This window comes from Rhodopseudomonas palustris HaA2, from assembly GCF_000013365.1.
Lineage (GTDB): Bacteria > Pseudomonadota > Alphaproteobacteria > Rhizobiales > Xanthobacteraceae > Rhodopseudomonas > Rhodopseudomonas palustris_J.
Genome location: NC_007778.1, coordinates 742,176 through 855,328, shown reverse-complemented (window position 1 = coordinate 855,328; position 113,153 = coordinate 742,176). Strand labels below are relative to the sequence as shown.

At 67.2% G+C, this 113,153-nt stretch carries 105 protein-coding genes, 2 tRNA genes, 1 other RNA gene and 2 riboswitches (2 of these 110 cut by a window edge); of the genes, 64 read left to right on the top strand and 44 right to left on the bottom strand.

What is annotated here, in order from left to right; genetic code table 11:
* From fliD to RPB_RS03860, 3 genes are all read right to left on the bottom strand, one after another.
* Positions 1–823, bottom strand: the start of a protein-coding gene (fliD, locus tag RPB_RS03870) for a flagellar filament capping protein FliD (protein ID WP_011439661.1). The gene continues 857 nt to the left of window position 1, outside the view; the window shows 823 of its 1,680 coding nt (coding positions 1–823); the start codon lies at positions 821–823; the stop codon falls past the left edge of the window.
* A gap of 67 nt (positions 824–890) precedes the next feature.
* The gene (locus RPB_RS03865; RefSeq protein ID WP_011439660.1) at positions 891–1,715 is read right to left on the bottom strand and encodes a flagellin; all 825 of its coding nucleotides are present in this window, start codon (positions 1,713–1,715) and stop codon (positions 891–893) included.
* A 140-nt stretch (positions 1,716–1,855) separates the two neighbouring features.
* Positions 1,856–2,527, bottom strand: a complete 672-nt coding sequence (locus tag RPB_RS03860; RefSeq protein WP_011439659.1) for an RNA polymerase sigma factor — start codon at positions 2,525–2,527, stop codon at positions 1,856–1,858.
* A gap of 511 nt (positions 2,528–3,038) precedes the next feature.
* On the opposite strand from RPB_RS03860, the gene RPB_RS03855 reads away from it, so the two are divergent.
* Positions 3,039–5,474: an HAD family hydrolase gene (locus RPB_RS03855; RefSeq protein WP_011439658.1), complete on the top strand. Its 2,436-nt coding sequence runs from the start codon at positions 3,039–3,041 to the stop codon at positions 5,472–5,474.
* A 73-nt stretch (positions 5,475–5,547) separates the two neighbouring features.
* A complete protein-coding gene (locus tag RPB_RS03850) occupies positions 5,548–6,954 on the top strand; it encodes a hypothetical protein (protein ID WP_011439657.1) in 1,407 nt (468 codons plus the stop codon).
* Positions 6,955–7,035: 81 nt separating this feature from the next.
* Here the strand turns inward: RPB_RS03850 and fsrB are convergent, their stop codons facing one another.
* On the bottom strand, positions 7,036–8,355 hold the full coding sequence (gene fsrB, locus RPB_RS03845) for a siderophore utilization protein FsrB (RefSeq protein ID WP_011439656.1): 1,320 nt from the start codon (positions 8,353–8,355) through the stop codon (positions 7,036–7,038).
* Between the two features lie 208 nt (positions 8,356–8,563).
* A complete protein-coding gene (locus tag RPB_RS03840) occupies positions 8,564–8,752 on the bottom strand; it encodes a hypothetical protein (protein WP_011439655.1) in 189 nt (62 codons plus the stop codon).
* A 170-nt stretch (positions 8,753–8,922) separates the two neighbouring features.
* On the opposite strand from RPB_RS03840, the gene RPB_RS03835 reads away from it, so the two are divergent.
* From RPB_RS03835 to RPB_RS03825, 3 genes are all read left to right on the top strand, one after another.
* Complete coding sequence (locus RPB_RS03835) at positions 8,923–9,804, top strand: IclR family transcriptional regulator (RefSeq protein WP_041797925.1); 882 nt, start codon at positions 8,923–8,925, stop codon at positions 9,802–9,804.
* A 96-nt stretch (positions 9,805–9,900) separates the two neighbouring features.
* Entirely contained in the window at positions 9,901–10,878 is a 978-nt protein-coding gene (locus RPB_RS03830; RefSeq protein WP_011439653.1) for a Bug family tripartite tricarboxylate transporter substrate binding protein, read from the top strand.
* A gap of 72 nt (positions 10,879–10,950) precedes the next feature.
* Positions 10,951–12,168 carry an ABC transporter substrate-binding protein gene (locus tag RPB_RS03825; RefSeq protein ID WP_011439652.1) on the top strand — a complete coding sequence of 406 codons (1,218 nt, stop codon included), beginning with the start codon at positions 10,951–10,953 and terminating at the stop codon, positions 12,166–12,168.
* A 339-nt stretch (positions 12,169–12,507) separates the two neighbouring features.
* Here RPB_RS03825 and bamA read toward each other — a convergent pair whose 3' ends face one another.
* Positions 12,508–15,030: an outer membrane protein assembly factor BamA gene (bamA, locus tag RPB_RS03820; protein ID WP_011439651.1), complete on the bottom strand. Its 2,523-nt coding sequence runs from the start codon at positions 15,028–15,030 to the stop codon at positions 12,508–12,510.
* 325 nt (positions 15,031–15,355) lie between these two features.
* Here bamA and RPB_RS03815 point away from each other — a divergent pair, with 325 nt between their 5' ends.
* A complete protein-coding gene (locus RPB_RS03815; RefSeq protein WP_433993734.1) occupies positions 15,356–15,664 on the top strand; it encodes a hypothetical protein in 309 nt (102 codons plus the stop codon).
* 59 nt (positions 15,665–15,723) lie between these two features.
* On the opposite strand, the gene RPB_RS03810 is transcribed toward RPB_RS03815, so the two are convergent.
* Complete coding sequence (locus tag RPB_RS03810; protein ID WP_011439649.1) at positions 15,724–16,749, bottom strand: YheT family hydrolase; 1,026 nt, start codon at positions 16,747–16,749, stop codon at positions 15,724–15,726.
* 196 nt (positions 16,750–16,945) lie between these two features.
* On the opposite strand from RPB_RS03810, the gene RPB_RS03805 reads away from it, so the two are divergent.
* The 4 genes from RPB_RS03805 (at position 16,946) to RPB_RS03790 (ending at position 18,734) form a co-directional block, all read left to right on the top strand.
* Positions 16,946–17,140, top strand: a complete 195-nt coding sequence (locus tag RPB_RS03805; protein WP_011439648.1) for a hypothetical protein — start codon at positions 16,946–16,948, stop codon at positions 17,138–17,140.
* 62 nt (positions 17,141–17,202) lie between these two features.
* Complete coding sequence (locus RPB_RS03800; RefSeq protein ID WP_041797924.1) at positions 17,203–17,661, top strand: GIY-YIG nuclease family protein; 459 nt, start codon at positions 17,203–17,205, stop codon at positions 17,659–17,661.
* A 144-nt stretch (positions 17,662–17,805) separates the two neighbouring features.
* Positions 17,806–18,018, top strand: coding sequence for an FmdB family zinc ribbon protein (locus RPB_RS03795; RefSeq protein ID WP_011439646.1), 213 nt, complete (start codon positions 17,806–17,808; stop codon positions 18,016–18,018).
* A gap of 161 nt (positions 18,019–18,179) precedes the next feature.
* On the top strand, positions 18,180–18,734 hold the full coding sequence (locus RPB_RS03790) for a hypothetical protein (RefSeq protein WP_011439645.1): 555 nt from the start codon (positions 18,180–18,182) through the stop codon (positions 18,732–18,734).
* A 34-nt stretch (positions 18,735–18,768) separates the two neighbouring features.
* On the opposite strand, the gene RPB_RS03785 is transcribed toward RPB_RS03790, so the two are convergent.
* The 3 genes from RPB_RS03785 to cobT form a co-directional block, all read right to left on the bottom strand.
* A complete protein-coding gene (locus RPB_RS03785; protein ID WP_011439644.1) occupies positions 18,769–19,014 on the bottom strand; it encodes a hypothetical protein in 246 nt (81 codons plus the stop codon).
* Positions 19,015–19,179: 165 nt separating this feature from the next.
* Positions 19,180–19,851: a 5,6-dimethylbenzimidazole synthase gene (bluB, locus tag RPB_RS03780; protein WP_011439643.1), complete on the bottom strand. Its 672-nt coding sequence runs from the start codon at positions 19,849–19,851 to the stop codon at positions 19,180–19,182.
* A 38-nt stretch (positions 19,852–19,889) separates the two neighbouring features.
* Positions 19,890–20,945, bottom strand: a complete 1,056-nt coding sequence (cobT, locus tag RPB_RS03775) for a nicotinate-nucleotide--dimethylbenzimidazole phosphoribosyltransferase (RefSeq protein WP_011439642.1) — start codon at positions 20,943–20,945, stop codon at positions 19,890–19,892.
* A gap of 94 nt (positions 20,946–21,039) precedes the next feature.
* Positions 21,040–21,259: riboswitch (cobalamin riboswitch) on the top strand.
* Between the two features lie 41 nt (positions 21,260–21,300).
* On the opposite strand from cobT, the gene RPB_RS03770 reads away from it, so the two are divergent.
* From RPB_RS03770 to RPB_RS03745, 6 genes are all read left to right on the top strand, one after another.
* Complete coding sequence (locus RPB_RS03770; RefSeq protein WP_245258306.1) at positions 21,301–21,819, top strand: DUF1636 domain-containing protein; 519 nt, start codon at positions 21,301–21,303, stop codon at positions 21,817–21,819.
* Entirely contained in the window at positions 21,816–22,340 is a 525-nt protein-coding gene (gene cobU, locus RPB_RS03765; RefSeq protein ID WP_011439640.1) for a bifunctional adenosylcobinamide kinase/adenosylcobinamide-phosphate guanylyltransferase, read from the top strand. Before RPB_RS03770 ends, cobU begins: the two co-directional genes overlap by 4 nt.
* Positions 22,341–22,342: 2 nt before the next feature.
* Positions 22,343–23,350 carry a cobalamin biosynthesis protein CobW gene (gene cobW / locus RPB_RS03760; protein ID WP_011439639.1) on the top strand — a complete coding sequence of 336 codons (1,008 nt, stop codon included), beginning with the start codon at positions 22,343–22,345 and terminating at the stop codon, positions 23,348–23,350.
* Positions 23,351–23,515: 165 nt separating this feature from the next.
* Entirely contained in the window at positions 23,516–27,376 is a 3,861-nt protein-coding gene (gene cobN, locus RPB_RS03755) for a cobaltochelatase subunit CobN (RefSeq protein ID WP_011439638.1), read from the top strand.
* Positions 27,373–27,999 carry a cob(I)yrinic acid a,c-diamide adenosyltransferase gene (gene cobO / locus RPB_RS03750; protein ID WP_011439637.1) on the top strand — a complete coding sequence of 209 codons (627 nt, stop codon included), beginning with the start codon at positions 27,373–27,375 and terminating at the stop codon, positions 27,997–27,999. Before cobN ends, cobO begins: the two co-directional genes overlap by 4 nt.
* A gap of 178 nt (positions 28,000–28,177) precedes the next feature.
* Positions 28,178–29,662, top strand: a complete 1,485-nt coding sequence (locus RPB_RS03745; RefSeq protein WP_011439636.1) for a cobyric acid synthase — start codon at positions 28,178–28,180, stop codon at positions 29,660–29,662.
* On the opposite strand, the gene cbiB is transcribed toward RPB_RS03745, so the two are convergent.
* The 7 genes from cbiB to RPB_RS03710 all read right to left on the bottom strand — a co-directional run bounded on the left by cbiB (position 29,635) and on the right by RPB_RS03710 (position 35,706).
* Entirely contained in the window at positions 29,635–30,606 is a 972-nt protein-coding gene (gene cbiB / locus RPB_RS03740; RefSeq protein ID WP_011439635.1) for an adenosylcobinamide-phosphate synthase CbiB, read from the bottom strand. The two genes, RPB_RS03745 and cbiB, sit on opposite strands and share 28 nt — an antisense overlap.
* A gap of 1 nt (position 30,607) precedes the next feature.
* Positions 30,608–31,447 carry an ABC transporter substrate-binding protein gene (locus tag RPB_RS03735; RefSeq protein ID WP_011439634.1) on the bottom strand — a complete coding sequence of 280 codons (840 nt, stop codon included), beginning with the start codon at positions 31,445–31,447 and terminating at the stop codon, positions 30,608–30,610.
* A 3-nt stretch (positions 31,448–31,450) separates the two neighbouring features.
* Complete coding sequence (locus tag RPB_RS03730) at positions 31,451–32,233, bottom strand: ABC transporter ATP-binding protein (protein WP_011439633.1); 783 nt, start codon at positions 32,231–32,233, stop codon at positions 31,451–31,453.
* Complete coding sequence (locus tag RPB_RS03725; RefSeq protein ID WP_011439632.1) at positions 32,230–33,255, bottom strand: FecCD family ABC transporter permease; 1,026 nt, start codon at positions 33,253–33,255, stop codon at positions 32,230–32,232. Before RPB_RS03725 ends, RPB_RS03730 begins: the two co-directional genes overlap by 4 nt.
* A 7-nt stretch (positions 33,256–33,262) precedes the next feature.
* Complete coding sequence (locus tag RPB_RS03720; protein ID WP_011439631.1) at positions 33,263–34,351, bottom strand: HoxN/HupN/NixA family nickel/cobalt transporter; 1,089 nt, start codon at positions 34,349–34,351, stop codon at positions 33,263–33,265.
* A 74-nt stretch (positions 34,352–34,425) separates the two neighbouring features.
* A riboswitch (cobalamin riboswitch) is annotated at positions 34,426–34,634 on the bottom strand.
* Positions 34,635–34,684: 50 nt separating this feature from the next.
* Positions 34,685–35,008, bottom strand: a complete 324-nt coding sequence (locus tag RPB_RS03715; RefSeq protein ID WP_011439630.1) for a DMT family transporter — start codon at positions 35,006–35,008, stop codon at positions 34,685–34,687.
* Entirely contained in the window at positions 35,005–35,706 is a 702-nt protein-coding gene (locus tag RPB_RS03710) for a class I SAM-dependent methyltransferase (protein ID WP_245258352.1), read from the bottom strand. Before RPB_RS03710 ends, RPB_RS03715 begins: the two co-directional genes overlap by 4 nt.
* A gap of 155 nt (positions 35,707–35,861) precedes the next feature.
* Here RPB_RS03710 and RPB_RS03705 point away from each other — a divergent pair, with 155 nt between their 5' ends.
* The 11 genes from RPB_RS03705 to RPB_RS03655 all read left to right on the top strand — a co-directional run bounded on the left by RPB_RS03705 (position 35,862) and on the right by RPB_RS03655 (position 50,185).
* Positions 35,862–37,082, top strand: coding sequence for a DUF3419 family protein (locus RPB_RS03705; protein WP_011439628.1), 1,221 nt, complete (start codon positions 35,862–35,864; stop codon positions 37,080–37,082).
* 175 nt (positions 37,083–37,257) lie between these two features.
* Positions 37,258–38,151, top strand: a complete 894-nt coding sequence (locus tag RPB_RS03700; protein WP_011439627.1) for a LysR family transcriptional regulator — start codon at positions 37,258–37,260, stop codon at positions 38,149–38,151.
* A 111-nt stretch (positions 38,152–38,262) separates the two neighbouring features.
* A complete protein-coding gene (locus tag RPB_RS03695; protein WP_011439626.1) occupies positions 38,263–38,733 on the top strand; it encodes a formate dehydrogenase subunit gamma in 471 nt (156 codons plus the stop codon).
* Entirely contained in the window at positions 38,730–40,286 is a 1,557-nt protein-coding gene (locus RPB_RS03690) for a formate dehydrogenase beta subunit (protein ID WP_011439625.1), read from the top strand. Before RPB_RS03695 ends, RPB_RS03690 begins: the two co-directional genes overlap by 4 nt.
* A 10-nt stretch (positions 40,287–40,296) precedes the next feature.
* The gene (fdhF, locus tag RPB_RS03685) at positions 40,297–43,143 is read left to right on the top strand and encodes a formate dehydrogenase subunit alpha (protein ID WP_011439624.1); all 2,847 of its coding nucleotides are present in this window, start codon (positions 40,297–40,299) and stop codon (positions 43,141–43,143) included.
* Positions 43,140–43,973, top strand: coding sequence for a formate dehydrogenase accessory sulfurtransferase FdhD (gene fdhD, locus RPB_RS03680; RefSeq protein WP_011439623.1), 834 nt, complete (start codon positions 43,140–43,142; stop codon positions 43,971–43,973). Before fdhF ends, fdhD begins: the two co-directional genes overlap by 4 nt.
* Complete coding sequence (locus RPB_RS03675; RefSeq protein ID WP_011439622.1) at positions 43,963–44,181, top strand: formate dehydrogenase subunit delta; 219 nt, start codon at positions 43,963–43,965, stop codon at positions 44,179–44,181. Before fdhD ends, RPB_RS03675 begins: the two co-directional genes overlap by 11 nt.
* 262 nt (positions 44,182–44,443) lie before the next feature.
* On the top strand, positions 44,444–46,561 hold the full coding sequence (locus RPB_RS03670; RefSeq protein ID WP_011439621.1) for a catalase: 2,118 nt from the start codon (positions 44,444–44,446) through the stop codon (positions 46,559–46,561).
* Positions 46,562–46,782: 221 nt separating this feature from the next.
* Positions 46,783–47,859, top strand: a complete 1,077-nt coding sequence (locus RPB_RS03665; RefSeq protein ID WP_011439620.1) for an acyl-CoA dehydrogenase family protein — start codon at positions 46,783–46,785, stop codon at positions 47,857–47,859.
* The gene (locus RPB_RS03660) at positions 47,856–48,803 is read left to right on the top strand and encodes an AAA family ATPase (RefSeq protein ID WP_011439619.1); all 948 of its coding nucleotides are present in this window, start codon (positions 47,856–47,858) and stop codon (positions 48,801–48,803) included. The genes RPB_RS03665 and RPB_RS03660 overlap by 4 nt, the downstream gene beginning before the upstream one ends.
* Complete coding sequence (locus RPB_RS03655; RefSeq protein ID WP_011439618.1) at positions 48,803–50,185, top strand: VWA domain-containing protein; 1,383 nt, start codon at positions 48,803–48,805, stop codon at positions 50,183–50,185. Before RPB_RS03660 ends, RPB_RS03655 begins: the two co-directional genes overlap by 1 nt.
* 16 nt (positions 50,186–50,201) lie before the next feature.
* On the opposite strand, the gene RPB_RS03650 is transcribed toward RPB_RS03655, so the two are convergent.
* A complete protein-coding gene (locus tag RPB_RS03650) occupies positions 50,202–50,681 on the bottom strand; it encodes an MmcB family DNA repair protein (protein ID WP_011439617.1) in 480 nt (159 codons plus the stop codon).
* A 154-nt stretch (positions 50,682–50,835) separates the two neighbouring features.
* On the opposite strand from RPB_RS03650, the gene RPB_RS03645 reads away from it, so the two are divergent.
* The 3 genes from RPB_RS03645 (at position 50,836) to RPB_RS03635 (ending at position 54,219) form a co-directional block, all read left to right on the top strand.
* On the top strand, positions 50,836–51,954 hold the full coding sequence (locus tag RPB_RS03645) for a vWA domain-containing protein (RefSeq protein ID WP_011439616.1): 1,119 nt from the start codon (positions 50,836–50,838) through the stop codon (positions 51,952–51,954).
* 280 nt (positions 51,955–52,234) lie between these two features.
* Positions 52,235–52,903 (top strand): MBL fold metallo-hydrolase, encoded by a 669-nt coding sequence (locus tag RPB_RS03640; RefSeq protein ID WP_011439615.1) that lies wholly within the window; start codon positions 52,235–52,237, stop codon positions 52,901–52,903.
* Positions 52,904–53,238: 335 nt separating this feature from the next.
* Positions 53,239–54,219 carry an AraC family transcriptional regulator gene (locus RPB_RS03635; RefSeq protein WP_011439614.1) on the top strand — a complete coding sequence of 327 codons (981 nt, stop codon included), beginning with the start codon at positions 53,239–53,241 and terminating at the stop codon, positions 54,217–54,219.
* 73 nt (positions 54,220–54,292) lie between these two features.
* On the opposite strand, the gene RPB_RS03630 is transcribed toward RPB_RS03635, so the two are convergent.
* The 4 genes from RPB_RS03630 to RPB_RS03615 form a co-directional block, all read right to left on the bottom strand.
* Positions 54,293–54,712: a DUF1236 domain-containing protein gene (locus RPB_RS03630; RefSeq protein WP_011439613.1), complete on the bottom strand. Its 420-nt coding sequence runs from the start codon at positions 54,710–54,712 to the stop codon at positions 54,293–54,295.
* A gap of 128 nt (positions 54,713–54,840) precedes the next feature.
* Positions 54,841–57,324, bottom strand: coding sequence for a PAS domain-containing hybrid sensor histidine kinase/response regulator (locus RPB_RS03625; protein ID WP_011439612.1), 2,484 nt, complete (start codon positions 57,322–57,324; stop codon positions 54,841–54,843).
* A gap of 128 nt (positions 57,325–57,452) precedes the next feature.
* The gene (locus RPB_RS03620) at positions 57,453–58,631 is read right to left on the bottom strand and encodes an extracellular catalytic domain type 1 short-chain-length polyhydroxyalkanoate depolymerase (RefSeq protein WP_011439611.1); all 1,179 of its coding nucleotides are present in this window, start codon (positions 58,629–58,631) and stop codon (positions 57,453–57,455) included.
* 203 nt (positions 58,632–58,834) lie between these two features.
* On the bottom strand, positions 58,835–59,155 hold the full coding sequence (locus tag RPB_RS03615; RefSeq protein ID WP_011439610.1) for a YARHG domain-containing protein: 321 nt from the start codon (positions 59,153–59,155) through the stop codon (positions 58,835–58,837).
* Positions 59,156–59,395: 240 nt separating this feature from the next.
* Between RPB_RS03615 and RPB_RS03610 the strand changes: the two genes are divergently transcribed.
* From RPB_RS03610 to RPB_RS03600, 3 genes are read left to right on the top strand one after another with little or no spacing between them, the layout of a single operon-like run.
* Positions 59,396–59,857 carry a DUF2269 family protein gene (locus RPB_RS03610; protein WP_011439609.1) on the top strand — a complete coding sequence of 154 codons (462 nt, stop codon included), beginning with the start codon at positions 59,396–59,398 and terminating at the stop codon, positions 59,855–59,857.
* 50 nt (positions 59,858–59,907) lie between these two features.
* Positions 59,908–60,381 carry a DUF2867 domain-containing protein gene (locus tag RPB_RS03605; protein WP_011439608.1) on the top strand — a complete coding sequence of 158 codons (474 nt, stop codon included), beginning with the start codon at positions 59,908–59,910 and terminating at the stop codon, positions 60,379–60,381.
* A gap of 38 nt (positions 60,382–60,419) precedes the next feature.
* Positions 60,420–60,941: a hypothetical protein gene (locus RPB_RS03600; protein ID WP_080507720.1), complete on the top strand. Its 522-nt coding sequence runs from the start codon at positions 60,420–60,422 to the stop codon at positions 60,939–60,941.
* A gap of 6 nt (positions 60,942–60,947) precedes the next feature.
* Here RPB_RS03600 and RPB_RS03595 read toward each other — a convergent pair whose 3' ends face one another.
* Complete coding sequence (locus RPB_RS03595; protein ID WP_011439606.1) at positions 60,948–62,069, bottom strand: FUSC family protein; 1,122 nt, start codon at positions 62,067–62,069, stop codon at positions 60,948–60,950.
* Between the two features lie 167 nt (positions 62,070–62,236).
* On the opposite strand from RPB_RS03595, the gene RPB_RS03590 reads away from it, so the two are divergent.
* The 5 genes from RPB_RS03590 to RPB_RS03570 all read left to right on the top strand — a co-directional run bounded on the left by RPB_RS03590 (position 62,237) and on the right by RPB_RS03570 (position 68,118).
* On the top strand, positions 62,237–63,613 hold the full coding sequence (locus tag RPB_RS03590) for an MmgE/PrpD family protein (RefSeq protein WP_011439605.1): 1,377 nt from the start codon (positions 62,237–62,239) through the stop codon (positions 63,611–63,613).
* A gap of 179 nt (positions 63,614–63,792) precedes the next feature.
* Positions 63,793–65,214 (top strand): malonyl-CoA decarboxylase, encoded by a 1,422-nt coding sequence (locus tag RPB_RS03585; RefSeq protein WP_011439604.1) that lies wholly within the window; start codon positions 63,793–63,795, stop codon positions 65,212–65,214.
* A gap of 139 nt (positions 65,215–65,353) precedes the next feature.
* On the top strand, positions 65,354–66,271 hold the full coding sequence (locus tag RPB_RS03580; RefSeq protein ID WP_011439603.1) for a pirin family protein: 918 nt from the start codon (positions 65,354–65,356) through the stop codon (positions 66,269–66,271).
* Positions 66,272–66,340: 69 nt separating this feature from the next.
* Positions 66,341–67,258 (top strand): phosphoribosylaminoimidazolesuccinocarboxamide synthase, encoded by a 918-nt coding sequence (locus tag RPB_RS03575; RefSeq protein ID WP_011439602.1) that lies wholly within the window; start codon positions 66,341–66,343, stop codon positions 67,256–67,258.
* Between the two features lie 74 nt (positions 67,259–67,332).
* Positions 67,333–68,118: a crotonase/enoyl-CoA hydratase family protein gene (locus RPB_RS03570; RefSeq protein WP_011439601.1), complete on the top strand. Its 786-nt coding sequence runs from the start codon at positions 67,333–67,335 to the stop codon at positions 68,116–68,118.
* A gap of 210 nt (positions 68,119–68,328) precedes the next feature.
* Here the strand turns inward: RPB_RS03570 and radC are convergent, their stop codons facing one another.
* Together radC and RPB_RS03560 are read right to left on the bottom strand one after the other, a co-directional pair.
* Positions 68,329–69,048: a RadC family protein gene (gene radC / locus RPB_RS03565; protein WP_041797919.1), complete on the bottom strand. Its 720-nt coding sequence runs from the start codon at positions 69,046–69,048 to the stop codon at positions 68,329–68,331.
* A gap of 95 nt (positions 69,049–69,143) precedes the next feature.
* A complete protein-coding gene (locus RPB_RS03560) occupies positions 69,144–69,386 on the bottom strand; it encodes a hypothetical protein (protein ID WP_011439599.1) in 243 nt (80 codons plus the stop codon).
* Between the two features lie 124 nt (positions 69,387–69,510).
* Between RPB_RS03560 and RPB_RS03555 the strand changes: the two genes are divergently transcribed.
* Positions 69,511–70,509: a Ku protein gene (locus RPB_RS03555; RefSeq protein WP_011439598.1), complete on the top strand. Its 999-nt coding sequence runs from the start codon at positions 69,511–69,513 to the stop codon at positions 70,507–70,509.
* A gap of 2 nt (positions 70,510–70,511) precedes the next feature.
* Here RPB_RS03555 and RPB_RS03550 read toward each other — a convergent pair whose 3' ends face one another.
* From RPB_RS03550 to RPB_RS03520, 7 genes are all read right to left on the bottom strand, one after another.
* Entirely contained in the window at positions 70,512–71,036 is a 525-nt protein-coding gene (locus tag RPB_RS03550) for a flavin reductase family protein (RefSeq protein ID WP_011439597.1), read from the bottom strand.
* Between the two features lie 133 nt (positions 71,037–71,169).
* The gene (locus tag RPB_RS03545; protein ID WP_011439596.1) at positions 71,170–72,390 is read right to left on the bottom strand and encodes an acyl-CoA dehydrogenase family protein; all 1,221 of its coding nucleotides are present in this window, start codon (positions 72,388–72,390) and stop codon (positions 71,170–71,172) included.
* A gap of 128 nt (positions 72,391–72,518) precedes the next feature.
* On the bottom strand, positions 72,519–73,277 hold the full coding sequence (locus RPB_RS03540) for an ABC transporter ATP-binding protein (protein ID WP_011439595.1): 759 nt from the start codon (positions 73,275–73,277) through the stop codon (positions 72,519–72,521).
* A complete protein-coding gene (locus RPB_RS03535; RefSeq protein ID WP_011439594.1) occupies positions 73,277–75,028 on the bottom strand; it encodes a branched-chain amino acid ABC transporter ATP-binding protein/permease in 1,752 nt (583 codons plus the stop codon). The genes RPB_RS03540 and RPB_RS03535 overlap by 1 nt, the downstream gene beginning before the upstream one ends.
* A 2-nt stretch (positions 75,029–75,030) precedes the next feature.
* Entirely contained in the window at positions 75,031–76,068 is a 1,038-nt protein-coding gene (locus RPB_RS03530) for a branched-chain amino acid ABC transporter permease (RefSeq protein WP_198135152.1), read from the bottom strand.
* A 73-nt stretch (positions 76,069–76,141) separates the two neighbouring features.
* Positions 76,142–77,281 (bottom strand): ABC transporter substrate-binding protein, encoded by a 1,140-nt coding sequence (locus tag RPB_RS03525; RefSeq protein WP_011439592.1) that lies wholly within the window; start codon positions 77,279–77,281, stop codon positions 76,142–76,144.
* A complete protein-coding gene (locus RPB_RS03520) occupies positions 77,281–78,840 on the bottom strand; it encodes an amidase (protein ID WP_157038771.1) in 1,560 nt (519 codons plus the stop codon). The genes RPB_RS03525 and RPB_RS03520 overlap by 1 nt, the downstream gene beginning before the upstream one ends.
* A gap of 92 nt (positions 78,841–78,932) precedes the next feature.
* Here RPB_RS03520 and RPB_RS03515 point away from each other — a divergent pair, with 92 nt between their 5' ends.
* The 4 genes from RPB_RS03515 to RPB_RS03500 all read left to right on the top strand — a co-directional run bounded on the left by RPB_RS03515 (position 78,933) and on the right by RPB_RS03500 (position 83,868).
* Complete coding sequence (locus RPB_RS03515) at positions 78,933–79,847, top strand: LysR family transcriptional regulator (protein ID WP_011439590.1); 915 nt, start codon at positions 78,933–78,935, stop codon at positions 79,845–79,847.
* Positions 79,848–80,185: 338 nt separating this feature from the next.
* Positions 80,186–82,201 carry a YgiQ family radical SAM protein gene (locus RPB_RS03510; RefSeq protein WP_011439589.1) on the top strand — a complete coding sequence of 672 codons (2,016 nt, stop codon included), beginning with the start codon at positions 80,186–80,188 and terminating at the stop codon, positions 82,199–82,201.
* Between the two features lie 114 nt (positions 82,202–82,315).
* Complete coding sequence (locus RPB_RS03505; protein WP_041798541.1) at positions 82,316–82,630, top strand: helix-turn-helix domain-containing protein; 315 nt, start codon at positions 82,316–82,318, stop codon at positions 82,628–82,630.
* Positions 82,627–83,868, top strand: coding sequence for a type II toxin-antitoxin system HipA family toxin (locus tag RPB_RS03500; protein ID WP_011439587.1), 1,242 nt, complete (start codon positions 82,627–82,629; stop codon positions 83,866–83,868). The genes RPB_RS03505 and RPB_RS03500 overlap by 4 nt, the downstream gene beginning before the upstream one ends.
* 117 nt (positions 83,869–83,985) lie before the next feature.
* Here RPB_RS03500 and RPB_RS03495 read toward each other — a convergent pair.
* Positions 83,986–84,062 (bottom strand) — tRNA-Arg (locus RPB_RS03495).
* A 229-nt stretch (positions 84,063–84,291) separates the two neighbouring features.
* On the bottom strand, positions 84,292–85,779 hold the full coding sequence (locus RPB_RS03490) for an ATP-binding protein (RefSeq protein ID WP_011439586.1): 1,488 nt from the start codon (positions 85,777–85,779) through the stop codon (positions 84,292–84,294).
* Positions 85,780–86,141: 362 nt separating this feature from the next.
* On the opposite strand from RPB_RS03490, the gene rpmH reads away from it, so the two are divergent.
* From rpmH to dapE, 10 genes are all read left to right on the top strand, one after another.
* Positions 86,142–86,276 carry a 50S ribosomal protein L34 gene (rpmH, locus tag RPB_RS23930; protein WP_008542748.1) on the top strand — a complete coding sequence of 45 codons (135 nt, stop codon included), beginning with the start codon at positions 86,142–86,144 and terminating at the stop codon, positions 86,274–86,276.
* A 23-nt stretch (positions 86,277–86,299) separates the two neighbouring features.
* Complete coding sequence (gene rnpA, locus RPB_RS03485) at positions 86,300–86,641, top strand: ribonuclease P protein component (RefSeq protein ID WP_011439585.1); 342 nt, start codon at positions 86,300–86,302, stop codon at positions 86,639–86,641.
* Between the two features lie 16 nt (positions 86,642–86,657).
* Positions 86,658–88,547 (top strand): membrane protein insertase YidC, encoded by a 1,890-nt coding sequence (gene yidC, locus RPB_RS03480; protein ID WP_011439584.1) that lies wholly within the window; start codon positions 86,658–86,660, stop codon positions 88,545–88,547.
* A 105-nt stretch (positions 88,548–88,652) separates the two neighbouring features.
* Positions 88,653–89,303 (top strand): ribosome biogenesis GTP-binding protein YihA/YsxC, encoded by a 651-nt coding sequence (yihA, locus tag RPB_RS03475; RefSeq protein ID WP_011439583.1) that lies wholly within the window; start codon positions 88,653–88,655, stop codon positions 89,301–89,303.
* Positions 89,303–89,671, top strand: coding sequence for a DUF423 domain-containing protein (locus tag RPB_RS03470; RefSeq protein ID WP_011439582.1), 369 nt, complete (start codon positions 89,303–89,305; stop codon positions 89,669–89,671). The genes yihA and RPB_RS03470 overlap by 1 nt, the downstream gene beginning before the upstream one ends.
* Before the next feature lie 161 nt (positions 89,672–89,832).
* Positions 89,833–90,729 carry an acetylglutamate kinase gene (gene argB / locus RPB_RS03465; RefSeq protein ID WP_011439581.1) on the top strand — a complete coding sequence of 299 codons (897 nt, stop codon included), beginning with the start codon at positions 89,833–89,835 and terminating at the stop codon, positions 90,727–90,729.
* Positions 90,730–90,944: 215 nt separating this feature from the next.
* On the top strand, positions 90,945–91,901 hold the full coding sequence (locus RPB_RS03460; protein WP_011439580.1) for a DUF1036 domain-containing protein: 957 nt from the start codon (positions 90,945–90,947) through the stop codon (positions 91,899–91,901).
* Positions 91,898–92,608, top strand: coding sequence for a pyrimidine 5'-nucleotidase (locus RPB_RS03455; RefSeq protein ID WP_011439579.1), 711 nt, complete (start codon positions 91,898–91,900; stop codon positions 92,606–92,608). The genes RPB_RS03460 and RPB_RS03455 overlap by 4 nt, the downstream gene beginning before the upstream one ends.
* Positions 92,609–92,672: 64 nt before the next feature.
* A complete protein-coding gene (gene dapD, locus RPB_RS03450) occupies positions 92,673–93,518 on the top strand; it encodes a 2,3,4,5-tetrahydropyridine-2,6-dicarboxylate N-succinyltransferase (RefSeq protein ID WP_011439578.1) in 846 nt (281 codons plus the stop codon).
* A gap of 7 nt (positions 93,519–93,525) precedes the next feature.
* Positions 93,526–94,695, top strand: a complete 1,170-nt coding sequence (gene dapE, locus RPB_RS03445; RefSeq protein WP_011439577.1) for a succinyl-diaminopimelate desuccinylase — start codon at positions 93,526–93,528, stop codon at positions 94,693–94,695.
* A 345-nt stretch (positions 94,696–95,040) separates the two neighbouring features.
* Here the strand turns inward: dapE and truA are convergent, their stop codons facing one another.
* The 3 genes from truA to def all read right to left on the bottom strand — a co-directional run bounded on the left by truA (position 95,041) and on the right by def (position 97,508).
* Positions 95,041–95,778 (bottom strand): tRNA pseudouridine(38-40) synthase TruA, encoded by a 738-nt coding sequence (gene truA / locus RPB_RS03440; RefSeq protein ID WP_011439576.1) that lies wholly within the window; start codon positions 95,776–95,778, stop codon positions 95,041–95,043.
* A gap of 189 nt (positions 95,779–95,967) precedes the next feature.
* Entirely contained in the window at positions 95,968–96,906 is a 939-nt protein-coding gene (gene fmt / locus RPB_RS03435) for a methionyl-tRNA formyltransferase (protein WP_011439575.1), read from the bottom strand.
* Between the two features lie 74 nt (positions 96,907–96,980).
* Positions 96,981–97,508, bottom strand: coding sequence for a peptide deformylase (gene def / locus RPB_RS03430; protein ID WP_011439574.1), 528 nt, complete (start codon positions 97,506–97,508; stop codon positions 96,981–96,983).
* 148 nt (positions 97,509–97,656) lie between these two features.
* Between def and RPB_RS03425 the strand changes: the two genes are divergently transcribed.
* Positions 97,657–98,886 carry a DNA recombination protein RmuC gene (locus RPB_RS03425; RefSeq protein ID WP_011439573.1) on the top strand — a complete coding sequence of 410 codons (1,230 nt, stop codon included), beginning with the start codon at positions 97,657–97,659 and terminating at the stop codon, positions 98,884–98,886.
* A gap of 53 nt (positions 98,887–98,939) precedes the next feature.
* On the opposite strand, the gene RPB_RS03420 is transcribed toward RPB_RS03425, so the two are convergent.
* From RPB_RS03420 to RPB_RS03410, 3 genes are read right to left on the bottom strand one after another with little or no spacing between them, the layout of a single operon-like run.
* On the bottom strand, positions 98,940–99,869 hold the full coding sequence (locus tag RPB_RS03420; RefSeq protein WP_011439572.1) for a sugar kinase: 930 nt from the start codon (positions 99,867–99,869) through the stop codon (positions 98,940–98,942).
* Positions 99,866–100,798 carry an NAD(+) diphosphatase gene (nudC, locus tag RPB_RS03415; protein ID WP_011439571.1) on the bottom strand — a complete coding sequence of 311 codons (933 nt, stop codon included), beginning with the start codon at positions 100,796–100,798 and terminating at the stop codon, positions 99,866–99,868. Before nudC ends, RPB_RS03420 begins: the two co-directional genes overlap by 4 nt.
* 4 nt (positions 100,799–100,802) lie before the next feature.
* Positions 100,803–101,219 (bottom strand): HIT domain-containing protein, encoded by a 417-nt coding sequence (locus tag RPB_RS03410; protein WP_011439570.1) that lies wholly within the window; start codon positions 101,217–101,219, stop codon positions 100,803–100,805.
* A gap of 215 nt (positions 101,220–101,434) precedes the next feature.
* Between RPB_RS03410 and ffs the strand changes: the two genes are divergently transcribed.
* The 5 genes from ffs to RPB_RS03390 all read left to right on the top strand — a co-directional run bounded on the left by ffs (position 101,435) and on the right by RPB_RS03390 (position 105,078).
* Positions 101,435–101,531, top strand: an RNA gene (gene ffs, locus RPB_RS23925) — signal recognition particle sRNA small type.
* A 159-nt stretch (positions 101,532–101,690) separates the two neighbouring features.
* Positions 101,691–103,574 carry a DNA polymerase III subunit gamma/tau gene (locus RPB_RS03405; RefSeq protein ID WP_011439569.1) on the top strand — a complete coding sequence of 628 codons (1,884 nt, stop codon included), beginning with the start codon at positions 101,691–101,693 and terminating at the stop codon, positions 103,572–103,574.
* A gap of 31 nt (positions 103,575–103,605) precedes the next feature.
* Positions 103,606–103,926: a YbaB/EbfC family nucleoid-associated protein gene (locus RPB_RS03400; protein WP_011439568.1), complete on the top strand. Its 321-nt coding sequence runs from the start codon at positions 103,606–103,608 to the stop codon at positions 103,924–103,926.
* Between the two features lie 101 nt (positions 103,927–104,027).
* Positions 104,028–104,633, top strand: coding sequence for a recombination mediator RecR (gene recR, locus RPB_RS03395; RefSeq protein ID WP_011439567.1), 606 nt, complete (start codon positions 104,028–104,030; stop codon positions 104,631–104,633).
* Between the two features lie 10 nt (positions 104,634–104,643).
* Positions 104,644–105,078: a hypothetical protein gene (locus RPB_RS03390; RefSeq protein ID WP_011439566.1), complete on the top strand. Its 435-nt coding sequence runs from the start codon at positions 104,644–104,646 to the stop codon at positions 105,076–105,078.
* Between the two features lie 268 nt (positions 105,079–105,346).
* On the opposite strand, the gene RPB_RS03385 is transcribed toward RPB_RS03390, so the two are convergent.
* From RPB_RS03385 to RPB_RS03375, 3 genes are all read right to left on the bottom strand, one after another.
* The gene (locus RPB_RS03385) at positions 105,347–106,717 is read right to left on the bottom strand and encodes an AmpG family muropeptide MFS transporter (RefSeq protein ID WP_011439565.1); all 1,371 of its coding nucleotides are present in this window, start codon (positions 106,715–106,717) and stop codon (positions 105,347–105,349) included.
* Positions 106,718–106,874: 157 nt separating this feature from the next.
* Positions 106,875–108,125 (bottom strand): tRNA epoxyqueuosine(34) reductase QueG, encoded by a 1,251-nt coding sequence (queG, locus tag RPB_RS03380; protein WP_049824650.1) that lies wholly within the window; start codon positions 108,123–108,125, stop codon positions 106,875–106,877.
* On the bottom strand, positions 108,074–108,766 hold the full coding sequence (locus tag RPB_RS03375; RefSeq protein ID WP_011439563.1) for a glutathione S-transferase family protein: 693 nt from the start codon (positions 108,764–108,766) through the stop codon (positions 108,074–108,076). Before RPB_RS03375 ends, queG begins: the two co-directional genes overlap by 52 nt.
* 198 nt (positions 108,767–108,964) lie before the next feature.
* Between RPB_RS03375 and RPB_RS03370 the strand changes: the two genes are divergently transcribed.
* The gene (locus tag RPB_RS03370) at positions 108,965–109,771 is read left to right on the top strand and encodes an undecaprenyl-diphosphate phosphatase (protein WP_011439562.1); all 807 of its coding nucleotides are present in this window, start codon (positions 108,965–108,967) and stop codon (positions 109,769–109,771) included.
* Between the two features lie 50 nt (positions 109,772–109,821).
* On the opposite strand, the gene RPB_RS03365 is transcribed toward RPB_RS03370, so the two are convergent.
* Complete coding sequence (locus RPB_RS03365; RefSeq protein WP_011439561.1) at positions 109,822–110,787, bottom strand: complex I NDUFA9 subunit family protein; 966 nt, start codon at positions 110,785–110,787, stop codon at positions 109,822–109,824.
* Between the two features lie 147 nt (positions 110,788–110,934).
* Here RPB_RS03365 and RPB_RS03360 point away from each other — a divergent pair.
* From RPB_RS03360 to RPB_RS03345, 4 genes are all read left to right on the top strand, one after another.
* Positions 110,935–111,021, top strand: a tRNA-Leu gene (locus RPB_RS03360).
* Between the two features lie 165 nt (positions 111,022–111,186).
* Positions 111,187–111,801: a ribonuclease D gene (locus tag RPB_RS03355; protein WP_011439560.1), complete on the top strand. Its 615-nt coding sequence runs from the start codon at positions 111,187–111,189 to the stop codon at positions 111,799–111,801.
* Positions 111,802–112,043: 242 nt separating this feature from the next.
* Positions 112,044–112,811 (top strand): LPS export ABC transporter periplasmic protein LptC, encoded by a 768-nt coding sequence (gene lptC / locus RPB_RS03350; protein WP_041797914.1) that lies wholly within the window; start codon positions 112,044–112,046, stop codon positions 112,809–112,811.
* Positions 112,808–113,153: the 5' portion of an LptA/OstA family protein gene (locus RPB_RS03345; protein WP_011439558.1), read on the top strand. The gene runs 314 nt beyond the window's last position; 346 of the gene's 660 nt are visible here — the first part of the coding sequence; it begins with the start codon at positions 112,808–112,810; its stop codon lies off the right edge, out of view. The genes lptC and RPB_RS03345 overlap by 4 nt, the downstream gene beginning before the upstream one ends.

Here is a 113,153-nt window from a genome sequence, read left to right as displayed (position 1 = left end):
AGGTCACGCCGCTCAGCACGTCGGTGATGTCGTTGGTGTCGCGGGTCAGCGAGATGCCGTCGACCGTGAACAGCGCCGGCTGCGGCTCCTGCAGCACGTCGGTGAAGTCGCCGGCGGAATCGGTGACGCCGAGCGTCGTCAGCACGTCGTCGCCGGAGACGACGCTGGTGGTGATCTCGGCGTTGTCGTTCAGCGCGGTCAGCGTCAGCGCGTATTCGGTGCTCGAGATCTGGATGATCGAGGCCTGGACGTTGGTGCTGTCGCTCTGCGCATTGATGGTGTCGGCGATGTCTTCCATCGACATGCCGCTGGTGATCGAGACGTCGACGCTGGTGCCGCCGGCCAGGCCGAGCGAGAACACGCCGGTCAGGCCCATATCCGCGGATTTGTCCGCGACGCTGGTTCCGATCACGCGGTGCGCGGTGGCGATCTGCTCGACCGTGAGCGTATGGTCGCCGGTGGCGGCGCCGTTGCTGATCGACATCGACACCGCGGAGCTGGCGCTGACGTCGCCGCTCGAGGTGATCGTGGCCGCGCGGGCGCCGAAGGTGCTGTCGGACAGCGAGTTGACGATCGACTTCGACAGCGAGGTGGTGCTGGTCACGAGCGTGTCGAGCAGCGTCTGCAGATTTTGGTAGGCCGAGATCTTGGCTTCGTTGGCCGTGATGCTGGTCTCGATGGTGTCGGCGGCGGCGGTCTTGGTCGCCACCTGCGCTTCGATCAACGCATCCCAATCGACGCTCGTCGTGGTCGTGGTGCCGGACGTCGTGGTCGCGAGCGCGGCCGTCGCCGAGGCGGAAGTCGAACTGGTGACGGTGGCCATGGCGGTCGGATCTCCTGCGCTGGGCGGCGAACCGGCGCGAACGCCGGTTCACCGGATCGGAACGGCGTCAGCCGAGCAGGTTCAGCAGATATTGCGGCATCTTGTTCGCCGCCGACTCCGCCGACACCGCGGCCTGGACCATCACCTGCGCCGACGACAGCTTGGCCTGCTCCGACGCGATATCGACGTCGGTGATCGCCGAATTGGCCGACTCCAGGTTCTGCGACTGCGTCGAGATCGAGCTGGCGCTGAAGTTGAACCGCGATTCCTGCGCGCCGATATTGGCGCGTGCCGCCGAGACGGTGTCGATCGCGTCATCGAGCGCGTCGAGCGCCGAGGTCGCACCGGCCTGCGTGCTGATGTCGAGCGTTCCGACGCCGAGTTCGGTCGCGGTGAGGCTGTCCAGCGTGACGGTGATCGTATCGGCGGAGTTGGAGCCGACCAGCACCGCGGCGCCGGAGGCGAAGGTGCTGGAGCCGTCGAGCAGCGACTGGCCGCTGTAGCGCGTGCCGGTCGCGATGCTGTCGATCTGGTCGCTCAGCGCGGTGAATTCCGAATTCAGATAGGCACGGCTGCTGTCGGTGACGGTCGCCGAGGACGATTGCGACGCCAGCGACTTCATGCGCGAGAGAATGTCGCTGATGTTGGAGGCGCCGCCGTCGGCGACCTGCAGGATCGAGGTCGCCTGCGAAGCATTGGTGGCCGCTTGCTGCAGCGTGGTGACGTCCGACGAGATCCGGGTCGAGATCGCGAGGCCGGCGGCGTCGTCGGAGGCCTGGGTGATCTTGGAGCCGCTCGACAGCTTCGAGAGCGAGCTCGACATCTGCTGCGAGTTGATATTCAGGTAGCGGACGGCGGAATTGGCGGCGGTGTTGGTGGAAATGACGGGCATCGAGACGCTCCTTGAAGTGATCGGCCGCGAATGCGAACCGGAGTGGGGGACGACCGGACGCAGGCCAGCCCCCGTCCATCCGCTAAACGGAACGGCACGCGGAATTCAGGCGGGGTTTGTCTCGGGCCGGCGATTTATGGTTAGCAGTCGGTAAACGCCTGCAGCAGGTCCGGCTCGTGGCGCCGCAGGATCTCGCGGAGCTGCTGACGCCCGCGCTTGAGCAGCGACTCGACCGCGGCGACGGTCGTGCTCATCACCTCGGCGATGTCGCCGTTACTCATGTTCTCGTGATACGACAGGATCACCGCGACGCGCTGCTGCTCGGGCAGTTTCTGAATCGCGGTTTCCAGCAATTGGGTGATCTCGTTGCGCTGCATGGTGCTGCAGGCGTCGGGCTTGGCGTCGGCCGGCTCGGGCACGGCATCGACATTGTCGGTGCGCGGACGGCGATGCAGATCGATGCAGCGATTGGTGACGACGCGGTACAGCCAGGTCGAGAATTTGGCGCGGCCGTGCTCCCAGCGGCCGCGATGGGTCCAGACTTTCAGCATCGTGTCCTGCACCACGTCCTCGGCGTCGGCGCGGCTGCCGAGCAGGCGCAGCGCGATGCCGAAGGCGCGATCGATGTGGCGCTCGACCAGCAGCCTGAACGCCGCCTCGTCGTTCGCCGCGAGCCGGTCCAGCAATTCTTCGTCGATGTCGCGCGGCGCGTCAGGGTCGTGCGGCACGATCGCATCGGGTGCGAGCGTCGCCGATGCGGCCGGCGGCGTTGCGAGCGTGTCGACCGGTTCGGTGTGGAGAGCGTGCGCCATCCCCTGCTCCAATCCTATGCCGACGAACGGACGGTGTGGTCGGCCTGTGAAGTTTGTACGGGCCGCCCCGAAAATCCGGTCGGAGAATTTCGACTTATTTTGCAAATAGTTAGGTGGAAAATTCTGCCGGGTAGTGGGCAAAATATGCCGCCGGTGCCGGTGCTTCGACGCGGCGTTGCGCGGCACGCAGATGGGGGCTGTGATGTCATCGGCAAAATCTCGACGCACGAGGTGATCGCGCAAGCGCGACTGATGGTCTGACGCAACTACTCGACACGCAACGCTGCGACGCGCCGCGGCGACTCGCGCACGCGACTCCGGCGTGATGCCGCCGCCGACACGAAAGGCGTGGAATTCGGCTCGGCATCGGTCGCCGAATCGCACCTGGAAAAACTACCGGACTTCGCCGCGAGAAGAAGCGCAAATGTCGCGCGATGAGCCTCGATCGCAGCACGTGCGCCTGCTTTTTTGTTTCTGAACGTTTACTACGCGCGGACAGGCGGGACGGGACATGAACGTACACATTGCGGAAACAAATCGATTCAAGCCGAAATATTCCGACGCAAACTTCGTCTCGTTCGACGTCTTCGATACTTTCATCGTGCGCGGCTGCACGACGCCCGACGGCGTGATCGAGCGGGCGTTTCAATCGTCGCCTGCGGCGAACCGCTTTCCCGCCGCGGCTGGATCCTACGTCGAACATCGCAGGCAGGCCGAAGCCCGCGCGCGCAAGGCGGCGATCCGCAACGACGGCCGCGCCGAAATCGGCATCGCCGAGATCTATGCGGTGTTTCCGTTCCGGCTGTTCGGCCTGTCCAAAGAGGCGCTGCCGCACCTCGTCGCCGCCGAGTTCGCGGCCGAGCACGAATTGTGCCGCTGCAATCCGGATATTCTCGCGCGGTATCGCGAACTCCGTGCCGCCGGCGCGCGTACCGGCTTCATCTCCGACAGCTATTGGAGCGCCGAGCAGCTGGCATCGCTGCTGCGTGCGTGCTGCCCGGACCTCCAATGGGACTTTCTGTATTCGTCGAGCGACAGCGGCACCGGCAAGGCCGAGAAGTTATTCGGGATCTATCTCGCCGAGCATGCGGTCGACCCGCGGCGCGCGGTCCACATCGGCGACAATCCGATCGCCGACATCGACGGCGCGCGGCGGTTCGACATCAGCGCGCTGCACGTCCCTCAGGCGAGCGCGCAGCTGGCGGCGATCTTCAATCGCGAGGCGCCGGCCGGTCGATTGTTGTGCCAGGCGCCGGTCGGAACGCTGGACGGCGGCGTGCGCACGCTGCGGCGGCTGGTGGCCGCGCGCGTGCCGCGGCGATCTCCCGCGTTCGATTTCGGCGCCGACGTGCTCGGGCCGGTGATGCACGCATTCGATGGATTCGTCGCCGCGCGCATCGCGCAGATCGGCGCCGCCGGCGGCGAGGTCCGCGTCGGCTTCCTCGGTCGCGACGGCTTCCTGCCGCATCGGCTCCGCGCGAAGGCCGGCGACACGACGTCGCGCTATGTCGAGATCAGCCGCCGCGTCGGCGTGATGGCGGCGGCGGCGACGCTCGATCCGCTTGTCAGGCTGGTGCGCGAGATTCCGGCGATCGACGCGGTCGCCTTCGAAGGCCTGACCCGGCATCGCTCCAAGAAAGTGGCGGCGTTCTTCGCGCGTCAGCCGCAGGGCCGGACCACCGGCCCCGAACTCGCGAAGGCGCTGCCTGAGCTGATCGACGCGCGCGAGATCGCCGCGATCGCCGCGGCGCTGCGCGCCGAGCTGATGACCTATCTGCGCGCGCAGTTTCCCGATCTCGATCGCTGCACCGATCTGGTTCTGGTCGATCTCGGCTATTCCGGCAGCATCCAAAAATCGCTGCGGCGGGTGTTCGACCTGGAAGGCGTCTCCGCACGGATTCACGGGCTGTATCTGCTGTCGCTCGACGACGGCTTCGTCGACGGCGACGACCGCGACAGCTTCGAAGGCATGATTTCCGACATCGTGGTGACGCCGCACGTCAAACGCCTGCTGCTGCGCAACGTCGCGGTGCTGGAGCAGCTGTGCTGCGCGCCGACCGGTTCGGTCGAAGGCTATCGCGACGGCGCGGTGATCCGCGAGGCGGCGCTGCACGCCGACGCGCAGCAGGCACTGGCCGGCGAGGTGCAGGCCGGCGTACTCGCTTATGCGGCGGAAGCCGCGGCGCTGGCGCCGCAATTGCGCTTCGCGCCGATCGCCGACCCGGCGCGCGACGCCGCCAACGTCGTGACGATGCTCGGGCGGCTGCTGCTACAGCCGACCGACGACGAACTGATGCTGCTGGGATCGCTGCAGCACGACGTCAATCTCGGCACCACCGCGCTGACGCCGCTGCTCGACGCCGAGCTGCTGGCGGCCCGCCAGGTGACGCAGTCGCTGCCCGACGCCTGCACCGCGGCCGATCCGCCGATGTGGCTGGCCGGCTCGTTCGCCGCCTTGGCGCCGGCGCAGAGCTATTTGTATCTGCTGTTCGGCTGCAACCTGCTGCCGTCGGACCTGTTCGGCGACGTCAAATGCGGCCGGATCGACGTCGTGCTGCAGGATCGCAAGGGCGTCGCGACCACCGTTCCGGTCGCCTGCTATCGCGACGGCTTCAACGCGATCCGGATCCGGATTCCGATGTCGCAGGCGATGGCGATCCGCGCCATCAGCGTGCCGATCGCCACGCTGGCGACCGAGGGACGCATCAGCGGCCCGTTCCTGCAGAGCGGCGCGAGCATCAAGCTGGCGGCGCGCAGCGGCGAGATCCGGCTGCTCGATCGCGCCGCGGCCGCACAGGACGGCATCGCCTGGGACGGCGATCGCTACGCCGCCACGCGCGACGACGCCGTGCTGACGATCGAGCTTCCGACGCTGACCGATGCGGTGGCGATGCTGAGCATCGGCGTGACGCCCGCGGGCGGCGCGCGGGTGCTGGCGTTGGGCTGAACGCCGATCCGACCGCCTGAATCGATCGCCCCGTCCGTATGACGACAGCAATGTTTCGGCTGGGGCGAACACCATGAACGGCACTCTGGATCACATCATCGGACGCGACGAGCGGGCGGCTCCGCGATTGGGCGCCGTACAGCTCGCCCGGCTGCGTCGGCTGATCGGCGGCTATCCCGTCGTGGTGTGCTGGGACGGCATCTCGCCGGTGCCGGCGACGGCCGCCGCCGTCGTGGTGCTGGAGGCCGCCAACGCGGCGCGAATCGAGATGCTGATCGGATCGCTGCACGAGAACGCGATCATCATCCTGCCGACCGGCGAGAACCCGGCGTTCGACCTGCTGAAATCGAAGCTCTACGCCCACGGCTCGATCGGCGCGGAGGGCGCCGAGGCGCCGCATCACGTCTGGTGGGGCGGCGTCAAGCCGGCGGTGGTGCGCACCGGCGTGTATCAGCGCGAGGACACCCTGTTCATCACGGCGGCCGCGCCCGACGATGCCGCCGCACGCGAGCTGGCGACCGACATCGCGCGGCTCGGCCTCGCCTTCAAGGCCGGGCCGCTGGCCGCCGGCCTCGACGCCGCCGCGCAGCGCTGCGCCAAAGTCGATTTCATCGTCGCACAATGGTCGCAGGCCGACCGCGGCGTATTCTGGATCGATCCCGATGCGCGCGTCGCGGCGCATCCGCTGCTGCCGCAGGCGTCCGGCTGCGACTTCGCGGTGCATCGCCAGCCGAGCGGCGCGATGACCACCGGCGCGCTGTACTTCAACCGGACCGACGCCGCGCGCGCGCTGCTGGAGATGTGGCAGCGCCTGACCCACGGCTATCCCGATCTGCCGGCCTCGTTTCTGCTCGATCAGGCCTGGATTCTGATCGCCTCGCAGCGGCAGCTCGAAACCGCTTGGCTGCCCGACGATTATTGGCGGGTCGACGACCTGACGACGCGCGGACACGCCGTGATCGTCGCCGCCGCGGCCGCAGGCGCCACGACCGACCTCGAACCGCAGCTCGGCCGCTTCGCCGCGCCGCTGCAACTGGGCCGCCGCTTCTCGCGGCATCAGGCACCAGAGGCGCATCTGATCATGACCGTGCCGGGCGCGGGGCGCGGGCCGATCACCGTGGTGGTACGCGACGTTCTGTCGGCCGGCGCGCGCCATCTCAGCGGCTACGTCGAGGCGATCACGGCGGTGTTCGCGGCGGACAGCGGCGGCTTCTCGCAACTGGAGATCGTGCTGTGCGCATGGGACGAGGACATCGACCAGGTGCTGCAGATCCGCGATTATTCCTGGGTGCTGCTGATGGACCCGTCGGAGCCGATCGCGGCGGATATTTTCCGCGCACTGCCCGGCGGCGTCGGCGAGCAGCGGCCACAAACCAGCCGGGACTCCTTCGGCCGCGCCGCCTCGCCGGTCGGGCTGGTCGCCTCCCGGCAGGCGTTCATTCAACGCCCGAGTTCGGCCTATGCGATGACGCGGCACTGAGGCAAGACATGGGCGTGGACGGCCGGACGCGCCGACCACGCTGATCCAGCGCGGGCCCCGGCGCCGCGATGGCCGCGACCCTCAGCCGGCGCGCTCGGGCTCGCCCGGTACAGGCCAGCGCGATCCGGCCGGGCGGGCGCCCGCGCGCGTAGCGCCGCGCCGCGAGGCGATCCGGGCGCGGCGCTTGCGCCACCAGATCACCACGCCGGTGACCGACAGCGCCGCCACCACGAGCCCCATCGCCGAGATCAGGATGCGGCCGGGCAGGCCCAGGATTCTTCCGGAATGCAGCGGGAACTGCATCTGCACGAAGATGTCGGCCGCGGTGCCGACCCAGGGCAGCCGCTCGCCGAGCGGGCGGCCGTCCTCGCTGTCGTAATACAATTGCGCCGGCCCGACGCCGGCGGCGCCGTGATCGTCGCCCGGCTTGAAGAACTGGGCGGCGAATACGCCGTGCGCCGGGCCGTAGAACAACGAGCCGAGCGGCGCGGTGAAGCCGCGCGCCTTGCCGTCGGCTTCCGCGCGCGCGGCGATCTGCGCGAAACTCATCTTCGGCTCGATCGGATCGTCGAGGCTGCGATACGGCCGCTGCTCGAACGGCGTCGGCGTGTAGTTCGACACCGTCTTCATGATCGGCGAGAACACCTCGAAATACAAATTCAGCGAGAACGCCGTGAAGGCGACCACGAACAGCACCGCCCAGGTCCACAGGCTGAAGGCGCGATGGATGTCGAAATTGATCCGGTAGGCGCTGCCCGAGGTTTTGATCTTCCAGGCCGGCGCCCAGCGCGCCCAGAAGCCCTTGCCGAGTTCGCGCTTCACCGACGGCGCCTGCCCGGCGCGTAGCAGCCGCCGCGCCGGCAGCGTCAGGTAGAAGCCGACGAAGCAGTCGATCGTCCAGATGATCGCGATGATGCCGAGCAGCCGCGCGCCCCAGCGGTCGCTGCCCCAGAATTCGGGAATGTGCATGGTGTAGTGCAGCTTGTAGAGAAACGAGACGAAGTTCTCGCTGGTCACCGGCCACACCGCGCCCCAATAGCGGCGCCCCAGTTCGGCGCCGGTGTTGGGATCGAGGAAGATCTGGTTGTAGTCGAGCGGGTAGCGCTTGCTGGTCGACGGATCGATCCGCGGCTGCACGAAGAACGCCAGCGAATGGCCGGGCTCCGGCGTCATCGGAAAGAAGATCACGCGCGCGCGCGGATCGCGGCTCTCGATCTGCTTGACGAGGTCGACCGACGCCATCGCCGGCCCGGGCGTCGAGACATCGTAGAACTTGGCGTTGAGCGTCTCGTCGATCTCGTGGTCCCACGAGATGATCGCGCCGGTGACGCCTGAGAAGAACAGAAAGGCGGCGGTGAGTAGTCCGGCCCAGCGGTGCAGTCGCCCGAATATCGCTCTCATGCCGAACCGGCCCCATCCGTTGTCGTTGCGCGCTGGCGCGAAGCCGTCCGGCGCCAGGCAGGACGAGCTCCGATGGAGTTACCGCGTTGGGCTGTCGAGTGCAGGTCTCGTGTTTTGGAATCGTTCAAACGGAACCGGCAAGCGGCCGGGCATTCCACCGCCGCGGCCCGTGACGAGGCCCGGCGATCATGGCGATTGACGCCGCCGGTCAGGCCGACCAGCGGTCCTCCTCCTCCTGTGCCGCCTGCTCGTTGAGACGCTCGGCGATGTTCTCGGCGAGCTTCTCGGTCTTCGCCTCGGCGATGGTCTCGCCGTCCTGCGTCGTCACGGCGGTGTGGTCGGCATGGACCGGAAAATCATCCGGGTCGAGCGAGTGGTCATTTGGCTTCTCGGCCATGAGCCTGTCCTCCGCGACATGAACCAGCGCGTCATCTTGCGCATGCGACAACGCGCGACGGGCGCTTTGGTGCCCCCCGCCCAGCACGCGCTTACGTCCACATGTTGGACATTTTTGACGCTGCTGCTCTAACAGTTGGACAGATTTCCGAAGTTCATCATAATAGGTGGATGATCGAGGACCCGCAGTCGCCTGTCGCGTTCGCGCCCCTGCCCGCCGGAGCCATGCTGGCGGACAGCGCCGGCGATGCCGCGTTCGCCACCACGCTCGCCAAGGGCCTGATCGTGCTCGAAGCGTTCGACGCCGGCACGCCGCTGCTCGGCAACATGGAGATCGCGGTGCGCACCGGCATCCCGCGGCCGACGGTGGCGCGGCTGACGCATACGCTCGCCGAACTCGGCTATCTGCGGTTCGACCCTGCGCTGTCGAAATACGGCGTCGGCCCCCGGGCGCTGCGGATGGCGCATCCGCTGCTCGCCGACATGCCGTTCCGTCAGCTCGCCCGGCCCCTGATGCAGGATCTGGCGGCGAGCGTGCGCGGCACCGTCTCGATCGGCCTGCTCGACGGCCCGTCGGTGATCTATGTCGAAACGGCTCGCTCCGGCGATGTTGGCCCGCACAGCCCGGACATCGGCATGCCGATCCCGGTGGTGCGCACCGCGATGGGCCGTGCCGCAGCGTCGCTGCTGCCGCCCGACGAGGCCGAGCTGCTGGCGCGGCGGATCGCTGCGGCCGACCGCTCGGCGTGGGAGCGCGACGGCGAGTTGTATCGCGCCGGCCTGGCGCAATGCGCGCAGCGCGGCTTCTGCACCTGCTTCGGCGACTACATGCCGTCGATCCACGCCGTGGCGGCGCCGCTGTTCCGCTCCAGCCGCTTGAAGCGGACGTTTGCGATCAATTGCGGCATCCCGGAATTCCGGCTGCAGCCGGGCCAGCTCGAAGCCGAGATCGGCCCGCGCATCCGCGCGCTCGCGGCCGCCATCCGCGCGATGTTTCACGAAGCCGACGCCGCGGCCGCGCCACGGTTGCGGCAGAGCCGGAACGCGAGGTGAGATGCGCGCCGCAACGGCGCGGCGAAGCGATCTGAACGGCCATCGACAGGTCCGCCGGCTCAACGAGCGGACCGGAACAACGACGGAGGAGACATCATGATCTTGACCCGCCGCTCCCTGCTCGCCTCGGCCGCGGCACTCGCCGCAACGCCGAAGCGCTCCGCTTTCGCCGCCGACGAGTGGCCGACGCGGATCGTCCGGATGATTTCGCCCTATGGCGCCGGCGGCGCCAACGACATCTCGCTGCGTATCTTCAACGAGTACTTCGAACGCGACCTCAAGCAGCAGTTCATGGTCGAGAACAAGCCCGGCGCCGGCACCCGCATCGCCAACGAGACGGTGGCGCACGCCGCGCCCGACGGCTACACGTTCCTCTACGCCGCCGCGCCCTACGCCACCGCCGAGGCGCTGTTCGGCAAGCTGAACTACGCGCGCAGCGAGCTGCGCCCGGTGGCGATGGCGGTGGTCGCACCGATCTTCCTGATCATCAACGCCAAATCCGACTACACCACGCTGCCCGAGCTGATCGCCTACGGCAAGGCCAAGAAGGACGGCCTGACCTTCGGCTCGCCGGGCCCCGGCTCGCAGCCGCATCTCGCCGCCGAATTGCTGTTCAGGACCGCCGGCGTCAAGGGCCTCAACATCCCGTTCCGCGGCGATTCCGCGGCCTATACCGAGCTGCTCGCCGGCCGCGTCGACGCCACCTTCACGGCGATCAGCACCGCGCTGCCGCACATCAAGGCCGGCAATTTCCGCGTGCTCGGCGTCGCCTCGGCGGAGCGCAGCACGATCTATCCGGACGCGCCGACGCTGGTCGAGCTGGGCTTCCCGCAGATCGTCGCCGCCGGCTGGTACGGCTTCATGGCGCCGGCCGCCACGCCGGCGCCGATCGTCGCCAAGCTGGAGAGCACGGTGCTGCGCGCGCTGCAGGACGCGACCGTGACGCAGAAGCTGCTCGCCCAGGGGCTCGAAGCCCACGGCCGCAGCGGCGCCGACTTCGCGACCTTCATCGACGACGAAACCCGCAAATGGAGCAAGCTGATCGAGGACGCGGGCCTGAAGGGACAACCATAGCGCCGGCCGGGTCGTGCCCGGCGGTCGGTTACGACTCAACAAACAAACCAAGAAGCAACAAAGAGGAACACCATGAGGAAACGACTCGTCGGGCTCGCCGCCGCGGCGGCCATCGCATTGTCGGCCCCGGCCGCGCATGCCCAGAAGAAATACGATACCGGCGCCAGCGACACCGCGATCAAGGTCGGCCAGACCGCGCCGCTGTCGGGCCCGGCCTCGGCCTATTCGTCGATCGCCAAGACCCAGGCCGCCTATATGCGGATGATCAACGAGCAGGGCGGCATCAACGGCCGCAAGATCGACCTCATTCAGTACGACGACGCCTATTCGCCGCCGAAGACGGTGGAGCAGGTTCGCAAGCTGGTGGAAGGCGACGAGGTGCTGCTGACCTTCCAGATCATCGGCACCGCGCCGAACGCGGCGGTGCTGAGATATCTCAACGGCAAGAAGGTGCCGCAACTGTTCGCCGCCACCGGTGCGGCGCGGTTCACCGATCCGAAGAATTTCCCGTGGACGATGGGCTTCAACCCGAGCTACTTCGTCGAGGGTCGGATCTACGGCCAGTTCATCCTGGCGAAGCATCCGAACGCCAAGGTCGGCGTGCTGTGGCAGAACGACGACCTCGGTAAGGATTATCTGGCGGGCATCAAGGCCGGGCTCGGCGACAAGGCGGCGCAGATGATCGTCGCCGAGGCATCCTACGAGCTGAGCGAACCGACGATCGATTCGCAGATCCTCAAGATCCGGGATTCCGGCGCCGACCTGCTGTTCAGCGCCGCGACGCCGAAGCAGGCCGCGCAGGCGATCAAGAAGCTCGCCGAGATCGGCTGGAAACCGGTGCACATCATCGACATCAATGCCGGCTCGATCGGCGCGGTGCTGAAGCCGGCCGGGCTGGACGCCTCCAAGGGCGTGATCAGCGTCGGCTACGTCAAGGAGCCGGACGATCCGCAATGGGCGAACGATCCCGGCAACCGGCGCTATCTCGACTTCATGGCGAAATACTATCCCGAGGGCGACCGCAATTCGAGCTTCAACGTCTACGGCTACATCACCGCCCAGTTGCTGGTGCATGTGCTGAAGCAGTGCGGCGACACGCTCACCCGCGACAACGTGATGTACCAGGCGAGCCACATGACCAAGGTGCCGCTCGACATGCTGCTGCCCGGCATCAGCGTCACCACCACGCCGACCGACTATCGGGTCAACAAGCAGTTCCAGATGGCGACGTTCGACGGCGAGAAATGGGAACGCTTCGGCGACATCATCACCGACGCCGCCAAGGAGTAGCGCGTCCAATTTCGGCGTTGCACGCGAGCGGACGCAGCGCGCTCGCGATCCCGGCGCCGCAATGGCGGGCCGAGGCGGCAGGGCACAGCCCGCCCCCTCGCCCGCTCACGGGCTTAGAGCAGCTCGGGTTCGATGGAATCACCGCCGTCATCCTGAGGTGCCCGCTGGGCCGCGCCATGCGCGGCGCTGCGGGCCTCGAAGGATGAGCCGCAAGCGCCTTGGCCGCATCCTTCGAGGCTCGCTGCGCTCGCACCCCGGATCAAGTCCGGGGCAGGCTCTCAGGATGACGACTCCGCACGCGAGAATGCCGCGTTGCTTCAGTCATTCGATGACGCGCTCTTAGAACGACGTTCCGCCGCCGAATTTGAACTCCTGCACGGTGTCGTATTTGCCTTTCGACAGTGGGATGGCGTAGTCGAACCTCAACGGGCCGAACGGCGACGCCCAGATCAATCCGACACCGACCGAGCTGCGGACGATCTTGCTGTCGTCATATTGCAGTCCGCAATGCGGGCAGGCGGACGAATTCACTTCGCCGGTCGCGGCCCACGAGGTCGGGCCCTGATAGCCCCACAACGATCCCGCGTCGGCGTACACCGCGCCCTTCAACCCGACCTCTTTGGGAAGGAACCAGAACGGCATCTGCAATTCGAACGACGCGCCCCAATATTTCGTGCCGCCCAGCGAATCGCCCGATTCACTCATGCTCCAGTAACTGATGTCGCGCGGTCCGATGCCGTTCGTCGCAAAGCCGCGCACCAGGTTCGCGCCCATCTGGAAATGATCCAGCATCCTGATCTCGTTGTTGCCGAGCTTGCTGAGCACGCCGCCTTGCAGGTGGATCAGGCCGACGATTTCGGCGACCAGCGGCGTGTAGTATTTCGCGTCGCCCACGGTCTTCAAGTAGGTCACGTCGCCGCCGACGCCGGCGAAGTCCTGGCGCAAGTCGAGAAGAAGCCCGTCGGTCGGATTCTTGGTATTGTCCAGCGTATTGTAATTGAGCGTGTAGCCGATCGACGAAGTGATTTTGGCGCCGTCGGCCAGCTCCTTGCGGACCGGCAGGCTGGTTTCGCCGTCGGCGTAGCAGCCGTAGCCGTAATACGATGAACCGCTCGCATTGGTCGGGTCGACGCCCCCCAGCACTTCCTTGATGTAGGCCGGGGTCGGATTGTAAGAGAGGGAGGTGTTCGCGGCGTTGTTGTTGCAATTGTTGTAGGCGTCCGACAGCGTCACCTTTTGTTGATACAGCGAGTATCGCAACTGCAGCGACAAATCCTCGCGCAACGCGATGCCGAGACGGGGCGAGAACCCCAGCGTCGTCATATCGTAGCTGGTGTAGCTGTTCTGAAGTTGCTGCTTGTAGTAGAGGTCCAGCCCCAGCGCGAGCCGGTAGTCGAACAGATACGGCTCGACGATCGACAGCGACGCGCCCCGCGAATACTGCCCGTAGGACACCGACACCTTCCCAAACAGACCGCGCCCCATCAGGTTGCGTTCGGAGACCGACACCTCGCCCAGTGCGCCGTCGCTGGTCGAATAGCCGCCCGAGACCGAGAAATCGCCGGTCGACTTTTCCTCGACCTCGACGGCGAGGATGACGCGGTCGGTCGACGACCCCGGCTCCGTGACGATCTTCACCGACTTGAAGAAATCCAGGTTCTTCAGGCGCCGCTCGGCGCGGTCCACCAGCGCGCGGTTGTAGGCGTCGCCTTCGGCGACATCGAACTCGCGCCGGAGCACGTAGTCGCGCGTCCGCGTATTGCCGCGGATCTCGATCCGCTCGATGTAGATGCGCGCGCCCTCATCGGCGTTGAAAGTGACCGACACGGTGTGCGAGTCGAAGTTGCGGTCGCCGCTGGGCTTCACCACCGCGAAGGAAAATCCGCGGCGCGAGGCCTCGATCTGCATTTCCTCGACGGATTTTTCCAGCAGTTCGACGTTGTAGAGCGCCCCGGCCTTGACGCGGGAATAGCTGCGCAGCCAGTTCGGGTCGAAGCCCGGGATATTGGCGCGGAAATCGACCGACCCGATCCGGTACTGCTGCCCTTCCTCGATCTTGAAGGTGATGAGGAAGCCCTTCTTGTCGGGATCGAATTCGGTCAGCGCGGCCACCACCTGCGCGTCCGCGAAGCCGTTCTTGAGATAGAACCGCCGAATCAGGTCGCGATCGGCTTCCACCCGATCCGGATCGTAGATGTCGTTACTGGCGAGAAAGCTCAGGAAGTTGGTTTCCCGGGTCCGGATCACGTCCCTCAGCCGCGACGCCGAAAACGCGACGTTGCCGACGAACTCGATCGACTTGACGCCGGTCTTCGCGCCCTCTTCGACGCGAAACACCAGGTCGACGCGACCGTTCGGCCGGTCGATCACTTCCGGCGTGACGCGAACGTCGTAGCGACCCGAACGTCGATAGATCTCGGCGATCCGCAGCGTGTCCGACTGCACCACCGCTCGCGACAACGCGCCGCGCGGCCTGGACTGCAGCTCGGCTGAAAGCTGTTCGTCCTTGATCTTCTTGTTGCCCTCGAACACGACCCGACCGATCACCGGATTCTCGACCACGGCCACCACCAGACGGCCTCCGGCGCCGTTGATCTTGACGTCCTGAAACAGGCCGGTCGCGATCAGGCCCTTCAGCCCGTCGTCGAGCGCCGACGGGTCGAGACGGCCGTCGGGGCCCGGCTTGAAATAGGAGCGGATGGTGTCGGCCTCGACACGACGATTACCCTCGACGACGATGCTCGCGGAGGCGCTGGATGCGACCTGCGCGGCAGCCACGCCCGCCATCGAAGTCACGTCCGACGCCAGCAGCGTCGCCGCGAAGAGTAACTTGGCAATTGTCGTGCCCCACCGACGTATCATTCCCGACCTCGTGATCTACCAGTGTTCTGATGATGCGATCGGCGTGGCGGCGGTATGGCCTCCGGATTTCGCAATCGTTGCTGAGAATTGAGAATCATATTCGTGGTTCGGGCTCTATCGGCGCGAGTTCTGCGCCGTAGAGGCGCGAAACGACGACATCGGGCCGTCGCCGGGCTCATCACGGCAATCTTCCGACATGTTCGCGCGATTTACTTCTGTGCCGGCCGGTGCGATGGGCGACTGATGAACCCTTCACCGGTGGATGGACGCGATGAATAGGACGACGAGGACGAGCAGGATTTCGGCCGCGGTTTTCGCCATGATGATGTCGCTGGGCGCGCTCGACAGCAGCCCCGCCGCGGAGCGCCGACCACATGCGTCCTCGTCCGTGTACGACTACGGACGTGACGGCCCGAACCGAACGCATCAGTCGGGACCGCGCACGCGGGTGTACGTGACCAAGCGATCGTGGCTCGACGGCGGCACGGAAGTGCTGCCCGGTGACCGCAAGTTCAGCGACTATGCGTTCCCGCCCGGCTATTCGTTCGCCCGCGACAACAACAATCGGCCGCTCGATCGCAGTCCGCTCGATCCCGCGTCCGACCTCGGCGGCATCGCGCGCATTCCGTTCTAGAGCCCGGTTCCGATAAAATCAGAACCGGAGCTCTGGATTCTCGATTTGACGCGTTTTCTTCACGCGAACCGGTATCCACTTCGCTCGAAAACGCTCTGAAGCGAGCGATCCGGCGGCGGTTCGCCGAGCGCGCCGAGCCAGTCGCACACCGCCTCCGGCATCGTGTGCACATGCCCCGGGAACGGCGCCGCGGCGAAGCCGACATGGCCGCCGTCGTCGGGCTGCCACAGCGTGACATGGTCGCCGACCTGATGCGCCGCCGGCAGCGAGGCGCCCGGCACGAACGGATCGTTGCGCGCATTCAGCACCAGCGCCGGCACGCGGATCCGGTGCAGATGCGGCCGCGCCGAGGCCCGCGTCCAGTAATCGTCGACGTCGGCAAAGCCGTGCAGCGGCGCCGTGAAGGCGTCGTCGAAGGCGCGCAGCGTGGTGGCGGCTTCAAGCCTGTCGCGGTCGAACAGGCCGGGATGCTGCGCCCATTTCGCCAGCGCGCGCGGCTTCATGGTGCGCAGGAAGTTGCGGGTGTAGATCTGCCGGTTCAGCCCCCGATCGATCGCTTCCCCCGCCGCGATCAGATCGAGCGGCGCCGACACCGCCGCCACCGCGCGCACGGTTTGCGCCGCGCCCTCGCCGGCTTCCTCGGTCCAGCGCAGCAGCGCGTTGCCGCCGAGCGACACGCCGGCGGCGAACACCGGCGCGTCGGCGCGCGCGCGGATCTGGCCCAGCATCCAGCCGATCTCCTCGAAATCGCCGGAGTGATAGGAGCGCGGCGCCAGATTGATCTCGCCCGAGCAGCCGCGGAAATGCGGAATGCTGAAGCGCCAGCCGCGCGCCTGGGCCGCCTGCGCGAAGGCGATCGCGTAGCGGCTCGACGACGAGCCTTCGAGGCCGTGAAACAGCACCAGCCACGGCGCGCCGGCGCCGCCCGGCAGATGATCGACGTCGATGAAATCACCGTCCGGCGCGCGCCAGCGTTCGCGGTCGAGCCGCAGCGCCTCGGCCGGCCGCGGCCGCGCGGCCAGCGCCGGCCAGATCGTTTGCAGATGGCCGCCGGGCAGCCACCACGGCGCGCGATAATGGCGCATGAGAGTCAGCGTTCGAGACACGGGGCGGGCACACCGCCCCGGTAGCCTGCCGCCACCGGCGGGGAAGCGTCAATACCTTCGTGCCGAATCCGGATCGGACAGGGCGCGATCCCGGTTGCGTCACGGCGGCTTCGCAGTAAGCTCGGCTCACAACAGCCACGGAGCTGCAGCCCCGGGCGAACATCGAGGAAGCCTCATGAAGCCACAAGACGCGGGACATTTTCGCGACCTGTCCCCCGATGAACTCGAGGTTCTCGCCGCCGTCGAATGGGCGCAGGCCGCTGCCCTGTCCGGCGGGCCGAAGGGGCTGGTGATGAAATCCGCCAGCGAGATGCATGCGCGCGCCAAGATCAAGCGGATGCTGCTGAGCCAGGTCCCGACCCGGCACTGACGCACCGCCCCGGTTTGATCGATCGCGTATCGGCCGCGCGGCCGACGTGCCACAATCCGGCAATGCCGCCGCAACTCGCCCAGTGCCCGAACAGCCGAGGCGCCTATGTGGTGGCGATCGCGATCGCGTCGCCGCTGGAGATCCGACTCGGCAAGGCCGCGCCGATCCTGCTGCGTCCCGGGCGCTATCTGTATTTCGGCTCCGCCTATGGCCCCGGCGGCTTGCGTGCGCGGCTCGGCCGGCACTTCCGCAAACACAAATCGATCCGCTGGCATGTCGATCAGTTGACCACTGCCGGCGAGGTGCTGGGCGCATGGGCGGTGCCGCAGGGCGATGAATGCGCGCTGCTGCGCCGGCTGGATGATCTGCCCGTCCCGATCGACGGCTTCGGCGCCAGCGATTGCGCAACCTGCCGCAGCCATCTGCTGCGCTGGCCGCGCCGCGTCCCGCGCCGGGCGATCGTCGTCGCGCTGGCGGCCGATACCGGCGTGCGCCCGGTCTGGCTGCCGGCAGGCGGCTGATGCGCGCCGGGTCGGCGCGTCGGGACGCGATGTTTGCGGTGCCGGATTTCTCAGCGCCGAACTGATCTGGCGCAATGCGGCAAGTCGCGATCCCCGGTTGATGTGCGGCGCCTATTCGTCCGCAGTTCCGATCAGGATCATGTCATGCCGATCTACGGTTATGTCTGCAACAAATGCGGCCACCGCTTCGAGACGTTGCTCTACGCCAACGAGACGGCGAGCTGCCCGACCTGCGCAAGCACCGATCTCGATCAGCAATTGTCGCTGATCGCCCGGCCCGCCAAGGCCGGCCCGGAGGTCCCGATGTGCGACGGCGCCGGCGGCTGCGGCCGCTGCGGTCCGGACCTCTGCGCCTGACGGGCGGCGGATGCGGTGACCGGGCCTCGATTGCTCCATCCGCAAACGACAGCGGCAAAGCCCTGCGGCGTCATTCCCGCGACGGAACCGGCTCCGCCGCGGAACGACCCGCCTAGCGCGTTGTTCTTCCCGCCGACGATCCCCGATCCAAGGTAGTGAAGATGGTGCAGATCACCCGCGACTTCGACAATCCCGGCCGCGCCAATGCGGCGCTCGACGACCTCAGATCGCAAGGCTTCAACACCGCCGAGCTCGCATCCGGACCGGACGGGCGCGGCAAGACGACGCTGCGGATAGAGCCGCCCTTCGGCACCGCGGTGCGCGTCGAGCAGATCCTCGATCGTCATGCCAATGGTGCGCCGGCGACGGCGCCGCGCGCGACGACTCCGGTGACCGCGCCGCAGCCCGCCGGGGTCGTGGTGGCGCCGAAACCGCCGCAGCCACCTTCGCCTTCTGCGTCATCGGCTCAGCCCGCCGGCCGGGCTTCGGCGAAGCGCGAGACCGACACCGCCGTGACGGCCGGATCGGAGGCGCCAAAGTCCGCCACGTCGACTCGCAACGGCACTACCACCGGAACGAAGAGCGGCCCGCGCACGCTGTCGCAGCTACTCGGCATTCCGGAACTGATCGATTCCGATACGTTCTTTTCCGGCTTCCCGCTGTTGATCCGGCCGACGCCGAAGCGGCCGGATCAGCCGCCGGCGAAGCCGAGCTGATCGGCCCGGTCGCCGCGCGTCGCGCAGGTTCGGCTCAGTCGGATTTTTCCGACGTCCGGGTGCTGTTGCGGCGCGAAGCGGCGGCGCTGGCGCCGGCCTCCGTGCAGGGGATCTTGGTCCAGCTGCCGTCGGGCGCCTTCATGTAGGAGCTGCAACCGTTCGACGGCGGCTCCGCGAGACTGCCCTGATGCGCCTGATTGTTGGCCAGCGCGGAGCCGGCGAACAACGTCGCCGCGGCGATGGTGGCAACGCTGATGGATGTGATGCGGGTGGTCGTCATGATCCGGTCCTCCTGTCGGAACGGGCCGGACTATCAAGACAGATTGTGACAAAATCTTGCAATTGCGGCACGGCGGGCCGCCTTGCTGGATAGCTTTGCTTAATACTCCGCAAATACGCCGAACCGCGCGCCGCGCGCTGGTACGCTTGCGCACAGGGCCCGTGCTCAGCGCTGCAGGACCTCGCGGCCGGCGCGGGTGCGGTCCTGCCAATTGTGTCGTACCAGTTCCGGATCGACGTGTTCCTCGACCGGCCAGCCGACGCAGAGATAGCCGATGAACTTCCAATCCGGCGGCACGTCGAGATCGACGGTGACCGTCTGCGGATCGAGGATCGACACCCAGCCGACACCGAGGCCGAGCGCCCGCGCCGCCAGCCAGAACGTCTCGATCATCGCCACGACGGAGTAGTCCAGCGCCTCCGGCATGGTCTGGCGACCGACGCCCTGGCCCTGCTCGGTGGCGCGATCGCAGAACAGCGCGAACTGCCGCGGCGCGACGTCGATGCCTTCGAGCTTGAGCCGGGCATACAGCGCGGCGCGCTCGCCCTGATACGCGCCGGCGGCGGTCTCGTTGCAGCGCAGGAAGTTGTTCCGCACCTTGGTCCGCATCGCCGGACTGTCGACGCTGACGAAACGCCACGGCTGGCTGTTGCCGACCGACGGCGCGAGCTGGGCGAGGTCGAGCAGATGCTCGATCAGCGCCGGATCGACTCGGTCGGGACGGAAGCGCCGCACATCGCGACGCCACGCGATCAGTTCGGCGAATTTCTGCTGGAACGCCGGGTCGAACACCGGCGGCTTGGGGGCGGCGGCAACGGTCGCCTTCGCGTCGGACATGGCATCCACCTTGGCATCCACCTTGTGTTCGAGAGCGCTCACAGTTTGCCCGCCAGCACGTCGGACAGATCGGCGACGTCGGTCAGCAGCCGCGATGCGGCGCGGACCAGCGGCACCGCCAGAATAGCGCCGGTGCCTTCGCCGAGCCGCATGTCGAGATCCAGCAGCGGCGACGCCTGCAGCGCCTCGAGCGCGAGGCTGTGGCCGCGCTCGGCAGAGCGATGCGCGAACACGCAATAGCCGCGCGCGTCCGGCGCAAGCCGGACCGCGAGCAGCGCCGCGGCGGTGGCGATGAAGCCGTCGATGATCACCGGGCGGCGCTGCGACGCCGCGCCGAGCACGGCGCCGGCCATCATGGCGATTTCCAGCCCGCCGAATTCGCACAGCACCTCGAACGGCGCGGTCGCATCGCTGCGCGCGGCGGCCTTCTCGATCGCGGCGCGCTTCTTCGCCAGGCCGGGCGCGTCCTGTCCGGCGCCGACGCCGATGCAATGATCGAGCGGCGCCGGCGCCAGCCGATGCAGCAGCAGCGACGACGACGCGGTGTTGCCGATGCCCATCTCGCCGAGCGCGATGATGTCGGCGCCGGCCTTGATCTCGGCGATTGCCAGCTCGCTGCCCCGGGCCAGCGCCAGCGCGGCCTGTGCGATGGTCATCGCCGGCTCGCACGCCGCGTTGCCGGTGCCTTTGCGCACCTTGGCGTCGATCAGGTCGGGGTGCGCCGGCAGGTCGGCCGCGACGCCGGCGTCGATCACCCGGACGTCGACATGGGTCGCGGCGGCGAACGCATTGGCGCAGGCCCGGCCGGCCAGATAGGTCATCACCATCGCCACCGTCACGGCGGACGGATATTGCGAGACGCCCTCTTCGGTCAGCCCGTGATCGCCGGCGAACACCATCAGCACCGCATTGTCGCCGCGCGGCGGCGCCGGATGCCGCATCGCGCCGAGTTCGACCGCGAGATGCTCGATCCGGCCGAGCGAGCCCGGCGGCTTGGCCTTGCCGTCGACCCGCGCCCGCAGGGCGGCGCGCAGGGCGCGGTCCACCGGCATGATCGGCGGCGCCTGCCAGGCAACGAGAGTGTCGGTCTGCATCGGGGTCCCCTGCTTCGTGACGCCGGGCAACTGACTCGTCCCGGGGCCGCACGTCAACATTACCTTCGCGTGGTTGACCGCGACGGATGCCACAGCTAGCGTGGCCGGCGATGGTCCTTCCGCGAGGAAGGTGAAAAGGGAATCCGGTGCGCGAACGCTCTGCATTGAGCGATCTCAATCCCGGTGCTGCCCCCGCAACTGTAAGCGACGAGCCCGCGCCTCGGCCACTGGGATTCCTCTAAGGACTCCTGGGAAGGCGGCGACAAGGGCAGCGACTCGCGAGCCAGGAGACCTGCCATCGCGAATTGTGCTTTGGCGGCGTCGGGGCGGGGTGCACCGGACGGAAAGCAGGGCGGTGGCGCCATTCGCCACCCCGCGCGATCCGACAAAGCTCGAAGCCGCAAGGCGTGCCGAGAGCGAGGGCATGAATTTCAGCCCGGACGACAGACCTACCACCGCGCAAGGCGTTGAACCAACCGACGCACCGGCCTGCCCCACCGGGCCGGTGATGATCAGCGTTTGCACCAGTTGCAAGGCTTCCGACGGCGGCAACGCCGGCGCGCCGCTGCTCGACGCGATCCGGGCCGCGCTCGGCGCCGCCGCCGATCTGCAGGTGCGGCCGGTGCAGTGCCTCGGCGTCTGCAAGCGCCCGGCCACCGTCGCGGTGTCGAGCGCAGACGGCTACAGCTTCCTGTTCGGCGATCTTTTGCCCGACAGCGGCGCCGAGGCGGTCGCCGCCTTCGCCGCCGCCTATCGGGACAGCGATTTCGGCCTGGTGCCGTGGCGGCAGCGCGCCGAGGTGCTGCGCAAGGGCATGGTGGCGCGGCTGCCGCCGCTGCGCTGGTCGCCCGCCGACGGGCGCGCCCCGTCATGACCACACTCCTCTCCACGCTGGTGCTCGGCGGCGCGCGCTCCGGCAAATCGGTGTTCGGCGAAAAGCTGGTCGCCGACAGCAGCCTTTCGAAGATCTATCTCGCCACCGCGACCCGCAGCGACGACGAGATGACCCAGCGCATCGCGCATCATCGTTCTCGCCGCGGTGACGGCTGGACCACGATCGAGGAGCCGCTGGCGCTGGTCGATGCGCTGACCCGCGAGGCCGGCCGCGGCCGCGCCGTGCTGGTCGACTGCCTGACGCTGTGGCTGTTCAACCTGATGGAAGCCGGCCGCGATCCCGAGGTCGAGGCCAAGCGGCTGACGCGTTTTCTCGGCGTCGCCGCCGCGCCGATCGTGCTGGTCTCCAACGAGGTCGGGCTCGGTCTCGTGCCGGAAACCCCGCTCGGCCGCGCCTTTCGCGATGCCCAGGGCCGGCTCAACCAGACCATCGCCGCCGCCGTCCCCCATGTCGTGTTCGTCGCAGCCGGCCTGCCGCTGTGGCTGAAGCAGGAGAGCTGATCATGTCCGCCCGTGTCCCCGTCACCGTGCTCACCGGCTTTCTCGGCGCCGGCAAGACCACGCTGCTGCGCGCGCTGCTCAATCAGTCGAGCGGCCGCCGCATCGCCGTGATCGTCAACGAATTCGGCGACGCCGGCTTCGACGGCGCGCTGGTCGAGGATTGCGGTGACGCGGTCTGCGCGCCCGGCGACATCGTCGAACTCACCAATGGCTGCATCTGCTGCACCGTGGCCGACGATTTCATTCCGACGATGGAGAAGCTGTTGAATCGCGAGCGCCCGCTCGACGCCATCGTGATCGAGACCTCCGGGCTGGCGCTGCCGCAACCCTTGCTCAAGGCGTTCGCCTGGCCCGCGGTGAAGACCCGCGCCACCGCCGACGGCGTCGTCACCGTGGTCGACGCGCTGGCGCTGGTCGAGGGCCGGATTCCGCTCGACGACGATCACGTCAAGGCGCTGCGCGACGTCAGCCATGACGACCCGATCGAAGAGGTGTTCGAGGATCAGCTCGCCTGCGCCGATCTGGTGGTGCTGTCGAAGGCCGATCTGGTGACGCCGGAACAACTCGCAGAGCTCGAGGCGAAGCTCAAGGCCAAGTTGCGGCCCAACGTCCGCATCGTGCCGTCGCACGGCGCGCTGGCCCCGTCGGTGCTGATCGGGCTCGGCTCCGCCGCCGAGGACGATCTCGCCGCCCGCGCCGGGCATCACGCCGAAGGCGAAGAGCACGACCACGACGATTTCGATTCGATCGTGGTGACGCCGCAGCCGGCGGACGATATCGACGCCATGCGCAGCCGCGTCGGCGCAGCGCTCGGCCTCGACGGCGTGCTGCGGGTCAAGGGCCATGCCCGGATCGCCGGCAAGCCGGCGCCGGTGGTGGTGCAGGCGGTCGGCACCCGCATCGACCTCGCCTTCGCCCGCCCCGACGCGCAGCGCGCCGACCATCTGGTGGTGATCGGCCTGAAAGGCTTCGACGCCGACGCCGCGCGGCGCGCGCTGGCGGGCGCGTAGCAGCATGCAAACCTCCCGGGCTCGTCATCCTGAGGCGCACGCCGTCTTCGGCGTGCCTCGAAGGACGACGAGCGTCGCGGCCCGCGGCCATCCTTCGAGGCGCGCAAGAAAGAGCGCGCACCTCAGGATGACGGCGGGATGCGTTGACGCGCACAGGTGCCCCGCATGCACCTGAAGCTCGACGCCAGCGCCGGCATCGACGACGGCGACGTCGCGCGCGATCTGCAGCAGGCGCCGGCCGAGATCGTGGTGCTGTCGGCGGCGGACACCGATCTGTCCGCCTTCGCCACGGCGCGGGCGACGCTGCCGGATGATTTCCCGAGCCTGCGGCTGACCAATCTGCTGGCGCTCGGCCATCCCGCCTCGGTCGATCTCTATGTCGAGCGCACGCTGCCACAAGCGAAGATCGTGATCCTGCGGATGCTCGGCGGCGAGGCCTATTGGCCGCACGGCGTCGAGAGCCTGCGCCGCGACGCCTTCGCGCGCGGCGCGCTGTTCGCCTGCATCCCGGGCGAAATGCACTGGAACGCCGACCTCGCCGCGCGCGGCAATGTCGACCCCGACGACGCGCATGCGCTGTGGCGCTATTGCACCGAGGGCGGCGTCGACAATCTGCAGCTGGCGCTGCGCTACGCCGCCTGGATGATCCTGCGCGGCGACCCGCCGCCGCCGCCGCGGCCGATGCCCGCCGCCGGCTTCTGGCCGACCGAGCCGCAACGCTCGCAGCGCAGCCGCGCGCTGGTGATTTTCTATCGCGCGCTCGCCGCCAGCGGCGACACCGCCGCGATCGCCGCGCTGCGCGGCGCACTCGATGCCCGCGGCCTCGACGTCGCCTGCCTCTATGTCACCAGCCTGAAGGATGCGCGCTCGATCGCCTTCCTGCGGAGCGCGCTCGCCGCCGCCCCGCCCGACATCATCATCAACGCCACCGCCTTCGCGACCGCGACCGCCACCGACGATGCCGGCGTGCTGGCGTCGGCGGATTGCCCGGTGCTGCAGATCGCGCAGGCCGGCATCAGCCGCGACAGCTGGCAGCAATCCAGCCGCGGCCTCAACCCGCGCGACCTGGCGATGCACGTGGTGCTGCCGGAAGTGGACGGCCGCATCTTCGCCGGCGCGGTCGCCTTCAAGCAGCGCGGCGACGACGACGGCGACACCGCGCCGACGATCTACCAGCCGCTCGACGACCGCATCGACGCCGCCGCCGATCTCGCCAAGGCCTGGGTGCGGCTGCGGCGGCTGCCGATCCGCAAGCGCCGCATCGGCATCGTGCTCGCCAACTATCCGAACCGCGACGGCCGGCTCGGCAACGGCGTCGGCCTCGATACGCCGCAATCGCTGTGCGACCTGCTGTTCGCGCTGCGCGCCGAAGGCTACGACACCGGCGATCTGCCGGCCGACAGCGCGGCGCTGATGCAGATCCTGCAGCGCGGCCCGACCAACGTGCTGGACGGGCGCGATCAGCGCATCGGCGGCGCCGCCTGGCCGATCGCCGACTACAAGGCCGCCTTCGCGACGTTTCCGGATGCCGTCCGCAACGCCGTGACCATGCGCTGGGGCCGGCCCGAGGCCGATCCGCACATCGCCGACGGCCGCTTCCGGCTCGGCCTGCATCGCTTCGGCAATATCCTGGTCGGGGTGCAGCCGGCGCGCGGCTACGGCATTGATCCGAAATCGAGCTTCCACGATCCGGACCTGCCGCCGCCGCATCATTACCTGGCGTTCTATCTGTGGCTGCGGCGCGAATTCGACGCCCATGCGGCGATCCATCTTGGCAAGCACGGCAATCTCGAATGGCTGCCCGGCAAGGGCGCCGGGCTGTCGCGCGACTGCTTTCCTGCCGCGCTGCTCGGGCCGCTGCCGCATCTGTATCCGTTCATCGTCAACGATCCGGGCGAGGGCATCCAGGCCAAGCGCCGCACCGCCGCGGTGATCGTCGATCATCTGACGCCGCCGATGGCCCGCGCCGAACTGCACGACGAGATGGCGCGCATGGAGGCGCTGGTCGATGAATACGCGCTCGCCGCCGATCTCGATCCCAAGCGCGCCGACGTCATCGCCGAAGACATCCTGTCGCTGGCGCGTGCGACGCGGCTCGATGCCGATGTGGCGATCGATCGCCAGACCCCGACGCTGGACGCGCTGCGCGCGATCGACGCGCATCTGTGCGACCTCAAGGAGATGCAGATCCGCGACGGCCTGCACATCTTCGGCCGCACCCCGCAGCCCGCGCAGCGCGACGAGCTGCTGGTGTCGATCGCGCGACTGCCGCGCTCCGACCTGAAGCCGCAGGACGCCTCGCTGCATCGCGCGCTGGCGACGGATCTGGGCCTGACCGATGCGCAGGGCGGCGCGTTCGATCCGCTGACCCGCGATCTGGCCTCGGACTACACCGGCCCGCGCCCGGCGATGCTCGCCGATCTCAGCGACAGCCTTTGGCGCACCACCGGCGACACCGTCGAGCGCATCGAATTATTGGCGTCTCGTTTCGTCACGGCTCTTCCACGAGCACAGCCCAACCCTCTCCCCTTGCGGGAGAAGGTGGCACCGACGCAGTCGGTGCCGGGTGAGGGGTCGCAGCACAACGAGAGTCAGCCCCCCCTCACCCGGCCGAGCTTCGCTCGGCCACCCTCTCCCACGAGGGGGGAGGGTGAAGAAGCCTGGCCCCATGCCCAGCCGGTTCTCGACTGGATCGCGGCCTCGCTGCGTCCCGCGATCGAGGCCTGCGGCGACGCCGAGCGCGATGCGCTGCTGCGCGGGCTCGGCGGCCGCTTCGTCCGGCCCGGCCCGTCCGGCGCGCCGACCCGCGGCCGCCCCGATGTGCTGCCCACCGGGCGAAACTTCTTCGCGGTCGACGTCCGCGCGGTGCCGACGCCCTCGGCCTGGCGGATCGGCGCGCTCGCGGCCGAGCGGCTGGTCGAATCCTACTGGCAGGCCGAGGGCCAGTGGCCGCGCGCGATCGCGCTGTCGGCGTGGGGCACCGCCAATATGCGCACCGGCGGCGACGACGTCGCGCAGGCGCTGGCGCTGATCGGCGCGCGCCCGACCTGGGAGGACGCGACCGGCCGCGTCACCGGCTTTGCGGTTCTGCCGCTGTCGGAACTGAAGCGGCCCAGAATCGACGTCACCTTTCGCGTCTCCGGCCTGTTTCGCGACGCCTTCCCGGTACAGATCGACCTGATCGCCAGCGCGGTGGCGGCGGTCGCGGCGCTCGACGAACCGGATGACGCCAATCCGATCGCCGCCCATGTCCGTGCCCGCACCGCCGAACTCGTGAACGCCGGCCTCGACGCCACGCACGCCCGGCAGCAGGCGACCTTCCGCGTGTTCGGCTCGAAACCCGGCGCCTACGGGGCGGGGCTGCAGGCGCTGATCGACGACGGCGGCTGGGACAGCCGCGGCGATTTCGCCGACGCCTATCTGGCCTGGGGCGGCTACGCCTATGGCGCCGGCCGCGAGGGTGACGAGGCCCGCGACGCCTTCGCCGCGCGGCTGAAAGCGACCCAGCTCGTCGCCCAGACCCAGGACAATCGCGAGCACGATATCCTCGACTCCGACGATTACTACCAGTTCATCGGCGGCCTCGCGGCCACCGTCGAGACGCTGAGCGGCGCGGCGCCGAAGATCGCCCATGTCGACACGTCGCGCCCCGAAGCGCCGCTGTCGCGGACGCTCGCGCACGAAATCTCCCGCGTGGTCCGCGGCCGCGCCGCCAATCCGAAATGGATCGCCGGCGTGATGCGGCACGGCTACAAGGGCGCCTCCGAGATCGCCGCGACCGTCGACTATCTGTTCGGCTTCGCCGCCTCGACCGACGCGGTCGGCAGCCATCATTTCGATCAATTGTTCGCCGCCTATCTCGACGACGAAAAGGTGCGCGACTTCATGCGCGACGCCAACCCGGCGGCGTTGCGCGACACCGCCGAACGCTTCGCCGAGGCGCTGCGGCGCGGGCTGTGGACGCCGCGCAGCAACCACGCCGCCGACCTGCTCGCCGAGTTGTTACTTCAGAAGGAATCCGCATGACCGACGCCGCGCCCGATCGCGACGACAACGCCCGCCACGCCGAGAAGGCGAAGAAGCGCAAGGCCGCTCACGACAAGAAGCTCGAAGGCATGGTCGCCGACAAGGGGCTGCTGATCGTCCACACCGGCACCGGCAAGGGCAAGACCTCGGCCGCACTCGGCATGGTGTTCCGCCACATCGGCCACGGCATGCCGGTCGGCGTGGTGCATTTCACCAAATCGGAGAAGTGGGACACCGGCGAGGCCAAGCTGCTGGCGCAGTTTCCCGATCTGGTGACGCTGCACATCATGGGCGAAGGCTTCACCTGGGAGACCCAGGACCGCGAACGCGACGTCGCCGCCGCCCGCGCCGGCTGGGAGCGCGCCAAGGAGCTGATCCGTGACGACCGCCATCGCATGGTGCTGCTGGACGAACTCAACATCGTGCTGCGCTACGACTATCTGCCGATCTCCGAAGTGATCGCCTTCCTGCTCGACGAGAAGCCCGCCGACAAACACGTCGTCATCACCGGCCGCAACGCCAACCCGGCGCTGATCGAGATCGCCGACCTGGTGACCGAGATGACGCTGGTGAAACATCCTTTCCGCAGCGGCGTGAAAGCGCAGAAGGGCGTGGAGTTTTGAGCGCTCACGTGGCACCGCGCGTCTCTTACCCTCCCCCTTGCGGGGAGGGTGGACGGCCGCAGGCCGGCCGGGTGGGGGTACCCCGAGCACCGTGCTCGCGGCACCCCCACCCCGGCCTCCGCTTCGCTCGGCCGACCCTCCCCGCAAGGGGGAGGGGTTACATGGGCGCCGTGCTCACATGACCCCCACCCCCGCGCTGATGATCCAGGGCACCTGCTCCAATGCCGGCAAGTCGACGCTGGTGGCGGGGCTGTGCCGGGCGCTGGTGCGGCGTGGACTACGCGTCGCGCCGTTCAAGCCGCAGAACATGTCGAACAACGCCGCCGTCACCGCCGATGGCGGCGAGATCGGCCGCGCCCAAGCGGTGCAGGCGCGCGCAGCGAAGCTGCCGCCGAGTGTGCACATGAATCCGGTGCTGCTGAAACCCGAGACCGACACCGGCGCGCAGGTGATCGTGCAGGGCCGGCGCTTCGGCCGGCTCGGCGCCAAAAACTTTCTGGACAAGAAGGCGGCGCTGCTGCCGCACGTGCTGGACAGCTTCGCGCGGCTGGCCCGCGACGCCGATATCGTGCTGATCGAGGGCGCGGGCTCCCCGGCGGAAATCAATCTGCGCGCCGGCGACATCGCCAATATGGGCTTCGCGCTGGCCGCCAATGTCCCGGTGGTGATCGCCGGCGACATCGAACGCGGCGGCGTGATCGCCAGCCTCGCCGGCACCCATCTGGTGCTCGACGACGACGAACGCGCGCTGGTGCGCGGCTATCTGATCAACAAATTCCGCGGCGACGTTCGCCTGTTCGACCACGGCCTGACCGCAATCACGCAGCTGACCGGCTGGCCGTCGCTCGGCGTGGTGCCGTGGCTGCCGCAGGCGGCGCTGCTCCCGGCCGAGGACGCGGTCGATCTCGACCGCGCCCGCGCCTCCGAAGCGACGCGCATCATCGCGGTGCCGATGCTCGCCCGCATCGCCAATTTCGACGACCTCGATCCGCTCGGCATGGAGCCCGGCGTCAGACTGGTGTTCGTGCCGCCGGGCCAGCCGATTCCGGCGGAAGCCAGCGTGGTGATCATCCCCGGCAGCAAATCGACGCTGGGCGACCTCGCCTTCCTGCGCGCGCAGGGCTGGGACATCGACATCGCCGCCCATGTCCGCCGCGGCGGCCATCTGCTCGGCCTGTGCGGCGGCTATCAGATGCTCGGCCGCTCGATCGCCGATCCCGACGGCCTCGATGGCGCGCCCGGCACGGTCGACGGCCTCGGACATCTCGATATCACCACACTGATGCAGGGCGACAAATCGACCACGCTGGTCGGCGGCACGCATGTCGCCACCGGCGCGCCGGTCGAGGGCTACGAGATCCACCTCGGACGCAGTTCAGGCCCCGACTGCGCGCGGCCGGTGGTGACGATCGACGGCCGCCCCGACGGCGCGATCTCGCGGGACGGCCGGGTGCAGGGCACCTATCTGCACGGCCTGTTCGCCAGCGACGCCTTCCGCAAGGCCTGGCTCGCCGGCCTCGGCATCGCCTCCGAGCTTGCTTACGACGCGCAGGTCGAAGCCGCGCTCGACGCGCTGGCCGATCACCTCGACGCGCATCTCGACATCGACGCGCTGCTGACGATCGCGCGGTCGCGTCAGAGCACCAATGCCAGCGCCGCGTAGATCAGCGCCTGCAAGACGCAGGCGGCCAGCAGCAGCCGCAGCGCACGGCCGATATCGGCCGGCGTCGCGGCGACGCGGCCTTCGGCATTGAGCGGCGGATCGTCCACCACCCGGCCGCCATAGATGCGCGGCCCCGCCAGCGCGACGCCGAGCGCGCCGGCCATCGCGGCTTCCGGCCAGCCGGCGTTCGGCGAGCGATGCTTGCGCGCGTCGCGGCGCATCACCGCGAAGGCCCGCTTGATCGCGCCGCCCGCGACCGGCGCGAGTGCGGCGATCAGCACGCCGGACAGCCGCGCCGGGATCAGGTTCAGCCCATCGTCGAGCCGCGCCGCCGCCCAGCCGAATGAGCGATGCGTCGGCGTCAGATGGCCGATCATCGAATCCGCAGTGTTGACGACCTTGTAGATCAGCAGCCCCGGCAGCCCGAACAGCGCCAGCCAGAACACCGGAGCCACCACGCCGTCGGAGAAATTCTCGGCGCAGGATTCGATCGCCGCGCGGCAGACCCCGGTCTCGTCCAGTACCTCCGGATCGCGGCCGACGATCAGCGACACCTTCTGGCGTGCCGCCGCGAGCCCGCCCTCGGCGAAGGCATCGCGCACCCGGGCGACGTGTTCGTACAGACTGCGCTGCGCGATCAGCGTCGACGCCAGCACGCCGACCGCGATCCAGCCGCCCCAACTCTGCCGCAACGGCGCCTGCAGCAACACGCCGAGGCCGCCGGCGAGCCCGACCAGCAGCCCCACGGCCAGAATGCCGGCGAGTTTGCGCCGCCCCTCGGACCAGGCGTCGCGATTGAGCGCGCGATCGAGCCGGCCGATCAGCGCGCCCATCAGCACCACCGGATGCGCCATCCGCTTCCACAGCCAGTCGGGATCGCCGATCAGCGCGTCGATCAGCAGCGCCACCAGCACGATCAGCAGCGCGTTCGAGTCGATCAACATGTCAGCGCTCCAGCCGCGTCAGTTCGGTGGTCAATCGATCGAGCGCATCGGCCAGCATCGGCCCGCCGCACACGGTGAGATTTTCCGGAATCGTGAGGCGCTTCGACGGCGGAAACAAGCCTTCGAGCGCCGGGTGCAGCACGAAGGCGCGGCCTTCGTCCTCGGCGAAATCGCTCGCCTCCGACACCAGCAGATAGTCCGGCCGCAGGCTCACCACCGCTTCGAGCGAGGCGAAGCCGCCGAGCCTGATGCCGAGCCCATCGGCGGCGTTGACCAGCCCCACCGTCGCCAGCAACGACGTGATCAGGCTGCCGCTGCCCGACACCCAGCCACGCCGCTCCAGCGGCAGCACGCGAAACGGCTTGTCGGACGTGGCTTTCCGCGCCCGCGCGATGGCGGCGTCGATCCGTGCATTGGCGGCGGCCGCGCGATCCGGATGGCCGACCAGGTCGCCCATCATCGTGATCTGCGCCCTCGCCTCGTCGAGCGTGCGCGCCGCGTCGAATTCGACGACGCGCTGGCCCTGCTGCTTCAGGAATTCCCGCGTCGCCCGCCGCGTGTAGCGGCCGCCGACGACGATGTCGGGTTTTAGCATCAGCACGTCTTCGGCCTCGCCCGACAGCTTCGGAAACCGTCCGGCCTGAGCGGCCAGATAGGATTGCGCCGCGTCGCGCGCATAGGGGCTGAGACCGAGGATCTGATCCGGATCGGCGAGCGCGATCAGCAACTGATCGGTGCAGACATTGATCGATGCGAGCCGCGGCCGCGGCGCGGCGATCGCCGCGGTCGACAGAGCCGCGATCAACGCCGGCGCGAGCGCGAGCCACGCGCGGGCGCGCATCGGTCAGACCCCCGCCCAGGGCAGGATCACGCCGCTGTCCTGATAGTCCGCCCGATAGGCGCTGACGCGAAACACCTGCCGCAGCACGTCGTCCGACAGCGCCTGATGCGGCGTGCCCTGCGCCGCTAGCCGCCCGGCCGCCATCACCAGAACCGTGTCGGCGAAGCGCGCCGCGAGGCCTAGATCGTGCGTCACCACGATCACCAGCGTGCCGGCATCGGCCGCCTGCCGCAGCGTCCGCATCACGTCGAGCTGATAGCGCGGATCGAGCGACGCAGTCGGCTCGTCCGCCAGCACCACCGGCGCCTCGACGGCGAGGACGCGCGCCAGCGCGACGCGGCTGCGCTCGCCGCCGGAGAGTTCGGTGACGTTGCGATCGGCGAACGGCTCGGTTTCGGTGATCCGCATCGCCCGCGCGACCGCCTCGGCGTCGCGCGGCGACAACCGCGCCGGATCGGTGGCGCCGTGCGGAAACCGGCCGAGCGCGACCACGTCGCGCGCCGGCAGCGGCCAATGCACCAGATGGCCCTGCGGCAGATAGCCGAAGCGGCGCGCCCGTTCTCGCAATGGCAGCGCCGCCAGCGCGTCGCCGCCGATCGTCACCTCGCCGCTCGCCGCGATCAGTCCGGCCAGCGCGCGCAGCAGCGTGGTCTTGCCCGCGCCGTTCGGCCCGACCAAAGCGACCAGATGGCCGCGCGCGAGATCCAGCGAGACGCCGTGCAGCACCTGCCGGCCGGACAGCGCGACGCCGAGGTTTCGCGCGGCGAGGAAGCCGTGTCCGCTCATGCGACGCCTCCGCCCAGCGCGCGGCGCTCGCGCATGATCAGATACAGGAAGAACGGCACGCCGATGATCGAGGTCAGCACGCCGACCTTGATGTCGGTGGTCGACGGAATGATCCGCACCGCGATGTCGGCGGCGAGCAGCAGCGCGGCGCCGGCGAGCGCGCTCGGGATCAACAAGCGCGCCGGATCGTGGCCGATCAGCGGCCGCACCAGATGCGGCGCCACCAGGCCGATGAAGCCGATCGTGCCCGACACCGACACCGCGCCGCCGACGCCGAGCGCCGTGCCGGCGATCACGATCAGCCGCAGGCGCGCGACGTCGACGCCGAGACTCTGCGCGGTTTCCTCGCCGAGGCTGAGCGCCCGGAACGCGGCGCGCTGGCTGAACAGCAGCGCGGCGCCTACGACGATGAAGGGCAGCGCCAATGCGACGTGGCGGAAGCTGCGGTCCTCCAGCGAGCCGAGCAGCCAGAACGCGATTTCGAGGCTGGCGAACGGATTGTTCGACAAATTCATCACCAGCGCGGTCGCCGCACCGGCGAGGCTCGAGATCGCCAGTCCCGCGAGGATCAGCAGCAGCAGGCTGGCGCTGCGGCCGGCGACCGTGAGCAGCACGAACACCGAGACGAACGCCATGGTGATGCCGGCGACCGGCAACGCATAGGAGCGGACATCGGCCCAGCCCAGCGCAATGATCAGCACGGCGCCGAACGCCGCCGATTGCGGCGCGCCGAACAGCGACGGCGACGCCAGCGGATTGCGCAGCAGGCCCTGCAGCGCCGCGCCGGACAGGCCGAGAATGCCGCCGATCGCCAGCGCCAGGATGGCGCGCGGGAGGCGAATCTGCTGCACGATGATCTGCTGCACCTCGCCGCCACGGCCGATCAGCGCATCGATCACGGCGAGCGGCGACAGCTTCACCGGGCCGACGCCGAGCGAGCCGAGCGCGAGCAGGCCGACCACGATCATGAGCGCGGCCGTGACCGCCGCCGCGCGTGACGCGGGATTTGGACGCATCGTCATATGGCGGTCATTTCTGCACGACGGGCGCGCGTTCGTCGAGCCGGTGATAGCCATTGGCGCGGTAGATGATGGTCGAGACGATCCAGCTCGCGACGAACAGGCCGACGATGCCGTAGCCGAGCACGCCGAGATTCTCGTTGAGCTCGGAGATCCACTCCCAGAACGCGCCTTCGAGATGCAGCCGCCCGCCCAGCAGCCCGAGCGTCTCGATGCCGCCGATCACGATCGCGACCAGCACCGAGACCGAGGTGATGGTCATGTTGTAGTACAGCTTGCGCACCGGGTTGCGATACGCCCAGCCATAGGCGCCGAGCATCAGCACGCCGTCGAGCGTGTCGACCAGCGTCATGCCGGCGGCGAACAGCGCCGGAAACACCAGGATCGACCAGTGCGAGATCGACCCCGAGGCGTTGGCGGCGAGGCCGAACAGGCTGATCTCGCTGGCGGTCTCGAAGCCGAGCGCGAACAACAGCCCGATCGGATACAGATGCCAGCTCTTGGACACGAAGCGGAACAGCGGCCGGAACAGCCGCGCCAGCCAGCCGCGCTGCTGCAGCAGCGCGTCGATGTCGGCGTCGTGAACCACTTCGCCGGCACGAACTTTCTTGAACGCGCGATAGACACCGCTCAGCACCACCAGATTCGCGATCGCGATCGCGAACAGGAACAGCGCGGAGGCCGAGGTGCCGATCACGCCGCCGATCTCGCGATAGCCGGAGAACCGCTCGGTCAGCGAATTGGCCGCCAGCGCGATCGCCAGCGACGCCACCAGCACCACGGTGGAATGGCCGAGCGCGAAGAAGAAGCCGACCGCGACCGGCCGCTTGCCCTCCTGCATCAGCTTGCGGGTGACGTTGTCGATCGCCGCGATGTGATCGGCGTCGAGCGCGTGGCGCAGGCCGAGGCTGTAGGCGAGGACCGCGGTGCCGATCAGCACCGGCTGCCCGGCGAAGGCGGTCAGCGCCCAGGCCCAGGCGGCGATGTTGGCGATCACCAGCCCGCCGAGCAGGGCGACGAGCCGAAATCGAAATCCATCGGAAGCGGGCGAAACGGCGGTGGTGGGAGGAGGAATATCGCGGGCAATGGTCTCGGACATCGGGGTCCCCGAACGGTGAGCAGTTTCCTGTCACCCATGCGGCGGACCGCCCCAGCCGCGCGCACCGCACGCTGGAAGATGACGTGGCTCAGGCCGGTCTCCTGGCTCGCGGGTCGTCGCAATCCCTCGCCTTCCCGCGCCCGATCGGCGCAGTGGCATGATGAAGGATCGCTCGCCGCCTACAGTTGCGGGCGCAGCGCCGGCTTGGGGCACCGCCTGAGGCGCCCGGACCGGCTTCCCTGTGCCGGGAGACTCCCGGCACACCTGAACGGTTCGATAGGAGGGCGACGCACCTGCTTTGTCAATCGCCGCCTTGGTCGGGAGCGGTGCGCTTTACGCCGGCGTGCTGAGCTTGAGCCCGATCATGCCGGCAACGATCATCGTCAGGCACAGCATACGAACCGCGGTCGCCGGCTCGCCATACACGGCCATGCCGACCACGATGCTGCCGGCGGCGCCGATCCCGGTCCACACCGCATAGGCGGTGCCGAACGGCAGCGACTTCAGGGCAATGCTCATCAGGCCGAAGCTCGCGAGGATCGCCACCAGCGTGCCGAGCGCCGGCCAGAATCTGGTGAAGCCGTCGGAGTGCTTCAGGCCCACCGCCCAGACGATCTCCATGAGGCCCGCGGCAAGCAGCGCGAGCCATCCGCTCATGGCGAGCGGCGCCGCGACGGCAGCGTCAGCACAGCGGCCTGCGCGTAGCCGCGATAGGGCCGGTCGAATGTCAGCCCGGCGCCGATGCGCGCCGCGATCTGCATCAGCGTCGCTTCGAGCTCGTCGCGCGGGGTGACGTCGAACAGCGCCAGCCAACGGCGCAGCGCGCGGCGAACGAAGACCGGCAGACCGCTCTGGTCGCCGAAATCCACGATGTGCAATTGCCCGCCCGGCTTCAGGCTGGCGATCGCCCGCTCGATCACCGCGGTCCAGTCCGGGATCATCGACAGGCTGTAGGAGATCATCACCCGGTCGAACCCGATCGGCTGGCCGAACACCGCCTGCGCGGTGAAGTTGGTCGCGTCGCCATGGGCGACCTTCGCCGAACCGCTCAGCCCGGCGCGCTCGATCCCGCTGATCGCCGAGGTCAGCATCTCGGTCGACACGTCGAATCCATAGAAGCGCGCATTCGGGTACCGGGTCGCAGCCTCGATCAGATTGCGGCCGGTGCCGCAGCCGATTTCCAGCACGTTGTCGCCGGCGGCGGGGGCCAGTGCGGCGATCAGTTCGTCACGACCAAGAAGATAGTACCGGCGCGTGGCATCATAGATGTGCCGCTGATAGCGATACATCCGGTTCATGCGCGAGGTCGCGTCGACCGGCCAGGCCGACCGCGCAGCGACGTCGGAGTTGATCATGGTCACGGAGAGCGCCCTCGATCTGGAATCATCCGCCATTCATCGTCGTTTGCGACGACACGACGATGACAGCGACCGCTCCGTTCCGCGCGCCACTGTCGCAAAACTGCAGTGCACCGCGGCTATTCTCGAACGATTGCCGATTCGAGGGTGGTATGAATACGCAGCAGCTCATCGCGGATGCGGTCCGCAACAGCAAGGATCGTAGTGAGTCGACGATCTGGGATCGTCTGTTTTCGATCTGGTTCCGTCGTCTGGTCTATACCCAGATCTGGGAGGACCCCGAGGCGGATCTCGCTGCGCTGCAACTGCCGATCGGCTCGACCATCGTCACGATCTCGTCGGGCGGCTGCAACGCGCTGTCCTATCTCACCGCGAAGCCCGCCCAGGTGTTTGCGGTCGATCTCAACGAGGCGCATCTGGCGCTGCTGAAGCTGAAGCTCGCCGGACTGCGGGCGCTGCCGGACTACGAGCAGTTCTGGCGCTTCTTCGGCGAAGGCACTGCCGACGACAATTCCGATCTGTATCGGCAACGGCTGCGGCCGCAGCTCGACGGCGACGCGCGCAGCTATTGGGACGAGCGCGACTTCCGCGGCCGCGCGCGCTATCGCTACTTCACCGACGGCTTCTACCGTCACGGCGCACTCGGCAGCTTCATCGGCTTCGCGCATCTGCTGGCGAAGTTCGCCAAGATCGACCTGTCGGCCCTGCTCGAGGCGGCGCCGGAGTCGCCGGAGCGCCAGGCGGCGCTGCAACAACTCGACCGACTGTTCCACTCGCGCTTCGCCAAGCTATTGACGCGGACGCCCGCCCTGCTGTTCAGCCTCGGTATTCCGCCGCAGCAGCGCGAACTGCTCGGCGGCGACCAGCCGCTCAACGAGGTGCTGCATCAGCGGCTGCTGCGGCTGATCAACGTCTATCCGAACGAAACGAATTACTTCGCCTGGCAGGCGCTGAGCCGGCGCTATCCGGGCCCCGGCGACACCTGCCTGCCGCTGTATCTGCAGCGGAGCCGCTACGCGCAGATGCGCTCGGGCGCCGGCCTGATCATTCCGGTGCACCAGAACCTGCGCGTGTTCCTGGAAAATCTGCCCGCCCGGCAGATCGACGCCGTGGTGCTGCTGGATTCGCAGGACTGGATGGCGCCGGATGAAATCCGCGCGCTGTGGGACGCGATCGACCGGGCCGGCAAGGATTCCGTCCGCGTGATCTTCCGCACCGCGGGCGCCGAATCGCCGCTGGAAACCGAGCCGCTGGCGCCGCTGCGCGAGGTCTGGCGGCGTGACGCCGAGCGCAGCGCGCTGGGCTTCGATCGCGACCGTTCGGGGATCTATGGCGGTTTCCACTGCTACACACGACGCCCCGGCGCGAACTGATCGGACTGCGCAGCACGCGGTCTCTCGTCGAAACGCGGGCTCCGTGCGCAGCTCGCCCTCTCCCCAGCCCTCTCCCGCAAGCGAGCGGGAGAGGGGGCGGGCTGTGACTGCCTTGCCGAATGCCGCCTGATCGGGCAAGACTCGCGTCATATTTCGCAAGTTTGACGGGGCCGGTTTGATCGACAAGCTCGAGCTGCTGCTGGCGCTCGCCAAGGAACGCCATTTCGGACGGGCGGCGGAAGCCTGCGGCGTCACCCAGCCGACGATGTCGACCAGCATCAAACAGCTCGAGGAAATCCTCGGCGTGATGCTGGTGCAGCGCGGTTCGCGGTTCCTCGGCTTCACGCCGGAAGGCGAACGGACGCTCGACTGGGCGCGCCGCATCGTCGGCGATACGCGAGCGATGCGCCAGGACATCGGCGCCATGAAGGGCGAGCTGTCGGGGGAGCTCCGGATCGCCGCGATCCCCACCGTGCTGGGCATGGTGGCCTCGCTCACCACGCCGTTCCGCGCGCGCTATCCGAACGTGCGCTTCAGCGTGCTGTCCTGCACCTCGTCGGAAGTGCTCGGTCTGCTGGAGAATCTCGAGGCGGACGCCGGGCTCACCTATATCGAGAACGAACCGCTCGGCAAGGTGCACAGCATCCCGCTGTATCAGGAAAGCTACCGGCTGATCACCTCGCCCGACGGCATGTTCGGCGATCGCGATCAGGTGACCTGGAAGGAAGTCGGCCAGGTGCCGCTGTGCCTGCTGACCCCGAACATGCAGAACCGCCGCATCATCGACCGCGCGCTGCGCGAGGCCGGCACCGAGGCGCATCCGACCCTGACGTCGAATTCGATCATCGTGCTCTATACCCACGTCAAGACCGGGCGCTGGGCCAGCGTGATGCCCGCCAAGCTCGCCGAAACGCTCGGTCTCGGCGACGGCGTCCGCACCATCCCGATCGTCGATCCGATGGTGTCCTACAGCATCGGCCTGGTGGTGCCGCAGCGCGAGCCCTACACGCCGCAGGTTGCGGCGCTGATGCAGACCGCGCGCGACATCGCGCCGACGCTGCAGAGCTGATCAGCCTCTCCCGCTTCATTATCGTTTCCGTATCGCACCATTGGACAGCTTTATTGATTCTTTGAACAATTCTTATTCTCATCGGGCGAGCCACGACGACGAAGAGCGCCGATGCAGAATGAACCATGGGATCCGACCCGCGCCGCTGAGATCATCGCCGGGTTGACGCACAAGGAAGGGCCGACGCTGGTGATCCTGCACGCCTTGCAGGAGGCGTTCGGCCATGTGCCGGCGGCCGCCGAGCCGATGGTGGCGCAGGCGCTCAACCTGTCGCGCGCCGAAGTGCACGGCGTCCTCACCTTCTATCCGGATTTCCGCCGCACCCCGCCGGGCCGCCACGTGCTCAAGCTGTGCCGCGCCGAGGCCTGCCAGGCGGCCGGCGGCGACGCGCTCGCCGCGCGCGCCGAAACCCGGCTCGGCGTGACCTTCGGCGCCACCACGGCCGACGGCGCGGTGACGCTGGAGCCGACCTATTGCCTCGGCCTGTGCGCCACGGCGCCGGCGGCGATGCTGAACGAGCGCGTGATCGGCCGGCTCGATGCCGGCAAGCTCGATGCGCTGCTGACGGAGGCGCAGCCATGAGCCTGCGCGTCTTCATCCCGCGCGACTCCGGCGCGCTTGCGGTCGGCGCCGACGAGGCCGCGGCCGAACTCACCCGCGTCGCCCATGACCGCCACCTGCCGCTCGATCTGGTGCGGCCCGGTTCGCGCGGGCTGTATTGGCTGGAGCCGATGCTCGAAGTCGATACGCCGGCCGGCCGCGTCGCCTTCGGCCCGACCACAGCGGACGACGTGGCGTCGATCCTCGACGCGATTCTGTCGGATGGCGAGCATCCGCTGAAGCTCGGCCTCACCGAACAGATCCCCTGGCTGAAGCGTCAGACCCGCCTCACCTTCGTCCGCTGCGGCATCATCGATCCGCGCTCGATCGACGATTACCGGGCGCATGGCGGCTACAAGGGCCTCGAACGCGCGCTGAAGATGAGCTCGGACGCGATCATCGACGACATCGTCAAATCCGGCCTGCGCGGCCGCGGCGGCGCCGGCTTCCCGACCGGCACCAAATGGCGCACCGTGGCGCAGGCCGGCCGCGGCCAGAAATACATCTGCTGCAACGCCGACGAGGGCGACAGCGGCACCTTCGCCGACCGCATGCTGATGGAGGGCGATCCCTTCATGGTGATCGAAGGCATGACGATCGCCGGCATCGCGGTCGGCGCTACCCGCGGCTACATCTATATCCGCTCGGAATATCCGCATGCGGTCGAAGCCATGAATGCGGCGATCGAGGCGGCGCGCCGCACCGGCTATCTCGGCGATCACATCTGCCATTCGACCGACTCCTTCGACATCGAAGTGAGGGTCGGCGCCGGCGCCTATATCTGCGGCGAGGAGACCTCGATGCTGGAAAGCCTCGAGGGCAAGCGCGGCACCGTCCGCGCCAAGCCGCCGCTGCCGGCGCACAAGGGCCTGTTCGGCCGGCCCACCGTGATCAACAACGTGCTGACCTTCTCGGCGGTGCCGTACATTCTCGACGGCGGCGCGCAGGCCTATGCGGATTGCGGCATGGGCCGCTCGCGCGGCACCAAGCCGATCCAGCTCGGCGGCAACATCAGGCACGGCGGGCTGTTCGAGGTCGCGTTCGGCATCACGCTCGGCGAACTGATCGACGACATCGGCGGCGGCACGCTGAGCGGCCGCCCGGTGCGCGCCGTGCAGGTCGGCGGGCCGCTCGGCGCGTACTTCCCGCGTGCGCTGTTCGACACGCCGTTCGACTACGAGGCTTTTGCTGCGCGGAGCGGCATGGTCGGCCACGGCGGCGTGGTGGTGTTCGACGACACCGTCGACATGGCCAAGCAGGCGCGGTTCGCGATGGAGTTCTGCGCGATCGAATCCTGCGGCAAATGCACCCCCTGTCGCATCGGCTCGACCCGCGGCGCCGAGACCGTCGACAAGATCATCGCCGGCGACAGGCCTGCGGCCAACATCGCCGTGCTCGAAGACCTCTGCAACACCATGAAGTTCGGCTCGCTGTGCGCGCTGGGCGGACTGGCGCCGATCCCGGTGCTCAGCGCGCTGGCGCACTTCCCGGAAGATTTCGGCCTCGCGCCGCGCCGCCTGCAGGCTGCGGAATAAAGGACGCCCGATGGCTCTGGTTCACGAAACCGATTTCGGCACGCCGCGCTCGCCGTCCGAGACGATGGTGACGCTGACGATCGACGGCCGCAACGTCAGCGTGCCCGAGGGCACCTCGATCATGCGCGCCGCGATGGAGATCGGCACCGCGATTCCGAAACTCTGCGCCACCGACATGGTCGACGCGTTCGGCTCGTGCCGGCTGTGCCTGGTCGAGATCGACGGCCGCAGCGGCACGCCGGCGTCCTGCACCACGCCGGTCGCCGACGGGCTGGTGGTGAAGACCCAGACCGCGCGGCTGAAGCAGATCCGCAAAGGCGTGATGGAGCTGTATATCTCCGACCACCCGCTCGACTGCCTGACCTGCTCGGCCAATGGCGATTGCGAATTGCAGGACATGGCCGGCGCGGTCGGCCTGCGCGACGTGCGCTATGGCTATAGCGGCGAGAAGCACCCGAATCCGGGGCTCGATGAGTCCAACCCTTATTTCACCTACGATCCGTCGAAATGCATCGTCTGCTCGCGCTGCGTCCGCGCGTGTGAAGAAGTGCAAGGCACCTTCGCGCTGACCATCGCCGGTCGCGGCTTCGACTCGGTCGTCTCACCGGGCATGCAGGAGAGCTTCCTCGGCTCGGAATGCGTCTCCTGCGGCGCCTGCGTGCAGGCCTGCCCGACCGCGACGCTGAACGAGAAGAGCGTGATCGAGATCGGCACGCCGGAGCGCTCGGTGGTGACGACCTGCGCGTATTGCGGCGTCGGCTGCACCTTCAAGGCCGAGATGCGCGGCGAGGAAGTCGTCCGCATGGTGCCCTTCAAAGACGGCAAGGCCAATCGCGGCCATTCCTGCGTCAAGGGCCGCTTTGCCTGGGGCTACGCCAACCACAAGGAACGCATCCTCAACCCGATGATCCGCGCCAGCATCAGCGAGCCGTGGCGCGAAGTGAGCTGGGACGAAGCGTTTGCTTACGCAGCTTCGGAGTTGAAGCGGATCCAGGCCACATACGGCCGCGATTCGATCGGCGGCATCACCTCGTCGCGCTGCACCAACGAAGAAACCTTCCTGGTGCAGAAGCTGATCCGCGCCGGCTTCGGCAACAACAATGTCGACACCTGTGCCCGGGTCTGCCATTCGCCGACCGGCTACGGCCTCTCCACCGCATTCGGCACCTCGGCCGGCACCCAGGATTTCGACTCGGTCGAGCACACCGACGTGGTGATGCTGATCGGCGCCAATCCGACCGACGGCCACCCGGTGTTCGCCTCGCGGCTGAAAAAGCGGCTGCGCGCCGGCGCCAAGCTGATCGTGGTCGATCCGCGCCGGATCGATCTGGTGCGCTCGGCGCATGTCGAGGCGGCGCAGCATCTGCCGCTGAAGCCCGGCACCAACGTCGCGGTGCTGACGTCGATCGCCCATGTGATCGTCACCGAGGGACTCACCCACGAGGCCTTCGTGCGCGAGCGCTGCGACTGGAGCGAATACGAGCACTGGGCGGCGTTCGTGGCGCAGCCGGCCAATAGTCCGGAAGCGACCAGCGCGATGACCGGCGTCGATCCGCAGGCGTTGCGCGAGGCGGCAAGGCTGTACGCCACCGGCGGCAACGGCGCGATCTATTACGGCCTCGGCGTCACCGAGCACAGCCAGGGCTCGACCACCGTGATGGCGATCGCCAACCTCGCAATGGCCACCGGCAATCTCGGCCGGCCCGGCGTCGGGGTGAACCCGCTGCGCGGCCAGAACAATGTGCAGGGCGCCTGCGACATGGGCTCGTTCCCGCACGAACTGCCGGGCTATCGCCACATCTCCAGCGACGCGGTGCGCGAGAGCTTCGAGGCGCTGTGGGGCGTGACGCTGAACAGCGAGCCGGGGCTGCGCATCCCCAACATGCTCGACGCCGCGGTCGATGGTTCGTTCAAGGCGCTCTACGTGCAGGGCGAGGACATCCTGCAATCCGACCCCAACACCAGACACGTCGCCGCCGGGCTCGAAGCGATGGAATGCGTCATCGTGCACGATCTGTTTCTCAACGAGACCGCGAACTACGCGCATATTTTCCTGCCCGGCTCGACCTTCCTGGAGAAGAACGGCACCTTCACCAATGCGGAGCGCCGCATCCAGCGCGTCCGCAAGGTGATGACGCCGCGCAATGGGCAGGAGGACTGGGAAGTCACGCAGCGGCTCGCCAATGCGATGGGCTTTTCGATGAGCTACGAGCATCCGTCGCAGATCATGGACGAGATCGCGGCGCTGACGCCGACCTTTGCGGGCGTGTCCTACGACCGGCTCGAGCAGCTCGGCTCGATCCAATGGCCGTGCAACGAGCGCGCGCCGGACGGCACGCCGGTGATGCACATCGACGCTTTCGTCCGCGGCAAGGGCAAGTTCGTCATCACCGAATATGTCGCCACCGACGAGCGCACCGGGCCACGCTTCCCGCTGCTGCTGACCACCGGCCGCATCCTGTCGCAGTACAATGTCGGCGCGCAGACGCGACGGACCGCCAATACGGTGTGGCACGACGAGGACCGTCTCGAAATCCATCCGCACGATGCCGAGCAGCGCGGCGTCAGGGATGGCGATTGGGTGCGACTCGCCAGCCGCGCCGGCGAGACCACGCTGCGCGCGCTGATCACCGATCGGGTCGCGCCGGGCGTGGTCTACACCACGTTCCACCACCCGGACACGCAGGCCAACGTCGTGACGACCGAGTATTCCGACTGGGCCACCAACTGCCCGGAATACAAAGTGACGGCGGTGCAGGTGACGCCGTCCAATGGTCCATCGGAATGGCAGCGCGACTATGCCCAGCAGGCGGCCGCCGCTCGCCGGATCGCGACGCCTGCAGAGGCCGCAGAATGACGCTGCGCCCGACCGCCCACAGCCAGCCGACCCGGACCTGGCGCAATGGCCGGATGCAGGACGGCACCCGCGCCGTTCCGGAGGAGACGCCGGTCGCGATCAGCTACAATGGCGGCACCCACGCGGTGATGATGGCGACGCCGGCCGACCTCGAGGACTTCGCGATCGGCTTCAGCCTCGGCGAAGGCGTGATCGCAAACCCATCGCAGATCGACAGCTTGGAGATCGTGCCGCTCGACGACGGCGTCGAATTGCGGATGTGGATCGGCGGCGCCGAGGGCGAGCGGCTGCAGCAACGCCGCCGCCATATCGCAGGCCCCACCGGCTGCGGCCTGTGCGGCGTCGATTCGATCGCCGAAGCGCTACGCCCGGCGGCGATCGTGCATGCCGGCGGCCGGTTCTCGCCGCAGCAGATCATCGCCGCGATCGATGCGCTGCCGCCGCTGCAAGCGCTCAATATCGAAACCCGCGCCGTCCACGGCGCGGCGTTCTGGACGCCGGCGCGCGGCGTCGTCGCCTTGCGCGAGGACGTCGGCCGCCACAACGCGCTCGACAAGCTCGCCGGCGCGCTGGCGCGGCAGCAGATCGTCGCCCGGGACGGCATCGTGCTGCTCACCAGCCGCGTCTCGGTCGAAATGGTGCAGAAGACCGCCGCGCTCGGCGCGCCTTTGCTGGTCGCCGTCTCCGCACCGACCGCGCTGGCGGTGCGGATGGCGAACGCCGCCGGCATCACGCTGGCCGCGATCGCGCGCGCCGACGGCTTCGAAGTGTTCACCCATCCCGGCCGGATCAGCAGCGGGACGAGCGAGGGAGCCGCCGATGTCGCCTGAGCGGCTGGTCCATATGGCCAATCAGATCGGCACCTTCTTTCGCAGCCAGGGTGCCGACAAGGCCGTGCCCGGTATCGCCGAACATCTGAAGAAATTCTGGGATCCGCGGATGCGCAAGGCGATCGTCGCGCATCTCGACGCCGGCGGCGAAGGCCTCGCGCCGGACGTCCGCGCGGCCGTGGAAGCGCTGCGGCCGCCGGCCGAGTAGTCGACGGCGGCGGCGATCCGCCCGCCCGACTTGGTCGGTCGATTCAGACGTCATCACCATGCCGACGCGACCGCCTTGCGGCACGGAACCTCCATGCGTTCGCCGACGGGGATCCCGCAGGCGCGGGAACGAATTCGCGCAATGCTCGTCAACACCGCGCGGCCTGCGCGTGGCGCTCTTCCCGTCGAAGCCACGTCCTCGGCAGCTCCGCGCGTCCCTTCCATCATGCACGCGCCGGACCACCGGCAGCGCCAGAGGCCCCATGGCTACCAAGAAGTCCTCCCCCAAGAATTCCGATACGACCTCCGCGACCATCGCCGATGCCAGTATCCAGCGCGGCCAGGGCGGCGAGACCCATCAGGTCGCCGGCGGCAAGACGCCGGTCCTGACCACCCGCCAGGGTGTTCCGGTCAGCGACGATCAGAACAGTCTGAAGCTCGGCCTGCGCGGGCCGACGCTGATGGAGGATTCTCACTTCCGCGAGAAGATCTTCCACTTCGATCACGAGCGGATTCCGGAGCGCGTGGTGCATGCCCGCGGCTTCGGCGCGCACGGCTTCTTCGAGGCCTATGAATCATTGGCCGATATCACCCGCGCCGACATCTTCCAGCGCGCCGGCGAGAAGACGCCGGTGTTCGTGCGGTTCTCGACGGTCGCCGGCAACAAGGGCTCGGCGGATCTGGCCCGCGACGTGCGCGGCTTCGCGGTCAAGTTCTACACCAAGGAAGGCAATTGGGACCTGGTCGGCAACAACATCCCGGTGTTCTTCATCCAGGATGCGATCAAGTTTCCGGACCTGATCCACGCCGCCAAGCAGGAGCCCGACCGCGGCTTTCCGCAGGCGCAGACCGCGCACGACAATTTCTGGGACTTCATCTCGCTGATGCCGGAATCGATCCACATGGCGCTGTGGATCATGTCCGATCGCACCATCCCGCGTTCGTTCCGCTTCATGGAAGGTTTCGGCGTGCACAGCTTCCGGCTGATCAATGCCGACGGCAAGTCCACCTACGTCAAGTTCCACTGGAAGCCCAAGCTCGGCCTCCAATCGGTCGCCTGGAACGAGGCGGTGAAGCTCAACGGCGCCGATCCGGATTTCCATCGCCGGGATCTGTGGGACGCGATCCAGACCGGCAACTACCCGGAATGGGAGCTCGGCCTGCAACTGTTCGACGACGCCTTCGCGGACGAATTCGACTTCGACATTCTCGACGCCACCAAGATCATCCCGGAAGAGCTGGTGCCGATCCGTCGCGTCGGCCGGCTGGTGCTGGACCGCACCGTCGACAATTTCTTCAACGAGACCGAGCAAGTCGCGTTCCAAACCGGCAACATCGTCCCCGGCATCGACTTCACCAACGATCCGCTGCTGCAGGGCCGCAACTTCTCCTATCTCGACACGCAATTGAAGCGGCTCGGCAGCCCGAACTTCAACGACCTGCCGATCAACGCGCCGAAGTGCCCCTTCCACACCTTCCAGCAGGACGGGCATATGACGCTGAACAATCCCAAGGGCCGCGCCAACTACGAGCCGAATTCGTGGGGCGCCGAGGGCGGACCGCGCGAGACGCCGAAGGGCTTCCAGACTTTTCCGGAAGAAATCACCGGCGAGAAGCGGCGCGCGCGCGCCGAATTATTCGCCGATCACTACAGCCAGGCGCGGCAGTTCTACATCAGCCAGACCGACATCGAGCAGACCCACATCAAGGATGCATTTGTCTTCGAACTGAGCAAGGTCGAGCGGCCCGACATCCGCACGCGCGTGCTGTCGCATCTGGTCAATGTCGATGAAGGTCTCGCCGCAATGGTCGCCGACGGACTCGGCATGGACGTGCCGGACGCTGCCGAACCGGCACGCGAGATCATCGCCGATCTCGAGCCGTCGCCCGCGCTCAGCATCCTGATGAACGGACCGAAGGACTTCTCGGGCCGCAAGATCGGCGTGCTGGTCAGCGACGGTACCGATGCCAAGCTGCTCGCGGCGCTGCAGGCCGCAGCCGCGAAGCACGATGTGCTGATCGAACTCGTGGCGCCGAAGGTCGGCGGATTCGAAACTTCAGATGGCGAGCGGATGCCCGCCAAGCAGAAGATCAATGGCGGGCCGTCCGTCCTGTATGACGCGGTCGCGATCCTCGTCTCCGAAGAGGGCGCGGCGCTGCTGCAGGGCGAGGCGACGGCACGCGACTTCGTCGCCGACGCCTTCGCGCACGCCAAGTTCATCGCCTATGTCGACACCGCGCAGCCGCTGCTCTACAAGGCCGGCGTCGAACCGGACGGAGGCTTCCTCGCCTTGAGCAAGCCGGCGGATGCCGAGCGCTTCATCAAGCTCTGCGGCAAATTGCGGTTCTGGGAGCGCGAAGCGTCCGTTCACGCGGTGTAGCTGTACTACACATCATGCTCACGAAAATCGGCCGGCGAACCCGGCCGATGTTTTCGTTGGGGCAGGCATGGTTCAGAGACGCATTGTGCAAGCGACTCCGCAACGAAACGGCCGTGCCATTCCGTTCGACGGAATGGAAGAATCCGCTCGCGACGGCGGCCGGGTTATTCTAGACAGCAAGGTGACCTTTCGCTCCGGACAACCACAATCGGTCCCTTTTCATGCTGCAAAACGCCAGCCAGGCCGTCGGCGAAATCACCCAGCGCTGGCGTGCGATCGACGCCACCGAGCGCCGCGCGGATCCGTTCGGCGCGATGCGTCGCGCGGGCCTGTTCCGGATCGGACTGCCGGGCGGTGACGCATCGCTGGATAGTTTTACGGCGATCGCAGTTGCCGAGCAGGCGATGGCCGCGGCGACCGGGGAACTCGGCCTGGCCACAGCCTTCGCCGGGCGGCAACTGATCGCGCGGTTCTTCATCGCCGGCTTTTCCGACGACGCGCAGCGCAGTGATCTGCTACCGCGCATCGCTACGGGCGATTGCTGGGCCGCGGTGGCGATCTCCGAGCCCGGTGCCGGCGCGCATCCGAAACATCTGCAGACCGCCGCCGAGCCGCAGGGCGACAGTTTCGCGATCAGCGGCCGCAAGGCCTGGATCACCAACGGCCCGGTCGCCGACCTCTTCCTGGTGCTGGCGATCGTCGCGATCGAGGACGGTCGCAAGCGCTACGGCCTGTTCGCCGTGCCGCGCGATACGCCGGGGCTGACCATCACGCCGATGCCGTCGCTCGACGTGCTGGCGCCGGCGTCGCATTGCGAGCTCACGCTGGACAATTGCGTCGTGCCGGCCTCGGCGCGGATCGGCGGCGCGCGCGACGCCTATCCGGCGATGGCGCTGCCGTTTCGCGACATCGAGGACACCGTCGGCACCGCGACCACCGCCGGCTTTCTGGCGTGGCTGCTGCGGGCGATCGCCGCGCAAATCGAGCCGAGCGAGGACCACGCGCTGCGGCTCGGGCGTCTCAAAGGGCAAGTCGCGCTGATCGAGACCGCGAGCCGCGCCGCCGTGCTGTCGCTCGACGACGGTACGCCGCCGGTGCCGGCGCGCCTGATCGGCATCCGCGCGCTGGCCGGCAGCATCGTCGACGACGTTCGCGCGCATTTCGCCGTGGCGCGGACCGACGACCGCATCAGCCGCGCGCTGGCTGGTTTCGACGTCCTCGCCAATGTCGCGCGCGAGCCGCGCAAGCAGCGGCAGATCACTCTCGGCCAATCTCTCTGGAGCGCACGACGCGAATGACCACACATCTGCCGACCTCCTCCATCGACGCCGTCACCGCGGGCCTCGCATCGGTCGGCTACATCGCCAGCCGGCAGATTGCGACCGCGGTGTATCTCGCCGAGAAGATCGAGAAGCCGATCCTGGTCGAAGGCCCGGCCGGCGTCGGTAAGACCGAACTCGCCAAGGCGCTGGCGGCCTGGCGCGGGCTGCGGATGATCCGGATGCAGTGCTACGAAGGCCTCGACGAGGCCAAGGCGCTGTACGAGTGGAAATACGCCAAGCAGTTGCTCTACACCCAGATTCTCAAGGACAAGCTCGGCGAAGTGCTCGGCGGCGCCGAGACGCTGGCGGGCGCGCTCGACCGGCTGCATGATTTCGGCGACGTGTTCTTCTCCAAGGAATTCGTCGAGCCGCGCCCGTTGCTGCAGGCGCTGGAGCAACCCAATGGCTGCGTGCTGCTGGTCGACGAGATCGACAAGTCGGATGCCGAATTCGAATCGCTGCTGCTGGAAATCCTGTCCGACTACCAGGTCTCGATTCCCGAACTCGGCACCATCCGCGCGGTGGTGAAGCCGCTGGTACTCTTGACCTCGAACGGCGAGCGCGACCTGTCCGACGCGCTGAAGCGGCGCTGCCTGCATCTGCATATCGGCTTTCCGGAGCAGAAGCTCGAAGAGCGCATCGTCGAGAGCCGGGTGCCGGGCGCGTCCGAGACGCTGCGCAGGCAGCTCGTCGGCTTCATCAACCAGGTCCGCGCGCTCGACCTGAAGAAGCTGCCGTCGGTGAGCGAGACCATCGACTGGGCGCGGGTGCTGGTGCTGCTGCAATCGACCGAACTCGACCACGAGACCGTGAAGGACACGCTCAACGTGCTGCTGAAATACGAAGCCGATATCGAAACCGCTACGCCGCAGGTCGCGGGCTTCGTCGCCAAGGCCGGGCGCGCCGGCACGTTCGGCTGATGCGCGAGGAGCTGCACCGCTTCTTCCGGGCGGCCCGCGGCGCCGGCGTGCGCGTGTCGCCGGCCGAAAGCATCGACGCGATGCGCGCGGTCGCGGATGTCGGCTTCTCCGATCGCACCACGCTGCGCGACACGCTGCTGCTGACACTGGCCAAGAGCCAGGAGGAGAAGCAGGCGCTCGGCGACTGCTTCGACCTGTTCTTCAGTCACCCCGAGCCGCCGCCGGCGGCGGAGGACGAGTCCGAGACTGATAGCAGCGGCTCTGCGGCCGACAATGCGGCGTCGCCGTCCGGCGCCGGCGCGCCGCAGGACGGCGGCAGCGCACCGCCCGAACTCGGCAACCTCGCGCAGATGCTGCTGTCGCAGGATCGCAGCGCGGTCGCTGCGGCGCTGGCCGGCGCGGCCAATGCGGCAGAGCTCTCCAACATCCGCTACTTCACCCAGCGCGGCCTGTTCCAGACCCGGATGATGGACGCGCTCGGCGTCGGGCGGCTGCGCGACGATCTCGACGCGCTGAAGAGCGCCAACCCGACGGAGGCCGAACGCCTCGCCGCCGCGCTCGACGGCCTGCGCGACGCGGTGCGCGAGCGCGTCTCGCAGGCGCTGCTGCTGTACGGCCGCGAGGAAACCGAAAATCTGCGCCACGAGATCCTGCGCAACGCGCCGCTGGCGCGGCTGGAGCGGCGCCAGGTCGCGCAGATGAAGGCACTGATCCGCGCCATCGCGCGGCGGCTGCGCGAGCGCTATTCGAAGCCGCGCAAGCGGCAGCGCCGCGGCCACCTCGACGTCCGCCGCACCATGCGCCGCAACGCCGCCTGGGGTGGCATCCCGTTTCTCACCGCCTGGAAACGCCGCCACCGCGACCGGCCGAAGATCGTGGCGCTGTGCGACGTCTCCGGTTCGGTGGCGCAGGTCTCCGATTTCTTCCTGCTGCTGATCCACAGCCTGCACGAAGTGGTCGACGACGTCCGCTCGTTCGCGTTCTCCGGTCACCTGATCGAAGTCAGCGACATCCTCGACAAGCAGGAGCCGGAAGCGGCGATGCGCGAGATCATGGCCAAGGTCGGGTTCGGCTCGTCCGACTACGGCAATTCGCTGGCGGATTTCGAAAAGCGCTGGCTGCGCGCGGTGACGCCGAAGACCACGGTGATCGTGCTCGGCGACGCCCGCACCAACAAGCTCGATCCGCGCACCGACATCCTGCGCACCATCTCCGAGCGCGCCAAGCGCGTGGTCTGGCTCAATCCCGAAGGCCGGATGGGCTGGGGCTGGGGCGATTCCGAGATGTTCCGCTACGCGCCGTTCTGCAACACCGTCCGGCAATGTGCCACGGCCAAGCAGCTCGAACGCGCGGTGTCGGACATCGTCGCCGCTTATCAGTAGCGGCCGCGACGCTACGTCAACTTTCGGCGAATCCCTGCGGATCGCTCAGCCGGTTGAGCCGCTGTGCGGCGGCGAGCGCGAAGCGCAGCATCATCAGCTTGCGGGTCGGCGCCGCCAATTTGTGCTCGGGCGCCTCGCACTGCAGATGCGCGCCGTAGCCGTCGGCGACGATCAGGCCGGTGTCGCCGGGAAATATCTCGCACGGCAGATCCTGCGTGAAGGCGAAGAACAGACGGTCGCAATGCGCCCGATAGTCCGGCCATTTGGTGTCGGCGCGCAGATCGGCCAGCGAGGATTTGATCTCCACGATCCAGATCTCGCCGCGCTCGTTCAGCGCCACCAGATCGGCGCGCCGTCCCGACGGCAGCGGCAATTCGCTGACGCAGGCGAAGCCCAGCGAGCGCAGCAGGCGCGTGGTGCCGCGCGCGATTTTGAGCGCGGTGTCCGACTGCCGCAGGTCCGGCGGCAAAATCATGTGAACGGCATTCGATTCCATCGCGACCAAGTCTAGCCGATTTCGGTGCGGGTGCCCAAGCGGCGCTTCGCGGTCCGATTTCGGCCGCAGAAACATCGCCGCAGCGCCGCGATCGCGGGTCGGTGCGGCGATGCGGTGAAACGCGGGCTCTGGCGGGGCAGTTGGAGACGATCGGATGACACGCATCACACTCATGAAAGCGCTGGCCTTCACCGCGCTGCTCGCGCCGCTGGCGCTTCCCTCCACCGCAAGCGCGCGGCCGACGGTCGAAGTCGCCTTCGTGCTCGACACCACCGGATCGATGAGCGGCCTGATCGAGGGCGCTAAGCGCAAGATCTGGTCGATCGCCACTGCGATCCTCGACAGCAATCCCGACGCCGACATCCGGATGGGGCTGGTGATGTATCGCGACATCGGCGACGACTACGTCACCCGCCGCGTCGAGTTGACCTCCGACATTCAGGACCTCTATGCGCGGCTGCTGGAGCTGCAGGCGCGCGGCGGCGGCGACTGGCCGGAAAGCGTCAACGAGGCGCTCGACGTCGCGGTCAACAAGCTGCACTGGACAAAGGAGGGCGACATCTGCCGGATCGTGTTCCTGGTCGGCGATGCGCCGCCGCATATGGACTACGCCCAGGACACCAAATATCCGACCACGCTGGCGGTGGCGCGGCAGAAGGACATCATCGTCAACGCCGTGCAGGCCGGCCACGCACGCGATACCGAGCGGGTGTGGCACGAGATCGCCGAAAGCGGGCGCGGCCGCTACATTCCGATCCCGCAGGATGGCGGCCAGATCGTGGTGATCGAGACGCCCTACGACCAGGACATCATCATCCTGCAGAACCGGATCAACGGCACCGTGATCCCCTACGGTCCCGCGCCGATCCAGAAACGCACCGAAGATCAGACCCGACAATTGTCGAAAGTCGCCGCATCGGCGCCCGCTTCCGCCTCCGACATGGCGAGCTACATCAACAAGCGGGCGCGCACCTCGTCCGAAGCCGTCACCGGCGGCGGCGATCTGGTCAGCGACGTCATCGCCGGACGGCAGAAGCTCGACGCCGTCAAGGACGAGGACCTGCCCGACGCCCTGCGCAGCCTGCCGGCCGAGCAGCGCGCCGCCAAAGTGGAATCCGAAATGGCCGCGCGAAAGACGCTGAACGAACAACTCGCCACGCTGGTCAAGCAGCGCGACGCCTATCTGGCGGCGCAGCGCGACAAGCAACCCAAGCCGGCCTCGTCGTTCGATCGCGAAGTCGAAGCGACGCTGAAGGCGCAATTGAAACGGTAGATCCTTTGGTGGTTGTGGGGCTCTCAAGAGGAATTCCGCCGTCATCCTGAGGTGCGCGATCCGCCACGCGTGAGCGTGACGGATCGCGCCTCGAAGGATGAGTCGCGGGCACCTGTCGCCGCATCCTTCGAGGCTCGCCCAACAGGGCGAGCGCCTCAGGATGACGACTTTGGGTGCTGCCTTCTTCCCCCCGTGGGAGAGGATTCACGCGCTTGCAATGACGACAATCCAGCCCTGCCCCCACTTTGACTTGCCGCGGCGGAGGCGGCAAAGTGCGGCGATGAGCACTGCATCCGACACCAAAGCCAAAGCTGGCGCCGCCATCATCCCGGTCACGCCATTCCAGCAGAACTGCACGCTGTTGTGGTGCGAGGCCACCCGCAAGGCGGTGGTCGTGGATCCCGGCGGCGACGTCCCCGAAATTCTGGCCGCGATCGAGAAGACCGGCGTCAGCGTCGAGAAGATCTGGCTGACGCACGGCCACATCGACCACGTCGGCGGCGCGGCCGAATTGCGCGACGCGCTGAAGGTGCCGATCGAAGGCCCGCATCGCGACGACCAGTTCCTGCTCGACAACGTCGTCGCTAGCGGCCGCAGCTTCGGCATCGCCGGCGTCCGCGACGTCACCACGGATCGCTGGCTGGACCAGGGCGACAGCGTCAGCGTCGGCGAGTTGACGTTCCAGATCCTGCATTGTCCCGGACATTCGCCGGGTAGCGTGGTGTTCTTCAACGAGGCGATGCGGTTCGCGCTGGTCGGTGACGTGCTGTTCGCCGGCTCGGTCGGGCGCACCGACCTGCCCGGCGGCAGCCACGCCACGCTGATCCGATCGATCACCGACAAGCTGCTGCCGCTCGGCGACGATGTCGGCTTCATCTGCGGCCATGGGCCCGGCTCGAGCATCGGCCAGGAGCGCATGACCAATCCGTTCCTGACCGGCGCGATGTAGCGTCGGTCTCCCGCAGGCATTGTTCACATTCGATTCCGACCACCGCCCCGCGCGCAGCGGCGGAGTGCATCCGCGTGCGATCGCCGCGACGCCTGCCATTGCCTGGTAGTTCTACGAAGTATCGAGCGACCTCGGGTCTGCGGCATCGTCGGATCCTCGGATGGAACGCTGCAACCGACGGACATGACAATCGACCCGTTGCGCTCTCGCGATTTTCGGTCGGCAGATCATCGGCCCCTTTGCATCGTTCCAGCCGGCATCAACGCCCAAGACGGTATCGAACCGATCCACGGCACGACGATGCTCGACAGCAAGACCGCGGGAGCGCTTTCATTATGACCGAACTCCTCAGCGAGCCACTCAGCCGTTTCCGTGCGATGGACACGTCCGATCCGGACGAACTCGCGCACGCGCTCTCCACCGTCTACGGCGCCCGCAACTTTCAGTGCGGTTCGGCCGGCACGTTCCGCGTGCGGGGCAATTTCGTGCAATTGCAGGATATCGCGCTCGGCTTCACCTGCGGTCGCGCGCCGCTGAGCGTGGACTTCCCCGAGGCCGACTTTGCGCGACTACAGATCGCGCTGACCGGGCAATCGAGTACCCGCAGCGCCGGCGTCACGACGGCGATCGATCCGCGGCAGGCCTGCGTCTCGTCGCCCGGACGCACCGCTCACACCGAGTTCGGCCCGTTCTACGAGCATTTGCTGCTTCGCGTGCAAAGCAGCGCGATCGACCGCAAGCTCACGGCGCTGCTCGGCACCAAGCCGAAGCGCGCGATCGAGTTCGAGCCCGCCGCGAGCAACGACCTGCTGCAGGCGGCCAATCTTCGCCGCCTGATCGGGTTCGTGAACAGTCAGATCAATTCGGCGAGTGCCCCGCTACCCGAGCTGGTGATGGCGGAGTTGCAGGAAGCCATCACCCTGCTGTTCCTGACCGCCTATCCGCACAACTTCACCAAATTTCTGGAAGCCGACTCGCGCAGTGCGGCGCCCGGGCACGTGCGCAGGATCGAGGAATACATCGAGGCCAACTGGGCCGAACCGATCACCATCGAAACGCTGACGGACCTGACGGGAATCAGCGCGCGCGGCATCTTCAAGGCCTTCCAGCGCAGCCGCGGCTACTCGCCGATGGCGTTCGCCAAGCAGGTCCGGCTTCGGCAGGCACGCACCATGCTGCAGCAGGGACGCGCGCTGACCTCGGTCACGGCCGCCGCCTTCGCCTGCGGCTTCTCCAATCTCGGCCACTTCGCCAAGGACTATCGGACTGCGTTCGGCGAACGGCCGTCGGAAACGCTGGTCCGATCGAGCAGATAGGCGCCGCGCGCCGCCGCAACCCACGCGCGGCGCGGGCCGCCTCGTCGAGAGGCGGCCCGCCGACGTCGTTGGCTTAGTCGATGATCTCGACGATGCGGCGGGTGCCCGGCTCGACCAGAACAGTGCGGCCGTTCACCACCGTGTAGCGATACTCGCGCGCCGAATTGAACCGGTCCGGGACCTCGTAATAGGTCACGCCGTCGTCGGGCAGTACGGCGCCGACGCGAACCTCGTCGCGATAGGTGTAGGACGGACGGCGCTGCTCGACCACGTAGCTGCGAAAGCGCGGGCGATCGTCGACGCCGAGGATGCCGGCGACGCCGCCGACGACACCGCCGATGGTGCCCCCGACAACTGCGCCGACCGGGCCGGCGGCACGCTCGCCGTCACGCGCACCGCGCTCGATGCCGCCCGGCACACCCTGGGCATTGGCGACGGCCGGCGCGGCAAGCGCCAGGATGACAACGGCGGTTCCGACAAAGCGATTGATCATAGTGAAGCTCCGATTCTGGGAAGGTGCTTGACAAGTCGCCGCGCATGAAACAGTTCCGCGCAACTCATCGAGGCCACGTCGGCCGCTTCCATCAGCGCGGAGTCGATGAACGAATCGTCAGACTGGAACTAATCGGCAACCATCGCGCGCACGCGTGTCATCAGATCGCCGTGGTCGAACGGCTTGGTGATCAGTTCGATGCCGGCCTCGCGAATGCCGTCGGTCATCGCCGCGCTTTCGGCGTAGCCGGTCATCAGCAACACGCCGATGTCCGGTCGGTGGAGGCGCGCATAGTCGGCGAGCTGGCGTCCATTGAGGCCGGGCAGCCCGATATCCGACAGCAGCAGGTCGATCGGCTCGTCGCCCTGCAGCATCGCCAGTCCGGATGGCCCATCCACGGCCTCGAGCACGCGATAACCCTGGTCACGCAGCATCTCGACGATCACCGCGCGCACCACCGCCTCGTCCTCGACCACCAGCACGGTCTCGCCGCGGGCAGCATCCGCGCGTGGCGGCTTCGCCGGCTCCTGCCGCTCGCCTGCGTCGCCGTGTTCGCGCGGCAGATACAGCGTGACCGAGGTGCCTTCGGACCGCGCGCTGGCGATGCTCGCATGTCCGCGCGATTGCTGCGCGAAACCATAGATCATCGACAGTCCGAGGCCGGTGCCCCGGCCGAGCGGCTTGGTCGTGAAGAACGGTTCGAATGCCCGCGCGGCGACATCGTCGTTCATGCCGACGCCGGTGTCGGAGACGGTCAGGCAGACATAGTCGCCGGGCAGCAGCGCGGGCATCTCGCCGCCGTCGAAGGTCGCATTGCGCGTGGTGATCGTGAGCCGGCCGCCATCCGGCATCGCGTCGCGGGCGTTGATCGCCAGATTGAGCAGCGCGCTTTCGAGCTGGTTGGGATCGCACAGCGTGAGCCACAGATCCGGCGCCGCAGCGATCTCGAACTCGATCGCTTCGCCGATCGTCCGGCGCAGCAGATCCTCGAGCGAGACCACGAGGTGATTGGCGTCGACCGGCTTCGGTACCAACGGCTGACGCCTGGCGAAGGCGAGCAACCGGTGGGTGAGCGCGGCCGCACGATTCGCCGAGATCATCGCGGCGTCGATATAGCGTGCGATATTGTCGGTGCGGCCCTGCTCGAGCCGGGTCCGCATCAGCTCGAGCGAACCGACGATGCCGGTCAGCAGATTGTTGAAATCGTGGGCGATACCCCCGGTGAGTTGCCCGACCGCCTCCATCTTCTGCGATTGACGGAGCGCCTCCTCGGTGACCTTGAGGCGCTCCGCCGCCGCCTTGTCGGCGGTGATGTCGCGCGCGACCGCGTAGCAGGCGTCGGCGTCGGAGACGCCGGTCCAGGACAACCAGCGATACGATCCGTCCTTGGCGCGGATCCGGCTCTCGAAGCGCACCGTGCCGGCGCCCGCGCACAGCTCGGCCAACTGCGCCCGTGTAATGCCGCCATCGGCCGGGTGCTCGATCCATTCCGAGGTGTTGTTCAACAGCTCGGCCTCGCTCCAGCCCAGCGTATTGGTCCAGGCCGGATTCACCGTGCGCCAGACGCCGCGGCGGTCGGCAACCAGCAGCAGGTCCTGCGACACATTCCAGATCCGGTCGCGCTCGCGGGTTTTTTCCTCGACGTGTTGCGCGAGCGTTGTGTTCAGTTGCGCGAGCTGTGCGGCGAGTTTGCGCGCCGCTTCCTCGCTCGCCTGCGCCTTCTGCTCGGCCTCGACCTGTTCGGTGACGTCGATATGCGCGCCGACGAGCCGGAGCGGCGTGCCGCTGTCGTCGCGCTCGATCACCGCACGCACCGAGATCCAACGCGTTTCGCCGTCGCTCGGACGGATGATCCGATAGCGGGCGACGTAGTCGCGGGCGTCGCCGTTCACCGCCTCGACGAATTGCCGTTCGGTCGCCTCGCGATCCTCGGGATGAATGCGTCGAACCCAGTCTTCGTGGGTTTCCGTCGCGGCCTCGGGCGGCAGACCGTGGACCAGGAGATATTCCGGCGAACGCCGGTTGCGGAAGCCGGACCGCAGATCGACCTCGAGCCCGCCGATCCGTCCGATTTGCTGCACGCGCGCCAGCTCGGCCTCGCGTTCGCGCAGCGCCATCGATGCCGATACGTCTCGCGTCACGTCGCGACACACCACCAGCACGCCGCCGACCGAATCGTCCTGATCGATCGGGCTGAAGCCGTAGGTCCAGTAGACGTCCTCGCGGCGGCCGTTGCGCGTCACCGGCACCAGATGATTTTCGTGCCAGGTCGATCCGCCGCCGCTCATCACCTGCTCGATCTGCGGGCCGATGATGTCCCAGATCTCCGCCCAGCAGTCGCGCCCGCGCTGGCCGAGTGCGCCGGGATGGCGCTCCGGTCCCATCGTCTGCCGGTAGGCGTCGTTGTAGAACTGGATCAGATCGGGGCCCCACCAGATGAACATCGGATGGTTGCTGTTGAGCAGAATCCGCAGCGCGGTGCGCAGGCTCTGCGGCCATGTCTCCGCCGGCCCGAGCGTCGAATCCGCCCAGTCATGGGCGCGCATCAGAGCGCCCATCTCGCCGCCGCGGGCGAGGAAATCCGGCGTCATCGATCTCTTCAGGTCCAGCATTCAACCCGCGTGATGGGCTAAGACGATCTGCGGCGAACGCTCAACCTAACATCCGCCGCGACAGGCGCAAATGTCGGCGCCGGGCAGGCCGGCGTTGCGCCTGCAGCACCAGCGACAGCAGCGAACGCCTACTTCATCAGGCCGGCCGCAGTCAGCGCCCGGGTGATCACCGCGCCGACATCGAAGCCGCGGCGGTCACGGGGCGGCTCGTGGGCCGCCCGCGCGCCGGCGGCCGCACGCGGCCTGAAGGTTCCCGCTCGCGCGCCGTCCGCGGCCGCGGCGTGGTCCGCTTCGGCGCTCGGTCGCGCGACCGCCTTGTGCCGGTGAATACGGCCGGTGAGCCCGAAGAATTCGGCGATGTGGAACGATGACGAAATTCCCGCTTCGAGCAGGTAGGCGCCGGCGACGCCGTAGCGCTCGTCATTGGCGCGGCCGATCGGCGTGCCGTGCGCCATGTCGGTGATGGTGTAGGATTCCACGGTCGCCTCGCCGCTGGAGTTCCACCAGACCTGGTGAGGAAAGCCGACGACACTCCGCTGGGACATCGGCGTTTCCGGCAGACCGTGCAGATCGAGCCACTGCTTCACCAGCGCATCGGCATTGGCGGCGTTCACGGTGCGATCGGCGCTGCCGTGCCAGACCGACAGCTTCGGCCATGGCCCCTTGTGCGGCGACGCCTTGCGCACCAGATCGCCGAGCTCGTGCGCGGAACGCGGCGATGGATGCCGCATCTCCTTCAGCGCCTGCCGTACGGTGCCGGCGACTCCATAGGGCAGCCCGGCGATCACCGCACCGCCGGCGAACACATCCGGATAGGTCGCCAGCATCACCGTGGTCATCGCGCCGCCGGCGGATAGTCCGGTCACGAAAATTCGCGCCCGATCGATGTGATAGGCAGCCGACATTCGCTCGACCATCTGCCAGATCGACGCGACTTCGCCGTGGCCGCGCTTGATGTCGTCCGGCACGAACCAGTTGAAGCAAAGATTGGGGTTATTGTCCCGCTTCTGCTCCGGCATCAGCAGGGCGAAGCCGTAGCGCTGCGCTAGCGTCGACCATCCTGCGCCGACATCGTAACCGGCCGCATTCTGGGTGCAGCCATGCAGCACGACCACCAGCGGGATGCGCTTCGTCAGCCCTTCAGGGATGAACGACAGCATCCGGAGGTTGCCGGGGTTGTCGCCGAAATCCGCCGTCTCGATCAGCGGGCTGGCAGCCTCGGCCGCCCCAGAGGCAGGGTGCAAGCCACTGAGACCGTTGAACTTTCGCAAATGGGCGAGGAAGTCGATGGGATTTCTGTGAGACACGGCAGCAACTCCTGATCCTCAGCCAGCTGACCAGAATATAATGCTGCGCTGCAGCAAGATAATAGGCAACCCTGAATTCCGTTCCTGCGATCGAATTGCAAAAACCCGCAGCCTGCGTTCCCGCCGATCTCCGCAAGGTGACGGCCGTATGTTTTTGCACGTATTTTCGACCTCGGCGTGGGCAGAACCCGCCGCGGCGGCCGTCAATCGCAGCCGAACCGCCGCTCCAGCGCCTTGATCTCGGCGATCCGCGCCCGGACATTGGCCGACAGCGGCACATCGCCCTCGTCGTCATAGGAACAACCGCGATTGCCGAAATAGCCGATCGCGCGCCGCGTCTTGAAGCAGTAGCCGGCGTCCTTGAAGTAGCTGTTGCGCTCCACCCACAGCGCCTGGCAGCTCTGCTGGGCGTTGGCGGATGAGGCGGTGATCCCGGCGCCGGCGATCAGCAGGCAGGCGCCCGCGATCAGACGGGGCCAGCGGGCGAAGCCGGCCCGGCAAGGTATGGTTCCAACTGATCCCATGGTCGCTATCCTCCTCCGTTGGCGACACCCGCGCGGCCGCAGGCAGGCTCCGACGGGCGCGACGAACGATCCTTGATCAGGAACAAGTATCCGACACGTGGCGCAGTCTCGCGCAACGAAGGTCGATTTGACAATCGCCCGGAAAACCCCGAGCAGAACCTCGCCCGCCGCGAATGGCGGCGCCCGGTTGCGCGGTTCGCCGACCGGAAGTCCGGACCGGAGTGGCAGTTGTCAGACCAGATGTACGACGTCTTCAAGTTCCTCCACGTCGTCGGCGTGGTCGTGCTGGTCGGCAACGTCACCATCACCGCGTTCTGGAAGGCGTTCTCCGATCTCACGCGCGATCCGAAGATCGTCGCCCACGCGCAGCGCGGCGTCACGGTGTCGGATTTCATCTTCACCGTGATCGGCATCGTGCTGGTGATGGTCGGCGGCTACGGCGCCGCGATCGTCAAGGATATTCCGCTGTTCTCCTCGTTCTGGCTGGTCTCGGGCCAGATCCTGTTCGCGATCTCCGGAATGATGTGGCTCGGCATCCTGATTCCGATCCAGATCCGGCAGGCGCGGCTCGCCCGCAGCTTTGCGCAGAGCAATGACATTCCGGAGCAATATTGGCGCGATGCCCGAACCTGGCTGGTCTGGGGCATCATCGCCACCGTGCCGCTGGTGGCGGCGATCTTCGTCATGGTGGTGAAGTTCTGACCCGCGGCCGGGCATTCGGCCGTCCGTCGTAGCGATCGGGAAAGCCGCTGATGTCCGTTACAGAGATCGCGCCGTCCGTCGATCGCGAGGCGCTGCTGCCCGGCGCCCAGTTCATCGATGCCTATTGCGTTCCGATCGGCAGCAGGGCGCTCGACGCCCGCCAGGCCGCGACCCGAATGATCGAGCATGGTCCGGGCTGGATCGACGCGCTGATGCGGCTGCGCAATCTCGTCGTGACGCCGTTCGGGCTGAAGACACCAGCGCCCGGCGGATCGGCCGCGGGCGACCGCATCGGCGTGTTTCCGGTGCTTGACGAGGCGCCTCACCGGATCGTCGCCGGCTTCGACGATCACCATCTCGACTTCCGCGTCGTGATCGACGTGGAGGACGGCCCGGCCGAACGCCGTGTCGTCGCCACGACATTGGTTCTGACCCACAATTGGCTCGGCCGAACCTATCTGGCGACCATCATGCCGTTCCACCGCCTGGTGGTGCGCGCGATGCTGCAGCAGCTCGCGCGCTGAGACCGGAACGGAACTTCGGGAGACGGCAAGAGTTGGCGATGGTGGACGGCGAAATCAATCAGACCGGCGGGCCCTCCGCCCCCGACGAGAAAACGGCCGCGCTCGCGCGCGCCTTCGACAGCGCGTGGGAGCGGTTCATCGGGATCGAGGGCTCGCGGGCCGATACCGACACCAACCGCAAGCAACTCGCGGCCCGGATCGTAGCCTTGTCGCGCGCCGGCGAGACCGACGAGGCCACGCTGGCGCAATCCGCGCTGATTCATCTCTGCGTGCTGGCCGAAGCGTCGCGGCTCGGCAATCAGTCGCCTGAATCTTCCGCCAATGGCGGTCCCGGCGCCATCGGCGGCGGGTCGCAGGCCCCCCATGCGCAGGCCTTCAGCCCGCAGACGGTCGCCGCGATGTCGGCCGCGCTCGAGCAATGCGTCGATACGCTGCCGCTGCAGGCGCCGTCGAGCGCGCTGCAGTTTCTGTCCGCCAACATTCTCGAACAAGCGTCGCGCGGCGAACAGGACCCGGAGCGCCTCAGCAGCAACGCGCTGGAAGCGTTGCGCAATCGCTGATCGGGTTCAGGAGACCGGCGGGGTGTCGGCGACGGCCGCGCCGGGCCGGGCCCATTCGGTGACCCGCATTTCGAGATCACGGAAATTCTGGCTGAGCTGTTCCAGTGCGAAGCCGAGCGCGAAGAACCGCTCGGCCTGCTCGCCGGAGAATTCGCGCGTCAGCCCGTCGCCGCGCACCTTTGCGATTTCGGCCGCATAGGCGTCGAGCGCCGCAATCACCGCGCGCAGCGGCGGCGGCGGGCCGCGATCGCGCAACGCCGCGGCGCTCGCGGCCAGATGCAGGGTCGCGGCGGCACGAAACGACTCCAGCGACGGGCCGAGGCGGTCCTGCAAGGCCCGCGGCAGCGGCGCCGCGACGGCGCGGCCGACCATCACCAGATCGTGCCGCAACCTGAGCAGCGTGCGGATCAGCGGCCCGATATCCGGCCCGCGCGACAGCCCGGTGGCGCGCTCGTGCTCGGCCTCGTCGCCGATCTCGTTGAGCGTCACCAGCGAGGCGCCGATGCCGTCCTGCAACCGGTGCAGCGCATCGTTGTCGAGGCCGCGGGTGAGGCCGGCGAGCAATTCGCCGAGCGCCACCGCCATCAGATCGAGCGCCCGTGCCGCTGCGGCGAGCGCCAGCGCCTGCGCCCGAGACGGCAGCACGAAGAACGACACCAGCAGCCCGGACAGCGATCCGACCGCGACTTCCAGCACCCGGTCGATCGCCGAATCCAACGGCGCCACCGGCGTCATGGTCGGCACCAGCAGCACGATGATCGCCGTGACGGTGGCGACGTTGAGGCTCGGCTTGACCGCCGCCAGCAGGGCCAGCGGCGCCACCGCCAGCGCCAGCACCCCGAGCAACGCCAGTTCGCTGTGATGCGGCACCAGAATGGTGATGGCGCCGCCATAGATCGCGCCGCCGATGGTGCCGACCAGATAGTCGAACGCGATCTTGACCGAGCGGCCGACGCTGAGCTGGGTGACGATGATCGCGGTCAGCACCGCCCACAGCGGCAGCCGCAGATGCAGCGCCTGCGCGGCCGCCAGCGCCAGCAGCGCACCGATCGTGACGCGCAGCGCCAGCCCCCATTGCGGCCGGCGCGGGCGCAGATATGCAGGATATCGAGACCAGAACGGCTTCATCGGCGACGATGCCTTGTTGCGTGGTCGCCTGTCAGAGCATAGCCCCCGCTGCTGCGCAATCCGCAGCGGCCGCCTTCATGTTCGCTCGCATGCCGGTCTGCAACCGGATGGGTTGAACGCCGCGGGCCGCCCGCCTAACGTGCCGCAAAACAACAACAGGAGCCCTCATGGCCAACGAAACCGCCACGCTCGCCGGCTATGTCGCCGCGCTGCGCTTCGACGACATTCCTCAGGACGTGCGGGCGCGGGCCAAGGTGCTGACCCTCGATTTCCTCGGCAGCGCGATCCGCGCCCGCCGCGAGGCCGAATCGACGCCGGCGCTGCTGGCGATGGTGCAGGCGTTGTCGCTGGACGCCGACGGCGCCGCGACCGTGTTCGGCGACGCCAAGCGCTGGACCCCGGCGGTGGCGGCGCTGCTCAACGGCGCGCTCGGCCATTCGCTGGATTTCGACGACACCCACGCCGATTCCTCGCTGCACCCGTCGGCGCCGGTGGTGCCCGCTGCCTTCGCGGTCGGCGAACTGGTCGGCGCTTCGGGGCGCGACGTGCTCACCGCGATCGTCGCCGGCTATGAAGTGTGCTGCCGGCTCGGCAATGCGCTCGACCCGACCTCGCATTACGCCCGCGGCTTTCACCCGACCGCCACCGCCGGCACCTACGGCGCCGCCGCGGCTGCGGCGAAACTGTTCGGCCTGTCCGCCGCGCAGATCGTGTCGGCGTTCGGCGTCTCCGGCAGCCAGGCCGCGGGCTCGCTGCAATTCCTCGTCAACGGCGCCTGGAACAAGCGCTATCAGGTCGGGGCCGCCGCAATGAACGGCGTGATCGCCGCGACGCTGGCGAAGAACGGCTTCATCGGCGCCACCGAATCGGTCGAAGGCATCCACGGCCTGTTGGTCGGCTACACCGACACGCCGCATCATGACAAAGCCGTCGCCGATCTCGGCCGGGTCTACGAGACCATGAAGATCGGCGTGAAGCCGTATCCGAGCTGCCGCTACACCCACGCGGCGATCGACGCGCTGATCGCGATGCGGCGCGAGCACAATCTCACCCCCGAGCAGGTCAAGAAGGTCGAGATCGGGCTGCACCGCAACGGCATCACGCTGACCGGCGACGCCGCCACCAAGCGGCATCCGTCGTCGATCGTCGGCGGCCAGTTCTCGATGTTCTTCACCGGCGCGCTGGCGCTCGAACAGGGCAGCTTCGGCTGGGACGACTACACCCGGCTCGGCGATCCGGCGATCGATGCGCTCGCCGACAAATTCGACGTGGTTCAGGACTCTCGCCTCGAAGGCAAAACCCACCCCTTTGGCGCGCGAGTCTCCATCACGACGGACGACGGCGTGCACGAGCGGATCTACGCCGATCCGTCCGGCGAACCGAATTCGTTTCCGAGCGATCAGGCGATGGCGCAGAAATTCCTGCAGCTTGCCCGCCCGGTGCTCGACGGCGGCGCGCAGTCGTTCGCCGACGCGATCATGAGCCTGGAGCAATGCGCGCGGATCGACGAAGCCACCGGCTTCGCGCGTCGATCCGCCGCATGACAGTTTGACGTCGCTGCACGCGCGGGTGCGATTCAGCGCGCGACCGGTCGATCACGAAGCCGTGGCGAAACGATCGGCGGCGTGAAGCGTCTAGAAGCCGTCGGCTGGAATCTCTATGATTTCGGGTGAGACTGCGTCTTGTTCGCGACACGTCCAATCGAAGCCAGGGGAGAAACGGCATGCCGCAAGCGACCGTCGATCGCGCGTCGGAGTTTCTCGGCGGCCTGTTCACGAGCCTCACCGAACGTGGCCGCAGCCTGTTCAAGTCGAGCAGCGACCAGCCGAAGAGCAAGGACGAACTGATCGCGCTCGGCGAGGCGCTGCTGTCACGCCGCGGCGAGGCCACCGGCGTGGCGATGGCGCATCAATTGTTGTCCGGCTATGACGGCGCCGCCGAGGACGATCAGCTCGGCTTCCTCGACGCGCTGGCCGAACAATTCGGCCCCGATCTCGCCGAACTCACGGCGGCCGTCGAAAACTTCCATGTCAGCGGCGCATCGCCGGACGCCGCCTCGCAACTCCTCAAGGCCGCCGAGCCGCGCCGGCAGGAGCTGATCCGCCGGCTCAACCTCGCGCCGGGCGGCACCGCGTCGCTGGTGCGGATGCGCGAGGCGGTGCTGACGCATCTGCGCGACCACCCGCAACTCAGGAACGTCGACGACGATTTCGTGCATCTGTTCACCTCCTGGTTCAATCGGGGCTTTCTGGTGCTGCAACGAATCGACTGGACTACGCCGGCCAACATTCTCGAGAAGATCATTCGCTACGAGCAGGTCCACGCCATCCGCAATTGGGACGATCTGCGCGCACGACTCGCGCCGGCGGACCGGCGCTGCTACGGCTTCTTCCATCCGCAGCTCGTCGACGAGCCGCTGATTTTCGTCGAGGTGGCGCTGACGCTGGATCGCCCGGGTGCGATCGCGCCGCTGCTCGATCTGGAGCGGGCGCCGATCTCGCCCAAGGATGCGACCACGGCGGTGTTCTACTCGATCTCCAATACCCAGAAGGGCCTCGCCGGCATCTCGTTCGGCAATTTCCTGATCAAGCAGGTGGTCGAGGAGATCAAGCGCGAGCTGCCCAACGTGCAGAGCTTCGTCACGCTGTCGCCGGTGCCGGGCTTCGCGAAATGGCTGAAGCAGGAGCGCGCCGACGAGGCGTCGGCGTTGCTCGACGACTCCGCCCGTGCCGAACTCGCGGTGCTGGACGCGCCGGATTGGCAGGACGATCCCGAACGCGCCGATCACATCAAGCCTTTGCTGCTGCCGCTGGCGGCCGCGTACTTCCTGCAGGCCAAGAATGCCCGCGGCCTGCCGCTCGACCCGGTAGCGCGCTTCCATCTCGGCAACGGCGCGCGGCTGGAGAGCCTCAATTTCCTCGGCGACCGCTCGCCCAACGGGATGCGGCAATCGCACGGACTGATGGTGAACTATCTGTATGCGCTCGGCGAGATCGAGGCCAACCACGAGGCCTTCGCCGAACGCGCCCAGATCGCGGCCGCCTCCGCGGTCCGTAAGCAACTGCCGTCCAAGCCGCTGAGCAGCGAGCCGCGCAAGACCAACGGCAAGACCTCCGCCCCGCTGGCGATCGCACCGCCGGCGTGACGCACCCTCGGCTCGAGCAATGCCCTAACCCCGTCATTGCGAGCGGAGCGAAGCAATCCAGACACCGTGCACCGAGCTTCTGGATTGCTTCGTCGCTACGCTCCTCGCAATGACGGATCGTACTTTCGAGGAAAACACCATGAGCTGGATGCCATCGATCGATCCGGAGCTCGGCGATCCGCAGACCTGCGACGCGCTCGAGCTGATCATCGTGCCGCGCACCCGCGATCTCGGCGACGGCTTCGCGGTGCGCCGCGCGCTGCCGCACGGCAAGCGGCAGATGGTCGGGCCGTTCATCTTCTTCGATCATTTCGGACCGGTGCAGTTCATCGCCGGCCGCGGCATGGACGTGCGGCCGCATCCGCATATCGGGCTTGCCACCGTCACCTATCTGTTCGACGGCAGGATCATGCATCGCGACAGCGAGGGCAACATCCAGGAGATCGCGCCCGGCGCGATGAACCTGATGACCGCCGGCCGCGGCATCGCGCATTCCGAGCGCACCCCGGACGTCGAGCGTCGTGACGGCCAGGCGATGCTCGGCCTGCAGAGCTGGATCGCCCTTCCCAAAGGATCCGAGGAAATCGCCCCGTCGTTTCAGCACTTCGCCGCGGCGACGCTGCCGACCGTGACCGACACCGGCTTCACCGCGCGGGTGATCGCCGGCTCGGCGTTCGGCAAGAGTTCGCCGGTGACGATGGTGTCGCCATGGTTCTACGCCGAGGTCAACGCGACGGCCGGCACCGCCGTGCCGCTCGATCCCGACCACGAGGAGCGCGCGATCTATCTGGTCGAGGGCGAGATCGAGATCGCCGGCGACCGCCATGTTGGTCCGCGGCTCCTGATCTTCCGCCCCGGCGACCGCATCACCGTCCGGGCCGTGACCGACACGCGGATGATGTTCCTCGGCGGCGACGCGCTGGAGGGGCCGCGCCACATCTGGTGGAATTTCGTCTCGTCGAGCCGCGAGCGCATCGAACAGGCCAAACAGGACTGGAAAACCGGCCGTTTCGCCGCCGTTCCAGACGAGAGCGAGTTCATTCCGCTGCCGGAATGATACACTCTCCGCTCCCATCGTTCCGCGCCGCCGGCCTGCCGGCGACGCCTGTCGCCTGAAAGACCGCCCATGACCACGATGCTCTCGAGCGACCTGCCGCTGCCGAAGATCGGCCGCGGCAAGGTGCGCGACATCTATGCCGTCGACGCCGACCGGCTGCTGCTGGTGACCACCGACCGGATCAGCGCCTTCGACGTGGTGATGGCCGAGACCATCCCGATGAAGGGCGCGGTGCTGACGCAGATCAGCGCCTGGTGGTTCGACCAGCTCGGCGGCGTGGTGCCGCACCACATGATCAGCGCCGACACCGCCGAGATCGTCGACGCCGTGCCGGCGCTGCAGGATCATCGCGCGACCCTCGCCGGCCGGACCATGCTGTGCCGGCGCACCACCGTGTTTCCGGTCGAATGCGTCATCCGCGGCTACATCACCGGTTCGGCCTGGAAGGAATACGCCGCGACCGGCACGCTGGCCGGCGAGCCGCTGCCCGAGGGCCTGCAGGAAAGCGAGCATCTTCCCGCGCCGATCTTCTCGCCGGCGACCAAGGCCGAGACCGGCCATGACGAGAACATCACCATCGCCCGAATGCGCGCCATCGTCGGCGACGAAGACGCCTATACGCTGGAGAGCATGACGCGCGCGGTCTACACCCAAGGCGAGGCGATCGCCCGCGAGCAGGGCATCATCATCGCCGACACCAAATTCGAATTCGGCCGCGACGCCGACGGCCGGATCATTCTGATCGACGAGGTGATGACGCCGGATTCGTCGCGGTTCTGGGCCGCCGACGCCTACCAGCCGGGCCGGCCGCAGCCGTCTTTCGACAAGCAGCCGCTGCGCGACCATCTCGACGCCGAGCGCCGCGCCGGCCGCTGGAACGGCGAAGCGCCGCCGCCGAAACTGCCCGACGTGGTGGTCGCTGCAACCAGCGCGCGCTATCTCGACGCCTATCGCCGGCTGACGGGCGCCGATCTCGCGATCTCCTGACATGACGTAGCGCAAGGCGGCGCCGGGTGCGGCGGGCATTGATCGCCCGAGATGACTGCCTCTGGAGAAGACCCATGCCGACCCAGAACACGGTGCTGATCGAGCGCGACGGCCCGGTGACGATCGTGTCGATCAACCGCCCCGCGCGCCGCAACGCGGTCGACGGCGCCACCGCGAAGAAGCTCTACGACGCCTTCCTGGCGTTCGATGCCGACGACACCTCGTCCGTCGCGGTGTTCACCGGCGCGGGCGGCACGTTCTGCGCCGGCGCCGACCTCAAGGCGGTGGCGGCGGGCGACAGCGAGCGATCGCGGGACATCGCCGGCCACGACACGCTGGCGCCGATGGGCCCGACCCGGCTGCGGCTGGGCAAGCCGGTGATCGCCGCGGTCGAAGGCCATGCGGTCGCCGGCGGCCTCGAACTGGCGCTGTGGGCGGACATGCGGGTCGCCGCCGAGGACGCCACCTTCGGCGTGTTCTGCCGCCGCTTCGGCGTGCCGCTGATCGACGGCGGCACCATCAGGCTGCCGCGGCTGATCGGCCATTCGCAGGCGATGGACATGATCCTCACCGGCCGCCCGGTCTCCGGCATCGAGGCGCAGCGGATGGGCCTCGCCAACCGCCTGGTCCACCGCGGCGAAGCCGCGCTGCACGCGATCACGCTCGCCAAGGAGATCGCGCACTTCCCGCAGACCTGTCTGCGCGCCGACCGGCTGTCGGCGCTGCAGCAATGGGACATGCCGGAAGACGACGCGATCATGAACGAGATGCGCGGCGGCCTGAAAGTCATCGCCACTGGCGAAACGCTCGAAGGCGCCGAACGCTTCACCCAGGGTGAAGGCCGGCACGGCAAGTTCTGAGCGGGCGGAGCAGCGAAGCCAACTCGCCGCGCTTACCCGTCATCCTGAGGTGCGCGCTCTTGCGCGCCTCGAAGGATGAGCCGCAGGCACCGCGCTTGACGCCGCATCCTTCGAGGCACGCCCAAACGGGCGTGCGCCTCAGGATGACGATTCAATCCGTGTAGCAACGCAGTCTACGGAGCAGCTGCGACCGGAATCAAATCGGCGACCTCAAAACAGCTTCAGCCCCTTCAGACTGGCATGGCCGTTCTTGCCGACGATGATGTGATCGTGCACGGCGACGCCGAGCGGTTCGGCGATCGCCACGATGGTCTTGGTCATCTGGATGTCGGCCTGCGACGGCGTCGGGTCGCCCGAAGGATGGTTGTGCACCATGATCACCGCGGTCGCCGACAGTTCGAGCGCGCGCTTGACGATCTCGCGCGGATAGACCGGGGTGTGGTCGACGGTGCCGACCTGCTGCAGTTCGTCGGCGATCAGCTGGTTGCGCTTGTCGAGAAACAGGATGCGGAACTGCTCCCTGTCGGCGAACGCCATCGTGGTCCGGCAGTAATCGATCACCGCCGACCATGACGACAGCACGGTGCGGCTCTTGACCTGCCCCTTGGTGACCCGCGCCGCCGCCGCCGCGACCAGCTTGATCTCGGTGATCGCGGCCTCGCCCAGCCCTGAGACCTCGCGCAGCCGTGGCTCGGGCGCCTGCATGGTCTCGGCGAACGAGCCGAACCGCGCGATCAGCGCCTTCGCCAGCGGCTTGACGTCGCGGCGCGGCAGCGCGCGAAACAGCACGAGTTCCAGCAATTCGTAGTCGCTGAGCGCGGCGGCGCCGGCCTCGCGAAACCGCTCGCGCAGCCGTTCGCGATGGCCGTGATAATGCGGCGCCTCGGCGAATCCCGGCGGGTCCAGTCGCTCGCTGCTGTCTGCTGGCATAGGTGGCGCCGCGTTGCTGATCGGATCAACCATGCCGCGCGCCACGCCTTTTGCAACCGTGAATTGGCGGCTGTCCCAAACTCCGGAGGTCGCGCTCAGTCCGCCGTCGGCAGCCGCCGCATGGTGAATTCGATGGTGTCGCCCGGCAGTTCGCGCCAGCTCTCGACGCCGCTCATATAGGCCGCCTTCGGCCAGGTCTCGAGAAACTCCCGCGCCCGGGCGCGGGCGGCGGGCCGCGGCAGGACAAAAGTCTCGCGCAGGAAGCCGTCCGCCGGCTTGCTGCGCCGCGCCATCCGCTCCGCCAGATCGCGGGGCCGGTCGTGCTGGCGATTGACCATCCTTCAAACTCCGCTACGCTACTACCGGCAATATAGGAGTAGCAGGGAACGAATCCGAGTCTCTGCGCTTGAGTCCGGCTTGTTCGGTTCCGCGTAGTGTCCTGCGTCAGTGGAGTATGCGTCAATGGCCCCCCGTGCCAACTGGAAAGGCTTTTTGCGGCTGTCGCTGGTGACATGCCCGGTGGCGCTGTTTCCGGCCACGTCGGACGCCGAGAAGATCAGCTTCAACCAGATCAACCGCAACACCGGCCATCGCATCAAATACCTGAAAGTCGACGCCGACACCGGCGAGGAGGTCGCCTCCGACGACATCATGAAGGGCTACAAGGTCGATACCGACAATTATATCGAAATCACCAAGGACGAACTCGACGCCATCGCGCTGGAATCGACCCGCACGATCGACATCGATCAGTTCGTGCCGAAATCCGAGATCGACGATCTGTATCTGGTGCGGCCGTACTACATCGTGCCCGACGGCAAGGTCGGCCATGACGCCTATGCGGTGATCCGCGAGACCATCCGATCGATGGACCGCGTGGCGCTGGCCCGCGTGGTGCTGACCAATCGCGAGCACGTCATCGCGCTGGAGGCGCGCGACAACGGCCTGATGGGGATGCTGCTGCGCTATCCGTACGAAGTCCGCGACGCCGCGGATTATTTCGACGACATTCAGGACGTCAAGATCACCAAGGACATGCTCGATCTCGCCCGGCATATCGTCGAGCAGAAGTCCGGCCATTTCCAGCCCGAGCTGTTCGAGGATCACTACGAGAGCGCGCTGACGGAGCTGATCAACAAGAAGGTCAGCGGCCAGCCGCTCGCCGCCAAGGCGCGCCCGCGCGGCGACAACGTCGTCGACCTGATGGACGCGCTACGCCGGAGCCTCGGCGACGCCAAGGCGCCGCCGGCCGCGAAGGCTGCGCCGGCCGCGAAGGCTGCCGCCGCGGAGAAGCCTGTCGCGACATCCGCCAAGCCGAAGAAGCGCAAGACCGCGCCCGGCCAGAAGGAAATGCTGCTGCCGATCAGCGGCGCCAAGACCGCCGGCTCGAAAGAGGAGGCCGGCAAGGCAAAGAAGCCCGCACGCAGCACCGCCGGCGGCAAGGCCCGCAAGGCGGGGTGAGGTCAGCCGACCGGTATCAATCCGCGGAACTCGCGATTGAAATGCACCAGCGGTTCCTTCGCCGGCTGAACACGGGCGGCTTTCACCTCGCAGAAGAACACCGAATGCTGGCCGACCGAGGTTTCTTCGAAAATCTCGCAGTCCAGCACGGCCAACGCGTCCGCCAATGCCGGGACACCGCTTTCCATGTCGACCCATGTCGCGAGGTCGAACCGCGCGGCCCCCTTGATGCTCGACGACGCGAACCGTTCGGCGAGTTCGGCGTGGTCCGCGCCTAGCAGATTCACGCTGATGCGTCTGGTCGAACGCATCAAGGCGTGGGCGCCTGCGTCGCGGTTGACGCAAGCTATCAGCGTAGGCGGGTCGAGCGTCAACGAACAGACCGCCGTCATGGTGAGTCCTAGCCGCTCGCCATCCTTGGCACTCGCGACAATGCAGACGCCGCCGGCCAGAAGGCGCATGCTCTGCTTGAAGACAGCCGACGAGATCGGCATCTCTCCGTCCGTTGCCACTTCAGTCGTCGCCATGTCGAACTGCCTCGAAGATGATTGATGTTCTGGGATCCGATCTGCGAGAGGCCGGATAGAGCAAGTCCGCGCGGGGCCGCGTTTCCCCGCCGTCGTGCCATGCTCCATCCGGACCAGGGCGGCTTGGAAGCCGCTAGGCGAGAGGCACCGAACGGGGGTTCTCGCCGATGTCGCCGAGCAGGGCGATCTGCCCGCGTAATCCAGAGACCGTGTCGAAGTCGATCACCGCGTGATGGCAGGCCGTGTTGATATCGCGGTAGGCGCGATACACCGGGCTGCCCTCGTAGACTCCGTGTGCGCCGGAAGCGGCGAACACCCGATCGATCGCCCGTCGGCTCAGTTCGACGACATAGGCCGCGTCCCACCGGAACTGGACGCGGTCGCTGGCGGACATCGGCCCCTGGTCGGCAACCATCGCCTGATCGAAGCGCTCGCAGATGTTTTCCAGCAGCCGCCGGGCGGCGGCGACTTCGGCCGTCGACTCCGCCACTCGTTGTTGCATGTTGGCGTTCTCCGCCTTCGATACGCCATGGGCGGTCCTGCGGGCGGAGGTCCGCTCGATGAAGTGCTTCAAGCCGCGCTCCGCCATCCCGAGCACGGTGCCCGACAGCATCGACGAAAGACCGGCATAGACGGGCAAGCGATAGACGGGACTGTTCGTATGCGGGGTCGACCCCATGAAGGTCGGATAGGTCGGCATCGCCCGATAGTCGGGCACGAGCACATCGCGTGCGACGAGATCTTTCGATCCTGTTCCGCGCATGCCGAGCGTGTACCACGTATCGTCGATCTCGATGTCCGCCCGCGGCACCATCACATGGTAGTTGAGATAGCCGCCCGAGTCCGGATTGACCACCTTGGTGCCGAGAATGAACCAGGGAGAATGGTCGCAGCCGCTGCCGAATTGCCAACGCCCATTGAGACGCCAACCGCCGGCGGTGCGTTCGATCGTGCCCTGCGGAGCCAGGGCGCCGGCGAGCAGGTTGTCGGCGTCGCCGTCATAGACTTCCTTCTGGCACTCTTCCGAGAACCGTCCGACGATGTAGTCGTGGGCCACACAAACCATCAACACCCAGCTTGCGGCCGAACAGCCCTGGGCGAGTTCCGCACAGGTCCAGATGTGGGCGCTTGGGGAGAGCTCGAAGCCGCCGAATTTCTTCGGCGTCAGAACGCGGGCCAGGCCCGATCCGCGGAGTGCCGCGGCGGCATCGTCGTCCAGCCTGCGCAGGCGCTCGCTGCTGTCCGACGTCGCGGCCAGGCGTGGCAGGATCGCGCGAGCCGCGGCCCTGTAGTCGAAGTCGGACGCGCGCGACCCGCTCCAGGATTCGCCCTTGGACACATTCATGTGGTTCATTCGAGTACTCCTCTATGATCTTTCGAGACAAATTCGGTCGCCGTCGTCGTGTCGCCCGACTGCTTTTGCGATCTTCAAGCGCAGCCGTCGCCACGCCCTCCGAGCCCGGTCAGTCGATGGACCGACATTCATGCTGATCCTTCCGCGGCGCTCGGCGCCTTGCCGCTGGCGGCACCGAGATAGGTGGCGACGACGCGTGCATTGCCCTGCAATTCAGCCGCGGCGCCTTCCATGACCACCCGGCCGCCTTCGATCACGTAGCCATAGTCGGCGATCTGAAGGGCGGCCTTTGCATTCTGCTCGACGACGAGGAGCGCGACGCCGCGCTCGCGAAGCGAGACGACGACCCGAAGGATCTCGCGGACGATCAGTGGCGCCAACCCCAAGGACGGCTCGTCCAGCATCAGCAGGTTCGGACGCGCCATCAGCGCCCGCCCGATCGCGAGCATCTGGCGTTCGCCGCCCGACAGCGTCCCTGCACGCTGCGCCCGCCGCTCGCCGAGCCGGGGAAACAGCTCATAGACGGTTTCGATGTCGGCCTTGAAATTCCGTTCGCCTTTGCGAAACCGCGAATAGGTGCCCAGGACGAGATTATCCAGCACCGTCATGTCGGCGAACAACTCCCGGCTTTCCGGAACGAGGCAAACGCCTTGCGCCACACGGTCTTCCACCGCGAGGCGCGCAATTTCCGCATCCCCGAAAACGATCCGGCCGGAACACGGCACGACGCCCATGAGCGCATTCAGCAGGCTGCTCTTGCCCGCGCCGTTCGGTCCGATGACGGTTACGATCTGGCCACGCGTCACCTGAACTGCGACGCCTCTGACGGCTTCGACCTTGCCGTAGGTGACGGAGATGTCGCGGGCATCCAGCAGGATATCGGTCATCAATCGACCCCTCCCAGATAGGCTTCGATCACTGTCGGATCGTTCTGAATCTCGAGCGGCGTTCCCGCCGCGATCCGCTCGCCGTGGTCGAGCACGACGAGCCGGTCGACGAGATTCATCACAAAGTCCATATCGTGCTCGACGATCAGCACCGAGATGCCCTCGGCCCGGAGCGATCGCAGCACGTCGGCAAGCGCCTGCTTCTCCTGGAAACGCAAGCCGGCTGCCGGTTCGTCGAGCAGCAGGATCAGTGGATCGGCGGCCAACGCACGGGCGATTTCCAGAACGCGCTGCTTGCCAAGAGGCAGATTGCCGGCCGCGACGTCGGCTTCCGCAGCCAGGTCGACTTGTTCCAATTGGTACTGCGCTTCACGGAGCAGACGCTCTTCCTGGCGCCGATCGAGTCGGAACATCGACGCCAACGCACCGGCAGTCGTCCGATGGTACGCACCGACGGCGACGTTCTCCAACACCGACATGTCGGGCTGGAGAATGACGTGCTGAAACGTCCGCGCGATGCCGCGCTCGACAAGTCCGTGGGTCGGCAGCGCATCGATGCGATCACCGCGAAACCACACTTCACCGCGCGTCAGGGGCAGGACGCCCGTGATCAGGTTGAACAACGTGCTCTTGCCGGCCCCGTTTGGTCCGATCAGCGCAACGATCTCACCGGCCGCGACCTCGAAGGTCACTTCGTTGACGGCGACGAGTCCGCCGAAATTCTTGCTTGCGCGCTGCACCTTCAGCAGCGCTTCACCCGGCGCGAGTCGCGAGCGGCGCGGCGGGCGTTCGCCTTCCGGCGACACCTTGCGCTTCGACCGCATCGGCAGGTAGCGCGAAACATACGTCATAATGCCGCCGCCGGCGCCTTGCAGCAGCAGCACCATCATGAGTCCGAAGACACTCAGCTCGAAACTGCTCGAGCCGCCGATCAGGTTCGGCAGGGTTTCACGAAGCCAGTTTCGAAGGAACTCGACGACCGCCGGCCCGACCAGCGCGCCGGCAAGGTGCGACGAGCCACCGACGACGACCATGAACATGTAGTCGATCGAGCTGTTCGCATTGAAAGGACCCGGGTTGACGACCCCGAGATAATGGGCGGTCAACCATCCAGTCACGCCGGCAAAAACCGCGGCGAGCACGAAGGCTTTGGTCTTCAGCTTCGAGACATCGATCCCGAAGCTCGCAGCCATGATGGTGTGTCGGACGACCCGCAGCGCTCTTCCGGTGCGGCTGTCGAGCAGATTGGCCGTCAACATCATGGCGATCGCGACGCAGGCCCATATCAGCCAATAGACAGCGCGCGTATCGCCGAACGAGATTCCGAACAGGGTGACCGGATGGATTCCGGATATCCCGTTATAACCTCCCAAGAACGCGACATTGCCGAACAAATAATAGAGCGCGGTTCCCCATGCGAGGGTGCCGAGCACGAGATAGTGGCCGGAAAGCCTGATCGTGAGCCAGCTCAGACCCAGAGCGGACGTGGCGGTCACCAATAACGCTGCGGGAAGCGTTTCCCAGGCCGACCACCCGAGCTTGGTGCTGAGAAGAGCCGCCGTGTAGGCGCTCGTGCCGACGAAGGCGGCCTGGCCGAACGAGGCCAATCCGACGACCCCGGCGAGCAGAACGAGACCGACGCAGATGATCGCATTCAGACCGACGTAGTTCAACGGCGTGAGATACGACGTCGGAAACGCGATCGGAACGATGCAGAGCAGACCGATGACGGCGATCGAGAGCCAGCGCATGGTCACTCCGCGTCGTCCGACAATCCGCTCCGGCGCCGTTCGACGACGGAACGCCAGATCAGGATCGGAACCAGAAGAGAAAATACGATGGCTTCCTTGTAAGCCGATGCGAAGAAGGATGCGTAGCTCTCGAACAGGCCGACGAATATCGAGCCTACGATCGCGGTCGGAAAACTCGCGAGCCCACCCAGCACCGCGCCGACGAAGCCTCTCAGTCCGATCAGGAACCCGCTGTCGTAGTAAATCCCGGTGACCGGCGCGATCAGGATTCCCGACAGGCATCCAATCAGGCCGGCGATGCTGAACGCGATCGTTCCCGCCGTTTCCGGCTTGATCCCGACCAGCCGGGCGCCCTTCCGGTTGACGGCCACCGCCCGCATGGATTTCCCCCAGAACGTCCGCTCGAAGAATGCGAACAGGATCGCTGTGAGCGACAGGGCGACCGCGACGACCAGCAGCAGGTGCCAGGAAATACGCGTGAAGCCGATATCCAGCCGGCCCGGAATGAACGGCGCGGTGCGCATTCCGTCGGGTCCGAAGAAGACGAGGCCGAGGCCCGTCAACAGATAGTGCACGGCGACGGCGACGAAGAGCAGGACGAGCACCGATGAGCCGGCGAGATCCATGAACGCGCTTCGATAGATCATCGGCGCCATCGGCACCGTGATCGCCAGAGTGAGGAGCACCTGGGCAAAGATCGGCAGCCCCATCGGCGCCAGCTTCAGCGTCGCGACGACGACCACGGCCGGAATCCCGGCGCAAAACGCGACGGTGGGCCACCAGCCGCTCCACTGACCCGTTCTGAACGAGCGAATCGCCTCACGCAGCAGCGTGACCGCGCCCAGGGCTGCGAGCAGCCACACCGTCGCGGGCGCTTCGTTCTTCTGCAAGATCCCCATCGTCAGCGCACCCATGGTGACGAACTCCCCGGCGGGCACCCATAGGATGCGCGTGACGAGAAACACGAGCAGGATGGACAACGACAGCAAGGCGTAGATGATGCCGGTCGTGAGTCCGTCCTGCGCCAAAATCAGCGCCATCGTGCCATTCATCGTTCTCGACCTATGGTCTGCTGTTCGGCATTCGGTCTGTCGGTGGCGTCTGCGGCACCGACTATTTGTACAGAGCGAAAGCGCCGTTCTTGACGATCACCAGCACGCGCGATCGATCGTCGACGCCGTAGCGATCCTGGTCCGTGAATTTGTAGACCGCGTGGGTGCCGACCACTTCGCGGCCGGACGCCAGCGAGTCTCGCAGGGCCGATCGGAATTCGGGAGTACCCGGCTTCGCCTTCGCCGCCGCATCGGGGACGGCCGCCTCGAGGAGGAGCATCGCATCCCATGCGTATCCAGCGAACGGATTGGGCGCGCCCGGACCATACTTGGCCGCGTATTTCGCGGAGAAATCGAGTCCGACCTTCTTGATCGGATTGCTGTCGGGAAGACTGGCGGCAACGACGATCGGCCCGGTCGGCAGAATAGCGCCCTCGAGTTCCTTGCCGCCGGCGTTCAGGAACGGTTTCGAAACCGCGCCATGCGTGTGGTAGATCTGTCCCTTGAAGCCCTGGTCCTTCAGCGTCAGATGCGGAAGTGTCGCCGGCGTAGCGGAGGCTCCGACGAACACCGCGTCGGGCTTGGCTTCGAGCAGCTTGAGCACTTGCGCGGTGACTGACGTATCATTGCGGCTGTAGAGTTCCTTGGCGACGATCTGCAGGCCGCCGGCATTCGCCAACTGCTCGAAATTCTTCCAGTTGAGTTCGCCCCAGCCGTCATTGTAGCCGATGAACGCGACCCGCTTGAAGTTACGCGATTTCATATCGTCGACGATGGCGCCGACCATGATCCGCGCCGACTGCGGAAGATTGAAAAGCCAGGCCCGCTGCTCGGTCGGGATGTCGACGGGAACGAGTGCGATTTGCGGCGTTGCGCTCTGAGCCGCGATGCCGAACATCGCGACGGTCGACGGGATCGTGTTGGAGCCGAGGATGATGTCGACCTTGTCCTCGTCGACGAATTTGCGGGCATTCTTCACCGTCGTCGAGGTATTGCCCGCGTCATCGAGCACGATCCATTTGACCGGCAGTCCGCCCAGATGATCGGGGAAAATTTCGGCGGCGAGCTTGAACGGGGCGCCGACTGCCGCCGTCGCGCCGGTGAAATCGGCGGTGAGACCGACCTTGATCTCCTGGGCGCTCGACTGACCGCCACCACCGATGACCAGACAAGCCGCAACGAGAATCGCATACTTCACCATCACGCTTTTTCTCCTTCGGTTCTCAAAATGCCGGGCTGAATACCCGATCCGTCCGTCTGCGCTTGCCGACCTGTCGAGCCCTGTCCGTCGACGCTCGACCGGGAACCGGCCGCCTGGAACGGATAGGTCAGGTGAGGACAGAGTTCGTCCAGAAGCTCCGCAAAGCGAAGCGTGGTCATGTCTTCCAGATACGGCCCGATGATCTGGACGCCGGTCGGAAGTCCGCCGACGAGCGACACCGGCCGAACGGTGGACGGCAGGTAGCTGAGCCCAGCGATCGCCATCCAGAACAGGGATTGACTGTAGTCCTGCTGCCGACCGTTGATGTCGAGCAGCCGGTTCTCCCGCGGGCCTGCGGTATCGTGCACAAAAGCAAGCGAGGCATGAACCGGGCAAAGCACGACGTCGTAGGACCGGAAGAAGCGTTGCCAGGCCGCACGATATTCGCTCCGGCGGCTGTGCAGCGACAACCAGGCGTGATGGCTCATCCCCGCCGCACGCCGGATCGCGGCGCGATAGCTGCGGTCGTCGCTCCGCAACGTCATCGCCTCGTCCGACATCCGCTTCAGAAGGTCCGGCGATGCACGCCTGGAGCCGACCGCGCGCGTCATCATCATGAAGTCCTGAAAGCACAGTTCCAGGTCGACGGGCCACTCCACGTCGAAATCGACCTCGGCTCCGCTGCGCTGGAGGGCGCGGGCGAGATTTTCGATCGACGCTTGAATGCCCTGATCGACCTCGCAAGCTCCGTGGTTCGGCAGCACTGCCACCCGGAAATCGCTCAATCTGTTGCCGCGCGCCTTGGGCAGCTGCAGCACCCAGCCGCCCGCATCGAAGCCGCCCGGTCCGGCCAGAATCTCGAGCAACAGGCGCAGATCCGACGCCGACCGCGCCATCGGTCCAAGGACGGTCATATCCGTTTGGGACTCGTCGGCATCGATCGAGTGTCCGTTCTGGGGCACTAGCCCGTAGGACGGCTTGTGGCTGAAGACACCGCAGAAATGCGCGGGCACCCGCAGCGATCCCGCAAGATCGCTGCCGAGCTCCACCGCCGTGAAGCCGGCCGCCAGCGCCGCCGCCGAACCGCCGGACGAGCCCCCGCAAGTCCGCGCATGGTCCCACGGATTGCTGGTCCTGCCGTGCAGCGGATTCGACGTTTGCACGTCGGCAAGCCCTTCCGGCACGTTGGTCTTGCCGAACACGACAGCGCCGGCACCGACGAGGCGCGCGACGGCGTCGGCATCGCGTTTGGCGACGTTGCCCGCATACGAGACCGTGCCCCAACTGGTGGGAAGCCCGGAGACGTCGAATGACTCCTTGACGGTCATGGGCAGACCGTGAAGGCGGCCCAATTCTCCGACGGCCGATCGAGCGCGCGTCCCGTCCGCCGCCTTTGCGCGGTCGAGCGCACGCTCGAAGTCACGGCTGACGACGGCGTTGATCCGCCCGTCGAAGCTTTCGATTTGTTGGATGAAGTGCCGGAGGAGTTCGACGCTGGAAATCTCTCTCGCATTCATCAATGCGAGCAGATCAGAAGCTGAGTTGAAGTGGATTCCCACGCGCTCTCTCGACGGCTCGATCCATCATCGGATCATGAGCGATTTTTGATGGCGCATTGATGTAAGTCAAATTCATAGTTATAATCTGCATCATGAACGAAACGAATGAGAGCCTCGACCTCAATCTCTTGCGGGTCTTTCTCGCGATCTGGGACTTGCGCAGTCTCACGGCAGCCGGGGACCGTCTCGGCCTGACGCAGCCCGCGATCAGTCATGCGTTGCGGCGCCTGCGCGATCGCTTCAACGATCCGCTCTTCGTGCGCGCGGCGAACCGCATGCTACCCACCGACGCGGCCGTTCGTCTGCATGAGCCGCTCGATCAGGCATTCGCGATCATCAATCGCGCGCTCAAAGAGCGCGTCGCGTTCGATCCCCAGGTGACCCAGAGGACCTTCCGGATCGCGATGTCCGATATCGCCGAGGTCTACTCATTGCCTCAACTGATGACGAAACTGACACGTATCGCCCCGTTGGCGCGGATCGACGTCGTCCCGCTTGCACCCGACGCGGTCGTCGGCGCGATGCGCTCGGGAGAAGTCGATCTGGCCATCGGCTACGTCAAGAACGGCGAGGAGGACTGCAGCAGCATCGACATCTTCAACGATCGCTTCGTCTGCATCGTTCGCGCCGGTCACCCGATCGGCCGAACCGGACTCAGGAAGTCGAATTGCGCCGGGCTGCGCTTCTTCTATGCGAGAATAACTTCTCCGGTTCATCATCAACCGATCGAGCAGTGGTTCTCGGACAGAGGCGCCGGACCTCAAATCGCCGTCCGCGGGCATTTCATGGTCGCGCCGGAGATCGTGCGCCACTCCGACTTGGCGGCGATTTTTCCCGAATCCCTGGCGCTCCGCCTTCACCGAGCGAAGGACTTTCGTCTGCTCGATCTGCCGTTCGACCTGCCCCTGATCGAGGTGAAAGTGCACAGCCACTCGCGCTTCGCCAGCGACATGGGCATCAAATGGATGTGCGAAACGGCTGCGAAGATCCTCAAGGAAGACGGTTAGCTCGGCTCGCACCGGACCTGCGCTGATCAACGCCGCAAAGGTCGGCTGCTGTGCATCGACGAACCAAAGCGCGACGAAGCAGCGCAAGACCACGCCCGGCCGAACAGAGATGCGGCGGACGGGCCGGTCGAACGTCACGTGGTCTTGGTGATCTTTCCCGATGCCCTGCTGCTCGACCTCTCGGGTCCTCCGGCTGCTGAATCGTCGAATCGAGCCGGTCGATGACCGGTCGGCCGCTCCATGACGCGCACCGTGCTTCACGCGTGGATCGGCTGCGGCGCGAGCCGAGCCGACGGGGCGGTTGAACTCGCGGCGGCGGGAGCTTATGCGTCGACGCCATGCACAGCGCCCCCGCCGAAAAGCCCTCGACGTCGTGGTCCCGTCACTTGGCCGACCCGGCCAAGGCGGCGCCCTTCCTGCCGATGAGCCGCGCCGAGATGAAGGCGCTGGGGTGGGACGCCTGCGACATCGTGCTGGTGACCGGCGACGCCTATGTCGACCATCCGAGCTTCGGCATGGCGATCATCGGCCGGTTGCTGGAGGCGCAGGGTTTTCGCGTCGGCATCATCGCCCAGCCGGACTGGCAGTCGGCCGAGCCGTTCAAGGCGCTGGGCCGGCCCAAGGTGTTTTTCGGCGTCACCGGCGGCAACATGGATTCGATGGTCAACCGCTACACCGCGGACCGTCGGCTGCGCCACGACGACGCCTACACGCCGAACGGCGAGAGCGGCCGGCGGCCGGACCGCTGCACCCTGGTCTACGCCCAGCGCTGCCGCGAAGCGTTCAAGGATGTGCCGATCGTGCTCGGCGGCATCGAGGCGTCGCTGCGCCGCATCGCGCATTACGATTACTGGTCGGACAAGGTCCGCCGCTCGGTGCTGGCCGACGCCAAGGCGGATCTCCTGCTCTACGGCAACGCCGAGCGCGCCGTGATCGAGGTCGCACACCGGCTCAGGGCCGGCGAAGCGCCGCGCGCGCTCGACGACATTCGTGGCGTCGCGCTGTTCCGCCGCGTGCCCGACAACTATACGGAACTGCACGCCGACGATCTCGACGCCGCCGACGAAGGCGCCCGGCAGATGCGCGGCGATGTGGTGATCCGGCTGCCGAGCTGCGAGCAGGTCGAGCAGGACAAGGAAGCCTATGCCCGCGCCTCGCGGGTGCTGCATCGTGAGAGCAACCCGGGCAATGCGCGGCCGCTGGTGCAGCGCCACGGCGACCGCGATCTGTGGCTCAACCCGCCGCCGGTTCCGCTCACCACCGCCGAGATGGACTCGGTCTACGATCTGCCCTACGCCCGCGCGCCGCATCCGTCCTATGGCGACGCGAAGATCCCCGCCTGGGACATGATCAAGGCGTCGGTGACGATCATGCGCGGCTGTTTCGGCGGCTGCACCTTCTGCTCGATCACCGAGCACGAGGGCCGCATCATCCAGAATCGTTCGGAAGGCTCGATCCTGCGCGAGATCGAGAAGATCCGCGACAAGACGCCGGGCTTCACGGGGGTGATCTCCGACATCGGCGGGCCGACTGCGAATATGTATCGGATGGCGTGCAACGATCCGAAGATCGAGGCGGCGTGCCGGCGGCCGTCCTGCGTGTTTCCGGAGATCTGTCCGAACCTGAACACCTCGCACGACGACCTGATCCGGCTGTATCGCAAGGTGCGCGAAGTGAAGGGCATCAAGCGGGTGATGGTCGCCTCGGGGGTGCGTTACGATCTGGCGGTGAAGAGCCCGCAATACATCAAGGAGCTCGTCACCCATCACGTCGGCGGCTATCTGAAGATCGCGCCCGAGCACACCGAGCGCGGCCCGCTCGACAAGATGATGAAGCCGGGCATCGGCACCTATCACCGCTTCAAGCAGATGTTCGACGCCGCCGCCGAGCAGGCCGGCAAGAAGTACTATCTGATCCCGTATTTCATCGCGGCGCATCCGGGCACGACCGACGAGGACATGATGAACCTCGCGCTGTGGCTGAAGAAGAACCGCTACCGCGCCGACCAGGTGCAGACCTTCCTGCCGTCGCCGATGGCGACCGCGACGGCGATGTATCACACCGGCGTCAATCCGCTGCGCGGCGTCCGCCGCGGCGGCTCAGACAAGGTCGAGGCGATCAAGGGCCTGCGTCAGCGCCGGCTGCACAAGGCGTTCCTGCGCTATCACGACCCCGACAACTGGCCGGTGCTGCGCGAGGCGCTACGCCGGATGGGCCGCGCCGATCTGATCGGCCCGCGCCCCGACCAGCTGGTGCCGGCGCATCAGCCCTCCGGCAACGGCACCCGACCGCCGCCCCGCGGTCCGGCCCGAACGCAGCGCTTCACCACCAAAGGGGTGCGGGTGACGAAGTGATCAAGATCTGATTACAGATCATTTCTATAAGAAAGATCTGTAAACGCATCAATTGACAAAGCGATATGATCCGCCTAGGTGTCATTTCGATCAAAAATGATCCGAAAACATATCATGTCACTCCATCCAGATCCCCTGCTCAAAGAGCTTGGCCTGAGCTTCCGGACAGCGCGGCTGGCCGCCGGCTTGTCCCAGGAGGAAATCGCTCTTCGAGCAAACATTAGCAGACCCCGCTATCGCGATATTGAAACCGGCGCCGCGGCTGCTCGCGCAACGACCCTCATCAACATCGCCCGCGCCCTCGGCTTGGAAATGATGTTGATCCCGCAGGCGATGGTGCCCGCCATCCAGTCGATGCTGCAGCCCGCGGCCGATGATGATGATCGCCCGGCGTTCACGTCGGATGCCGAAGAGGAAGAACGGCCATGACTCAGGCTGTCCTCGCGGCCGAGCGAATCCAGTCACTCGATATCTCATTGAACGACCTTCCCGTCGGCACCCTCGTCCGGACGCCGGGTGACTACAACGCGTTCAACCTCTTGCCCGCTTACCGGGCCATGAACAATCCGCCGGTCTTCAGCCTGTCGCTTCGCTCAGCGGATGGCGGCCTCCGGCGAGATCCCAAGCCCATACGCAGAGCACTGCCTCCGTTCTTTGCGAACCTGCTGCCCGAAGAGAAACTGCGCGAAGCGATGGAAAAGCACCACGCCGCGTCCGTCAGGCCGGGCAACGACTTCGATCTTCTGGCCGCGCTGGGCGGCGATCTGCCGGGAGCGGTCCGCGCCCTACCGAGTGACGGCAGCCCCGTCGTGGCCGGCCCGGAAGCCCAAGGCCGCAACACGCGGTTCTCTCTCGCCGGTGTGCAAATGAAACTGTCGGTGATGAAGAACACCGGCAAACAAGGCGGCATCACGCTCGCGGTCGGCGACGGGCAAGGCCAGTACATCGCCAAATTTCCCTCGCTCACGCATATCGGACTCTCGGAGAACGAGTTCGCCCTGATGGCCCTGGCGGAAGCGCTGGGCATGGAGGTGCCCGCGCGCGAGCTCGTCGACAAGACCGAGTTCACCGGCATCCCCGACGAGTTCACCACCCAGTCCACCGGCAAGGTGCTGCTCGTCCGCCGCTTCGACCGCGGCGATGGCGACACGCGCGTGCATATCGAAGACTTCGCGCAGGTGTTCGGCCGCTACCCGTCCGAGAAGTACAATGGCGGCGCGTATCACAATATCGGCGCGGCGCTCACCAGCGGGGTCTCGTTCGATTCGGCCATCGAGTTTGCTCGGCGCCTCGCGCTCGCCGCGATCACCGGCAATGGCGACATGCATCTGAAGAACTGGTCGCTGCTCTATCCCGGCGACGGCCGGACGCCGATGCTGGCGCCGGTCTACGACATGCTCTCGACGATTCCTTACCTCCCTAAGGATGGGCTCGCCCTCAGCCTCGCCGGCGAAAAGTCGCTCCAGGCGCTCACGCCGGAGCGCTGGCGCAACTTCGCAAACCGAAGCCGTCTTCCGGAGGGCGCCGTGTTAACCGCTGTCGCCGAGACTGCGGCCGCCGTGCGTGACAAGTGGCTCGTTCTTCCGGAACGCGACGTTGTGCCTGCGCAGGTCCGCGCGCGGATCGATGCCCACATCGATGAAATGGTGCCGCTGCTCGACCCCTGAGCCGGGCACGTCGTGAACCGCAGTCCCCCGCGACGATCTCGAGAGCAGGCAACGGATGAAGCTCGTGGTTTCACATCAAAGATGCTGGATGATGTCGCAGTCTCGCTGCGAAGCAAATGGCGCGCCCGAAAGGATTCGAACCTCTGACCCCCAGATTCGTAGTCTGGTGCTCTATCCAGCTGAGCTACGGGCGCGTCTGCCGCGGGTTCTCCGAATCGATCCGGAGCCGCCGGCGTTCCGCAGCGGCAGGCGCTGCGAAGGCCGCCATAGCTAGCGGCTCAGATCGGGCTTGGCAAGCGCCGCCGACCAGCTTTCTCACCGGCATCGGGACAAGGCGGGGCCAGACCTAACGAAAGCTCGATCGGGCTCGATCGAGCCCCAGGCTGGATCAGGCGCAAGGCGGAATCAGACCCAAAGCCGGGATCAGGCCCTGGCGCGTTCGTTGCGCAGGCTGTGCAGGTCGACCGGCCGGTCCGGAATCGAGATCCGGAAGGTCGCGCCCAGCGTTCCCTCGACCAGCTTGATGTCGCCGCCATGGGCGCGGACCAGCTCGGCGGCGATCGCCAGCCCGAGACCCGAGCCGCCGGCCCGGACCGAGCCGTGGAACGCCTCGAACAGATGGTCGCGGGCCTTTTGCGGCACGCCGGGGCCGGTGTCGGACACTTCCAGAATCGTCACCGACCCCTCGCGACGGCCGGTGATCCGGATCTGCTGCAAGGCGGCGTCGCTGCGCGGCTGGCTTTCCAGCGCCTGCGCGGCGTTGCGCACCAGGTTCAGCAGCACCCGGAACAATTGATCAGGGTCGGCGTCCATGGTCAGCCCGCGCTCGATCGCCGAGACCCAGGTGACCGAGCTGACGGCCGTGTCGGAGGCGAGCCCGGCGGTCTCGCGGACCTCGTTGACCACCGGTTCGATCAGGATCATCCGGCGGTCCGGTGCGGCCTCCTGGGCGCGGCCATAGGACAGCGTCGACTGGCAGAACGCGATCGCCCGCTCCAGCGAGCGCACCAGCTTCGGCGCGAAGCGCTGCACCCGCGGGTCGGGCACGCTGGAGAGCTGGTCGGACAGCAGCTGCGACGACGCCAGCAAATTGCGCAGATCGTGATTGATCTTCGACACCGCGAGGCCGAGCGCGGCGAGCCGGCTCTTCTGATGCAGCATCGACACCAGATCGCGCTGCATGTCGGACAATTCGCGCTCGGCGAGGCCGATTTCGTCGCCGCGCGGGCCCGGGATCACGATCGAAGCCGGGCTTTCCGGATCGCGGCGGAAATTGACCATGTTGGCGGTCAGCCGCCGCATCGGCCGCACGAACAGGAAATGCAGCGCCAGATAGATCAGCGCGGTGGTCAGGCTGGTGATGGTCAACGACACCAGCAGCAGATTGCTGGAGAAGCGGTACATGGCGATCCGCAGCGGCGCTTCGTCGATCACGACTTCGATGAACTGCGCGTTGCCCTCCGCCGGGCCGATCACCCGGACGGTCTGGTTGCCGCTCTCCAGCATCACCGCAAAGGCATCGATGATCGCGCCCCACGGCGTGACGTGGCGCATATCGACGACCTGGTCGATCGTGCTGGGCAGGTTCGAGGTTGCCAGCAGGCGACGCTGCTGGCCCATTTTGATCGCCACCGCGCGGGCGTCGATGCTGTCCAGCACCTGGCGCGCCAGCGTATCCGGCACCATGCCGGAGGGCGAGGCGTCCAGGACCAGCGCGGCCGTATTGGCAGCCGCAAGCCGGTCGTTGAGCCGGTTCAGGCGGAAATTGGCGATTGACGGCACGTAGATCAGGATTTCGGCGATCAGGATCAGCGGAATCGTCAACAGCAGCAGCTTCCCGGACAAGCCGATCTTCGGCTCCAGGCCTCGCCGCCATGCCCGCGTTTCAGGCTGTTGATCCGCTGCCTGCACCCGATTTGCCCTGACTTCCGATCCCTCCGGATTCGGCGCAAAGAATATATGTCTCAAAATGCGCCCTGAACACCGCCAGGTCAAATTACCGTTCGATCATTTACGGTTTGCGCCGCGCGGCGGTGGATCAGCGGCTATGCCTAACGCCGGCTTGGCAGATTCGGTCGCGGTGCGGCAAAAGCAGCAGCCCGCGCAATTGACGAGGGCAAGTCGCTCCCGTATAAGCCGCGCCTACTGTCCGCGATGGCCCGGCTCGACCGGGGCGGTTCATTTTTTGGGCTGCTTTCGGCTCATTCGTGAGCCTCATCATCGGGCTTATCTCAACATTCTGAAGCACTTACCCGGTCAGCGGAGAACGACCCGTGAAGCGGACTTATCAACCAAGCAAACTGGTGCGCAAGCGCCGTCACGGCTTTCGCGCCCGTCTCGCCACCGCCGGTGGTCGCAAGGTGCTCGCGGCGCGCCGCGCCCGCGGACGCAAGCGTCTGAGCGCCTGAGCGGGTCCTCCCGGGATCAAAGCATGGACCGATTACGGCAGCGGGCGGACTTCCTCGCCGTTGCCAACGGGCGGCGGATCAGTGGGCCTGCTTTCGTGCTGCAAGGCCGACGCCGCGACGATCCAGGTCCGGTCCGGGTCGGCTTTACCGTGACCAAGAAAATCGGCACCGCGACCGAACGCAATCGAATTCGCCGCAGGCTGCGCGAGTTGGTGAAGCGCGCGGACCGCGGTCTGATGCTGCCCAACAGCGACTATGTGCTGGTCGGCCGCCGTGCGGCGCTGAGCCGCGACTTTGCTGTCATGCTCGGCGATCTGCGCTCCGCGCTCGACCGCATTGCGCGGCGGTCGTCGAAACCGGATTGAAGCGAGACCTGACCCGATGAGCGACAATCGCAACACCATCCTCGCCGTGATTCTGTCGGGCCTCGTGCTGCTCGGCTGGCAGTACTTCTTCAACATCCCGCAGATGGAGAAGCAGCGCGCCGCCCAGCAGGCGCAACAGCAGCAGGACGCGGCCAAGCAGCCGACCCAGCAGGCCCCGGCCGCGACCACGCCGGGTGCGCCGAACGCTCCGGCGGCGTCGGCAGCGCCCGGTGCTCCCGGAGCCCCAGGCGCGCCGGCAGCCCGGCAGTCCGGCAATGCGCCGGTGGTCAGCCGCGAGGCGGCGATCGCGGCGTCGCCGCGGATCAAGGTCGAAACCCCGCGCCTCGACGGCACGATTTCGCTGAAGGGCGCGCGGATCGACGATCTGTCGCTGACCCAGTTGCGCGAGACGGTCGACCCGAAATCGCCGCCGATCCATCTGTTCTCGCCGTCCGGCGGCGCCAATCCCTATTATGCCGAATTCGGCTGGGTCGGCGCGGCGGGCTCCAACGTCAAGCTGCCCGACCAGAACACGATGTGGCAGCAGCAAGGCTCCGGCGCGCTGACGCCGAGCAGCCCGATCACGCTGACATGGGACAACGGCGAAGGTCTCACCTTCCGCCGCCAGATCGCGGTCGACGACCGCTATCTGTTCACCGTGAAGGACGACGTCACCAATGTCGGCAGCAGCCCGGTGACGCTGTACCCCTACGCGCTGATCTCGCGCCATGGCACGCCGCATGTCGAGGGCTACTACATTCTGCATGAAGGCCTGATCGGCTATCTCGGCGAGCACGGCCTGCAGGAATACGGTTACGCCAAGATCGACGAAGCCAAGACGGTGGGCTTCAAGGCGACCAATGCCTGGATGGGCATCACCGACAAATACTGGGCCTCGGCGCTGCTGCCGGACACCAATGCGCAGCTCCAGGCGCGGTTCTCGTCGAATCAGGTCGGCGCCACCCGCACCTATCAGACCGACTATCTCGAAGACGCCAAGACGGTGCCGATCGGCGGCACCGTGACGGCCAACGCCCGGCTGTTCGCCGGCGCCAAGGAAGCGCGCGTCGTCGGCATCAACTTCCCGTTCGCGGGCCTCGGCGGCTACAATCAGCAGCTCGGGCTGAACCATTTCGACCTGCTGATCGACTGGGGCTGGTTCTACTTCATCACCAAGCCGATGTTCCTGGCGCTCGACTTCTTCTTCCATCTGGTCGGGAATTTCGGCGTCGCCATCCTGCTGGTGACGGTGCTGATCAAGGTGCTGTTCCTGCCGCTGGCGAACAAATCCTACGCCTCGATGGCCAAGATGAAGGCGATCCAGCCGCAGCTGCTCGCGCTGAAGGAGCGTCATCCGGACGACAAGGCGAAGCAGCAGCAGGAGATGATGGAGATCTACCGCAAGGAGAAGATCAATCCGGTCGCCGGCTGTCTGCCGGTGCTGCTGCAGATCCCGGTGTTCTTCTCGCTGTACAAGGTGCTGTTCGTCACCATCGAAATGCGCCACGCGCCGTTCTTCGGCTGGATCCACGATCTGTCGGCGGCGGACCCGACCAATCTGTTCAATCTGTTCGGACTGCTGCCGTTCGATCCGACCGCGATCCCGGTGCTCGGCCACTATTTGGTGCTCGGCGTCTGGCCGCTGGTGATGGGCTTCACGATGTGGTTCCAGATGAAGCTCAATCCGCAGCCGCCGGATCCGACGCAGCAGATGATCTTCGCCTGGATGCCGGTGATCTTCACCTTCATGCTGGCGCACTTCCCGGCCGGTCTGGTGATCTACTGGGCCTGGAACAACCTGCTGTCGGTGATCCAGCAGGCCTACATCATGCGCCGCAACGGCGTGAAGGTGGAGCTGTTCGACAATCTGAGAGCGGCCTTCACGAAGAAGAAGAAAGCGGCATAGAGTCCGCTGCCCGACACCGCAGCAACACCACGTCATGGCCGGGCTCGTCCCGGCCATCCACGTTTTGGGGCGTAGGATGATCCGACGACATCAGAGCGGCGCCACATGACCGAGACCATCGACCCGGACCTGATCGAACGCGGCCGCAAGACCTTCGCCGGCGACTGGCATTTCATCTGGGCGTCGCCCTCGATCGAGACGCTGCCGCCGATGGACGGCCTCGAAGTCGCCTTCGCGGGCCGCTCCAATGTCGGCAAATCCAGCCTGATCAACGCGCTGACCGGGCGCAACGCGCTGGCGCGGACCTCGCACACGCCCGGCCGCACCCAGGAACTGATCTTCTTCGACGGCCCGCCGGGCGCCGGCCTGCGTCTGGTCGACATGCCGGGCTACGGCTACGCCGCCGCGTCCAAGGCCAAAGTCGCGTCCTGGACCTCGCTGATCCACAAATTCCTGCAGGGCCGGGCGACGCTGGCGCGGGTCTATGTGCTGATCGACGGCCGCCACGGCCTCAAGGACGTCGATCTCGACATTCTCAAGACGCTCGACAAGGCCGCCGTCAGCTATCAGATCGTGCTGACCAAGGCCGACCAGGTCAAAGCCGCCGAGCTTGCCGAGCGCGTCGACGCGACCAGAACCGCGCTGGCGAAGCATCCCGCCGCTTTCCCCGAATTGCTGACGACGTCGTCGCGCACCGGCGCCGGAATGCCCGAGCTGCGCGCCGCGATGATCCGCCTGCTCGACGAGCGCCGCTGATGGCTGTCTTTGTCCGCCTCGCGATCGTGATCGCCGGCCTGTATGGCGCCGCCGGCGTCGCGCTGGCGGCCGCCGCCGCCCATGTCCCCGATGCCGCGCGGCTCGGCCCGGCCTCGTCGATGCTGCTGTTTCACGCCAGCGCGATCCTCGCGGCCGCCCTGCTGGCCGACCGCGGCCTCGTCCACCGCATCCCCGGCCTCGCCGCCAGCTTCGGCTTCGTGCTCGGCACCGCGCTGTTCGCCGGCGACCTGTCGCTGCGGCAGTTTGCCGGCCAGTCGCTGTTTCCGATGGCGGCGCCGACCGGCGGCATGCTGCTGATCGGAAGCTGGCTGCTGCTGGCGGTCGCGGCGCTGCTGGCGCGGCGCTAGCGACAGACACGGGCTGCGGATTCGGCCCCTTTGATCGGCCGCGCCGAAATGCTAGCGATTCTCCCCGCCAAGCCTGCCCCAAGAATCGTACCGCCCATCGCACCAAGAATCGCACGACGCATCGCAAGTCCCATGGCCAAACCCAGCGAAAGACCCGCTTCATGACCGACGCGCCAATCATCAGCCCGCTCGATCAGGCCCGGATCCTGTCCGAGGCGCTGCCGCATATGCAGCGCTACGACGAGGAAACCATCGTCATCAAATATGGCGGCCACGCCATGGGCGCCGAGGACGACGCCAAGGCGTTCGCCCGCGATATCGTGCTGCTCGAGCAGACCGCGGTGAACCCGGTGGTGGTGCATGGCGGCGGCCCGCAGATCGCCACCATGCTGAAGCGGCTCGGCATCAAGTCCGAGTTCGCGGCGGGCCTGCGCATCACCGACGGCGCCACCATCGAGATCGTCGAGATGGTGCTGGCCGGCTCGATCAACAAGCAACTGGTCGGCTACATCAACGAGGCCGGCGGCAAGGCGGTCGGCCTGTGCGGCAAGGACGGCAACATGGTCACCGCCTCCAAGGCGACGCGCACCATGGTCGATCCGGATTCGCGGATCGAGGAAGTGGTCGATCTCGGCTTCGTCGGCGAGCCCGAGAAGGTCGATCTCACGCTGCTGAACCAGCTGATCGGCCACGAGCTGATCCCGGTGCTGGCGCCGCTGGCGACCTCGTCGAGCGGCCAGACCTTCAACGTCAATGCCGACACTTTTGCGGGTGCCGTCGCCGGCGCGCTGAAGGCCAAGCGCCTGCTGCTCTTGACCGACGTGCCGGGCGTGCTCGATCAGACCAAGAAACTGATCCCCGAACTGTCGATCAAGGACGCCCGCAAGCTGATCGCCGACGGCACCATCTCGGGCGGCATGATCCCCAAGGTCGAGACCTGCATCTACGCGCTCGAACAGGGCGTCGAGGGCGTCGTCATCCTCGACGGCAAGGTCCCGCACGCGGTGCTGCTCGAACTGTTCACCAACCAGGGCACCGGCACGCTGATCCACAAGTGATGAGCGCGGCGCCCAGTAGCCCGGGCATGACGAAGGTGATCGGCGCGGCGCCCCTGAAGCCAAGTCATCAAGCCATCCACCCGCTCGGCCGTCATCCTGAGGAGCCCGACGTCGCCCGCAGGGCGGCGCCGGGCGTCTCGAAGGATGGCCGCAGGTCGCCATGGTTCGAACCGGCGCGCTGCGCGCGCCTCCTCACCATGACGGTGTTGTCGTTGATGGCGCTGCCGACCACGGCCCACGCCGATCTCAAGATCTGCAACCGCATGAGCTACGTGATCGAGGCCGCGATCGGAATCGACGACAAGGCCACCACGGCGACGCGCGGCTGGTTCCGGATCGATCCGGCGCGATGCCGCGTCGTGCTGCAGGGGGCGCTGACCGCCGACCGGGTGATGCTGCATGCGCGTTCGCTCGCGGTCTACGGCGCCTCGCCGGTGCCGCAGAACGGCACCGACCCGCTGTGCGTCGCGCAGGACAATTTCGTCATCGCCGCCGCGCGACAGTGCCGCAGCGGCCAGACGCTGGCGGCATTCACCGAGATCAGGCCGGCCCAGACCGAGGACGGCGTCATGGTCTCCTATCTCGCCGAGGACAGCGGCTATGACGACGAGCAGGCCAAGCTCGCCGCGATCCAGCGGCTGCTGGTGATCGCCGGCTACGACGCCGCGCCGATCGACGGTGTCGACGGCCCGAAGACGCAGGCCGCTCTCGCCGCGTTTCTGAAGCGCAGCGGCCTGAAGCCGGACGCCGTCGACGCGCCGGACTTCTTCGATACGATGATCAAGGCGGTCGAGGCGCCGTCGGGGACCGGCCTGACCTGGTGCAACGACACCAAGGCCAAGATCATGGCTGCGGTCGGCGAAGACGACGGCAAGACCATCAGCAGCCGCGGCTGGTACCGGATCGAGCCCGGCAAGTGCCTGCGGCCCGACCTCGGCGCGCAGCCGAAGCGGGTGTTCAGTTTCGCCGAAGCGGTCGACGACAACGCCCGCCCGATCCTCCTGAAGGGCAAGCCGCTGAACTGGGGCGGCGCGACGCTGCTGTGCACGCGCGACAGCAAATTCGAAATCAGCGAACAGGGCGACTGCTCGGCACGCGGGCTGAACGCCACCGGCTTCGCACCGGCCGACCTCTCCGGCGGCAGCCGAACATTGCGGTTCACCACACCATGAAACAGCCCTCGCTCCGCGGCTTCGGCCATGTCGACACCTGGGTGTTCGACCTCGACAACACGCTGTATCCGCATCATCTCAATCTGTGGCAGCAGGTCGACGGACGGATCCGCGATTTCGTCGCCGCCTGGCTGAAAGTGACGCCCGAGGAGGCGTTCCGTATCCAGAAGGACTACTACAAGCGCTACGGCACCACGATGCGCGGGATGATGACCGAGCACGGCGTCAGCGCCGACGATTACCTGGCCTATGTGCACGCGATCGACCATTCGCCGCTGGAGGCGAACCCGGCGATGGGCGCCGCGATCGCCCAACTGCCCGGCCGCAAGCTGATCCTGACCAACGGTTCGGTCGCCCACGCCGGCAAGGTGCTGGAGCGGCTCGGCATCCATCACCATTTCGAAGCCGTGTTCGACATCGTCGCCGCCGAGCTCGAGCCGAAGCCGGCGGCGCAGACCTATCAGCGCTTCCTGACCCTGCACGGCGTGAACCCGGCCAAGGCCGCGATGTTCGAAGACCTCGCCCGCAACCTCGCAGTGCCGCACCAGCTCGGCATGACCACCGTGCTGGTCGTCCCCGACGGCAGCCAGGAGGTGGTGCGCGAAGACTGGGAGCTCGAAGGCCGCGACGCCGTGCACGTCGACTACGTGACGGAGGATCTGACGGGGTTTCTGGCGGGGCTGAATGCCCGCGATCGCTTGGCTTGACTCTCCCCGGCCGAATCCGGACAACCATCCCCCGAAAATCATCTTGCGCCCCAAGGACCTCCCGATGTCGTACGCCGCTCTCGAATCCACCATCAATACCGCTTTCGACGCGCGCGACACGGTCAGCGCCGCGACCAAGGGCGAGATTCGGGATGCCGTCGATCACGCGCTCGATCTGCTCGACAAGGGCGAGGCGCGCGTTGCCGAGCGCGAGGCGTCGGGCACGTGGACCGTCAACCAGTGGCTCAAGAAGGCGGTGCTGCTGTCGTTCCGCCTCAACGACATGAGCACGATTCCCGGCGGCCCCGGCGGCGCGAACTGGTGGGACAAGGTGCCGTCGAAATTCGAGGGCTGGGGCGAGAACCGTTTCCGCGAGGCCGGCTTCCGCGCGGTGCCGGGCGCGATCGTGCGCCGCTCCGCCTTCATCGCCAAGAACGCGGTGCTGATGCCGTCCTTCGTCAATCTCGGCGCCTATGTCGATGAAGCCACCATGGTCGACACCTGGTCGACGGTCGGCTCCTGCGCGCAGATCGGCAAGCGCGTGCACATCTCCGGCGGCGTCGGCATCGGCGGCGTGCTGGAGCCGCTGCAGGCGGGTCCGGTGATCATCGAGGACGACTGCTTCATCGGCGCGCGCTCCGAAGTCGCCGAGGGCGTGATCGTCCGCCGTGGCGCGGTGCTGGCGATGGGCGTGTTCCTCGGCGCCTCGACCAAGATCGTCGACCGCGAGACCGGCGAGACCTTCATCGGCGAAGTGCCCGAATACGCCGTGCTGGTGCCCGGCACGCTGCCGGGCAAGCCGCTGAAGAACGGCAATCCGGGCCCGGCCACCGCCTGCGCGGTGATCGTCAAGCGCGTCGACGAGCGCACCCGCTCCAAGACCAGCATCAACGAATTGCTGCGGGACTGATCGCGCCGTGACCGCGACCGCGCTCGAGATCGCGCAGGCGCTGCTGCGCTGTCCGTCGGTGACGCCGGCCGATGCCGGCGCGCTCGGCGTGCTGGAGGCGCTGCTGCAGGACGCGGGCTTCGCGACGCATCGGGTGACTTTCAGCGAGCCCGGCACCGCCGACATCGACAATCTCTACGCGCGGATCGGTGACGGTGCGCCGCATCTCTGCTTCGCCGGCCACACCGACGTGGTGCCGCCCGGCGAAGAAACCGCATGGAGCCATGGCGCGTTCGCAGGCGATGTCGAAGGCGGCCTGCTGTACGGCCGCGGCGCGGTCGACATGAAGGGCGGCATCGCCTGCGCGGTGGCGGCGACGCTGGATTATCTGGCCGCGAATGGCGGCCAGCCGCAACAATCCGGCAAAGGCTCGATCTCGTTCCTGATCACCGGCGACGAGGAAGACGTCGCCGTCAACGGCACCGTCAAGCTGCTGCAATGGGCCGCCGAACGCGGCGAGCGCTTCGATCACTGCATCGTCGGCGAGCCGAGCAATGTCGAGGCGATCGGCGACACCATCAAGATCGGTCGGCGCGGCTCGCAGTCCGGCGTGCTGATCGTCGACGGCCGGCAGGGCCATGTCGCCTATCCGCACCGCGCATCGAATCCGATCCCCGATATCGCAACGTTGATCACCGCGCTGAACGACGAGCCGCTGGATCAAGGCTCGGCGCAATTCCAGCCGTCGAACCTCGAATTCACCTCGGTCGACGTCGGCAATCCGGCCACCAATGTGATCCCGGCGCAGGCCCGCGCCAAGTTCAACATCCGCTTCAACGATCACCACACCCAGGAGACGCTGCGCGCGCTGGTCGAGCAGCGGCTCGCCGCCGCCTGCGGCAACCGCATCCGCGCCCGAATCGAATGGCTGCCGTCGAACGCCGATGTGTTCGTGACGAAGCCCGGCGGCTTCACCGATCTGGTGTCGGCCGCGATCGCCGACATCACCGGCCGCAGCCCCGACCTCAACACCGGCGGCGGCACCTCGGATGCGCGCTTCATCGCCAAATACTGTCCGGTGGTCGAGTTCGGCCTGGTCGGCCAGACCATGCACCAGATCGACGAACGCACGCCCGTGAGCGATCTCGACAAGCTCACCGCGATCTATCGCGGCGTGCTGGAGAGATACTTCAGGTAAACGACCTCTCTTTCGTCATTCCGGGGCGCGCGTAGCGCGAGCCCGGAATCCATACTCACTGTCAGGGGTTATGGATTCCGGGCCTGTGCCGCTGCGCGGCCCATCCCGGAATGACGAACGAGATGTTTGTGACCCTTAGAGCAGCTCTGCTTTTGATGGAATCACCGCCGTCATCCTGAGGTGCCCGCTGGCCGCGCCATGCGCGGCCAGCGGGCCTCGAAGGATGAGCCGCAAGCGCCTTGGCCGCCGCATCCTTCGAGGCTCGCTGCGCTCGCACCTCAGGATGACGACTCCGCATTCGAGAATGCCGCGCCGCTTCAATCAAGCGATGAACAGCTCTAGTACTCAGTAATCCACCTGCACCAGATACAACCCATCCGGCGGCGCCACCGGGCCGCAGGCGGAGCGGCGGCGGGCGGCGAGCGCGGCGGCGAGATCATCCGCCGTCCAGCGGCCTTCGCCGACCCACACCAGGGAGCCGACCATCGAGCGCACCTGGCTGTGCAGATAGGAACGCGCATTGGTGATGATATCGACGGCGTCGCCGTTCCGCACGACGTCGAGCACGTCCAGCGTCTTGGCCGGCGAGGCGGCCTGGCACTCGGTGTCGCGGAACGTCGTGAAGTCGTGCTTGCCGATCAGCACTTGCGCTGCGCGGTGCATCGCGTCGGTGTCGAGTGGCTTCGGCACCCGCCACACTTTGCCGAGCTCGAGCGCGAGATTGGAGCGGCGGTTGACGATGCGATAGCGGTAGTGCCGCCGGATCGCCGAGAACCGCGCCTCGAAATCATCCGCCACGAGTTCGGCGGACAGGACCGCGATCGGATGCGGCCGCACATGGGCGTTGAGCGCGTCGCGCAGCTTGTCGGCGCGGAACGGCTTCGGAATGTCGACATGCGCCACCTGCCCCAGCGCGTGCACGCCCGCATCGGTGCGGCCGGCGCCGTGCACCCGCACCGCTTCGCCGCAGGTCGCCAGCGCCGCCGCCTCCAGCGCGCCCTGCACCGACGGCAACGTCGGCTGCAACTGCCAGCCGCAAAACGGCGCGCCGTCATATTCGATGGTGAGTTTGTAGCGGGGCATGCTTCTCTTGTTTCTGCGACCGCGCGCGGTGCTGGAGCGGGAGCGAAGCCCATCACCACCACGTCATCGCCCGGCTCGACCGGGCGACCCAGTATTGCAGAGCGCTGGTTATCAATCATGAACGCTCTGGGATACTGGGCCACCCGCATGCGCGGGTGGTGACGGCTGTGGGTGGGGCGGCGCCCCGCCTCAGCTTGAACTCACCCGCACGCCCTTCGCGATCGGCGTGCCGCGCAGGAACTCGTCGGCGCTCATCGGCTGCTTGCCGGCGCGCTGCAATTGCAGCACGCGGATCGCGCCGTCGGCGCAGGCGATGGTGAGATCGTCGCCCAGCATCTCGCCCGGAGCGCCGCGACCATCGGCGAGCGCGCAGCGCAGGATCTTGACCCGCACCGCCTCGCCGTCGATCGGCAGTTCGCACCACGCGCCGGGAAACGGCGACAGCCCGTGAATGTGGCGCAGCACCGCCTGCGCCGGCCGGGCGAAATCGATCTTCGCTTCCGCCTTGTCGATCTTGGCCGCGTAGCTGACGCCGTGTTCGCTCTGCCGGGCGAGCTGCAGCCCGCCGCGCTCCAGCGCCGCCATCGCCCGCACCATCAGGTCGGCGCCGAGCCGTGCCAGCGCGTCGTGCAGATCGGTGACGGTCATCGCATCGGTGATGGCGATCCGCTCGGCCATCGCGACGTCGCCGGTGTCGAGGCCGACGTCCATCTTCATCACCATCACGCCCGATTCGGCGTCGCCCGCCATGATGGCGCGGTTGAGCGGCGCGGCGCCGCGCCAGCGCGGCAGCAGCGAGCCGTGCAGATTGTAGCAGCCGAGCTTTGGTGCATCGAGGATCGCCTGCGGCAGGATCATGCCGTAGGCGACCACCACCGCCGCGTCGGCCTCGTGGCTGCGGAATTCGGCCAACGCCTCGTCGGTTCTCAGCGTCTTCGGCGTCAGCACGGGAATCCCGAGCCGCTGCGCCTCCTGCGCCACCGGGCTGTGCTGCAGTTTCATGCCGCGCCCGGCCGGCTTCGGCTCGCGGCTATAGACCGCCGCGATGTCGTGCCCATAGGCCGACAGCGCCAGCAGCGTCGGCACCGCGAAATCGGGCGTGCCCATGAAAACGAGGCGAAGAGGCATGGCGTGAGGTCCCAGGTCTGGGCCGACGAAGGGCCGAGCGCCGCAACGCGTCGGCCGGTCGTCTGCGCGAACGCTCAGACGTATTTGATGCCGCGCTTGGCGGCCTTCTCGAACTTGCGGACGACCATCGCCTTTTTCAGCTTCGAGATATGATCGACGAACAGCACGCCGTTGAGGTGGTCGATCTCGTGCTGGATGCAGGTCGCGAACAGGCCGTCGGCGTCCTCTTCCTTCACCTGACCGTCGAGATCGGTGTAACGAATCCGCACCGTCTTGGGCCGCTCGACCTCGGCGTAGTATTCCGGGATCGACAGGCAGCCTTCCTCGTAGACGTTCAGCTCGGCCGAGGCGCCGACGATCTCCGGATTGATGAAGGCCCGCGGATCGCTCTTGCCGTTGCCCTCTTTGCGCACGATGTCCATCGTGATCAGCCGCACCGGCTCGGCGATCTGAATCGCCGCCAGCCCGATGCCGGGCGCCTCGTACATGCTCTCGAACATGTCGTCCGCGAGCTTGCGGATCTCCGGCGTCACCTCGGCGACGGGCTTGGAGATTTCACGCAGCCGCTTGTCCGGCAGGATGATGATTTCGCGCAGGGCCATGGCGGCGATTTAAGGCGCGCGCGCTTGCGGGTCAATCCGGGACCGACCGGAGGATCTGCCACTTTCGGCGCGGGCCCGCTTAAAGATCTGTTCAGCGTGACGTTCTCTCTTCGTTCGCGAACGCCGGACGATCTGCTACGGTCGCGCCATGAACGAGATTCTGTTCGATCCGGGAGGCGCCCCGGTCAGCGTCGGCATGGCGCTGGTCGGCGCCAGTGCACTGGCGCTGCTGTTGCTGCTGGCTATCGTGCTGGTGATCGCGCGCGGGCTGCAGGGCGGCAACGCCGCGGCGCTGGCGCAGGCCCGCCGCGCCGCCGACCTCGAGCAGCGGCTGTCGGACCTGATCCGGTTCCAGAGCGAGGCCAATGGCCGGGTCGATGCGATGGGCCGGGCGCTGGCGGGGCGGCAGGCCGAGATGGCCCGCGCGGTCAGCGAGCGGCTGGATACGGTGACCCACCGCTTCGGCCAGTCGATGACCCAGTCGACGCGGCACACCATGGAGAGCCTGCAGGCGCTGCACGAGCGGCTCGGCATCATCGACCGCGCGCACGAGAATCTCACCGAACTGACCGACCAGGTGACGACGCTGCGCGACGTGCTGGCCAACAAGCAGGCGCGCGGCGCCTTCGGCCAGGCGCGGATGGAATCGATCGTGCAGGACGGCCTGCCGAAAGGCGGCTACGCGTTCCAATACACGCTGTCGACCGGCAAGCGGCCGGACTGCGTGGTGCTGCTGCCCGACCAGCGGCCACTGTGCATCGACGCCAAGTTTCCGCTCGAGGCGGTGACGGCGCTGCGCGAGGCCCGCAGCGACGAGCAGAAGAAAGCCGCATCGCAGCGGCTGCGGATCGACGTGATGCGGCATGTCGGCGACATCGCCGAGAAATACCTGATCCCCGGCGAGACCCAGGACACCGCGCTGATGTTCGTGCCGTCGGAATCGGTCTATGCGGAGATCCACGACGGCTTCGACGACGTCATCCAGAAGGCCTATCGGGCGCGAATCGTGCTGGTGTCGCCGTCGCTGCTGATGCTGGCGATCCAAGTGATGCAGCAGATCCTGAAAGACGCGCGGATGCGCGATGCCGCCGACCAGATCCGCACCGAAGTGCTGAGCCTCGGCGACGATCTCGCGCGCCTGCGCGAGCGCGTCACCAAGCTGCAGACGCATTTCGGCCAGGTCAACGACGACGTCCGCCAGATTCTCGTCTCGGCCGATAAGATCGAGCGCCGCGCCGCGCGGATCGAGGAACTGGATTTCGCCGCGCCCGCCGCAGCGGCGCCGGCACCGACATCGGCCGACGAGGCGCCGCTCGCGCCGGACCGCGATCTGTTCGCCTCGCGCGCCTTCAAAATCGACGAGGTCGCGTCGGGCTGAAGCCGCGCCTCACGAGACGGCTGCGGCGTTGCGCGCGCGTGCGCCGCGGCTGATTACTTCCGCTTGTCGGCGAGAAACGCCTCGACCTCGGCGCGGTCCGGGCAGGCGAAGGCGCCGCCGGGCCTGGTGCATTTCAGCGCGGCCGCGGCGGAGGCGAAGCGCAGCGCGCTCGGAATGTCCTGGCCCTCGCTGAACGCCACCGCGAAGCCGCCGTGGAAGATGTCGCCGGCGCCGAGCGTGTCGACGACGTGCACCGGGAACGCCGGGGTCTGCTGAAATTGTTTGTCGGCGTCGAGCCACAGCGTCCCCTTCGGGCCGCGGGTGACGGCCACGAAGGCATGCGTCAGCTTCGCCACCTTGGTCAGCGCGGCTTCGTCGTCGGCGACGCCGGCGGTGGCGTGCAGCGCTTCGGCCGAAAAGATCAGATGCGACGACGCCGTCAGCAGGCCCTCGTTCATCGCCATCGCGCTGTCGATATCGACCACCACCGGAATCCCGCGCCTGGTCGCCTCGGCGCACAGCGGCGTGGCGAAGCCGGCGCAGCGGCTCTCGATCATGATGGCGTCGCAGTTCTCGAGCAGCGCATCGGCGTCCGGCAACGCGACGTTCCACAGTCGCGGATCACGGAAGGTGACGATGGTGCGCTCGCCGGTCGGATCGACCATCACGGCGGAAATCGGCGTCACCAGCCCCGGCATGTGGATCAGGCCGGTGGTCGCGATGCCTTCCTCGCCGAGCTTGTCGAAGATGAAGCGCCCCGCGATTTCGCTCGCGTCGCCCATCGGGCCGCACATCGTCGCGGTGCCGCCGAGCCTCGCGATGCCTATCCCGGCATTGAGCGCATTGCCGCCGCAGATCTCTTCATAAGCACTGGCGGGGATCTTGTTGCCGCGGCCCGGCACCGCCTCGATCCGGAAGGTGAGGTCGCGGACCGGAATGCCGACGCAGAGAATCCGCGGCTTGGGCTTTGCGGTGTTCGTCATGATGTCTGCTCCAGCCAGCGGCCGACCAGATGATGCGCGATCGCGAACGGGTGCGGCCCGACCAGGCCGTCCGGATGCTGGCGATTGAGCATCGCGGCGGCCTCGTCGCGCGAGAACCAGCGCGCATCTTCGAGTTCGGTGAAATCGATGGTGATGTCTTCCGTCGTGGCGATCGCCGTACAACCGATCATCAGCGAGGATGGGTACGGCCACGGCTGCGTCATGTAGTAGCGCACCTCGGAACAGCGGATGCCGGATTCCTCAAAAATCTCGCGACGCACCGCATCCTCGATCGTCTCCGCCGCCTCGACGAAGCCGGCGAGGCACGAATACATCCCGGCCGGAAACGGCTTCTGCCGGCCGAGCAGGCATTTGTCGCCGGACGTCACCAGCATGATCACCACCGGGTCGGTGCGCGGAAAATGCTCGGCCTTGCAGTTCGGGCAGTCGCGCTTCCAGCCGCCCTGCGTCATCGCCGTGCGGGTGCCGCAATTGGCGCAATAGCCGTGGCGCTGGTGCCAGCTGACCATCGATTTCGCCATCGCGATCGCCGACAGCTGTTCCGGCGGCAGGATGCCCTGCATCGCCATGCCGCGCAGCTCGGCGATGCCGGCGTCGCTGCGCGTCATCAGCGTCTCGACTGCCGTAGCGCCGATGCCCATGCCGAACACCGCCGCGCCGTCGCGCAGGCCGAGGAAGATCGTGCCGGGATTGGCGCCGAGCGACAGCGCCTCCTTGATCGACAGCAGCGCGCGCGGGCCGCCGTCCTCGTGCTTCACCACCAGCGAATCGCGATGCACCACATAGGCGCGGGTGTCGCTTTTGTCCTCCATTGCCATCAGCTTGGAATCGTCGCGGCGCAGATGCGCGGCGCGGTCGAGGATGTTGCTGACGAAGGCCGGCTGGCCGAGCGGAAAGGCGCTGCTCATCGGCTCAGCCCAGCCAGATCTTGCGCCGCAGCGCGCTGATGAAGTGCTGCACTTCCTCGGCGTCGTGCGGCAGCGCCGGCACCACGCCCCACACCGGGCGCGGCCAGGCGGCGTCGTTGGCGCGTCGCGCGATCACATGGACATGCAGCTGCGGCACCACATTGCCGAGGGCGGCGATGTTCAGCTTGTCGCATTTGGTGATGTCCTTGAGCGCGCGGCCGACCCGGGAGATTTCCGTCATCAACTGCGCCTGCGCGACCTCGTCGAGGTCGGTGATCTCGACTGCGCCGGCGCGGCGCGGCACCAGCAGCAGCCACGGATAATTCGCGTCCTTGATCACCAGCACGCGGCTGAGCGGCAGATCGCCGATGTTGATGGTGTCTTTTTCGAGCTGAGGACTGAGCGACCAATCGGCGGGCATGTCGGTTCCATCGGCCCGTTGGCAAAAGCGGGCTCTTGCGTGGTTGCGGGTACGGGCCCCGCCTCTCCATAGCAACTCGGTCGATGGCACGAAAGCGGCGGCGCGATGCTGAATTCCTCGCCGCCTCCGGAACGTTGGGGGCTCGCCCTGTCCGAAGGTCCAAGACGCGGCGCGGCCGCTTGCATTCGGGCGGTTTTGGCTCCAAATAGGGACCGGGAGATTGGCGGTGGACGAGCCACTCGCCAACCGGGTCAGGTCCGGAAGGAAGCAGCCCTAACGAGGTCCGGATCGGGTCGCTCGTCAGTCTCCTACTCGTTTTTCCGGCCGTTGCGCGCCGGTCGATCCACGGTGGCGTATCCGGCCGACCCTTCAGTGCCGGTGTCGGACGGGTGTCGGGCCGGGTCCCCGCCGGACAGCCTCCGTCCCGTTCCGCAATGCGGCCCCGAGAGAGAACACATTGCGGAACGCCCGATGACCGACGCAGGCCCTCCCGCGACCCCTTCGGACGATTCGGATCGGACCGGCCTCGCGCCGACTGCAGGCGCCTCGGGTGGCGCTCCGGCCGGCGCCTATCGGGTGCTGGCGCGTAAGTATCGTCCCAACAGCTTCGAAGACCTGATCGGCCAGGAAGCGGTGGTGCGCACCGTCTCCAACGCGTTCGATACCGGGCGGATTCCGCAGGCCTGGATCCTCACCGGCGTCCGCGGCGTCGGCAAGACCACCACGGCGCGCATCCTGGCGCGGGCGCTGAATTACGAGCTGCCGGACGGTTCGGTGAAGGGGCCGACCATCCACATGCCGGTGCACGGCGTGCACTGCAAGGCGATCATGGAAAGCCGGCACATGGACGTGCTGGAGATGGACGCCGCCTCGCATACCGGGGTCGACGACGTCCGCCAGATCAACGACAGCGTGCGCTACGCCCCGGCCAGCGCGCGCTACAAGGTCTACATCATCGACGAAGTCCACATGCTGTCGACGGCGGCGTTCAACGCTTTCCTGAAGACGCTGGAGGAACCGCCGGAGCACGCCAAATTCGTGTTCGCCACCACCGAGATCCGCAAGGTGCCGGTGACGGTGCTGTCGCGCTGCCAGCGTTTCGATCTGCGCCGCGTCGAGGCCGACGTGCTGATGAAGCACCTCGGCGGTATAGCCGAGAAAGAAGGCGTCGAGGTCGAGGCCGAAGCGCTCGGCATCATCGCCCGCGCCGCCGAAGGCTCGGTGCGCGATTCGCTGTCGCTGTTCGATCAGGCGATCGCCCATGCGGCCGGTCTGGTGCGCGCCGATCAGGTCCGGCAGATGCTCGGCCTCGCCGATCGTACCCGGGTGATCGAGCTGTTCGATGCGCTGGCGCGCGGCGACATCGCCGCCGCCTTCGCGGAATTCCGCGATCAATACGACACCGGCGCCGATCCGGTGGTGGTGCTGAGCGATCTCGCCGAATTCGTGAACTTCGTGACGCGGGTCAAGATCGTGCCGGCGACCGCCGACAATGTGGCGTTCGGCGAGACCGAGCGGCTGCGCGGGCGCGAATTTGCGACCCGGCTGTCGATGCGGGTGCTGTCGCGGATGTGGCAGATGCTGCTCAAGGGCATCGCCGAAGTGCAAGGCGCGACGCGCCCCGCCGCAGCCGCCGAAATGGTGCTGGTGCGGATTGCGTACGCGGCCGATCTGCCGACGCCGGATGAAGCGATCCGGATGATCGAGCAAGGTGGCGGCGGCGGCGGTTCGCTGCCGTCCGGCGGCAGTGCGCCGCGTGACGCGCCGTCGGCTCCGCCCTCCGCTCCACCCTCCGCAATGGCATCAGCTCCGCCAAATTACGCTACGCCGGCCGCAATGGCGCCGCGCGGTGGCGCGACGATGAGCCAGCCGTCGATGGCGCGGCCGCAGCCCGCCGCGGCTCCGCAGCCGACCCCCGCGGCGCTGACGATCACAAGTTTCCCGCAGCTCGTCGCGCTCGCGTCGGAAAAGCGCGATGTGATGACCCGGATGGCGCTGGAAGCCGATGTTCGGCTGGTGCGGATCGAGGACGGCCGGCTCGAACTGGCGCTGGAGCGCACCGCGTCGCGCAGCCTGATCGGCGAGCTCGGCCGCAAGCTCGAACAATGGACCGGGCGGCGCTGGACCGTGATCGTGTCGAACGAGCCGGGCCAGCCGACGCTGCGCTCACAGAACGAGGCGCAGAAGAACGAGCGCGAGCGCGCCGCGGAGAGCGATCCGCGGGTGCAGGAGGTGCTGGCGCGGTTTCCCGGCGCCAAGGTGATCGAGGTGCGGCGGCTCGCCACCGAGCCGGCCCAGACCGATGCTGGTATCGAAGGCGCCGTCGATCCGGTCGACGACGACGACGATTCTTGAGAATTCTGGCTCTTTCGAGAAGGAACAGATCATGGCTGATTTCCTCGGCATGATGAAACAGGCGGCGCAGCTGCAGTCGAAGATGAAGGCGATGCAGGCGGAGCTCGATCAGATCGAGGTCGAAGGCCTGTCCGGCGGCGGCCTGGTCAAGATCCGGATGAGCGCCAAGATGGAAGTGCGCGGCGTTTCGATCGACCCGTCGCTGCTGAAGGCGGACGAAGGCGAGGTGCTGGAGGATCTGCTGGTCGCGGCGCTCGCCGACGCGCATCGCAAGGCGGAAGCGGCGATGCAGGAGAAGATGCAGGCGCTGACCGGCGGGCTCGGCCTGCCGCCCGGCCTCGGGCTGGGCTAGTCTTCCAGAAATACCGATTCGCAATTTCTCGCCGGCGGGCCGGCGGGCGTCTCCCAACGCCTGCCGTCGCTCTGATTCACCGAAACGGATAAGCTGTCCCGATGGCCATTGCGGTCGCAGGCCCCGAGATCGAACGTCTGATCCAGCTTTTGGCGCGGCTGCCGGGGCTCGGCCCGCGCTCGGCGCGGCGCGCCGCGCTGCATCTGATCAAGAAGCGCGACGCGCTGATGACGCCGCTCGCCTCGGCGCTGCAGGTCGCGATCGACAAGATCGAGGTGTGCAAGACCTGCGGCAACATCGATACGCAGAATCCCTGCACGGTGTGCACCGATCCGCGCCGCGATCCGTCGATCATCGTGGTGGTCGCCGACGTCGCCGATCTGTGGGCGCTCGAACGCGCTTCCGCCACCAATGGCCGCTATCACGTGCTCGGCGCGACGCTGTCGCCGCTCGACGGCGTCGGCCCCGACGATCTGACCATCGACGCGCTGGTGGCGCGGGCCCATGATCCCGCGGTCGGCGAGATCATTTTGGCGCTCAACGCCACGGTCGACGGCCAGACCACGGCGCACTACGTCACCGACCTGCTGCAGGACGCGAACGTCAAGGTGACACGGCTGGCCCACGGCGTCCCGGTCGGCGGCGAACTCGACTATCTCGACGAAGGCACGCTGTCGGCCGCGATGCGGCAGCGGACCCTGTTCTGAACCACCGGAAATGGACCTGATGATCGAACGACTGCTGAAATCCTCGCTGATTGTCGCCGCGCTGATGGTGCTCCCGGTCCCGCCAGCGCTTGCGCAGGCCGCCGAAAGTCAGGCGGCGCTGCCGAAGCCGAAGGCGATGAAGGTGGGCGACGTGCTCAGCGGCGAACTCACCGCGATGCGCTCGCGCGCCAGGGCCAAGGGCAAGAAGGTGCCGGTGTATCAGCTCGTCAGCGAGCCGCGCCGGCTGCCGCCGCCGTCCGGCCTGTGCAATCTCGAGAACGGGCCGGAAACCTTCCAGATCGTGCCGGCCAGCGACGCCCAGGCGGCGCAGCTCAAATCGCATCTCGGCAAGAACGTGGCGCTGAAGGTCGAATCCGTCGCCTGCGCCGAGGAGGCCGGGCAGTACAGCGAGGCCGTGGTGACGAAGTGGAGCCTGGTGAACTAAGCAGTTCTGCTTTTGATGGGATCAGCGCTCGCGATCCAGTTGCCGCCGTCATCCTGAGGTGCCCGCTGGGCCGCGCTGTGCGCGGCGCGGCGGGCCTCGAAGGATGAGCCGCAGGGACCTCGGGGCCGCATCCTTCGAGGCGCGCTACGCGCGCACCTCAGGATGACGATCCTGCACTCGAGAAGGCCGCATTGCTTCGCGGAGCCTGTCATCGGGCGGCGCGAAGCGCCGACCCGTTGGCTCGCAATGACGCTTTGCGAAATCCCCCTCACACCTTGACCGGCCCCAGAGCCGCGAAATGACCGCGGCGTTGCAGCCACAGCAGGAGCACCAGGCTGGGCGCGGCCACCGCGACGCTGATGATGAAGAACGCCGGCCAGCCGGTCGCCTGCGCCACATAGCCGGCGCCGGCCGACAAGTACGTCCGCCCCACCGCCGACAGCGCCGTCAGCAGCGCATATTGCGTGGCGGTGTGCAGCGGGTTCTGGCACAGCGCCGACAGGTACGCGACGAAGATCACCGTGCCGATCGCGCCGGTGAAATTCTCGACCGAAATCGCCAGCGCCAGCGCCCATTGGTTGACGCCGACTGTCGCCAGCCAGGCGAATGCCAGATTCGACAGCGCCTGCAGCACCGCGCCGATCCACAGGCTCGTCACCAGCGAATAGCGCCGCGCCACGTAACCGCCGGCGAAACCGCCGATCAGCGTGGCGGCGAGGCCGACGCCTTTCACAATCGCGGCGTAGTCATTGCGCGAAAAGCCGAGATCGATCACGAACGGCGCCGTCATGGTGCCGGAGAACGCGTCGGTGAATTTGAACAGCACCACGAAAGCCAGCACCGCCAGCGCATCGGTGCGGCCGAGAAATTCCGAGAATGCGCCGATAGCCGCCCGCGTCACCCGGGTGAATGCGGTTTCGCCGCTGGTGGCGGCTTCGGCGCGGCGCGACTGTTCGGGCTCGGTCGCGAGCAGTGCCGTGACCGTGCCGATCAGCACCATGGCGGCCATCGTCACATAGCCCCACATCCAGGCGTCGGCGCGCGCGAGGCCGGTGCCCTCATAGGCGCTGACCAGGAACAGCACGCCTGCGGTGGAGATCAGCATGCCGATGCGATACGCCGCCACATAGGACGCCATGCCGGCCGCCTGCTCGTTCTCCGGCAGACTCTCGACGCGGAACGCATCGACCACGATGTCCTGCGTCGCCGAGGCGGCTGCGACCAGCAATGCACCGATCGCGACGAACAGCGGCGCATGCGCCGGGTCGGTCAGCGCCAGCAGCAGGATCGCGACAATCAGCAGCAGTTGCGTCGCGACCAGCCAACCGCGGCGGCGGCCGAACCATCGCGACAGCAGCGGCACGTGCAACGCATCGACCACCGGCGCCCAGATGAATTTCAGCGTGTAGGGCGTGCCGACCAGCGCGAACAACCCGATGGTGCCGAGATCGACGCCGGATTCGCGCATCCACACCAGCAGCGTCGAGCCCGACAGCGCCAGCGGCAGCCCGGACGAGAAGCCGAGAAACAGCACGATCAGCACCCGCGGCTGCAGATACACCGTCATCGCCTCGCGCCAGCCCGGCGCGGGCTCGTGGTTCGGTGCGGCGGAAGCGGAGGTCGGGGGATTGGAGGTCATACCGGGTCGTAGCAGATTCGACCAAGGCCCGGCATCAGAGACCGTCGGCGCCGGCTTGACCGGGCGTTGCGGTCCTCACCACGCTGATCGTGACGCACGACGGCCTGCCGGGAGAGTTGCCGACCGAACAATCGACGCTCGGGATCCTGCGTCACCTTCATGCGCGCGGGACGGTGTCGGAAGAGGTTGCGGCATCTGGCGCGGCATCGGCATCGGCCCACTCCGCCCGCACGCTGTCGTCCGCCTCGGCGCCGAGCCACCGTTCGCGCAGCGCCGCGAGCCGACCTTCCGCAACTAACTGCCGCAGCGCCCACACCGCGGCGCCCCGCACCACCGGATCGGCGTCGCCGAGCAGCCTTTCGGCCTCGGTGGCGAGCGTCGCCTCGCCCGAATTGCCGATCGCGATCAGCACGTTACGGACGAATCGGGCGCGCCCGATGCGCTTCACCGGCGACTTGGTGAACAGCGCCCGGAACGCCGCATCGTCGAGTCGCGCCAGCTCTGCCAGCGACGGCGCGCGCAACGCCTCGCGCGCCGCGAGCTTCGCCTCGCGCCCGGCCTGCGCGAATTTATTCCACGGGCACGCCGCCAGACAATCGTCGCAGCCATAGATGTGCTGGCCGATCGGCCGGCGAAATGCGTGCGGGATCGGCCCCTTGAGTTCGATCGTCAGATACGAGATGCAGCGCCGCGCATCGAGCTGGTACGGCGCCGGGAACGCCGCGGTCGGGCAGGCGTCGAGACAGGCGCGGCACGAGCCGCAGCGATCCGGCTCGGGCTCGTCGCGCGGCAGCTCGAGCGTGGTGTAGATCGCGCCGAGAAACAGCCACGAGCCGAATGTGCGCGACACCAGATTGCTGTGCTTGCCCTGCCAGCCGATGCCCGTCGCCTGCGCCAGCGGCTTCTCCATCACCGCAGCCGTATCGACGAACACCTTGACGTCGCCGCCGGCCTCGGCGACCAGCCAGCGCGCGAGCTGCTTCAGCCGGCTCTTGATCACGTCGTGATAGTCGTCGCCCTGCGCATAGACCGAGATCGCGCCGCGATCCGTCGCGCCGTGCCCCCACCGCGGATCGGCATCGGGACCGTAGTTGACCCCGAGCATGATCACCGAGCGCACCTCGCTCCACATCACCCGCGGGTCGGCGCGGCGTTCGGGCCGGTCGGTGAGCCAGGCCATCTCCCCGTGGTAGCCGGCATCGAGGTAAGCGAGTAGCTGTTCGAGCGCGTGGGGGGTGGCATCGGGGGCGCAGACCCCGATCGCGTCGAAGCCGAGCGCCTGCGCGTGCCGCCTCAGCTTTGCCACCAGTTTGCCGCAAGATTCTGCGGGGTTTGAATCGCCTTCCGGAGCGGCGTTCAGAAGTCCAGATCCACGTAGGTTCGCGACGCCGGCACCCCCGCCAACCACTCGCTCAGCAGCGGACGGAACGACGGCCGCGACTTGATTCGCGCGTACCAGGCCTTCGCCGCCTCGTCCTCGATCCATGGCACGTCGCCCAGATAGTCGATCGCCGACAGATGCGCTGCGGCCGCCAGATCGGCGAAACTCATGCGGTCGCCGGCGAGGAAGTTCCGGGTCCGCGCCAGCCAGCCGATATAGGCCAGATGATAGCGCACATTCGCCGTCGCCGCGCGGATCACATCCATCGCCGGCGGCCCGCCGCCGTCTTCCTCGCTCATGAAGCGCTTGTAGATCCGCTCCGTCACCAGCGGCGCGCTGGCTTCTTCGAAGAACTTGTCGTTGAACCACGCCATCAACCGGCGCACTTCGATCCGCTCCGCGGTCGACTGCGGCAGCAGCCGGCGATCGCGCAAGCCCGCGCCATGCGTCTCGTCGAGGAACTCGGCGATCACGCCGGCGCCCGGGATCGGCGGGTAGCCTTCGCCCACCAGCACCGGCGTGGTCCCCGCCGGATTGAGCGCCAGAAACGCCGTGCGCCGCTCCCACGCGCGTTCTTCCACCAGTCGCAGATCGAGACCGTGTTCGCCGAGCGCGAGCCGGACGAACCGGGATTGCGGGCAGAACGGATGGTGGAACAGGGTGTACATGGCGACCTTGATAGTTTCGCAGGCTTAACAAACGGTGGCCGGACCACCGAATTGGTCCTGCCTGCGGGAGCGCCCGGCCGGTGCAGCAGGGCTGCGTAGCGAGCCGGCTTTCGGCGTATTTTGACGTTGCGGCATGCAATCGAATAGGCGACAAGGTCGCGCCTCTTGCGCGACCGAACCCTCCCGGCGGACAATCTCATGCTTTCCGATATCATCAGAGCCGTGATTCTCGGCGTGGTCGAGGGTGTCACCGAGTTCCTGCCGGTCTCATCGACCGGCCATCTGCTGCTGGTGGGGCGATTCTTCAATCTCGGCGAGGGCGATTTCTGGAAGACCTTCGACGTCCTGATCCAGCTCGGCGCGATCCTCGCGATCCTCGCGCTTTATTTCGCCAAATTGTGGCGAATTGCGCTCGGGATGTTCTCGGATCCGGCGGCGCAGCGTTTCATCATCGGCGTGCTGGTCGCGTTCCTGCCGGCGGCGGTGATCGGCGCTGCGGCGGGATCCTACATCAAGCTGTTTCTGTTCAACCCCTGGGTGGTGTGCTTCTCGCTGATCGTCGGCGGCGCCGTCTTGCTGTGGGTCGATCAGCTCGACCTGAAGCCGCGCCACCATGATGCCACGACGTTCCCGGTGCTGATGTATTTCTACATCGGATGCGCGCAATGCGTGGCGATGATCCCCGGCGTGTCACGCTCCGGCGCCAGCATCGTGGCGGCGATGCTGTTCGGCGCCGACAAGCGCGCCGCCGCCGAGTTCTCGTTCTTTCTGGCGATCCCGACCATGGTCGGCGCCTTCGTGTACGACCTCTACAAGAGCCGCGCCGATCTGACGACCGACCACATGACCATCGTGGCGGTCGGCTTCGTGGTGTCGTTCATTACCGCGATCATCGTGGTGAAGACCTTCCTCGGCTACGTCACCCGTCACGGCTTCCAGCTGTTCGCGTGGTGGCGCGTCGTCGTCGGCACGCTCGGCCTGATCGCGCTGGCGATGGGCCGCTGATCGCGGCGCAAAGCCGCGATCGTCACGCGCGGGTCGTCACGCGCGCCTCGTCACGCGTTCTTGCGCGCGAACTGGCCGGTCTTGCGGAAGCGCCAGAGATAGGACGGCACGATCGCCTGCATCGAATCCGGCGTGATACCGAGGCCCTGCAGCGTCAGCCCGGCGCTCTTGGCGGCCTCCGACACGATGTTGTCGACCTTCAGCAGCTCGACCTGATCCGGCGTCAGCTTGAGATCGCCCGGCGCGAATTGCAGCAGCATCGCCTGCAGACTGGCGAGCCCGAACGGCAGCGGCAGCAACAGCCGCTGGCGATCGATCGTTTCGAGGATGATCTCGATGATCTCGCGCATCGTCAGTTGCTCCGGGCCGCCCAGCTCGTAGGTGGCGCCCGGCCTGGTGTTGCCGTCGACGGCCTCGGCGACCGCGGTCGCGACATCGCCGACATAGACCGGCTGCAGCTTGGTCTCTGCGCCGACCAGCGGCACCACCGGCAACATCCGCGCCAGCGACGCGAAGCGATTGGTGAACTGATCCTCGGGGCCGAACACCACCGATGGCCGCAGAATGGTGGCGGTCGGCACCGCGGCCAGCACCGCCTGCTCTCCGGCCGCCTTGGAGCGGGCGTAGCGCGCCGGCGAAGCCGCATCTGCGCCGATCGCCGAGACATGCACCATCCGCGCGCCGACGGCCGCGGCGGCCTTGGCGATCGAAGCTGCGCCCTCGGCCTGAACTGCATCGAATTTCTGCGCACCACCCTCAGCCAGAATGCCGACCAGATTGATCGCCACATGGGCGCCGCGCATCGCCGCCTCGATCGAGGCCGGGTAGCGCAGATTGGCCTGCACCGCATGGATCTGGCCGACCCGCCCGAGCGGCTGCAGATGCCCGGCGAGCTCCGGCCGCCGCACCGCCACCCTGATTCGGTAGTCCCGACGGGCCAGCGCGCTGACCACATGGCGGCCGATGAAGCCCGAACCGCCGAAAACCGTGACGAGGGTGTCGATATTCGAAGTCATGCGGGGTCATCCTGTGGAGAAACGAAGCGCCGGAACGCCTGCATTCTGGCGGTTTCGCGTTACGGCATCAACCTTTCGCTGTACAGCGGAATTGGAGCCGCGAAGCAATTTGACATTTCCGTATCGGGTCCCTATCAACCCGCCCGGGCCCAGGTGGCGGAATTGGTAGACGCGCTGGCTTCAGGTGCCAGTGGCTTCACGGCCGTGAAGGTTCGAGTCCTTTCCTGGGCACCACTCGCCCAATGCCCTGAAGCTAATGCCGAGCCCGATGATTCTCACCGCAGGATCAGCGCCGCGCTCGCCTCACGCCGGTCGCGGCGATAGGTTGAGCAGGCGATTCGAGGCCGGTTCCGGCCCCTCCTTCAACGCCCGATTTCAATTCCGAGGATTTGCCCCACCATGACGATCCGCCTGCATCGCGGCGATCTGCCGGATCTCACCCGCTACAATGATTCCGTGGCGATCGACACCGAGACGATGGGGCTGCATCCGCATCGCGACCGATTGTGCGTGGTGCAATTATCGAACGGCGACGGCAGCGCTGACGTGGTGCAGATCCCGCAGGGGCACAGCGATGCGCCGAACCTGAAGAAGCTGCTCGGCGACCCGAATATCTTGAAGATCTTCCACTTCGCGCGGTTCGATCTCGCCGCGCTCTCCAATGCGCTCGGGGTGATGCCGCAACCGGTGTACTGCACCAAAATCGCCTCGCGGCTGACCCGGACCTACACCGACCGGCACGGCCTGAAGGACCTGGTGCGCGAGCTGCTCAACGTCGATCTGTCGAAGCAGCAGCAATCCAGCGACTGGGGCGCCGACACGCTGAGCGACGCCCAGCTCGCTTACGCCGCCTCCGACGTGCTTCATCTCCACGCGCTGCGCGACAAGCTCGACGCCATGCTGGCGCGGGAGAACCGAACCGAGCTGGCGCAGGCCTGCTTCGGATTCCTGCCGCACCGCGCCCGACTCGACCTCGGCGGCTGGAGCGAAGAGGACATCTTCGCGCATTCCTGAGGAAATCGGGCCTTCGCCGACGGGCAAGGCCCGCCCCGTTTCGGTCATACTCCTCGTCCTGATGGAGTTTTGATCGACCGGACGCCGGTGTCCCCTCGCCTGTCGCGGCGTTTGTGACTATCTGGGGTTGCTCCCCGCGCCGGTTTACCCCGGCCGGTCCCAAATCCGGGAGCGCGAGAGTGAGACAGCAGGGCTCGAACCCCGGCCCATGAGGCCGGGCTCGGCACCAGGCGGGAGCAGCGGTGGCTTCGGTTCAGGCGGCATCCTATCAGGCCGGCATGGAGGTGCGCTTCGCGGCAGCGGCGCGCCATAGCCGGCTGGTGCGGACGCTGCGGATCGCTGTGCCGCTGGTGGTGGCGCTGTCGATGGCCGCGATCATTGCGATCTCGCTGTTCAACCCGTTTCGCCTGCTGTCGAAACTACCGCTCGAGGTCGGCGATCTGGTGGTGTCGGGAACCAAGATTACAATGGAATCGCCGCATATGGCCGGCTTCACCGACGACGGCCGGCCCTACGAGATGTGGGCGCGGTCGGCGACGCAGGATCTGACCAGCCAGGACCATGTCGACCTGCATACGCTGCGGGCCAAGGTCGTCAGCGACGATCAATCCACCGTGCTGATCGAGGCGCGCGACGGCAAATTCAACACCAAGGCGCAACTCCTGAATCTGCAGAAGGACGTCTATCTGCGCACCTCGACCGGCAGCGAGGCCTGGATGACCCAGGCCGACATCGACATGAGCAAGGGCACCGTGGCGTCCGACGAGCCGGTCGACGTCAAATGGCTCGGCGGCACGTTGCGCGGCCAGCGGCTGCGGATTACCGAGAAAGGCGACGTGATCCGATTCGAGGGCGGAGTGGTGATGAACCTGGACAACACCGCCATGCCGGCATCTGCCGAGGCGGCCGCGGCGCAGCCGACGCCGGCCTCGGCGCCGAAGGCCGATCCGGCGGCGAAAGCCAAACCATCGCCGGCCACCCCGCGCCAGCGCGACGCGAATCGCCCATGACCGCTGCTGGCTTCCAGCTCTGCCGCATCGTCGCGATCTGCGGCGCAGCCTTCCTCGCCGGCGCCACCTGTGGCGGAGCCTGGGCGCAAAGCGCGGTGCAGGGCGTGCCGAACGCGATGCAGGGTTTCTCACAGAACAAGGACCAGCCGATCCAGATCGAATCCGACACGCTGGAGGTCCGTGACAAGAAGAAGGAGGCGACCTTCGCCGGCAGCGTCAAGGTGATCCAGGGCGACACCACCATGACGTCGAAGAGCCTCGTGGTGTTCTACGATCAGGATCAGCCCGACGCTGCCGCCAAGCCGCAGGCCAAGCGCAAGACGATGCCGGCGGCCACGCCCG

Excerpts from the sequence above, each read along its gene's own strand:
- RPB_RS03460 (WP_011439580.1), top strand. The coding sequence starts at position 90,945 with ATGGCGCTGCCGACCACGGCCCACGCCGATCTCAAGATCTGCAACCGC.
- RPB_RS03425 (WP_011439573.1), top strand. The coding sequence starts at position 97,657 with ATGAACGAGATTCTGTTCGATCCGGGAGGCGCCCCGGTCAGCGTCGGC.
- bamA (WP_011439651.1), bottom strand. The coding sequence starts at position 15,030 with ATGATACGTCGGTGGGGCACGACAATTGCCAAGTTACTCTTCGCGGCG.
- RPB_RS03595 (WP_011439606.1), bottom strand. The coding sequence starts at position 62,069 with ATGAAGCCGTTCTGGTCTCGATATCCTGCATATCTGCGCCCGCGCCGG.
- cobN (WP_011439638.1), top strand. The coding sequence starts at position 23,516 with ATGCACCTGAAGCTCGACGCCAGCGCCGGCATCGACGACGGCGACGTC.
- RPB_RS03505 (WP_041798541.1), top strand. The coding sequence starts at position 82,316 with ATGTCACTCCATCCAGATCCCCTGCTCAAAGAGCTTGGCCTGAGCTTC.
- RPB_RS03530 (WP_198135152.1), bottom strand. The coding sequence starts at position 76,068 with ATGGCGCTGATTTTGGCGCAGGACGGACTCACGACCGGCATCATCTAC.
- RPB_RS03825 (WP_011439652.1), top strand. The coding sequence starts at position 10,951 with ATGAGGAAACGACTCGTCGGGCTCGCCGCCGCGGCGGCCATCGCATTG.
- fdhF (WP_011439624.1), top strand. The coding sequence starts at position 40,297 with ATGGCTCTGGTTCACGAAACCGATTTCGGCACGCCGCGCTCGCCGTCC.
- dapD (WP_011439578.1), top strand. The coding sequence starts at position 92,673 with ATGTCGTACGCCGCTCTCGAATCCACCATCAATACCGCTTTCGACGCG.
- yidC (WP_011439584.1), top strand. The coding sequence starts at position 86,658 with ATGAGCGACAATCGCAACACCATCCTCGCCGTGATTCTGTCGGGCCTC.
- RPB_RS03675 (WP_011439622.1), top strand. The coding sequence starts at position 43,963 with ATGTCGCCTGAGCGGCTGGTCCATATGGCCAATCAGATCGGCACCTTC.
- RPB_RS03815 (WP_433993734.1), top strand. The coding sequence starts at position 15,356 with ATGTCGCTGGGCGCGCTCGACAGCAGCCCCGCCGCGGAGCGCCGACCA.
- RPB_RS03735 (WP_011439634.1), bottom strand. The coding sequence starts at position 31,447 with ATGCGCGCCCGCGCGTGGCTCGCGCTCGCGCCGGCGTTGATCGCGGCT.
- recR (WP_011439567.1), top strand. The coding sequence starts at position 104,028 with ATGGCCATTGCGGTCGCAGGCCCCGAGATCGAACGTCTGATCCAGCTT.
- RPB_RS03660 (WP_011439619.1), top strand. The coding sequence starts at position 47,856 with ATGACCACACATCTGCCGACCTCCTCCATCGACGCCGTCACCGCGGGC.
- RPB_RS03545 (WP_011439596.1), bottom strand. The coding sequence starts at position 72,390 with ATGAACCACATGAATGTGTCCAAGGGCGAATCCTGGAGCGGGTCGCGC.
- RPB_RS03635 (WP_011439614.1), top strand. The coding sequence starts at position 53,239 with ATGACCGAACTCCTCAGCGAGCCACTCAGCCGTTTCCGTGCGATGGAC.
- RPB_RS03790 (WP_011439645.1), top strand. The coding sequence starts at position 18,180 with ATGGTGCAGATCACCCGCGACTTCGACAATCCCGGCCGCGCCAATGCG.
- RPB_RS03835 (WP_041797925.1), top strand. The coding sequence starts at position 8,923 with ATGATCGAGGACCCGCAGTCGCCTGTCGCGTTCGCGCCCCTGCCCGCC.
- RPB_RS03730 (WP_011439633.1), bottom strand. The coding sequence starts at position 32,233 with ATGAGCGGACACGGCTTCCTCGCCGCGCGAAACCTCGGCGTCGCGCTG.
- cobT (WP_011439642.1), bottom strand. The coding sequence starts at position 20,945 with ATGCAGACCGACACTCTCGTTGCCTGGCAGGCGCCGCCGATCATGCCG.
- RPB_RS03720 (WP_011439631.1), bottom strand. The coding sequence starts at position 34,351 with ATGTCCGAGACCATTGCCCGCGATATTCCTCCTCCCACCACCGCCGTT.
- RPB_RS03455 (WP_011439579.1), top strand. The coding sequence starts at position 91,898 with ATGAAACAGCCCTCGCTCCGCGGCTTCGGCCATGTCGACACCTGGGTG.
- RPB_RS03575 (WP_011439602.1), top strand. The coding sequence starts at position 66,341 with ATGACCACGATGCTCTCGAGCGACCTGCCGCTGCCGAAGATCGGCCGC.
- argB (WP_011439581.1), top strand. The coding sequence starts at position 89,833 with ATGACCGACGCGCCAATCATCAGCCCGCTCGATCAGGCCCGGATCCTG.
- RPB_RS03470 (WP_011439582.1), top strand. The coding sequence starts at position 89,303 with ATGGCTGTCTTTGTCCGCCTCGCGATCGTGATCGCCGGCCTGTATGGC.
- RPB_RS03850 (WP_011439657.1), top strand. The coding sequence starts at position 5,548 with ATGAACGGCACTCTGGATCACATCATCGGACGCGACGAGCGGGCGGCT.
- RPB_RS03390 (WP_011439566.1), top strand. The coding sequence starts at position 104,644 with ATGGACCTGATGATCGAACGACTGCTGAAATCCTCGCTGATTGTCGCC.
- RPB_RS03715 (WP_011439630.1), bottom strand. The coding sequence starts at position 35,008 with ATGAGCGGATGGCTCGCGCTGCTTGCCGCGGGCCTCATGGAGATCGTC.
- RPB_RS03855 (WP_011439658.1), top strand. The coding sequence starts at position 3,039 with ATGAACGTACACATTGCGGAAACAAATCGATTCAAGCCGAAATATTCC.
- fdhD (WP_011439623.1), top strand. The coding sequence starts at position 43,140 with ATGACGCTGCGCCCGACCGCCCACAGCCAGCCGACCCGGACCTGGCGC.
- RPB_RS03515 (WP_011439590.1), top strand. The coding sequence starts at position 78,933 with ATGAACGAAACGAATGAGAGCCTCGACCTCAATCTCTTGCGGGTCTTT.
- RPB_RS03655 (WP_011439618.1), top strand. The coding sequence starts at position 48,803 with ATGCGCGAGGAGCTGCACCGCTTCTTCCGGGCGGCCCGCGGCGCCGGC.
- RPB_RS03375 (WP_011439563.1), bottom strand. The coding sequence starts at position 108,766 with ATGTACACCCTGTTCCACCATCCGTTCTGCCCGCAATCCCGGTTCGTC.
- RPB_RS03810 (WP_011439649.1), bottom strand. The coding sequence starts at position 16,749 with ATGCGCCATTATCGCGCGCCGTGGTGGCTGCCCGGCGGCCATCTGCAA.
- RPB_RS03690 (WP_011439625.1), top strand. The coding sequence starts at position 38,730 with ATGAGCCTGCGCGTCTTCATCCCGCGCGACTCCGGCGCGCTTGCGGTC.
- RPB_RS03805 (WP_011439648.1), top strand. The coding sequence starts at position 16,946 with ATGAAGCCACAAGACGCGGGACATTTTCGCGACCTGTCCCCCGATGAA.
- RPB_RS03500 (WP_011439587.1), top strand. The coding sequence starts at position 82,627 with ATGACTCAGGCTGTCCTCGCGGCCGAGCGAATCCAGTCACTCGATATC.
- RPB_RS03830 (WP_011439653.1), top strand. The coding sequence starts at position 9,901 with ATGATCTTGACCCGCCGCTCCCTGCTCGCCTCGGCCGCGGCACTCGCC.
- RPB_RS03785 (WP_011439644.1), bottom strand. The coding sequence starts at position 19,014 with ATGACGACCACCCGCATCACATCCATCAGCGTTGCCACCATCGCCGCG.
- rnpA (WP_011439585.1), top strand. The coding sequence starts at position 86,300 with ATGGACCGATTACGGCAGCGGGCGGACTTCCTCGCCGTTGCCAACGGG.
- RPB_RS03400 (WP_011439568.1), top strand. The coding sequence starts at position 103,606 with ATGGCTGATTTCCTCGGCATGATGAAACAGGCGGCGCAGCTGCAGTCG.
- RPB_RS03745 (WP_011439636.1), top strand. The coding sequence starts at position 28,178 with ATGACCCCCACCCCCGCGCTGATGATCCAGGGCACCTGCTCCAATGCC.
- RPB_RS03600 (WP_080507720.1), top strand. The coding sequence starts at position 60,420 with ATGGTGGACGGCGAAATCAATCAGACCGGCGGGCCCTCCGCCCCCGAC.
- nudC (WP_011439571.1), bottom strand. The coding sequence starts at position 100,798 with ATGAGCAGCGCCTTTCCGCTCGGCCAGCCGGCCTTCGTCAGCAACATC.
- RPB_RS03865 (WP_011439660.1), bottom strand. The coding sequence starts at position 1,715 with ATGCCCGTCATTTCCACCAACACCGCCGCCAATTCCGCCGTCCGCTAC.
- RPB_RS03840 (WP_011439655.1), bottom strand. The coding sequence starts at position 8,752 with ATGGCCGAGAAGCCAAATGACCACTCGCTCGACCCGGATGATTTTCCG.
- RPB_RS03570 (WP_011439601.1), top strand. The coding sequence starts at position 67,333 with ATGCCGACCCAGAACACGGTGCTGATCGAGCGCGACGGCCCGGTGACG.
- RPB_RS03795 (WP_011439646.1), top strand. The coding sequence starts at position 17,806 with ATGCCGATCTACGGTTATGTCTGCAACAAATGCGGCCACCGCTTCGAG.
- RPB_RS03525 (WP_011439592.1), bottom strand. The coding sequence starts at position 77,281 with ATGGTGAAGTATGCGATTCTCGTTGCGGCTTGTCTGGTCATCGGTGGT.
- RPB_RS03550 (WP_011439597.1), bottom strand. The coding sequence starts at position 71,036 with ATGGCGACGACTGAAGTGGCAACGGACGGAGAGATGCCGATCTCGTCG.
- bluB (WP_011439643.1), bottom strand. The coding sequence starts at position 19,851 with ATGTCCGACGCGAAGGCGACCGTTGCCGCCGCCCCCAAGCCGCCGGTG.
- radC (WP_041797919.1), bottom strand. The coding sequence starts at position 69,048 with ATGCCAGCAGACAGCAGCGAGCGACTGGACCCGCCGGGATTCGCCGAG.
- RPB_RS03705 (WP_011439628.1), top strand. The coding sequence starts at position 35,862 with ATGAATACGCAGCAGCTCATCGCGGATGCGGTCCGCAACAGCAAGGAT.
- RPB_RS03510 (WP_011439589.1), top strand. The coding sequence starts at position 80,186 with ATGCACAGCGCCCCCGCCGAAAAGCCCTCGACGTCGTGGTCCCGTCAC.
- RPB_RS03670 (WP_011439621.1), top strand. The coding sequence starts at position 44,444 with ATGGCTACCAAGAAGTCCTCCCCCAAGAATTCCGATACGACCTCCGCG.
- RPB_RS03405 (WP_011439569.1), top strand. The coding sequence starts at position 101,691 with ATGACCGACGCAGGCCCTCCCGCGACCCCTTCGGACGATTCGGATCGG.
- RPB_RS03355 (WP_011439560.1), top strand. The coding sequence starts at position 111,187 with ATGACGATCCGCCTGCATCGCGGCGATCTGCCGGATCTCACCCGCTAC.
- RPB_RS03640 (WP_011439615.1), top strand. The coding sequence starts at position 52,235 with ATGAGCACTGCATCCGACACCAAAGCCAAAGCTGGCGCCGCCATCATC.
- RPB_RS03590 (WP_011439605.1), top strand. The coding sequence starts at position 62,237 with ATGGCCAACGAAACCGCCACGCTCGCCGGCTATGTCGCCGCGCTGCGC.
- RPB_RS03630 (WP_011439613.1), bottom strand. The coding sequence starts at position 54,712 with ATGATCAATCGCTTTGTCGGAACCGCCGTTGTCATCCTGGCGCTTGCC.
- RPB_RS03555 (WP_011439598.1), top strand. The coding sequence starts at position 69,511 with ATGGCCCCCCGTGCCAACTGGAAAGGCTTTTTGCGGCTGTCGCTGGTG.
- RPB_RS03695 (WP_011439626.1), top strand. The coding sequence starts at position 38,263 with ATGCAGAATGAACCATGGGATCCGACCCGCGCCGCTGAGATCATCGCC.
- cobW (WP_011439639.1), top strand. The coding sequence starts at position 22,343 with ATGTCCGCCCGTGTCCCCGTCACCGTGCTCACCGGCTTTCTCGGCGCC.
- cbiB (WP_011439635.1), bottom strand. The coding sequence starts at position 30,606 with ATGTTGATCGACTCGAACGCGCTGCTGATCGTGCTGGTGGCGCTGCTG.
- RPB_RS03605 (WP_011439608.1), top strand. The coding sequence starts at position 59,908 with ATGTCCGTTACAGAGATCGCGCCGTCCGTCGATCGCGAGGCGCTGCTG.
- RPB_RS03580 (WP_011439603.1), top strand. The coding sequence starts at position 65,354 with ATGAGCTGGATGCCATCGATCGATCCGGAGCTCGGCGATCCGCAGACC.
- fsrB (WP_011439656.1), bottom strand. The coding sequence starts at position 8,355 with ATGAGAGCGATATTCGGGCGACTGCACCGCTGGGCCGGACTACTCACC.
- RPB_RS03710 (WP_245258352.1), bottom strand. The coding sequence starts at position 35,706 with ATGATCAACTCCGACGTCGCTGCGCGGTCGGCCTGGCCGGTCGACGCG.
- RPB_RS03650 (WP_011439617.1), bottom strand. The coding sequence starts at position 50,681 with ATGGAATCGAATGCCGTTCACATGATTTTGCCGCCGGACCTGCGGCAG.
- RPB_RS03370 (WP_011439562.1), top strand. The coding sequence starts at position 108,965 with ATGCTTTCCGATATCATCAGAGCCGTGATTCTCGGCGTGGTCGAGGGT.
- RPB_RS03615 (WP_011439610.1), bottom strand. The coding sequence starts at position 59,155 with ATGGGATCAGTTGGAACCATACCTTGCCGGGCCGGCTTCGCCCGCTGG.
- RPB_RS03535 (WP_011439594.1), bottom strand. The coding sequence starts at position 75,028 with ATGCGCTGGCTCTCGATCGCCGTCATCGGTCTGCTCTGCATCGTTCCG.
- RPB_RS03725 (WP_011439632.1), bottom strand. The coding sequence starts at position 33,255 with ATGACGATGCGTCCAAATCCCGCGTCACGCGCGGCGGCGGTCACGGCC.
- RPB_RS03625 (WP_011439612.1), bottom strand. The coding sequence starts at position 57,324 with ATGCTGGACCTGAAGAGATCGATGACGCCGGATTTCCTCGCCCGCGGC.
- RPB_RS03585 (WP_011439604.1), top strand. The coding sequence starts at position 63,793 with ATGCCGCAAGCGACCGTCGATCGCGCGTCGGAGTTTCTCGGCGGCCTG.
- truA (WP_011439576.1), bottom strand. The coding sequence starts at position 95,778 with ATGCCCCGCTACAAACTCACCATCGAATATGACGGCGCGCCGTTTTGC.
- RPB_RS03420 (WP_011439572.1), bottom strand. The coding sequence starts at position 99,869 with ATGACGAACACCGCAAAGCCCAAGCCGCGGATTCTCTGCGTCGGCATT.
- fmt (WP_011439575.1), bottom strand. The coding sequence starts at position 96,906 with ATGCCTCTTCGCCTCGTTTTCATGGGCACGCCCGATTTCGCGGTGCCG.
- RPB_RS03365 (WP_011439561.1), bottom strand. The coding sequence starts at position 110,787 with ATGACTTCGAATATCGACACCCTCGTCACGGTTTTCGGCGGTTCGGGC.
- RPB_RS03645 (WP_011439616.1), top strand. The coding sequence starts at position 50,836 with ATGACACGCATCACACTCATGAAAGCGCTGGCCTTCACCGCGCTGCTC.
- RPB_RS03410 (WP_011439570.1), bottom strand. The coding sequence starts at position 101,219 with ATGCCCGCCGATTGGTCGCTCAGTCCTCAGCTCGAAAAAGACACCATC.
- RPB_RS03610 (WP_011439609.1), top strand. The coding sequence starts at position 59,396 with ATGTACGACGTCTTCAAGTTCCTCCACGTCGTCGGCGTGGTCGTGCTG.
- RPB_RS03665 (WP_011439620.1), top strand. The coding sequence starts at position 46,783 with ATGCTGCAAAACGCCAGCCAGGCCGTCGGCGAAATCACCCAGCGCTGG.
- def (WP_011439574.1), bottom strand. The coding sequence starts at position 97,508 with ATGGCCCTGCGCGAAATCATCATCCTGCCGGACAAGCGGCTGCGTGAA.
- cobU (WP_011439640.1), top strand. The coding sequence starts at position 21,816 with ATGACCACACTCCTCTCCACGCTGGTGCTCGGCGGCGCGCGCTCCGGC.
- RPB_RS03385 (WP_011439565.1), bottom strand. The coding sequence starts at position 106,717 with ATGACCTCCAATCCCCCGACCTCCGCTTCCGCCGCACCGAACCACGAG.
- RPB_RS03860 (WP_011439659.1), bottom strand. The coding sequence starts at position 2,527 with ATGGCGCACGCTCTCCACACCGAACCGGTCGACACGCTCGCAACGCCG.
- cobO (WP_011439637.1), top strand. The coding sequence starts at position 27,373 with ATGACCGACGCCGCGCCCGATCGCGACGACAACGCCCGCCACGCCGAG.
- RPB_RS03800 (WP_041797924.1), top strand. The coding sequence starts at position 17,203 with ATGCCGCCGCAACTCGCCCAGTGCCCGAACAGCCGAGGCGCCTATGTG.
- RPB_RS03560 (WP_011439599.1), bottom strand. The coding sequence starts at position 69,386 with ATGGTCAATCGCCAGCACGACCGGCCCCGCGATCTGGCGGAGCGGATG.
- RPB_RS03540 (WP_011439595.1), bottom strand. The coding sequence starts at position 73,277 with ATGACCGATATCCTGCTGGATGCCCGCGACATCTCCGTCACCTACGGC.
- yihA (WP_011439583.1), top strand. The coding sequence starts at position 88,653 with ATGACCGAGACCATCGACCCGGACCTGATCGAACGCGGCCGCAAGACC.